We start from the raw sequence: 115,343 nt of genomic DNA on the forward strand, positions 1-115,343 counted from the left end.
GGCACCGCCGCGGTCGAAGGAGTTATCGAAGTCGACGTCAGAGCCGAAGACCGCGCCGTAGTAGTGGCATGTGATCGTATCGCCGGCCTCGACGACCTGGCCGTCACCGGTGTGCAGGACCTCGACGACGAGTTCATCAGCGGGGGTGCCGTCGAAGGACAGGGCTGGCTTGCGGCCGAATTCGCCGGCGACAGAGATGTTATCCATGATGTCTTTCCTTAGGGTCGGTGAAGCGACGCGTCAGTCGCGGCGCATGAGGTAGGACAGGATCCTGAGGATCTCGAGGTAGATCCAGATGACGTCGGTCATGATGGCGAAGGTGCACAGCCACGAGTACTTCTCAGGCACATTGTTGGCGACACCAACCTTGACGGCATCGAAGTCGCGCACGAGGCACAGGACGCCGATGAAGACCGCGAGAACGCCGATGATGATGCCAAGCGGAATACCGAAGATCTTTGCATTGTTCACCGCCGTCATGTCCACGAGGCCGGTGACCGAGAGGGCGAAGCTGGCCATGTAGTAGAAGAAAAACGCAGTGCAACCAATGCCGGCGACGCGGGCGAGCGTCGAGGAGTTGCGCACGAAGCCCATCGTGAAGGCCGCCAGGGTCACGCCGATAACGACGAGGGTCGCGACCACCGCGGTGGCGACGATGCCCGGGTACATCAATTCGAAGGCGAAGGACAGGGCACCAAGGACAAAGCCCTCGATCAGCGAGTAGGCGATGATCGCGGCCGGGCGGACCGTCTTCGAGAACCGGATAAACAGACCCAGCCCCAGCGTCACCACGCACGCGCCAAGAGCCACGAGCATAGCCGCGCCGAGCGTCACGATGCCCGTCAGCCATCCTGCGGTCGCACCCATGAGCAGCAGACCGAAACAGATCAGGGACTTGACCACAACGTCGTCGTAGGTCATCGTTCTGCGATCCACCGCGTCGGCCGCGGGAGCGTTCATCATCGCCTCGTACGAGGCCATCTGCTCCTCATAGCTGGACGACACCGGGTAGCCCTCGGCGCCAGCCTGTGCAGTGCCGTAGACCGGCTGCCCCGAATAGTCGACACCCTGCTGGGTGCCGTACGGGTTGGTCGCACCCGCGTAGGGGTTCTGTGCCTGCGCCGAAGCGGGCTGGTACCCCGGCATCTCGGGGTAGCCGGCGGGAGTCGTCGACTGAGTGGACCAGTCCTTCACGATCGAATTCATCACCGGGTTGGCCATTTTTCCTCCTCATTCAGTGATGCAGTGCCTCTAGTGTCGCACGAGGCATCCACGGGTGGGAAACGTACCATTATGCGCGCAGCGCAACACGGTGTCCACACGCGCAGCGAGTTCCACGAACTGGCCACGGCCTCGTCGATGACACCGCTGGTCTGTACCCCCGGTGGGACTCGAACCCACAACACACCGATTTTAAGTCGGTTGCCTCTGCCAATTGGGCCACGGGGGCGTGCACGCGCACGTCCAGCCTACGGGAGGCTGGCGTGCGCCTCAAGCTCCGCTCAGATCATCGCCTGTGCGATGCCGTCGAGGATGTCGTGCTCGGAGGTGATGACCTGCTCGATCGGGTGCCCGGCTGCCTCGGCGCGCGCCAGAACGCGCGTGACGATGCGGCTCCAGATGAGCGCGCCCGCCGCGATGACGTCCTCGCGTCCCTCGGGCATGAAGCCCAGGGAGGCCTTCACGGAGGTCGGCTGATCGACCATGAAGCGCACGGCTTCCTCGAACTGGGCGGCGCTCAGGCGGGCACCGTGGATGCGCTCGGGCTGGTAGGAGGTGAGCCCCAGTGCCTGGGCGGTCAGGGTGGTCACCGTGCCCGCGACGCCCACGAGGGAGCGCACACGTGCCAGGTCCACGGACTTTTCCGCGCCGTCCAGCTGCTCATCGATCCAGGCGATCGCACGCTCCTGGTCCTCGACGGGCACTCCGCCTGCCGGATCCACGTGGGAGAAGAACTTCTCGGTGACGCGCACGGCGCCCATGTCGATCGAAATCGCCTGTTCGACGCGGGTCGCACCCAGCACCAGCTCCGTCGACCCGCCGCCGATGTCGACGACCAGCATCGGGGCGGTCACGGCCTCGCCCAGGCCGCTCACCGCGCCGTTGAAGGACAGGGAAGCCTCCTCCGTGCCGACGACGACCTCGGGCTCCACACCGATGATGGCCTTGATCTGGCGCACGAAGTCCGCGCTGTTGGACGCATCTCGGGTGGCGGAGGTCGCCACGAAACGAGTGCTCGTCGCGCCCAGGGCCTCAATCATGCGCTGGTACTCGACCACGGCCTCCACCGTGCGCTCGATCGCCGCGGGGTCCAGGTAGCCGCGCGCATCCACGCCCTGCCCCAGGCGCACGATGCGCATCTGGCGGGTCAGATCGCAAAGGTGAGGGCGGCCGTCCTCGCCGATATGTCCATCGGCGACAAGCAGTCGGATCGAATTGGTTCCACAGTCAATGGCAGCTACGCGGGTCATCGCTTCGTTTCTACGGGGGTGAGTCCCGGACGAGGCCGGGGCGGGAACGGGCAAAAAGCGCTCAGCAGGAGCAACGGGAGGTGGAGAACAGGCCACGCTCGTCGAGCATCGCGAGCGCTCGGTCCCCGATCGGATTCACGCCGGGGCCGGCAGCCAGAGAATGGCCGACGAGGGCATGCAGGCACTTGACGCGCGTGGGCATTCCGCCGGCGCTCACGCCCGAAATCTCCGGGACTTCGCCCAGGGTCAGGCGCGCCTGAATGTAGGCCTCGTGGGCACGCGCATAGGCGGCGCGCAGCTCCTCATCAGCGGCGAGGTCCTCGTTGAGGGTCTCCATGACGTGCTCGGCCTCAAGGGTGGAAGCACCCTTCACTGCCGCCGGGTGCGTCAGGTAGTAGGTCGTGGGGAACGGCGTCCCGTCAGGTAGGCGCGGCGCGGTGGCCACGACCGTAGGCCGACCGCACACGCAGCGCGCGGCGATACCAACGACCCCTCGGGGCACGCGGCCCAGCTGGGAACGCAGGACCTCCAGGTCCTCTTCAGTGGCGTCGGTGGTGTTAACGAGGCTCATTCTCCGCTTTCTTGGCTGGTGGTGGGGGCATGGCCCGACTGGCTGGTCTCAGCCGACGGGATAGGCGTCGCGCTCGGCGGCTGGTCCGCCTTCCCCACTAGGATACCGAGCTGCTGTACCCACGGGCGCGCCGGTCCAGTGGATGCAGCTGCGGCCGCCAGCGCCGAGTCCTGGTATTGCGGCCCCGGATCCACCACCGTGTATTGGGTCTCACCGGGGCGAACGAATCCGAGGCGCTCGCGCGCCTGCGTGGAGATGTAGTCGGGGTCATTCCACAGGTCGAGCTGACGCTGCATGTCGGCATTCATCTGCTGTTGCTCGGCGACCTGCGTCTTAATCTGCGCGAGTTCACGCTCCTGCTGCCACCACTGGTAGAGGCTGGGCACCAGCATGACCGACAGAATCGCGGCGACGATCAGGACGACAAGAAGTCGGGTGGACACGTCAAGGCCACCGATGGACAGAACCGAAGAGCCCTCCGCGGCGGGGCGCACAAACGAAGTGCGCGACGTGCCCTTCTCAGCGCCCTTATTCCTGCGGAAAAAGCTGCGCTTTGCCCCCTCATTCTTCTGCGCTCCCCGCGCCGACTTCTGGCGCTTCGCCGAGGCCTCGGCCCCCTTCGAGGACTTCGAAGCCTTCGCGGCCGCCCTGCGCTGGCGCGACTTTTCCGCGTTGATCTCACGCGTCGTACGCGCTGCCTCCGAAGCGGAGGAGCGACGATGCGAAGAGGGGCGAGAAGAAGGACGACGGCTAGCCATTCTTCTATCGTGCCCTAAGTTGACGTCTTTGGCTCAGCCCCACGCCGAAAAACTCCGCGCGGACCCTTACGGGCCCGCGCGGAGCTATGCGGCTAGTTGCCTAGGCTCACTTGAAGCGAGGGAAGGCAGAGCGGCCGGCGTAAACGCCGGCCTCGCCCAGCTGCTCCTCGATGCGCAGCAGCTGGTTGTACTTGGCGACGCGCTCGGAACGAGCGGGAGCACCGGTCTTGATCTGGCCGGAGTTGGTGGCGACGGCCAGGTCGGCGATCGTGGTGTCCTCGGTCTCGCCGGAGCGGTGCGAGGTCATCGAACGGTAGCCGTTGCGGTGCGCTTCCTCGACGGCGTCGAGGGTCTCGGTCAGCGAACCGATCTGGTTCACCTTGACGAGCAGCGCGTTCGCGGCGCCCAGCTCGATGCCCTTCTTCAGGCGGGCGGGGTTGGTGACGAACAGGTCGTCGCCGACCAGCTGGACGCGGCCACCGATCTCGGAGGTCAGGGCCTTCCAGGCATCCCACTCGTCCTCGGACAGCGGGTCCTCAATGGAGACCAGCGGGTAGTTCGAGATGAGCTTCTCGTAGTACTCCACCATGTAGTCGGTCGAGCGGCCTTCGCCCTCGAACTGGTACAGGCCGTCCTTGAAGAACTCGGAGGAGGCAACGTCCAGGGCCAGGGCGACGTCCTCGCCCGGCTTCAGGCCTGCCTTCTCGATCGCGGAGACGATCAGGTCGAGGGCCTCGGCGTTGGAGTCCAGGTTGGGGGCGAAGCCGCCCTCGTCGCCCAGACCGGTGGACAGCCCGCGCTCCTTCACGACGCCCTTGAGCGTGTGGTAGACCTCGGCGCCCCAGCGCAGAGCCTCACGGAAGGAGGGAGCGCCGATGGGGGCGATCATGAACTCCTGGATGTCAACGTTGGAGTCCGCGTGGGAGCCACCGTTGAGGATGTTCATCATAGGGACGGGCAGGACGTGAGCGTTCGGGCCGCCCAGGTACTTGTAGAGGGGCAGGTCCGCGTACTTCGCGGCAGCCTTGGCGACGGCGAGGGAGACGCCGAGGATGGCGTTCGCGCCGAGCTTGCCCTTGTTGGGGGTACCGTCCAGGTCCAGCATGGCCTGGTCGATGTAGCGCTGATCGTCAGCTTCCTCGCCGATGAGCTCGGGGGCGATCTGCTCGACGACGGCGTCAACGGCGTCCTGGACGCCCTTGCCGAGGTAGCGGCCCTTGTCGCCATCGCGACGCTCGACGGCCTCGAACGCGCCGGTGGACGCGCCGGAGGGAACGGACGCGCGCGCAGCGGTGCCGTCCTCGAGGACGACCTCAACCTCAACGGTCGGGTTACCGCGCGAGTCGAGGATCTCGCGTGCACCAATGCCTTCAATAACTGCCACGTCATTCTCCAATCGATGTTGTTGCGTGGAAGCGGTCAGTACAACGGTAATACGGACCGCCATATGTGGTCACCCCCGGCGAGGGGGACGTTGTGGTTTTTGGGGCTTCCAACCCCGGTTGTGCGCCCGGACAAGCGACATTAGTCCCTGCCGGAGGCGCTGTGAGCGAATACTCACAAGGCTCACTGGGCGCTGCCACCCAGGAGCGCTGCCGTGGGATCGTCCTTGGCTCCAGATACGGCGTCACCAAAGAGGGGCATGGTCGGCGCCTGGCCTCCACCCAGGGTCGGCTGGGAGAAACGCGGGTTGATCTGCGCGTTCGCTGCGGTGCGGGCCTGCTCGAAGGCCTCGTTCATGGCTGACACAGCCCCCGGGTTCACCTGAGCGACCTGGTTGAGCTGCTGATTCAGGAGCAGGGAACGCACGGTCGCGCGCGTGCCGCGCCCGATTGCGGGCACCTGAGCACCGGTCTGCGCCGCAATCTGCTCGATAGCCTGGTCGACCTGCTCGTCGGTCACACTGATGCCCACTGAGTCGGCCACTGCGACGAGCTGCGGTTCGTTCATGAGGCTGGCGCGCACCTGATACGCGCCGATGGAGGACTGCCCGCCCGTCACTGCGGCAATCTGGCTCACGGCCTCGTCAACTTCCGCGATGCTGTAGTCGCCATTGTTGGTGATGATGGCAGCGCCGGGATGGGCGGAGCACGCCCCCATTCCCAGTCCTGCGGCCACAATCAGGGCGGCGGTGGCGAGCTGGCGTGTGTAGCGCACGAGCATTCCTTCCTCAGATGTGTTGCGACGCAATAGGACCAGTGTATTCCACCACAGGCACTACTCGCCAAAAGGCACGAGAATCTTGGTCACCAGAGTCTCCACCCACTCCAGGAGCGGGCCGTCGGTGAGCGGGGACCCGCCGACTCGCGAGGTGAGCGGTAGCGGCACGAGAACCTGGCGAACCGCGGCTTTGATGACCGTTCCGGGGTGCAGACGCTTGAGGCGCATGACCTGGGAATCGCGCAGCTCGACGGGCGAGACTCGCAGGTACTTGCCCTGCGTGACGATCTCGGTGATCCCCGCGCGGCGCACGATCTCGCGCAGCCGTGCGACGGCGAAGAGCAGGTCGACCTGGGGCGGGATGGGACCGTATCGGTCGACGAGTTCCTCGCGCACATCGGCTTCCTGTTCGGGCGTGGAGATGGCCGCGATCTTGGCATAGACCTCGAGGCGCAGGCGCTCTCCGCGCACGTAGCCGTCGGGAATGTGCGCGTCGACCTGCAGGTCCATACGCACGTCCGTCTTTTCGGTGGGGGCGTCGCCTCGATAGGCGGCAACCGCGTCTGAGACCATCCGCACGTAGAGGTCAAAACCGACCCCCTCGACGTGGCCGGACTGTGCCCCTCCCAGGAGGTTTCCGGCGCCTCGGATCTCGAGGTCGCGCTGAGCGACGGCTAGGCCGGCTCCCAGCTCGGTGTTGGCGGCGATCGTCTTGAGGCGCTCGTGGGCGGTCTCGGTGAGCGCCTTGTCGCCGGGGTAGAAGAAGTACGCGTAGGCGCGTTCGCGGCCTCGTCCGACGCGCCCGCGCAGCTGGTGGAGCTGAGACAGGCCGAAGGTGTCGGCGCGATCCACGATGAGCGTATTCGCGTTGGAAATGTCCAGGCCCGTCTCGACGATGGTCGTACACACGAGCACGTCGAACTCGTGGTTCCAGAAGTCCTGAATGACGGCCTCGAGCTGGTGCTCGTTCATCTTTCCGTGGGCCGTGCGCACGCGCGCCTCGGGAACCAGCTCGGTGATATGGGCGGCGACCGAAGAGATCGAGTCGACGCGATTGTGCACGTAGAAGACCTGGCCGTCGCGCAGGAGCTCGCGTCGGATCGCGGCGCTGACCTGGGCATCCGTGTAGGCGCCGACGAAAGTCAGGACCGGTTGTCGCTCCTCGGGCGGGGTCTGGAGGATCGACATCTCACGGATTCCGGAGATCGCCATCTCGAGCGTGCGCGGGATCGGCGTGGCGGACATCGACAGGACATCCACGTCGGTACGCAGCGCCTTGAGCGTCTCCTTGTGCTCAACGCCGAAGCGCTGCTCCTCATCGATGATGACGAGGCCGAGCTTCTTGAACGAAACGGTGCCGGTCAGCAGCGAATGTGTGCCGATGACCAGGTCAACCTCGCCCGAGGCCAGCCCCGCCTTGACCTCCTCGGTTTCCTTCGGGGTCGAGAAGCGCGAGAGCGTGCCAATGCGCACGGGGAAGCCGGCGTAGCGCTCGGCGAAGGTTTCCGCGTGCTGGGTGACCAGCAGGGTCGTGGGCACGAGGACGGCGGCCTGGTAGCCGTCCTGGATGGCCTTGAAGGCGGCGCGCACGGCGATCTCGGTCTTGCCGTAGCCGACGTCGCCGGTGAGCAGGCGGTCCATGGGAACGGGCTTTTCCATGTCGGCCTTGACCTCGTCGATGGTGACGAGCTGGTCGGGGGTCTCAACGTATGGGAAGGCGTCCTCGAGTTCGCGCTGCCAGGGCGTGTCGGGGCCGAAGGCGTGGCCCTTGGTCTGCTGGCGCACGGCGTACAGGCGGATGAGTTCCTTGGCGACCTCGTTGACGGCTTTCTTGGCGCGGGCCTTGGTCTTGGCCCAGTCGGCGCCGCCCATCTTGGTCAGGGAGGGTTCGTCGGATCCGGTGTACTTCGAGATCTGGTCCAGCGCGTCGGTGGGCACGAAGAGCCGGTCGGCGGGCTGTCCGCGCTTGGAGGGCGCGTATTCGATGACCAGGTAGTCGCGCGTCGAGGCGGCGTCCCCGCGCCCGATCGTGCGGGAGACGAGCTCGATGAAGCGTCCGATGCCGTGCTGGTCGTGGACGATGTAGTCCCCGGGGTGCAGGGTCAGCGGGTCGACGCCCTTGCGCCTGCGCGAGGGCATGCGGCGCATGTCGCGCGTGGATGCACCCGCGCGCCCAGTGAGGTCTCCTTCGGTGAGGATCGCGACCTTCAGGTGGGGAGCGACGAAGCCGACGCCGGCCTGCGCCGTCGTAATGGTCACGAGGCCGGCGTCGGGGCGCGCTTCCACGTTGTCCGCGAGCGCGGCCGGGCACGAGGCGTCGGTGAGGATGGAGCGGATGCGTCTGCCCGGGCCGGGCCCTTCGGTGGTGACGACGATGCGCCAGCCGTCGCGGGCCAGGTCGGTGAGGTCGGCGGCGGCTCGGGCGAAGTCTCCGCGGTAGGGGTGCACATCGCGGGCACCCACGCGCATGAGGGTGGGCGAGACGACGACGGGCGCGGGGCCGTCCGTAGAGGGCGAGTCGGCCTCGGCCTCGTCGATCGCCGAGGCGAGGTCGGCGGGCGGCAGGTCGGTGAGCTCCCACCAGGGGCGCTTCCCGCTCCCCCACAGGTCTGCCAGGTCAAGGAACGAGGCCTTGGAGGCCTCGAGCGGGGTGTCGGCTCCCCCGGCGGCGGCGCTCCACGCGGCGGCGAGGAATTCCTCGGTCGTGGCGACGAGGTCGGCGGCGCGGGCACGGATGCGTTCGGGGTCGGAGGCGAGGATCGGCGAACCCGCGGGCAGCAGGTCGAGGAGGGATTCCATGCCGCCCACGAGGATCGGAGCCAGGGATTCGATGCCGGGGGCGGCGATTCCCTCGGCAGCGAGGCTAAGCATCTCGGCGGCGCCGGGCAGGCGGTCGGCGGCCTCGCGGGCCTGGGCACGTACGGCCTGGGTGAGGAGAAGCTCGCGGCAGGGGACGGCCCACAGGCCGTCGGCGGCCTCGCCGAGGGTTCGCTGGTCGGAGACGGAGAAGGCACGGATGTCGTCGACCTCGTCCCCCCACAGCTCCACGCGCAGGGGGTGGGGTTCCTGGGGCGGGAAGACGTCGAGGATGCCGCCGCGCACGCTCATCTGGCCGCGGCCTTCGACCATGTCGACGCGCTCGTAGCCCAGCTCGGCCAGGCGGTTCGTGGTCTCGGTGAGGTCGAGAATGTCGCCGGTGCGCACGCGCACGGGTTCGAGGTCCGCCAGGCCGGAAATGATCGGCTGGAGGAAGGCGCGGATGGGGACGACGAGGACCGACATCGGCCCGGCGCTGTCGTCTCCCGTGATCGGGTGGACGAGGCGGCGCAGGACGGCGATGCGGCGCGCCATCGTATCGACCTGGGGCGAGAGGCGCTCGTGGGGCAGGGTCTCCCACGCGGGCAGCATGGCCACGCCCGGGATCCACGAGGCCAGGGCGTTAGTCAGCGATTCAGCGTCGCGCCCGGTGGCCGTGAGGACGACGAGGGGCGTGGCCGCGCGGGAGGCGACGGCCGCAAGGAGGGGTGGACGGATGCCGACGGGCGCGACAATCGTGCCGGAACGGCCGGCTTCGACGGAGTCGATGGCCGTCTCGATCGCGGGATCGGTGGTGATGTCCGGGAGAAGTCCGGTGAGTAGCACGCGCTGCCTTTCGCGGTGAGAGTGCGCGGCGACGCCCAGGGGCGCCGCCTCGATCAGGACCCGGTGTGCAGGGCCATCTGGGTGGGAGCAAATCCCTTGGTCACGATGTCTTCGACGACGTCGGCGGCCTGCTCAAAGGTCACGTCCCATTCGGAGCGTTCCTTGGAGGGCAGGGTGGCGAGCACGTAGTCGGCGGGGTCCATGCGCCCCGGCGGGCGGCCCACGCCGATGCGCAGGCGCGCGTAGTCGCGCGTGCCCAGGTGCTGGCTGAGGGACTTCAGGCCATTATGACCGCCCTCTCCGCCGCCGACCTTGAGGCGCAGCGTGTGCGCAGGCAGGTCCATGTCGTCGTGGATGACGAGGATGCGCGAGGGGTCGATCTTGTGGAAGGTGGCGAGCGCGCTGATCGGACCGCCGGAGGTGTTCATGTAGCTGTCGGAACGCGCGAGAATCACGCGGGGTCCAGGCACGCCGCCGGGGCCGATCCCTAAGCGGACATCGGCGGTGTGCGTGCGCGAGCGGTGCGAGGTCAGGGTCGCGCCGCCGCGCGAGGCGAGCACGTCGAGGGTCAAGTACCCAACGTTGTGTCGGGTGAAGGCATACTGTGCGCCGGGGTTACCCAACCCGACGACGAGCCACGGTCCGTCAGTCGTCATACTCCGATTGTGCCACCCGCGCCGAGAGCATGTCCCACTGGGGGGCATCCTCGACGACGGGGGCTGCCTCACGTCGAGACGTGGCCCACGCGTCTGCGAAGAGCTGGGCCCACTTGGTGTACGCCGCCGAATTCGGGTGGAAGAAGTCCGCAGCGTGGTAGGCGAACGTGTAGGTCGGCAGGGAGTATTCCTGGGTGAGGGAACGCAGGTCGACAAGGTGCGCGTCGCTGTCGGAGACGGCGAACGCGATACGGTCGGACATGCCCTGCGCACGACTTTCCTGGGGCATGATGCCGAAGGACGGGATCGTGGAGACGAGCGCGTCGGCAGGCAGGAAGGCGAGGACTCGACGCAGGCGCTCTTCGAACTGGCCGGGGGCCATGTCCTCGGTCATGACGTCGTTGCCGCCGATGGTCAGCGTCACCAGGTCGGGGCGGTAGGGGCCGTCCAGGAGGCCCAGGCCGCGCATCTGCGGGATCTGAGTGAGTTCCACGGACTCGATCGTGGCCCCGGAGAGGGACAGGTTGAGCAGAAGGACCTCGCGATCCATCTGAGCGGCGATCGAGGAGGCGAGGCAGGCCGGGTAGGACTCGGTGACGCGCGAGGCGCCCACACCCTGCACGGAGGAGTCGCCGAGGGAGACGATCAGGTAGGGACGCTCACCCTCGGGATGCTCGTCGAGCTCACGCAGGCGGTCCAGGGTCGCCAGGTTGTGGTTCTCCCATGCCTTGCGGTAGTCACCGCGCTGGGAATCCAGCCGCAGGAGGCGTCCAATCGCCAGGCCGCCGCCAAAGAGGCTCGCACCGCCGGCTGCCGCGCCCGCTACCTGCCATGCTCGTTTGCTGATCCCCATCGGAGTGTCCTTCCCTCGTGTCTGCTGGTCCTCAGTGTAACGAGGCCGGGGCCGGTGCTTCAAATGCTGAAGCACCGGCCCCTCGGTTTGTCACAGATCACTCAGTCCAGGCGTCCGGCGGGAGCTCCCGGGAGGGATCGGATGAAGTGGGGAGGCTCCCAGCCTCGCTCCGCGTAGGAGGCCGCGACGGCTCGTGCCACACCCTCCACGGCGTGCGCGTCGACGAGCGCGATCGCACTTCCGCCGAAGCCACCGCCCGTCATTCGCGCACCATGCGCGCCCGCGGCGCGGGCAGCCTCCACGGCCACATCCAGCTCCTCACAGGAGACCTCGTAGTCGTCGCGCAGCGAGTCGTGCGAATCGTTCAGGAGAGCGCCCGCGACCGCCAGACGCGTGCCCTCCAGCGGCCCCTCATCGAGAAGTTCAATGAAGGCGCGCGTGCGTGCGATTTCGGAGACGACGTGGCGAGTGCGGGCGGCCAAGCGCTCATTACCCAGCGCGGCCGTGGCCTCATCCAGATCCTCAACGTCCACGAGCTGGCCCACTCCCAGGATGCGCGCCGATTCCTCGCAGTCCGCGCGGCGCGACCCGTACTGGCCGTCCGCCAGCGAATGCTTGGCACGCGTATCGATGACGAGAAGCTCGAGACCCACCGCGCTCAGGTCAAAGGGAACCTGGCGCGTCGACATGTCGCGGCAGTCGAGGGCCAGCGCGTGCCCCTCGCGGCAGCGCAGGGACGCCGTCTGGTCCAGGCCACCCGTGTTCGCGCCCGCCACCTGGTTTTCCGCGGCGCGCGCGGCATCCACGAGCACCTTGCGCCCCTCGTCGTTGGGGGCCTCGATCGTGCCCGCAAGACCCAGCGAGCCCACTTCGTCGAGGGCAACCGCAGTCGCACACTCGAGCGCGGCGCTCGACGACAGGCCACCTCCCAGGGGCACGCACGACCACAGAGCCGCGTCAAAACCGGGCAGCGGTCCATATCCAGCCTGCTCGAGGGCCCACGCGACACCGGCGAGATAGGCGGTCCAGTGGTTAGCGACCTCGCCGGGGGTTCCCTTCGGACCGATCACGTCGAGATCGAGGACGTCGATCGCCTCGCGCGTCTGCGGCGAAATCAGGCGAATCGTCCGATCCTCACGAGGCGACAGCGCCACGTAGGCGCGGTGCGGCAGTGCGATCGGAACGCACGGACCGCCGTTGTAGTCCACGTGCTCGCCGATGATGTTGACGCGCCCGGGCGCGCTCCACACGCCCCGAGGCTCGTAGCCAAACGCGTCACGGAACAGGTCTGCGGCCTGCGCGGCCCCTTCATCGGGAGTAGCGGCGTCGGCCCACACGAGATCAGTCACAAGATCCTCCTTGGTCTCACTTCCCCAAGGCTACGTGAACGCCCTCACACCCTTCAAGCGCTACGGCCTCATCGAACACGCCCCGACACCCGGTACAGTGGAGCCACCACAACCGCGACACAGGCAGGCCCCATGTTCCTCCCCCAACGACTCCCCGGCCAGGACTGGCTCGGCGTCGTCGTCGCGATCCCCGAACCGTGGGTCACGCAGCTCACCGACCTGCGCCTGCGCCTGGGAGACCTTGCAGGATCACGCATCCCCGCGCACATCACGCTGATGCCGCCCACGCCCGTCGCACGAGAAGCGCGCGCCGAAGTCATCGACCACCTGCGCTCCATCGCATCGAGGCATTCCCCCTTCCGCGTCACCCTGTCGGGCACCGATTCCTTCCGCCCCGTCTCCAACGTCGCTTTCATGACGCTGGCCGAAGGCGCCTCCGACTGCACGGACCTCGCCGAGGAGATCCGCTCCGGCCCCCTGGACCACGAGACGCGCTTTCCGTATCACCCTCACGTAACGCTGGCTCAGGACGTCGACGACGTCGCCCTGGACATGGCACTCGACATCGGCGCGACCGTTGAGGCCTCCTGGATCGTTCCCGGTTTCCGTCTGGACCGCATCGCCCCCTCGGGCATCTATTCCTCGATGGCCCTCTTCGACTTCGACGCCTCCGGCCACTGATTCCCTGCCACCAGCCCTGCGCACGCTGGTATCCGGGCGCCGGAGGCAACGGCCATCCACGGGCACCTCAACACACACGAAAGGCCGCGGCCCAGGGAGCATTCCCAGGCCACGGCCGCGTCGTTGAAATGTCAGATCTCGTAGGTCACCGAGACCGGCGCATGATCCGAGAAGCGCTCCGCGTACTCATCGGCGCGGCCGATCTCGAAGGAACGCGCGCGCTCGCCCAGGGCGGGCGTCGCGTACTGGTAGTCGATGCGCCAGCCCGCGTTGTTGACGAAGGCCTGGCCACGCCACGACCACCACGAGTAGGGGCCCTGCACATCGCCGGCCAGGTCGCGCACGGTATCGCGCCACCCCTCCTCCACCCACCGGTTGAGGAAGGCGATCTCCTCGTCGAGGACGCCGGCGCGCTTGTTGTGGTTCGGCTTCCAGTTCTTAATGTCAGCCTCCGAGCGCACGACGTTGAAGTCGCCGCACACGAGCGAGGAGATGCCACCGGCAGCCTCTTCGGCGATGAGCTCAGCCATGCGCGCGCCGATGCGGGGCAGGTGCGCCATCTTCGCCTCCTGCTTGGGAGTATCCTTCTCGCCCGAATGGAAGTAAGCGGAGACAACGCGCACGGGGGTGTCGCCGCCCTCGGGACGCACGACGGCCTCAAGCCAACGGCCCGAATCCACGTCCGTCTCGGCCTCATCGAGAATCAGGCGAGGCTCACCTTCCAAGACCGCGCGCCCGCGTCGCACTGCCACGCCTATACCCGCGCGCCCCTTGATACGACAGGGAACCCACACGCTCTCCCAGGCCTCGCCCATGATCTCACGAGAGATCTCCTCAGGCGCGCGCACCTCCTGCATGAGCAGCACATCCGTATCGCTTGCCTCCAGCCAGTCGAGGAATCCACGCTTGTGGGCGGCGCGGATGCCGTTCAGGTTCACGGTGGTCACCGTCAGAGTCATCGTTTTCTCCTTACGCGAGTTTTCTTCAGTCTAGAGGAACGAGGAGGCGCGGCGAGGAATGGACATCCTCACCGCGCCTCCGCTGCGTTCGCGCGCGACCTCCACGTTGACCGAGGCCACGCGCGCCTGTCAGTTTGCGCTGATTCCCGCCTGGCGTTCGGCTGCCTCGACGACGTTCGTCACCAGGAGGGCCCGCGTCATCGGGCCAACACCGCCGGGGTTGGGGCTGAGCCAGCTGGCCACCTCATCGACGCCGTCCGCGACGTCGCCCATCAGTCGAGCCTTGCCGTCCTCGCCCTGCACGCGGCTCACGCCGACGTCGAGGACGATGGCACCGGGGGCCACCATGTCGCGGGTGATAATCCCCGCGGAGCCCGCCGCGGCCACGATGACGTCCGCACGACGCACGTGATCAGCCAGGTCGGTCGTGCCCGTGTGGCACACGTCGACCGTCGCGTTCACTTCCTTGCGCATGAGCAGCAGGCCGATCGAACGACCCACGGTCACGCCTCGACCGATGACACACACGTTCTTGCCGGCCAGGTCGATCCCATGGCGTTCCATGAGCTCGATGACCGCGCGCGGCGTGCACGGCAGAGGCGAATCGATGGGCCCCGAGCCTCGCAACACGAGGCGTCCGAGGTTCATCGGATGCAGGCCGTCTGCGTCCTTCGCGGGGTCGATACGCTCCAGGACGGCGTTCGTATCGATGCCGCGCGGCAGGGGCAGCTGCACGATGTAGCCCGTGCAGGCAGGATCCGCGTTGAGCTGATCGATCGCGGCCTCCACCTGTTCTTGCGTCGCGTCGGCCGGCAGGTCCACACGGATCGACTCGGCGCCGATCTCAGCGCAATCGCGGTGCTTGCCGGCGACGTAGGCGACGGACCCGGGGTCCTCGCCCACGAGGATCGTGCCGAGGCCCGGGACAACCCCGGCCTCGCGCAGACGATCGACGCGCTCCTTCAGCTCCGCCTTAATGGCGGCAGCGGTCGCCTTGCCATCCAGGACCCCGGCGGGGCCCTCCCAGGGAGCCCTCACGATCAGAGCCCGGCGTACAGCGGGTGCTTGTCCGTCAGCTTCTTGACGCGGGCGCGCAGGGCGTCCACCTCAACGTTGCCGCCGGACGCCCCCTGAGACAGGGTCGTGCCAATGATGTCCGCAACCTCGGCGAAGTCCTCGGCGTCGAAACCACGCGTCGCAAGGGCAGGGGTGCCGATGCGCAGGCCCGAGGTGACGGCCGGCGGACGAGGGTCGAAGGGAACGGCGTTGCGGTTGACGGTAATACCGACCTCGTGCAGCAGATCCTCGGCCTGCTGACCGTTGAGCTCGGAATCAACCAGGTCAACGAGGACGAGGTGCACGTCGGTGCCGCCCGTGACCAGCTTGATGCCGGCCTTCTTCGCGTCGTCAGCGCCCAGGCGCTCGGCGATGATCTGCGCGCCCTCGAGGGTGCGGCGCTGGCGGTCCTTGAATTCGTCGGTCTGCGCGACCTTCATGGCGATGGCCTTCGCAGCGATCGCATGCATGAGGGGGCCGCCCTGCTGGCCGGGGAACACCGAAGAGTTCAGCTTCTTGCCCCACTGCTCGCCGCGCGAGGACAGGATCATGCCAGAACGAGGACCACCCAGGGTCTTGTGGACCGTCGTCGTCACCACGTCAGCGAAGGGGACGGGGTTCGGGTGCAGCCCCGCGGCCACGAGGCCCGCGAAGTGAGCCATGTCCACCCAGAGGGCGGCGCCGACCTCGTCCGCGATGTCGCGGAAGGCCTGGAAGTCAAGGTGACGCGGGTAGGCGGACCAGCCGGCGATGATGACGCGCGGACGCTCCGCGAGGGCAGCCTCACGGACCTTCTCAGGCTCGATGCGCATGGTCTCGCGGTCAACCTCGTAGGCGACGGCCTTGTAGTTCTTGCCCGAGAAGTTCAGGCGCATGCCGTGGGTCAGGTGACCGCCGTGAGCCAGCGACAGGCCGAGGATCGGGTCGCCGACGTTCGCCATAGCCATGAGTGCGGCGGCATTGGCCTGCGCACCGGCGTGGGGCTGAACGTTGACGTAGTCGCCGCCGAAAACCTGCTTCGCACGTTCGATGGCGAGAGACTCTGCGACATCCACGAACTCGCAGCCACCGTAGTAGCGGCGGCCCGGGTAGCCCTCGGCATACTTATTCGTCAGGACCGAGCCCTGCGCCTCGAGGACGGCGCGCGGGACAAAGTTCTCCGAGGCGATCATCTCAAGAGTGTCACGCTGGCGACCAAGCTCGGCGTCCAGAACGGCCTGAATCTCAGGATCCAGCTGCGCAAGTGTCATGTCATTGAGGGAATCCATGGGGTTCTCCTATTGATCATCCGATGATGGTTGGCAGTGGCCTCTAGCCCAGGCGGGCGGCTATCGATGCCGACGCGTCGCTCCCCGGTGGTGGCCCACCTGTTCGCCAGTCACGACACGCTTACCAGTCTATCGCTCGGCGGTTTTGCGCGCATTCTGCCATGGTGTCAGCAAGCTACCAGCCGGTCATGCAACGTTCAGGTCTGACTTGCACAACTCGTCAGGTGTACGAAATCACAGCCCTCTTTCGCTTGTACTTAACCTTTTGGTTAGCAACCAAGCTAACCATGTGGATAGACTAGGGTTAACACCTAACGGTGACTGAGTTGCACCAGGGACGTTTGCCTAGCAGACATCCCAGTCCAGAGCGGTTTTCCGCCTCTAACCGACATGCAGCATTTGAGTTTGATGAAGTTGAAGGAAGGCGCACAGATGACAACATTGACGAAGCCCACCGCACGAGCCGCATCCACGGCTCACGCATTCGAGCACGCGTCGGATCTTGCCGCCTCCGCCGACAACGCCATCAAGCGCATGTGCGACATTTTCGCAGCTCTTTTCGGCATTATCCTGCTGACCCCGCTGTGGATCATTGTCGCCGCGATGGTGCACCTGAACGACGGAGGCCCCGTTTTCTTCACTCAGGAGCGCGTCGGCCTCAACGGCAAGACTTTTACCATGTTTAAGTTCCGCACCATGCGTGTGGACGCCGAAGAGCTCAAGGCCTCCCTCATGGAGGCCAACGAGGCCGACTCCTCCGCCGGAAATTCGATCATGTTTAAAATGGCCAATGATCCGCGCATTACGCGCATCGGAGCCTTCCTGCGCAAGACGTCGATTGACGAGCTGCCCCAGCTATTCAACGTCCTGCGTGGCGACATGTCCCTCGTGGGCCCGCGCCCCCCGCTCCCCAGCGAGGTCGCACAGTACGAACCCCGCGTGATGGGTAAGTTCGCCGTCCGCCCCGGCATCACCGGCCTCTGGCAGATCTCCGGCCGCTCGAACCTCTCCTGGGATGAGACCGTCCACCTGGACCTCTCCTACGCCCAGCACCGCTCCCTCACCCTCGACGCGTGGATCGTGCTTCAGACCATCCCCGCGATCCTGCGTCACGAGGGGGCCTACTAAGCCTTTCCTCTCTGTGTGTGATTAGGTGTGGCCCGAGCCAATTGGCTCGGGCCACACCTTTATCTTTCACGCCCCACCACGGCCGCACATCACCGCAACCACTGGGCAATTCACACTGGCTTGGACAGCGCGGCGAGGCCCCATCGCAGTACCTCACGGCAGTGCTCACACAATGAGCAGTTCATAAGTCTCACGAGAGTTTGACACCGGCACACAGGAGCACCCTTTGCCACCCGCATCACAGGGATCCGTCACCCCCTCATAATGGTTTGTGTGGGCTACATCATTCACTGCATAACCCTTTCAAGCATCCATCCAGAAGCGTTGTGAGACACGCTCAGCGCCACTCCCCCTTCCCCACGCGCGTCCCTCGTGCACTCCCGAAAGCCGACCAGGCACTCACACGAAAGAGACCCTGGCCTGCGAGCGCGCACCTTCACGCAAACCCTGTTGGTGACCAAGCTTCGAGACACAGGACTACAGGATTGACCGATAAGAGCCTCGCGCCCCACTTGCCGCGGGCATGGGCCGGGAGGATATGCCATAACGATGCGGATAGGTTATGGCGATCTGGATAGGTTGGAGCGATCTGGATAGGTTGGAGCGATCTGGATAGGTTGGAGCGATCTGGATAGGTTGGAGCGATCTGGATAGGAAAATAACCTATCCAGAACTGCCGTTCCTATCCAGAACAACCCGTTGCAGTCGCCTGAAGCGCACGTCGCCAGATACGGGGGGGCTGACCACACTAGGCGCACACAATGCCAGATGACAGCAGGTAGAAACAACAGCCCCTACGCGCCAGCAGCCTTCACGACCCACCAGTGGGCAGCGCCAGCCTATTCGGCAACGTGGAGGAGGCCGGACCCCTGCGGGTCCGGCCTCCTCCACAACGACTAGCGTCAACCTCGGTCAGCGAACGTCACGCCACCGACCAGTCCGAGATCGTCGAAGCTACCCATTGCCTCGAGCCGCGAGATGAGCTCGGGCGCGTGAGCGACGAAGTCGAGGGCTTCGACGGTGTAGCGCTTGATGAGCCGCTTGGGCTCGTGCGCGATGCGCCAGGCCCACCCGAGGCGGGCGGCGTGCACCCAGGTCGGGAAATAGTCGTCGGCAGCGCGCGCGTACTGGTCGATCCAACCGCCCGCAGTGCACACGGATACCTCGGGCAGGAGGTCGAGAACGAACGACGCGACGACCTCCTGGAGGCCGGCCCCCAGGCCGACGATCACGAGGCGCGGATCGAAGGCAGTGAGCACCGAAGGATCGGCCTTCAGCCGACGAAGCCCCTCATACCCGTCAATGACCTGTACATCGAAGCGATGCAGGCGCTCGGCTGCGGCCTGACCGGCCTCGGGCACAGCCCCGATGAGGGTAATGCGGGTGCCATCCTCAAGGCGTTCGAAGACGTGCGGCAGGACGAGGTCCGCAGAGGTGCGGGCGACCTCGTGGCCTGCTGCGCGCAGACGCATCTGCAGGAGGGTCCCATCGAAGCCGACGGTGTGCATGCGGGCAAGCGCACGGAAGTCGGCATGCAGGAGGGACCAGTGGTTGAGCCACGTGGTCGTGTGCCCTCGAGTGAGCACGCGCTGTGCCATCGCGTCGAACGCGGGATCGGTCGCGGGGGCGCCGACCGCGCCGGCGGCTTCGGGTTCAGCCTCGCCGCCGGCGGGAGTTGACGTCGCGGTCATGGAGATCACCTCACCAGGCTTGCCTTGAGATCGAAGGTTACGGATGCCGCATTCGCGTAGTTGGCGTGCGTTTCAACCGCGACACGGTTGACGCCGTCCCTGAGCACCTTGCGAGGCACCGCGATGCGCACAATGTTGTTCTTCGCCGTAGCGAGGCCCACGTTGGAGGAGGCTCGCGTACTGGCGTCGATCGTGCCTTCGGGCATGTTCACGCGCTTGATTTCGGTGCCGTTGATGTAGATGACTGCACCATCGTCAACGCGGACGTTGAGAATGACCTCGAAGTCAGCGCTGAGGGTACCGAAGTTGACGTCACGCACGAAGTAGTTCGTGATGGCTCGGTCCGCTGCCGGCAGCGTGAAGGGCGTACCGGCGTCACGGTCACCCCAGCCAAGCGGGCTGGCGCCGTGCTTCCACGAGGACAGGTCGGCGGTGGAGTTCCACGCCGGGTCCGGAGTTTCCTTGGAGTTCCAGTAGTTCCAGTACATGCCGGGGTACAGGAAGTTACCGAGGTTCATCGCGGAGACATCGAGCACCTCGAGGGGCTTGTCCGGGTCGGGCGTGAGCGGAAGGTCCGGCTGCGGCTGGGGCGCCGGCTCCGGATCGGGCTCGGGCTCGGGTTCCGGAGTAGGCTCGTCGCCCTTGGTGACGACCTTGACCATACCGTCGATGGTCATCGACGAGCTGGAGCGGTAGTTCAGGTGCGTTTCGACGGCCAGCGTGTTCGTACCGGCGACCAGCTTGTCCGCGGGGACGAATACCAGCTGTCGGTCGGCGCGCGCGGCGGGCGTCGAGACGGACGCGTTCGCGAAGGTCGAGGCGTCAACCGTTCCATCGTCCATACGCTGGCGGGCTACTTCGTTGCCGTTGACGTACACCACGGCTCCGTCGTCGGCCGTCACGGCAACGTTCACGCCGACGATGGCGGTCGGGTCAGCGACCGTGAAGTTGATGCGCGCGTAGGTGGTGACAGGGCGGTTCTTGGCCGCGCCCGGGGTCAGTGTCGTGTTGATTCCAGGGCCACCGTAGCCGATCGGCGAGGCACCGCGACTCCAGGCGGAGTCGTCGAACGAGGTCTGGGCCCAGTTCTCGGCGACCGGATCGGTCGACCAGTGGTACGCCCAGGCGTCATCCTCGTCGACGAGCAGCGTGGCACCGTCGGGCTGGGCGGGTTTGCCGTTGGAGTCGACCGTGTAGACGTGGGTCGAGGCACCGCGCAGGCCGTCGGAGGCCACCGCGCGCACGAAGAAGCGATTCTTGCCGCCCAAGGGAACGGTCACGGAGTTCGAGGTCGTGGTGGCGATCGGACGATCGTCACGCAGGATGTCGTAGGAGACGGCACCGGGCACGGAGGACCACTTGAGCGTGACTTCCTTGGAGTTGCCGTCGGAGGCGCGCAGGTTCGCGGGAACCGCGGGGGCGGTGGCATTGCGGGCGGGCATGCGCACAAAGCCACCGGACCACTGGCCCGAGGTCAGCGACGTGTAGGAGTAGTTGAAATCGCCGCCGGCCCACAGGGCACCGTCGTCAGCCATTTCGAGGGCCCACGCGCCGCTGGAGCGCAGGGAGCCGAGGCGGTAGGGGGTCCAACCGAGCTGGCGGCCCGTGGCCTCGTCCCAGCCGCCGACCCACTGAATCTCGTCGGCTCGCGTCCACGTGGTGCCCAGCGTCAGGTACTGGTAGGCATCCTGGAAGGCGTAGTCGGAGCAGTGGCACGACGCGTAGACGACGCCAGTGGCGGACCGGGTGCTGGCTTGAAGGTCACCGCCGTTGTACATGGTGATGGAGCCCGAGGTGCGCGTCATCGTGTCGGAGTTGTAGCCGAAGAGCGAGTGCTGCGAGCCACCGAAGTAGACGCGGCCGTTGGCGGCCGTCACGGTCTGCTGGTACTTGCCGATCAGGTAGGAGTGACGGAAGGTCCAGGACTGGTCGAGTTCGGCGCCGGCTGCCGTGGACAGGCGGCCAGCGTTTTCGACGACGCGGTCGTGGGCTCGGGTGAAGTAGCCGGCCGCGTAGTAGTAGGCCTCGTTCTCGTCGACGTCGATATCGATGACGGAGCCGTTGAACTCGGGGTTCCACGAGCGGTCGGGCTTGCCATTGATGTCGAGGCGGGCGCCGTTACGGGCGTAGGTCCACGACGCGCCGTTGCCCTGGAAGTGCGTGAAGATACCGCCCAGATAGATGTGTTCGTTGATGATCTTGATGGACTTGACCGAGACACGGCCACCGTTGGTGCCGGTGCGCGCCTGCAGGGTCCACGACGGGTCGATCTGGCCGGTCGCAGGGTCGATCAGAACGGTGCCAACGTGGGTCTCACCGTTGACCTTTGTGAAGTCGCCGGCCACGAGAAGCTTGCCGTTGGGCAACTCAACGAGGTCCTTGACCTGGTTGTTGAAGGAGAACGTCTGACCGTTCCACTCCCCCGTCGTCGCATCGAAGCCGGCGAGACCACTGGAGGCGATCTCCTGGCCGTTCTTGCCTTTCTTCACGCCGGTGAAGTTACCGCCCACGTACATCGTCGAGCCGATCTGCTCGAAGGCCTGAACCTGGATGTTACCTTCCTGGACGGAACCGTTGAGGTTGCCGGCCACGCCCCAAGACATCGGGGACGCGAACTCGGAAGCGGTAGCCTTCTGCATCTTGGCGGGCGTCCCACCGTCACCGATGGCGCGGAAGCTGGCGTCCGTGGAGCGCAGCTGCGGGCGCACGTAGGCCTCGGCGTAGGGGTTGATGATCGAGCCGTTGCGGTGGAAGTATGACGTCGAGGAGGACGTGTCGTACCAGGAGGTGGCGAGGGGGCCGTAGCCCCAGCCGAGCGTGTACTTGTTCTGCGCGGAGGCGACGAGGTTGACGTAGCCCCAGGAGGTGTTGGTACCGAAGCCTGCCCACACAATGCCGCCCTGGACCCACCATTCGTGGTTGAACTTCACATCCACCGGGTGAGCGCTCTTGAACGGCCAGATGAAGTCACGCATCTTCGGGAAGCGCATGCGCACGGTCTGGTAGGCGGTGCCCGTGTGGTTCGAGGCACGCTGGACCATGAGGCCGTCCTCAAGGTCGGAGACAGAGGTGCCGCCGAGTAGCCCATTGACCGTCTGGTGTGAGGCCTGCACGACTTCGAAGTCACCGGCGGTACGCGGACGGGTCTTGAGCTTCTCCTGGTCGCCCTGTCCCTGGCTCCACGTCTCCCAGCCTTCACGGCCACGACCGATGAGAACCCAGCCGCCGCCGTCAGTGGTCTGATCGCAGAAGAACTGGCCGGGCGCGTCCATGGTGGAGGTCTGCAGCCAGTACGTTCCGTTCTGGGAACGCGGGTCGTTCTGCTTGATTTCCCAGCACGAGGCCGCGGCCGTGGCCGCGCTCAGGCCATCGTGGAGCGGGTCGGTGGCGGCGTGGGCAGCCGGGGAAAACGCCAGCACGCTCAGGCTGGTCACTGATGCCAGTCCGAGCGCCAAGCAACGGCGCATGAAACTCATGGGGTCCTCACAGGTATCGTGTAAATGGTTACTTCTATAGTGTCACGATAATTGCCACCGCTCAACCACTTGGTTAGGACCAGGTGGGAGCCGTTTACCACATATAAGTCAACCCCCGCCAAATAGGTGGGGGTTGACTTGTCAGCACGATTCACGAGCTGGAATGAACGGTTCTCTCTGGCTCATGCCTCACACAAACGCGGGCGAAGAAGAACGATTCTTCCCTTATTTCACAAGAGTCGCGTTCAGATCGAAGGTCATCGAGGGCGAGCCCTTGTAGTTGAGGTGCTCCTCAACACCGATGCGATTCACGCCGCTCGTCAAGAGGCTGGCGGGGATGGTGACCTCGAGCAGATCGGAGGCTGCCTTGGCGGCGCTCACGGCCGAGTTCGCGTAGGTGGTGTGAGTAATGTTGCCATCGGACATACGTTTCGTGTCGATGATCTTGCCATTGACTCGCAGGACGACGCCGTCATCCGCACGCACCTTGACGGTCAGCGTGGTGTTCGGGGTGATCGGGCCCAGGTCGATGTCGCGCGCGAAGTAGTACGTGATCGCACGATCCTTCTTGGCAATATCGAGGGCGGTTACCACGGCGGAGTCTCCCCAGCCGATCGGGCCGGAGCCACGGTTCCAGCGCTGGAGGGAGCCGGTCGTGGCCCAGTCGGAGGCGGGAGCATCCGTCAAGGTCCAGTAGTTCCACTCGTCCCCAGTGTGGATGACTGTGCCGGACTTGACGGAGGCCGCGTTGATCGGCTGCGTCGCGTCGGTCGGCTCGGTGCTGGGCCCGGAGGGAACGGAGCTGTTGTCGTCCGGGGTGCCTTCCACGCGGAAGATGGAGGCCTGCATGGCCACGGTCGCGGTGCGCATGTAGTTGACGTGCGTTTCCACGGCGATGACGTTGTCACCGGTCTTCAGGGCCGACGCGGGCACGAAGATCTCGGAGGGCGATGCAGAGGCCGCAGCGAAGTTGGGAGCGGCGTCGGCACGGGTCGTGTAGCTCACCGTGCCAGCACCCATGCGGGTGCGGTCCACCTCAACGCCGTTGATGTAGACGACGGCGCCATCGTCGGCCAGGTACTTGACGTTAACACCCTTGAGGCCCTTCGCGTCGGCGACCCGGAAGTGCGTGCGGTAGTAGGTCGTCACGGGGCGCGAGCCCTTGGCGGCAATCTGGGTCGCGATCGCGGAATCGCCGTAGCCCAGGGGGGCTGCGCCGGTCGGCCACGCGGAGTCGTCGAACGAGGCCTGGGCCCAGTTCTCGGGGGCAGCGCTGGCGTCAGAGCGATACTTCCACGTCGCACCGGCCTCGAGGAGGACCGGGTTGGAGGCGTCCACCTGGCCGGGGGCCGGGGCGGTGTAGACCGCGGTGGTTGCGGAGCGGTTGCCCTCGGCGTCAACGGCGCGCACGAAGTAGCGGTTCTCGCCGCCGCGCGGCACCTCGACGGTGGTGGTCTCGGAGGTGGCGATCGGCCGATCGTCGCGCAGGATCTCGTAGGACACGGCGTCGGCGATGCCTTTCCAGGCGAGGGTCACGGTGGAATCGTTGGACGCGGAGGAGCGCAGGTAGGAGGGCGCCTCGGGCGCGACGTTGTCGCGGCTATCGTAGCGGGCAAAGCCGCCGTTCCACTGGGTACGCGTGGCATCGGTGTGGGAGAGGGTGAAGTCGCCGCCCACCCACAGATTGCCGTAGTTATCGGTCGTCAGCGCCCAGGCGCCGGTCTTGCGGCGCGAGGAGAGCTCGAAGGGAGTCCACTTCAGGTTCTCGCCGGTGGCTGCGTCCCACGCGCCGACCCACTTGATCTCGTCGACACGCGACCAACTGGAGTCCATCTGCCACAAGTACATGTCCTGGTAGGAGGCATCGGAGCAGTGGCAAGACGCATAGATGATGCCCTTCGAGGACACGGTACTGGCCTGCAGATCGCCACCCCTACTGAAGGTCACGGAGCCGGAAACACGCTTGTTGGAGCCGGCGTCGTAGCCGAAGAGCGAATGCTCGGATCCGCCGATGTACACGCGGTTGCCGGCCGTCGTGATGGTCTGCTGGTACTTGCCTGCGGTGGTCGTCGAGGGCTCGAACACGAAGGAGGTGTCCTGGGCGGCGCCGGGCTGAGTGGAGAACTTGGCGGCGTACCAGGCACGCTCGGTGCCGTGAGCCTTGGTGAAGTGGCCGCCGGCGTAGAAGGAGCTGTTGGCTTCGGAGACGCCCACAGCCTGGACCGAGCCGTTAATCTCGGGGTTCCACGAGCGGTCGGGGCGCGAGGAGAGGTCAACACGTCCGGCGTTTCGGGCGTAAACCTTGGAGCGACCACCACCGCTGAGATGCGTGAAGGATCCACCAATGTAGACGTTGCCATCGTAGTAGGCGAGCGAACGCACGCTCACAGCACCACCACGAAGAGCATTCGAGACCTGCAGGTTCCACGACGAGTCGACCTCGCCGGTCGACGGATCGATGACGGCGGTTCCGACATGAGTTTGTCCGTTGACCTGCGTGAAGTCACCACCGACGAGGAGTCGGCCGTCGGGCAAGGCGAGGAGCGTCTTGACCTGGCCGTTGAAGTTGAAGGTCTGGCCGGTGAAGTCGCCCGTCGCCACATCGAAGGCGGCGAGGCCGCGCGAGGAGATCTCGGTGCCCTTGTCGCCCTGCTTGACGCCGGTGAAGTTACCTCCGACGTACATGGTGGAGCCGACCTGGGCGAAGGCCTGGACCTGGATGTTCCCCTCGGCATAGGAGCCATTGATGTTTCCGGTCACGCCCCACGAGGTCTTGGCTGCGTACTGCGAGACGGCGCGAGTGACGGTGCTGGCCGGAAGTCCCTCATCGGAGATGCGGGAGAACGACGCGCCCTCGGAGCTCAGGCGTGGACGCATGTAAGCCTCCGCGTAGGGGAACACTGTCTGACCAGACTTGCGCAAAAAGGAGCCACGGGAGGTGACGTCGCCACCCCAACTGGCGGCCACGGGGCCATAGCCCCAGCCGATCTGCCAGCCGGTACGGGCAGACGGGTAGACCTGCAGGGCGTTCCAGCCCTGATCGTAGCCGGAGGTGTTCCACATGATGTCGCTGACTGGGCCGCGCTTGTCCATCGAGATACTGATGGGATGTGCCATCTTGAAAGGCCACACGAAGTCGGTCATCTTCTGGAAGCGGATATCCAACGACTGGTAGGAATGTCCGGAGGGGCTCGACGAACGCATGACGCGCATACCGTCGGCCTGATCCTTAACCGGCACGTTATTGAGCAACTGATTCACGGTGTCATTGGAGAGCTGAACGACGTCGAAAGCGCTCGCGTCACGCCCACGGGTGGTCAGCTTCGCGGGATCTCCCTTGCCGCCACTCCAGGCCTCCCAGCCTTCACGGCCGCGGCCGATCATGACCCAGCCGCCACCATCTGTCGTCTGGTCACAAAAGAACTGAGCGGGGTGATCCATCGCGGGAGTCTGGAGCCAGTAGGCACCGTCCGCTGCCTCAGGATTCCGCTGCTTAATGTCCCAGCACGACGCGGCGGCAGTCGCGGCGCTCGAACCGTCGTGAACGATAGCCTGACCGGGTGCAGAATCTCCCTGACCTGTGCCAACAGCGTGAGCCATCGGAGCGAGCGCGAGGGAAGCGCAGGCGACAATCGGCGCAGTTGCAAGGATTGCAAGGCGCGAAATCACAGAAGCCATGACACGACCTTTCGGAGGGAACAGAAACTTGTTGCATAAATAATTACACAACAATCCCCGCTCAATCAACCGAATGGTCACGTCAGACTTTCACAGGTGCACCACACATCCCATTCCTACCCCCTGCGACGCCTCGCTAGGGACCCAAGTCCCGACAGGTGCAGACGATCCCTCAACACCCAGCAAACACAAGCGAAAACCAGGACCGAGAGTGCCGATCCGACAATGGTCGCAACGAAAGCGTCGCGCCCCATCCACCACGCTATACACCCGCCCGGAATCACCGCAGACACGCCCACAACAAGGATCGGCTTGACCACTTCCGACAATTTCGGTGTCACACCGATAAACCGTGAGACCTGAATGGTCGCCATGGCCGCGTCAAGCACCATGCACACAGCCCACACGATCGCCGCGGCGACCATTCCTCCACGCGGAATAAAGATGACGTTACCCACAACGTTGAGCGTAAGGACCACGATCTTGTTGACCGCCGCCCACCCGGAGCGTCCACTCATGATGAGCAGCGAGTGAATGTTTCCCGCCATGAAAGTCACGATGGAGCCGATGCACAGGACCACGAGGACGTTCGCGCCGGGAGCGAAGCCGTCACCGAGGATGCGCATGAGCGCGGGCGCGTAGATCGCCATGAGGGCGTAGATGGGGGCCGCGAACAGGACGAGCCAGATCGAGGCCGTGCTGTAGAGGTCGCGCAGCTCCTTCGTCTTACCCTGGTGCAGGAGTTTTGAGAACTGCGGGGAGACGACGACCCGCAAAGCCGTGTCGACGACCATGCCCGCCTGAATGAAGCGAATGGCGCCACCGTAGATGCCCGAGGCCGCATCACCCGCCAGGAGACCGACGAGGAGGACATCGAGCCACTGCAGCGCCTGCTCGAGACCAGCGGTGAGGGTGCGAGGAAGCGCGAAGGACACGACCTGACGACGCCGCTGAGCGGTCGGCCAGCGACCCACCGAGTCGGCCACCGAGGGCATGTGTCGCAGCAGCAGCCACCACGCGGCAACGAGGACGACGACGAAGGGCAGCGCCCAGGCGACAGACACGAAGGCCAGCGACCCGGTGAACGCGGCCGCGAGCGCAACGAGGAGGGGGCGCAGGCCGGGCAGCAGCAGGTTCTGAATGAGGACGTACTCGCGCATGTTGCCGAGCGCCCGCAGGGCGGCGGATGCGACCAGGGTGAGGGCACCGATCGGTACGAACCACAGGACGGCCCGGGTGGACGCCGCAACCTCGGCGTTCCAGATCAGGGGAGCCACGGCCTCGAGAATGAGGACGCACACGGTGGACACGCCCACCGTCATGGAGGCCATGAAGGACAGGGTCGCGCGGATCTCCTCGGGCGCATCCAAAGATAGGCGCGGCATCAGGTAGATGGCGGTGGAGTCGAGGCCCACCTTGGCCAGGGCCATGACGATCGCGAAGACGCCGGTTGCCTGGGTGACGATACCCGCGCCCTCGGCACCCAGCATGCGCGACAGGATGATCGTGAACGCGAAGCCCAGGACCGCGGAGGCCGCCGCTCCAACGAAGCCGACGATGCCCCCACGCGCGAGGGAACGCCTGGCTTGATTTGCCTCACTCATGATCAACCTTCCCGCTACCGCGCGGTAGCCTTTTTCTATAACCTACCGATGGGATACACATGGACTTCATCAACTCGCTCTCCCCTGCCCGCAAGAAGAGCCTGCTGGCAGCCGCGATTCTCCTCATCATTGCGCTCGTCATCGCCGGCTTCCTGCGCCTGACGGGCTCCTCCGAGACAGATATGGCCGCCTCCGCGGCGTCCAGCGCGCAGAGCGCCGAAGAGGACCCGCAGTCCGACATCCCACAGTCCGTCGCGAAGACCATCACCCCGCAGTCGGGGGGGCCCGCGAACGAATCCGGTTCACTGGCCACGGACGCCGAGGCCACCGGACAGGCCACCTTCGTCATGAACACCCTATGGGACGCGTACACGGATCCCAAGCAGGCTCGTGCGACCGACCTGTCCTCCGTGCTCACCGCCTCGGCGCTGGAGGAGTTCGACGCGCAGGCTCTCGAGTGGACGAGGGACGGCACCCGCACCACCGGCTCACCCACCCTCGAGGACGTGCACATCCTCAGCGATGACGGTGCCGGAAACGTCACGGTCTCGGCGTGCGTCGACTCGTCCAACGTTCGTGTCCTCAACGACGCGGGAACTGCGCTGACGGACGACACGACCATGACCCGCGCCCTCACCTATTTTCTGTTTGTGAAGGACGGCGGCGCGTGGAAGCTGTCCGGCTTCTCGTTCCCCGACGACCCGACTTGTTGAGTCGAGCAAGCATGTGAGTGGCAAAAGCCCCGTCGTTCGCGGCGGGGCTTGTCCATTGCCCCATGCGCACCGCGCGCTCGGCGCGGACTGTCCCGGCGACGCTACCGGCGTTCGCGCGGCCGTCACGCTCGGCCTCGGCGCGCTTGATCGGATCACTCTCCTCCTCGAGGTGACGCGACAGGAGCGCCACCGCGACGACGGAGATCATGAGGCCGGTGTTCATGCCGTAGTAGAACTGCTCCACCAGGGTCGCCAGGATGATGCCGCCCAGGATCGAGCCGTACACGTCCGTGGCTCGCCAGATGCGCGGGAACATGCGCAGGAAGAAGGCGAGGAACAGCGCCAGGCCGACCAGGCCGTAGGAGAAGATGACCGTCCAGAACTGGCCCTGCGTGCCCAGGGAGGGCAGCCACGGCGAGGCTGAGGGACGCGGGGCGCCGAAGCCCAGGAGCGGGGACTGCTGGAGCTCGTAGAGCGTCTCGACGTAGTTGGAGGCGCGGTCTTCCGTCGAGGAGGAGGCCGCGACGCGCTCAAGGAGCGACTGGGAGGCCGGCGTGGCGAGCCACGCGATCACACCCACGACGATGGCCGCGACGATACCCAGGACGGTACGCCAAGCTCCCGCGCGCAGGCGCTGGAAACCCACCCACACGACGATGACGATGAGGCCGATGTACATGCCGCGGTTGAGCGTTGCGGCTGCCGGGATGACCGACAGAGCGCACACGGCCGCCACGATGAAACGCCACTTGGAGCGCTCGCGCCACAGCACGTAGGCGAAAACGAGCGCGAGCGGGAAGATCAGCGAGTAGACGTTGCCGTAGGTGTTGGAGTAGATGAAGGGGGCCGACGGACGCGGGTCGGAGAGGATCCACGACGACGGGGTCCACTGGGTGGTCGCGCGCTTCGTGAACTCTTTGACGAAGTCGTTGGAGTGCAGGGCTCGCGGCACCAGGTAGTACATGAGAGTCGTGAAGCGCAGCGTCGGCGCCGCCATGGCGATGAAGCCGCCGATCGTGGTCGATGCCAGGAAGCCCCACATCGTGCCTACGATCGTGCGCACGCTGAGGGACTTGCGTGCGTTGAAGGCGTAGACCGCGAAGATGCCAGGCGAGATATGCAGCAGGAAGCGGTAGAACGCGCCGATGACGCGCCCGCCCGTGTCGAGCATGGTCATCGAGGCCAGCACCCACGCCAGGAAGAATACCCACAGGATGGATCCGGGCGGGAAACGCAGGCCGTGTCGGCCGATCATGAACACGAGCATGATCGACGCGAACAGCGGCCACATCAGGTCACCGGAGCCGAGAACCCACCACAGGAAGTACGCCGAATAGGCCACAACGAAGGGCCACGCAGGCAGATCTTGCGCGTCCTCTCGCAACGGCCCAACTTGGGCGGGGGCGGGTTTGGCCCAGAGTCCTCGGCGTGGGCTCACGCGTTACCGTTCCCTTCGCCGGTCGCCTCCGTCGCGGATGAGGCCTGGGCCTCCTCAGCGCTGCTCGGTGCGGTCACGCTATCCTGCGCGGGGGCCCGCTCGGCCTGGCGCGGGGCGCCGAGCTTGTTGCGCGTGCGCGACGACAGGTAGAGGAAGGGGCCCTCGAGGAAGCCCTTGATCTCGGACTTGGTCAGCGAGCCGGGCACGTCCTCGTCGGTACCGGCGACGCGAGCGCCACCGGGCTTGACGCGATTGAGGACGCCAGGCACACGAGTCGCCAGCGTACCGAGTACGGAGGGCTTGGCGATGATCGCCTTCGTCAGGAGCGCCGCCATACCCGAGCCATTGCCGCGGATCTGCTTATCCAGGCCGGCCTCGTCGACGCGGTGACGGTGGTGCACGAGAGCGTCGGGCGTGTGGATGATGACGTCGCCCGTGGCCAGGATCCGCGCGAACATGTCAAGGTCCTCACCGCCGCGCGTCGAGGTGCCGGCGCCCAGCGCCGGATCGAAGGGGCCGACCTCCATGAGGACGTCGCGACGCATGGCCATGCACACGCCTGCGCCCACCCGGGCCGTCGTGATCGGGAACAGCGGGCCGCCGTCACCCTTTTCACCCAGGACCTCCAGGCCCTCGGGGATATCACCGACGCACCACACGCGCGGGGACATGTCCTTGGGGAAGCCGCCGCGCGACTCGAACCACCGCTGGGGCGCGTAGCGCTGCTCCAGGGGCAGCGCGATACCTGTCGTCGCAGCCACGTACGGCGAGGCCGTGAACGGGTCGATCATGGCGGTCAGCCAGTGCGGGTCGACGATCGCGTCGTCGTCCGTGAAGACAATGACTTCGCCGCGAGCAGCCAGTACGCCGCGGTTGCGGGCGCGAGACAGGCCGGGACGAGACGCAGAGACGATGCTCAGGCGCGTATCGTCGATGCCCGCGAGCTTCTCGCGCGTCAGGCCCGTGTGTGGCGCGTTATCCACCACGACGAGCGTGAAACGCTGGTGATCCTGCGCGAGGATGGCGCACACCGCGTCTTCGAGCATGTCGCACGAGCCGACCGTGCACATGACGACGGTCGCGTCCACGTCGGCGCCAGCGCCCTCTTCCCAGCCGCGCGCAGGGGCCGGTTCGACCTCGAGCACACGCGGATCGGTCTCCGGATGGTCCGTGCCCTCGATGTCGACGAACGCCGAGTTACGGCCGTTGTCGCGCACGAGCACGAGCGCTCGCGGATCCGATGGGTCGCCCGAAATCAGCTGGGAGACGCGCGCAGTGCGGTCAACGTGCCAGATGGAGGCGGCCTTGTGGTCGGCTGCGGTGGTCTCCTCGGCACTCATTTCTTGCCCTTCTCCGAGGAAGTCTCTTCCGTGGCTTCTTCCTCAGCCTCGGGTTCGATGACCTCAGCCGACTGAGCGGGAGTAGTCGGAGCGGAGGCGGGCGCGGCCACCTGGTCACCCAGGTAAATCAAGCCGTTCACCTCGCGGTTGATGATCGCCAGCTCATCGAGGAGGGCGTGCAGCGCCTTCAGGTCGTGGCCCTTGCGCACGGCGACGAGGACGTGGCGCGAGGGGCGCACCTCGTCGAGGAGGGAGGCAAGGGGCTGGTTGATGTCGATGAGGCGCGGCGCGGGCACGCGGGTCTCGGCCAGCGAGGCGGACAGGACGCGGTGCAGGTCGCGGGCCTGCGGATCGGACGCATCGACGATCAGGTCAACCCAGTGATCGCGGTCGATCGCCATCGCGAGCATGCGGGTGGGGGCGAGCCACGGCTCGGGGGCGCCCTCCTCGGCACTCCACACGGGCAGCGCCGTCAGGTCGGCAAGCTGCGTGGGCGAGGCCAGGGAGCGCGAGCGGGTCTCACGGATGAGGACCAGGACCAGGCCGGCGAAGAGGCCGACCACGGTCGTGATGAGAATCAGGCGGAATTTCGAGGGCGAGACCTCGTCGCTCGAGGCCGCGGCCGGGGTGATGACGCGGCCAGCGGTGGCGTGGTAGGGGGCGAGCTGCTCGGCATCCTTCGCGAGCTTGGTCAGCTCGGTGCGGATCTCGGCGGCGCGCGGGTTGTCCTTCGTGTTGCCGTCCTCGTCGGTCAGGGGCTGGAGGGAGGCGAGCTCGGTCTCGAGGGCCTCGATCTGCTCGTTGATGCCGGCTGCCATCTCGTCGGCGCGCTGCTCGACGAGGGCGGTGCGCTCAGTCAGGTAGGCGTTGGCGATCGCGTCGGCGGCATCGACGGCCTGCTGGCGCGTGGGAGCCACGTACTCGATCTTGACGATCGTGCCGTTCGTGTCGCCCGACACCTCCATGTTGGAACGAAGCTCCTCGGCAGTGACACCATTGCCAAGGCGCGCAGCCACGACATCGAGGACGGCGGCGGACTTCGCAATGCCCTGCTCGGTCACCATGTCCGTCGTGTTCGACAGGGAGGCGCGCACGGCGGGAGCCGGGGTGATCGACGGAGACGTCACGGTCATCGACACGGTCGCCGAGTGCGACGCGGGGACACCAAAGGCGGCTGCGACACCTACGACCAGGCCGGCCACGGTCCCCGCAACGATCGAGGTCCAGCGGCGTGCCAGCGCGTGACGAAGGATCTGCTGGCCGCCCGTGGGCGGAGGGGTCAGGATCATGACTGTTCTCCTTGGAGGTGAGAGCGCACCCACGCGGCGCGCGCATTGAGCCGGCGCTCGAGAGCGCGGCGAGACGATGCGGGTCGAGACGCGACCCCCTGAGTGTAGACCTGAACGAAGCGGTCGAGCTCACGCTCGGCCTCGTCGCGAGGAAGCGAAACGAGCGAGACCAGGCGCGGCAGCTCCTGGCCCGTCAGAGACACCGAAAGGTCAGCGAAGGCCTGCGCCTGCTCGGGATTCTTCCACGAATCCGAGCGCCACGAGGCGTTTCCGGTGACCTGTCCCGGGTGGATGCGGTACAGCAGACCCCAGGGCGCGATGCGGCGGATTCGACCGCCCGCGGACGCCACGCGCATCCACAGGTCGTAGTCCTCGGCGGGAACGCTACGGTAGCCGCCGACGCGGTCCATGATCTCGCGGGTGGCGAGCATGGTCGGGTGGCACACGGGGTTGGTGAGCAGCAGGTGCCAGCCCATGTCCTCGGGCGTGATCTCGTAGGGCATACGGAGCACCGGGCGGGAACCGCGCAGCTCAATCATCTGCGTGAAGACCATGTCGTCGCCGCGCTCGATGGCGCGCATCGTGCGCTTGAAGCGGCCCTTGAGGGACACGTCGTCGGCGTCCATACGACCCACGAGGCGCGAGTCGGTGCGCTCCATGAGCTGAGTGAGAACACGAGAGACACCGCCCTCGCCCGGGGTGATGTCCTCAATGCGCAGGCGAGGATCGACCACTCCCCCACGCGACGCGCCACGGATCGCCTCGCCGACAGTCGAATCAGACGACGAGTCGTTGCCGACGACCAGCTCGGCGTCGCGCGGCATGGCCGCCAGCGTCGAGGCCACGGCGCGCGTGATCGTGCCCGCCGCGTTACGCGCAGGCAGCAGGACGGACAGCTCAGGCACGGGGCTCCCCCTGCGTGGCGGCCTGCTTGGCGGCCTGCTTGGCGGCCTCCTTAGCGGCCGCGTCCAGGGCGCGCAGGTCGCGGAAACGACGGCGCAGCGAAATCGAGGAATGCGCAACCGCGATGACTGCGAGGAACGTGTAGAGCACCATGAAAGGCACGCCGAAGCCCCACAGCACGAAGGACCAGCACAGCACTCCCGGGTCGGTGGGCAGCAGCACGAAGGAACGCAGGTTCCCGCCGCGCGTCTGCTTACGGCCCGCCGCGCGCACGAACTGCTCGGCGAGGATCTGGCTCATGAACTGGCCCGACGTCACCCATCCGTAAACGAGCGCGACGACGGCCAGCCACCACGACTCAGGGCGGTAGATCATAACCGCAGCGGCGGTACAGAAGTGGATCGCCGGAGAGCGGAACGCGTCGGCGACGTGGTCCACCCACTCGCCCGTCTTCGACGAAGCGCCCGTGACGCGCGAGACCTGGCCGTCCGCGGAGTCGAACATGAAGCCAACCGCGAGGGCCGTGCCCACGATGAGGCCCGTCCACCACGTGGGTTCGAGCGTGACGAGGACGATGAGGCCCAGCGTCGAGAAGCACACGGAAACGAAACTGACGAAGTTCGGCGTCCAGCCGAAGGCCGCGCAGGCGGCGGCCACGACGCGCGCAGCGCCGCGGTTCACCCAGCGCATGTACGCGGGAACACCCGCGCCCGGCTTCTGCGCGGCAGCCAGCGCGGAGCGGTAAGCACTAAAGCGAGTCCCCCACGAGGAACCCGGCTCAAGCACGACGGGCAGGCTCACTGCGCTTCCCCTTCCGCCGCCTGGTCGCTGTGCTTCGCCGGGGCCTCGTCAGAGAAGTCCTCGGGCGCAATGAAACGGCGCAGCTTCGTCGACGACGTCGACGGCGTGTACGGGAGGTAGACGACGCGCGCGCCGACCTCAGCCATCTCGGCCTCGAGCGCGGCGCCCTTCGGAGTGTCCTTCCAGTCGTCACCCTTGAAGAGGACGTCGAAAGGTTGGAGACGCCACGCGAGGCGCTTGTCCTGGTCCAGGTCGACGACAACCGCATCCACAAAACGCAGCGACGACACGAGGTCGCAGCGCTCCTTGAGCGGAATGACGGGGGCGCGGCCCTTCATGCGGATGAGGGCCTCGTCCGAGGTCACGCCGACGACGAGGCGATCGCAGCGCTCACGCGCGGCGCGCAGGATATTGAGGTGTCCCTGGTGGAACATGTCAAAACCCCCGGGCACGTAGCCGGTGATGGGGGTGCGTTGCTGAGTCGTTTCGTCCACGTAACAAGTGTGCCATTTATCAGGCGGTCAATGCGACACTTACCCACTAAATGCCCGAAAGATCACGTCTGAACCTTGCCCACCAAGTGACAAGACGGTCCGCGCAAGCGCGTCATATCGCGTAAATGTGACCGCATGGCCGCACACACCCTTGTTAGAGGTTGCGACACGCCAGCCGGGCGTCACGAGGCCAACGCGCCGGTCGGGCGGTCAGGCTCAGTGTGCGCGCGGACCGCGCCCCGGCCTCGTCTTGACTCCCTCGGGAGGGCGTCAGCGCGAGAAGACGACCGTTCGGTTGCCATTCATGAGGACGCGACGCTCCGCGTGGAAGCGGACGGCCTGGGCGAGGACGCGGCGCTCCACGTCCTGGCCGAGGGCCACCATGTCCGGCGTCGAGTCGGCGTGGGAGACGCGGGTGACGTCCTGCTCGATGATCGGACCCTCATCGAGGTCGGCGGTCACGTAATGAGCGGTCGCGCCGATGAGCTTCACACCGCGCTCGTGGGCCTGCGCGTATGGGCGCGCACCCTTGAAGGAGGGCAGGAAGGAGTGGTGAATGTTGATGACGCGGCCCTGCATGGCGCGGCAGACCTCGTCGGAGAGGATCTGCATGTAGCGCGCCAGGACGACGAGCTCAACGTTTTCGGTGGCGATCAGGTCGAGGAGCTGGCGCTCCGCCTGGGCCTTCGTGTCCTTCGTGACGGGGATATTGAGGAAGGGGACGCCATAGAACTGGGCAACGGGCGCCAGGTCCGGGTGATTGCCAACGACCGCGATGACGTCGATAGGCATGCCCTGCGTCTGCTGGCGGTACAGCAGGTCAGTGAGGCAGTGGCCCTCGCGGGAGACCATGATGATGGTGCGCAGCTTGCGGCCCAGGTCGTCGACGCGGTAGGTGGCGGCGAATTCCTCGGCGACGCGAGCCAGGCCCTCATCGATGGGCGCGCGCCCCTTCGGGGAGTCGACCTCGACGCGCATGAAGAAGGTACCCGTGTCGGAGTCGCCGAACTGCTGGGACTGGATGACGTTGCCCCCGGACCCACCAATCACGCCGGTCACGGCGTGCACGATACCGGGGCGGTCCGGGCAGGACAGGGTCACAACAAGCTGCGCGTTTTCAGTCATGGGAGCCAGTCTAGCCAGGTTCATACCCACGAACGAGGCCGGGGCACCGTTTGCGGGAGACGCCACGGACGGGCGGGTACAGCGTTGCTGCTGCGAGCATTGCAGCCACAGTCGGAGAGCTGTGTCCCTATGACCTCGCGACACATCCGGTGATGCGGCGCTTAACGCGCACCATCTTCACTCGTCGATCGCATCTGTGTCACGAGGGAGATGAGTGATGCCCCTTTAGGAATCACTGGGCGTCACACCCACCGACTGGCTCCACCTGTGCCACGCCACCAAAGACTCTGTGCGTGTCACCGCACACACTCTGGATCACCCCGATGATTGAGGGCCTTATCCCCTCTTCGCGCACGTTAACCCCTTGATACGCACACTAACCCCTTGATGCGCACGCTAACCCTTTAGGTGACAGCCTGGGCGCGCTGCCACCACTACTACCAATCGGGTTACCACTCCGCCCATAGGGCCCAGGCCACCACCTATCGGAGGGGCCACGAACACCTCCTATCATTGGGGGATGCAGATTCGACTCGCGTCCCGCTCAGACATCGCCTTCATCGAAGGTGCCTATGAGCACGCTCGCGCGTTCATGCGGGAGAATGGGAACGCAACCCAGTGGCCTGACTGCTACCCAGGGCGGATCGATGCGGAGGCAGACATCGCGAGCGAGCACTGTTTCCTCATCACCGACGAGGATGGACCTCTCGCCGTCTTCACCTTCACGCCAGGTCCGGACGAGACGTACGCCGAGATTGACGGCGCGTGGCGTTCTGATGCCGATTATCACGTGATTCACCGTGTGGCGGCGGTGCGCGGACGCGGTGTTGCTCGGACGATCTTCAGCTTCGCAGCTGAGCACGCTGACTACCTGCGTTGCGACACCCACAAGGACAACGCTCCGATGCGGCGCGCGCTCGAGTCCTTCGGATTCCGCGAGTGCGGCACGATCACTGTCGCCAACGGTACGCAGCGCGTTGCCTATGACTGGATCAAGGACAGCTCTACCGGCGCAGCAGCCAACTAGTTCCACCTCCTCGACCACACTGAGCTACCGAACAATGTCGCACGTAATTCCTATACACCACAAATTTGCAATACCCCAGAAAGCGCGGAATTTCAACGTTCTGATTTCAAATTCTGAAGGACTCTGAATAGAATTACGTGCGAAATTTTGAGAGCTGCACCCGTTATGGAGCATTACACCCGATCAGTGGGCATTACACCCGATCAGAACGGGTGCATCGTCACTGATGAGGTGCACGACCCGATCAGCAACAAGCTCTGTCGCGGAGGCGCGCCACTGGCAGCTTCAATACCGATGCGGGCACACCGCTCCCTACCATTTCACCGGCCCAAGATCGCCCACTTGAGCAACAACCGCCCATCCAATGCTGACTGATCGCCGAGCAACAATGACGGTGTACGTGTCGATCCACCAAAGTGCAGACCCATTGAGCAAAATCAGCCGAAAATCGGGGAATTTTGGCGAATGGGACTGCGGTTTGGCGGGTGAACCCACCGGGCACCACTACACACGTGCCCTTCGCCCCACGCATCCCACCTCCGGTAACCAGAATGACCACACTCAAGCTTGTTCCTCAGTGGGGTTACACCAATTAGCGGAGTATTACACCAGCTCGGAGCTAGTGCAATACTCCCTAACTGGTGCAGGGCTGCCCGGCAGGGCTCGGCTGCAATCTCATTGGAGCAGCAATGGGGCAGGCCGCGCCGCGCGTGGGCTTGTTGCAAAGTGACATTGCAGTACTGAGCTCAGCATTCCACTAGGTAATAGGTAGTGCATTGCTGCTACATCTAATGAATTGCTCCATGATGCGCGTTGCCGCACGTCACCGAGGCGCCACGACCGCGCAACACTCGCGGACGAACCCCGCAACAACACCTCAGACCCCACAAAGACTACAACAACCCCGAACGCACACGGTCACACGCAGCCCCCGCGGCCACAACCCCCAACAACACACCCCCATACATGCGGGCGCGCGCCCGGCCAATCAGCCGGGCGCGCGCCCTTCCCACCAACCGCCGCGAGGGCGGTCGCCTCACTTGATGAAGCCGAGCTCCTTGACGGCGTCGTACTCTTCCTGGAGGGCCTTGATGTTGTGGTCGATTCCGGCGCGGGTCGCGTCGGAGATCTCGAGGCCGTCGACGACCTGCCACTCGCCACCATCGGAGGTGACGGGGAAGCCGAAGTTCAGGCCGGCGGGGACGCCGTAGTGCGTGCCGTCGGACATGACACCGGCGGTGACCCACTCGCCCTCGGGGGTACCGTGGATCCAGGAGTACATGTGGTCGATCGCGGCGTTCGCAGCGGAGGCGGCCGAGGAGGCGCCACGCGCCTCGATGATGGCGGCGCCACGCTTGGCGACGGTGGGACGGTAGTAGCTGGACAGCCACTCTTCGTCCACGAGCTCGATCGCGGGCTTGCCGGCAACGGTCGCGAAGGAGACGTCCGGGTACTGGTCGGCCGAGTGGTTACCCCACACGACGACGTCCTTGATGTCGGCATTTGCGGCGCCGGTCTTGTGGGCGAGCTGCGCGACCGCACGGTTGTGGTCGAGGCGCATCATCGCGGTGAAGCGCGACGCGGGGACGTCCGGCGCAGCGTTCTGGGCGATGGTGGCGTTGGTGTTCGCGGGGTTGCCCACGACGAGGACGCGCACATCGTCGGCGGCGCCGTCGTTGATGGCCTTGCCCTGGGGGCCGAAGATGCCCGCGTTGGCCTCGAGGAGGTCGGCGCGCTCCATGCCGGCGCGGCGCGGCATGGCGCCCACCAGGTACGCGACGTTGGTGCCCTGGAACGCGCGGTTCACGTCGTCGAAGATCTCAACGCCGGCCAGGGTCGGGAACGCACAGTCGTCGAGTTCCATCGCGGTGCCCTCGGCTGCCTTCACGGCCTGCGGGATCTCCAGCAGGTGCAGCTTGACGGGCACGTCCGGGCCGAACAGCTGGCCGGAAGCAATGCGGAACAGGAGGGCGTAGCCGATGTTGCCGGCTGCGCCCGTGACGGTGACGATACGAGGTTCTGCCATGATGTGGCGCTCCTTTACAGTTCCTGTGGGCGTGTGCCCTTCAGTCGCGGTGTTCCCCGCGCTCTGTCCTCTAGGATACGTCGTCCGTCACAGTGGAACCCGGGCATCCAGTCCCAGGAGACTCCACCCCGACAGTGATCTACAACATATCCAATGTGTGGGGCGCTCTTCACCAGACTCGTCAAAGACGTACAGTAGGAACATGGCCGACAACCGTCCTACCCCCTCCCCCGGCGCCGGTTCCGCGCGAGAATCGGCCCCCGCCTCAACCCACATCGACGAGGCCGTGGCTCACTCCCACGATCACGCGTACTCCCCGAGCGGCGAGCATGGAGGCCACTCCCACGATCATTCCCACGCGGGGGCCTCGACCAAGCGCCTCGGGTGGGCGCTCACGGTCACGGGTGCCATCGTTGTCGCCGAGCTGGTCGGCGCTTTCTGGTCCGGATCCCTGTCGCTGGCGGCGGACGCGGGGCACATGGTCGTGGACGCCTCCGGCCTCGTCATCGCGCTGATCGCCGCGCGCCTCATGCGCCGCCCGCGCGACGAAAAGCACACGTGGGGGTGGGCGCGCTCCGAGGTCCTGGCTGCCACCCTGCAGGCCGGCATGCTGCTGATCATTTGCGCGATCGTCGCGTGGGAGGGCGCGTGGCGACTACTTTCTCCACCCGAGGTCGAGGCCGGACCAATGCTCCTCGTCGGCATCATCGGCTTAGCCTCCAACGTCGTGTCGCTGGCGATCCTCGCGGGCGGGCGCGACGCGAACCTCAACATGAAGGCAGCATTCCTGGAAGTTGCGAACGATGCCCTAGGTTCGGTCGCTGTCATCGTCGCCGCCGGTGCCGAGTGGGCCTTCGGGTGGACGCGCGCCGACGCGATCGCTTCACTCCTTATTGCAGCGCTCATGGCACCACGCGCACTCACCCTCCTGCGCCGCTCCGTCGCAATCCTCATGGAGCAGGCGCCAGCGAACGTGGACGTCACTGAGCTGCGCGCGCACATGCTGGACGTCGACGGCGTGCTCGACGTGCACGACCTACACGTCGCTGCCGTCTCGTCTCACCTGGTGACCGTCACGGCGCACGTGACCGTGTCGGAACACGCCGACGGGCCAAGCCGGGACAGAATTGTCCACCAGCTGGGCGAATGCGCGTGCCATCATTTCCCTATCGCGCATTCGACGTTCCAGCTCGAATGCGCGCAGCACGCGAGCCACGAGCACATTGAGCACTAAGCGACACTTCACCTCCATACACAAACGGTGAGGCGGCGGGATCTTCACGCTCCCACCGCCTCACCACAGGCACAACTCTCGGCCACGCCTTGTGGGGTTTGAATCAGCCCTCGCGGAACATGATGCCGAAGCTACCGCGCGGGTAGTGCCACTTGAGCACACCCTTCGGTGCCACGGCCAGGCAGGTGCCGCACTCGAGGCACGCCGCGTACTCAACGCCGACGGTGCCGTCGGCCTCGACCGAGTACACCTTTGCCGGGCAGACGCGCTCGAGCAGAGCGCCAGCACCAGTGGCGCGAGCGAGTTCCTGATTGACCTCGATGTGGGATTCTTCCTCATCCAGGTAGTAGGTGTTCCCAGCCAGGCGGGCGGGGACACTCTCGATGACGAATTGAGCCATTGCTCGTCCTCCTTTCAGAAATCTCGTCACAGGGCGCGGATGCCCGCGAGGACATCGCCCATGATCTGCGTCAGCTTCAGGCCCGACGCCTTGAGGGCGTCGAGTCCGACCTTGCGGATGTGGCGCCTCGGCGTCAGGTCATGGTTGAAGATGCCATAGAACACCCCGGCGGCGAGCTTGCCGTAGTCCTTGTACATGCGCGGGCGCTCCAGGAAGGCCGGGGCCTTCGCGTAGGTCGCCATGTCCTTGCCGACAAAGCTCTCGTCGAGCAGGGCGCGGTACTGGTCCATCGACTGCTGTCCGAAGTCCATGGTCTGGAAGGCCTTCTCGATGGCTTCGGCAGCCGCCAGCGCGGAGCCAGCCGCCAGGTCCATACCACGGATGGTCAGGCCCGTGTTGAGGGTGAAGCCCGCGGCGTCGCCGATGATCATCAGACCCGGGCGGGTCAGATCGTGCGCCACCATGGCGGGACCGTCCTCAATCGTGAGGTGGCATCCGTACTCGAGGCAATCAGCGCCTTACCCAGCGGGTCCTCAAAGACGTACTGCAGGTAGACGGGGGTGTAGATGATGGAACTGCCGATGGAGACCAGAACGAGCAGGAAGAAGCGGTGTCCGCGCGACAGATCGTTCGCGTGGCGCTCCTGGGTGAGCATGCTCAGCACTGCGACCACCTTTCATGAAAATGAGAGGCTGGGAAATCAATTTGTTGACATCGACCCGCGACTATGTCTCGTATCTTCATCATTGAATGAAAAACCAGGTATTTGTCAACGTCGAGCCACTATTCTGATCACCGTTAATCATCATGAAGCGTGGCTACCAGTAGCACTCGCGGAACTTTGTGCGGTCAATGGTATCGAGAGCGAACCAGGTCAACCCCGACCTTGGTCCCAGATTTTTTCCCGCAATTCCGGACCTTACGCGTCCAAAAGTGACCTATGCCAGCAGTGGCGCGGACGGTGCTAAGAGCGCGTTTATTGCGGACGATCTTGGTCCATTTGTCAGCTTGTACTGAAATGTTCATTACTCCATAAAGAGCTAGTCATCCGACACAAAAAGGTCTAACGAATTACACGCCGATTCCACCTCGGCACACTTACACTCTCATCACATACATTGTCTGACATATTTTCATTCAGACCCAAAAGGGAAATTCAATCGACAAACATGATGAATTATCCGACGCTCATCGTCGGTAATAACACGGTGTGCTATGAAGCCGGATTCTTCAGGCACCACAGGTGCGAGACAATGGACCACCAGACGGCACGAGACAAACTATCCCTACGCAGCCCACGACAGCTTCGCCAGTTACGATCGCCAGCACCACAAACCGCTACCGCCCCACAGATCTTGCTAACACGCGATGACCCGCGCACGCTCGACTCGGCGCAACCGCATGTTCCTCAGTCGCGCTCGCCCGATACCCTCGCACAGTTCGCTGCCCATAGGCCCGTCAGCGCCGCCGAATCCGACCACGGGAATGCCAAGTAATCACCCGCGAGAATCACCGGCCCCGTATGCTCCTTGCGATAGCGGTGAACCTGACTGACTCGCCCAACCCGGCAGGTCGGCATCGCGTGAGGGATCCTGACGACGCGGCTCGCTTCCAGATCAACGGCGTCGCCCACAGTTGGCGCGAGCTCGCACACCGCCGCGACCGCCCGAGCGGTCACCTCAGTGTCGGACTCCCCCATGACCATCGAGCGCTGCGCAGCCTCCCCATCAAACATGACGGTCACGGCATCTACGCCCGGCGCCGCATGCCCCGCGCGGCTCGCCACACACAACGCGGCGATGGGGCCAGCCTGGCTCGGCGACGCAAGGAGACCGTACGCGCCCCCCAGCTCCCTTTCCTCAAGGCGCCGGCTACACGCGAGAACGACCAAGAGACCTGAGCTGTAGGGTGTCGACACGAGCTGAGCTTCAAGCGGGGACGGATCTGCGAGGAGCGAAGCGGCTGCGGGTGCTGGAACAGCCAAGACGATCCGGTCCCCCTCCACCACGGTCCCGTTGTCGAGGACCAAGGCGGCGCCGGCCTCATCGCGTTCGACGCGAGCAACGGGAGCCTCGTAATGGATCGACAGTCCCGCGGCCAACGCCCGAGGTATCGCCTCGAGCCCAGGATCCGCGGTGAGCGTGACGAAGGGACGCGCGCCGTAGGACACCATGGCCAGCGCCGCCGACGCCGACGTCTGCGCAAGATCCTGAAAGTAGTATCCCCGAAACGACGAGCCGATGACCGCGCGGGTGAAGGCCTCGCCAAAGCGAGCGGAACACCATTCGTCGGCGGGCACGTCGATATCGGCCCAGTGGGCGGGATCAGCCGGGTTGGCTTTCGCAAGACGTGGGAACTGACGGGCCAGCTGCCAGCCGGCCCGGGCGGCGTCACCCCATCCGATCACTCCGGCGCGCACCATCGAGTACGCGGAGGGACCGTAGGTGAGCGCCGCCGAGTCAACGATGAGCCCTGCGCGTGAACGAATGGGGCGCAGCGGCACCCCGAGGCGCTTGGCTATACGGGGGATAACACGGTAGGTCGAGGACAGAAAGTTCGCACCGACCTCAACCCGACAATCGGCCACCGTAGCCGTTTCAATACGACCACCCGCTCGCTCGCTCGCCTCGTAGAGCACCACGTCCTGGCCGCTCCGAGCGAGCGCGTCAGCGCATGCAAGTCCCGAGATCCCTGCTCCGACCACCAAGGTTTTCATGACGCCATGATAGCGTCGCCCAGCAGCACTGCGGCGCCGAGCCGCTCGGATCTTGGGGAACACATGCCGCGACTACAGCGTTCACGAGCCTGTTTCTTGCACCCCCTTGACAGTGACGTAGGGTCACAGTGTTCGATGGGTTCCATGAGAGTCAAAGAGCTGGCTGACCTCGCGGGTACAACGACGCGGACGGTCCGCTACTACCACCGAGTGGGCCTGCTCCCCGTGCCCCCACTCGTCGCGGGGCGCCGCGACTACGGCATCGAGCACCTAGCGCGCCTGCTGCGCATACGGTGGCTGGCCGAGTCCGGGATCCCCCTGGCGAAGATCGCCCAGATGCTGCCCGAGGAACCCGCCCAGGGGCGCAGCGCCGTCGAGGCGGACCTGCTCGCCACGCGGGCGCAGATCGACGCCCGCATCGAGGTCCTGCACCACCAGCGCGCCCGCATCGATGAGCTCGTGGCCAGGGTGCGCTCCGGCGAGGCGCTCTCGCCCCTGCCCATCGTCCTGGAGCGCTTCTACGATCATCTCGAGGACCTCGTCGAGGACCCGGCCACGCTGCCCATCATCCACACGGACCGGCGCATGGTCCTGGCGCTGGCGATCTCAGGCCTCATCCCGGCCTCGCTGAGCCCGTTCATTGAGGGGCTCAGCGACGAGGACCGCCGCGCGGTGGTCCGCATGCTCACCACGTTCGCCACACTCGACCGCAGCCGCTACCCCGGCACCTACGGCGACGAGGAGAGGGAGCGCGTCATCGAGGAGCTCGAGGAGGCCGAGTGGGCCGTCCTCGAGCGCAACAGGGCCACCGCCCTCGCGTTGCTGCGCGACCTGCCCAGTGGCGGACCCGGGCACCTGCTGTGGAAGCGGGTGGCCCGGCTGTCCAAGATCGGCTACCCCGAGCCCGACCAGAGGCGCGTCATTAGCGACCTGGTTCGCCGCTTGCAGGCGGACCCGGAGTTCGGGCCCGTGCTCGAAGAGAAAACAGGAAAGGACTGGAGCATTGTCTGATCTCATTGAGGCAGAGGGCCTCGTCAAGAGCTTCGGGAGGGTCAAGGCCCTAGACGGCCTCGACCTGGGGATCACGAAAGGGCAGATACACGGCTTTCTCGGCCCCAACGGCGCGGGGAAGTCCACGACGATCCGCGTGCTGCTCGGCATGTATCGGGCTGACGGCGGCCGCGCCCAGGTCATGGGGATGGACCCCGCCCACGAGGCCTCCGCCATCAACCGCCGCCTCGCCTACGTGCCCGGCTCGGTGAGCCTATGGCCCAACCTCACGGGCGGGCAGGTGCTCGACACCCTGGCGGGCCTGCGCGGATCGCGCGACCGCGCCCGCGAGGAGGAGCTCACCGAGCGCTTCGACCTGGACCTCACCAAGAAAGTGCGCGCCTACTCCAAAGGCAACGCACAGAAGGTGGCGCTCGTGGCCGCCCTGTCCGCGCCGGTGGACCTGTTCATCCTCGACGAGCCGACATCGGGCCTGGACCCCCTCATGGAGCGGGTCTTCACGGACGTGGTCCGCGAGGCCGCCGACGGGGGCGCCACCGTCCTGCTGTCCAGCCACATCCTGGCGGAGGTGCAGGACCTGTGCTCGCACGTGACGATCATTAAGGACGGGCGCACCGTGGAGAGCGGTGACCTGTCGTATCTGCGCTCCCTGGCCGAGACCGCCATCCGCGTCGGCGTCGGGGAGTCGGACGTGCGGCGCCACCGCCTCGTCGAGGCCCTGGCCGGGCTGGGCGCCCCCGTCCGCCCCACCGGCACCCGCGTGGAGACCCGCGTCCCCTCCTCCCTGGTGCCCGGGGTCCTGAGCGTGGTCGCAGAACTGGGCGCGGACGACATCCAGGTGGAGCCCGCCAGCCTGGAGGACCTGTTCATGAGCCACTACTCGGGGAACCAGGGGGCACGGTCATGAGCGCATTCACGGGACTGCGGCGGTGCCTGGGGCTGGCGACGCGCCGCTACAGGTGGCAGGCGCTCGCGTGGATGGTGCCGCTGTGGCTGTTCCTGCTGGGCCATCCGATCGCCCTGCAGCGCACCTACCCCTCCTTCGAGGAGCGCACCGCACTCCTCACCCAGATGCGCGACGCGCCCGGCGTGCGCCTGCTCTTCGGCCCCCTCCCCGCCACCGGCGGCGTGGGAGAGTTCGCCAGTTGGGAGGACGGCGGGTACCTGCTGTGGTTCGTGGCGATCATGGCGATCATGCTCACGACCGCGCTGGCCAGGCGTGACGAGCAGGACGGGCACGTCGAGGTCGTCCTCGGGGCAGGCGCCGGCCGCTGGGTGCCCTTCGCCTCGGCGACCGCGTGGGCGCTGGGCGCGATGGCGCTCACGGGCACGGGTCTGGCGGTCTCGCTGATCGGCGTGGATGCCGTCGTGGGCGAGACGCCCCTACGGGGGGCGCTCGTGTTCGGGGGCGTGGCCATCGCCCAGGGATGGGCTTGCGCCGGGATCGCCCTGGTAGCCTCGCAGTTGGTGCGGGACACCTCGGCTGCGCGAGGACTGTGTTTCACGGTCCTCGGGGCGGCCATCACTGTCCGCGTCCTGGCCGACGAGACGGGAGCCGCGTGGCTGCGGTGGCTGAGCCCCCTGGCCTGGCGGGATGTCGCCGAGCCCTTCGGGGCGGAGCGCGTATGGGTACTCGCCGTCTTTGCGCTCGTGGTCGCCGCTCTGGTGGCACTGGCAGCACTGCTTCACGCCCGCCGGGAGCTGCTGGGGGCGGTGTTGGCCGACCGCTCGGTGTCCGCCAGGCGGTGGCGCGTGCGCAGCCCGCTGGGCCTGACCGCGCGCCTGGGCGTTCGGCGCCTGGCGGCCTGGGCCTTCGCGCTGGCGCTCGCGGGGGCGCTCTTCGGCGCGATGTCGGGCGGGTTGTCCGACCTGATCGCCAACAACCCGGCGAGCGCCGCCTACGTCGACAAGATGGCCCCCGAGATGCGGCCCGTCGTCCAGTACACCACGTTGCTCGCGGTCGTGATGGTGGCCCTCGTGGCCACTGCGGTCGTCCAACGGGTGCTCGGCCTGGCTGCGTCGGAGGAGAGGGGGCTGTCCGAGGCGGTGCTGGCCTGCGGGGTCCCGCGCACGCGCACGCTCGTGGCGGCGGTGGCCGACGCCATCGGCGCCGGGGTGGTCCTGCTCCTCGTGTCCGGGGCAGCACTGGCGGCGGCGACGGCCACCCAGGTGAGCGAGGACCACGCTGCCGGTCGCGCGCTCGTCTCCACGCTCACCCAGCTACCGGGGGTCGTGGCGGCGGCGGGCATCGCCGTGTTCCTGGTGGGAGCTGCGCCCCGGTGGCGGTCCCTGGCGTGGGCGGTCATCGCGTGGAGTTCCTTCGCGCGTCTCTTCGGGGGCCTCATCGACATGCCGGCGTGGGCACAGGACCTGTCCGTCCTCGGGCACGTGGCCGACCCGTGGGGGACGACCCACTGGCTCCCCTTGGCCGTCCAGCTCGGCGTGGGCATCGCGTGCTGTGCTGGCGGCCTCGTCGCCTACCGAGTGCGTGACATTCCAGCGTGAGGGCACAGCCTGCCGCCCGTCGCTCGCTCACGAGGCCTGCGCGGCCCCGCGGGCGAGCGGCGCCGTGGTGGAGACGTAGATTCGCCTGACCGCCAGTGCGAGGACGACGGTGACGATCAGCGCCCACCCCAGCGCCACGAACACGCTCACCGCCCCGCTCTGATACAGGGCCGTCCCAGCGTCCGCGAGGGCGTGGGCGAGGATCGCCCCGAGGATCCACCAGCGGCGGATCCGCCCCGTGAACGCCATCCAGACCAGGACCGAGAGGGTGATGTGCAAGGCAATGGCGATGGCGCGCTCGCCGATGCCCAGCAGGTAGAGCGGCGCGGGGGTATTGATGAGTGAGTCGAGCTGGTGGGCGACGGTGTCGCGCTGGGCGTCGGGCAAGCCGGCGAGGAACGCCTCGCTGGCCCCCGCGTTGATGATGCTCACCGAGGTCACGAGGCTGGAGACCATCCCCACTCCCACGAGCAGCATTGCCTCGATGCCTCCGTGTCCAATGCCCGCCCCGAGCGCGCGCCCGACGTCGTCGGGGCGTCGATCGCTTGCTCGCAGCACGGCGAAGCCACACACCCGCCCGAGCTCCTCGAACACTCCGGCCGCGAGCGCCCCGTAGAGGGTGTAGAGGGCGGGGCTACTGCGCAGGCTTGGGACGGCCGCGAATACAAGCGAGTGCGTTTCACCTTCGAGGAGGAGAGCAAACACGACGAACACGAGCGCGCCGACGGCAGCGGACCACAGGGAGAAGCGCCACCTGCGCCGCACAACGACGAGGATAACGATCGGCAGGACGAGCGTGGCTAGAGCGCTGACGCCCATGGATACCAGGGAAGCTGTTGAAACCATGGAAACCTCGATTCGTTGGTCGGGAAGGGGAGCCGACGAGCGCCCGTACGGTTGAGGATACTCCCGGTCCCCACCCACCCGTACCACATCCTTGTTTGTTGCCCTCCCGGGGATCTACCATCTGTTGTACCCATCCCAACGGTGTTGAAGGAGATTACGGCGATGAAGCCCCTCTCGGTCGCCACAGCGGCCTGCCTCCCCCTTGCTCTATGCCTACTACCGGCTGCCCCCGCGCTCGCCGATCCCGCGCGGTCGGCGACAACCGATGCCCTCACGGTGGCCACGTTCAACGCCAGCCTCAACCGAGACTCTCCGGGGCAGCTTCTCGACGACCTTGCCACGTCAGGCAATACCCAGGCGTCCAACGTCGCAGAAACCATCCAACGCGTGGATCCGGACATCATTTTGATCAACGAGTTCGACTACGACGCGAATTCGGCGGCTGTTGACCTCTTTCGCACGAACTACCTCGAAGTCCCGCACAACGGCGCCGCCCCCGTCTCCTATCCCTACGCCTGGTCGGGTCCCGTCAACACCGGCGTGCCCAGCGGCTTCGACCTGGATAAGGACGGGACGAACAACGGCCCGAGCGACGCCTGGGGTTTCGGCAAGTTCCCGGGTCAATACGGTTTCGTCGTCTACTCGAAATACCCGATTAAGACCGACCAGATCCGCACGTTCCAAAACTTCTTGTGGAAGGACATGCCGGGCGCCCTCCTTCCGACCAACGCCGACGGCTCGGGCTGGTACTCCGACGAGATACTCCAGCGCTTCCCCCTCTCGTCTAAGACGCACGCCGACCTGCCGGTCGATGTCGACGGCACGACCGTCCACGTTCTCGCCGCTCACCCGACCCCGCCCTCGTTCGACGGACCCGAGCAGCGCAATAAGAAGCGTAACTTCGACGAGATCCGCGTGTGGTCCGACTACGTAGCGAACCGGGCCGACTACCTCTACGACGACAATGGCGTCAAGGGCGGCCTGTCCACCGATGCGAACTTCGTCATTCTGGGCGACTACAACTCCGATCCACTGGACGGCGATTCGTACCCGGGAGCCATCGACCAGCTCCTGACCAGCCCCCGAATCGTCGACACGATGCCGACCTCGCAGGGCGGGCCCAGCGAGGCGAAGCTCCAGGGTGGGGCCAACCTGAAGCACAAGACGGATCCGAAGTACGACACAGGCGACTTCAACGACGATCCGCGGCCGGGCAATCTGCGCATCGATTACGTGCTGCCGAACACGGGCACGCAGGTCGACGAGGCGCAGGTCTTTTGGCCAACCCGCGACGACGAGCTGTTCCGTCTCACCGGCCTCCATCCCTTCCCGACCTCCGACCACCGCATGGTCTGGACAAAGCTGCGCTTCCCGGCAGCAGAGCCACCGGCACCGGAACAGCCAAACCCCGGTGATCAAGGGCAGGCGGGCCCCTCGGGAGCAGGCAAGTCCGGCAAACTGGCGAATTCGGGCACGCATGTCGGCCTTCTCGGCATGATCGCCCTCACGGCGGGCCTGGGCGGCGCTCTCCTCATCGCCCAGCGTCGCGCGCGCCGTCGCCGGGCGTAGCCGCGATCACTCAACGCCTCGGGGCGGGTCTGATTGACCCGCCCCGAGGCGTTTCGCATGCGACACGGGATTCCTCGCGTGTCAGCCCGCCAACTGGCCGCCTCCCGCAGATGCATCTGTGCGTCCACAGCGGCATCGCACCCATAGCCCGGACACAAGATGAGGGGCGGGTCACATGCCGATCCGGGCGTAAGTAGATCCGAAGAGGCATATAATACATATATACATGTTTTGCATGTTATGTTGGATTTAGCAGAGAGGCTGGCACTATGACACCACGAAACCCCGCACACATCGGCCCCGGCGGGCGCGGCTTCTTCGGAACCGTCACCGTGGGAACTCGAGGACAGGTCTCGATCCCCGCCCAGGCTCGCAAGTCCCTCGGACTCGAACCCGGCGACCAGCTGGTCGTCCTCACCGACCCAGCCCAAGGCCTCGCCCTCATCCCACTATCGGTTCTCGTCTCCCAACACGCGGACACGAACCCCATCGCGGCTCTCGTACGCAACACCATGGCGGGCAACACGCCCCCCGAGGCGGACAGCGGCCCCGCAGACGCAGCCCCCGCCTCGTGACACCTGTCAACAGCATCTTCAGGAGAAGTTATGACAACCCCAGCTATCCGCGCGACGGATGTCACCAAGCGCTACGGCGACCTCACCGCTGTAAACGGCGTATCACTGGAGGTCCACCCCGGCGAGATCTTCGGAATCATCGGCCCCAACGGGGCAGGCAAGACGACGTTCATGGAATGCCTTGAGGGCCTACGCCACCCCACGAGCGGCACCATCGACGTCCTGGGTGAGGACCCCTCCCGCCCCTCCACACGATGGCGAGAAAGGATCGGCGTCCAGCTACAGACAGCGGCCCTGCCCCCCAAGATCACCGTCAACGAGGCGATGGCACTCTTCGCGTCCATGTACTCCAACCCCGCCGACCCGGCTCAACTCCTTAACGAGCTCGGCATCGCAGCCAAGGGGCGTTCCTACGTGGACAAGCTCTCGGGCGGACAGCGCCAACGAGTCTTCATCGCTCTCGCCCTCTTGGGCAAGCCCGACGTCGTGTTCCTCGACGAGCTGACCACAGCCCTCGACCCGCAGGCACGACTGGCCATGTGGGATGTCGTGCGCTCCATCCGACGGGGCGGAGCCACCGTGGTCATGACCACCCACTACATGGAAGAGGCTGAGGCCCTGTGCGACCGCGTCGCCGTCATCGATGCCGGCCGCCTCATCGCACTCGACACCGTGCCCGGCCTCATCGCCTCCATCGCGAAGGGCACGAAGGTGCAGCTGCGCACCTCCCAGCAGCTCACCCGCGGCATCGTCGACGAGATCGACGGCATCAGCGACGTGATGATCGCCGGGACCTCCGTCTCGATGCTGTGGTCGGGCAGCGGCATCCCCCAGGCTGCCATCGCAGCCATCGAGGCCACCGGCCTCACCGTGACAGACATCCGTACCAGCTCCCCCGGCCTCGAGGACGTGTTCCTCGCACTCACCGGCCGCAACATGCGTCAGGAGGCGTGAGCCATGCGCACCTTCATTCAACTGTGCCGCGTCACCGCGATGCGCGCACTGCGAGAACCCGTCACCGTCATCTTCACGCTTCTGTTCGCCCCCGCCTTCATCGGGTGCATGGGCCTCATCTTCGGCAACAACCCGGTACCCGAGTTCGGAGGAAAAGGATTCCTCGAGGCAAACTTCACCGCTTTCCCCGGGATCGTCATCGCGATCAGCGCGCTCATCATCGTCCCCGTCGACCTCGTGACCCAGCGGGGGGCGGGCGTACTGCGCCGCTTTCGCGCCACCCCACTCAACCCGGCCCTCTACCTGGCCGCCGACGTTGTCTCCCGTTTGACGCTCGGCCTCGTGTCCTTCACCACCATGTACGCCATCGCCGTGCTCGGCTTCGGGGTACGCCCCGCATCAGCCGGAGCCTTCATCTCCGCACTCGCAGCTACTATGCTCGGTCTAGCGGCTTTCCTGGCAGCGGGCTACCTCATCGCCGGGCGGTTCCGCAACGTCGGCGCCGCACAGGGGCTGGGAAACATTCTCATGTACCCACTCATCTTCACCTCGGGTGCCGCGGTTCCCCTGGCGATGCTCCCTCCCAGTATCCTCTCCATCGCGAAGTACTCGCCGATGACGCAACTCACCTATCTCACACGAGGCCTGTGGGATGGCGAGGGATGGGGCGAGCACTGGATAGCCGCTCTCATTCTCCTTGTGTTCGGCACCGTCTGTGCCGCAGCTGCGGCGCGTTTCTTCCGCTGGGAGTGAGGCCATGAGTCCTCAGGCACCCCACGGCCACTCGACGGGTCGCCCGCCCGGACGCTGGGCGCGCGTCGCCTGCTGGACGGCCTTCATCAGCGCCCTCTTGCCCGTGGCGTGGAGAATCGGGATGCTCTGCGGGGCGGACCTCGGCTTCTCCCAGGCAGACTTCTTCCGTTCCAACGCCTCGGCCACGGCCTACGTCCTGGGGCTCGAGGCCATCCAGGTCCTCGCTGGAACCCTGTGCCTCGGCCTCATCTACCCCTGGGGTGAGCGCGTTCCCCGCTGGCTTCCCCTCCTCGGCGGACGCGAGATCCCCCGGCTCTTGCCCCTCGCGATCGGGGGGACCGGGAATGCCCTGCTCTACTACATCAATGGCACCCTGGTGATCAGGTTCGGCTCTGTGTGGCTGGGCCTGGCCGAGGGGCAGACCCCGGCCGACGGAATGAACCACTGGCAACTGGCCATCCTGGTCGCAGCCTACGCCCCGATGCTGCTCCTGTGGGCTCCCGCCCTCACGATCGGCCTGATCGGCTACTGGCGTCGGCGCACAACCCGATAACACAGAGGGGGCCGCGCCTTGCGGCGCAGCCCCCGAGCACAGCTCAGATGAGACTACTTCGTGCGATTCTCGCGGTAGTACTCGATGAGAGCTCGAGTCGACTGATCCTGCGCATCCAGGGCCTCGGACGAGCCCTCGATTGCGGGCAGGATCTGCTTGGCCAGGACCTTGCCCAGCTCGACGCCCCACTGGTCGAAGGAGTCGATGCCCCACACGGCACCCTCAACGAAGGTGATGTGCTCGTACAGGGCGATCAGCTGGCCCAGGACCGAAGGGGTCAGGGACGGGGCCATGATCGACGTCGTGGGACGGTTGCCGGTGAACACGCGGGCGGAGACGATGGCCTCGGGCGTGCCCTCGGCGCGCACCTCCTCGCTGGTCTTACCGAAGGCCAACGCCTTGGTCTGGGCGAAGAAGTTCGACAGGAACAGCTCGTGCATGTCGGCATCACCATCGCCCAGCGCCCACGTCGGGTTCGCAAACGCGATGAAGTCGGCGGGGACCATGCGGGTGCCCTGGTGGATCAGCTGGTAGAAGGCGTGCTGGCCGTTGGTGCCGGGCTCGCCCCAGAAGACCTCGCCGGTCTCGTAGGTGACGGGGCTGCCGTCGCGGCGCACGGACTTGCCGTTGGACTCCATGGTCAGCTGCTGCAGGTACGCGGGGAAGCGGTGCAGGTACTGGGAGTAGGGCAGGACGGCGTGCGTGTCGGCGCCCAGGAAGTTCGAGTACCACACGTTGAGCAGGCCCATCAGCAGGGGCACGTTCTTCTCGGGCGCAGCCTCGGCGAAGTGGCGGTCCATCGCGTGAAAGCCGGCAAGGAAGTCAGCGAAGCCCTCGGGGCCAATCGCGACGGCCAGGGAGGTACCCACCGCGGAATCGACGGAGTAGCGGCCGCCTACCCAGCTCCAGAAGCCGAAGGCGTTGGCGGGGTCGATGCCGAACTCGGCGACCTTGTCCAGGGCGGTGGACACGGCGACGAAGTGCTTGGCGATGGCCTCCTTCTCGGAGGCCTCGTCGGTGACGATGCCGCGCTCACGCAGAGCATCGAGCAGCCAGGCGCGCACGACCTTGGCGTTCGTGATGGTCTCGAGCGTCGTGAAGGTCTTGGACGCGACGATCACGAGGGTCGTCTCGGGGTCCAGGTCCTTCGTGGTCTCGCCCGCGTCAGTGGGGTCGATGTTGGAGATGAAGCGGCACTCCAGGCCCTCCTGCACGTAGGGCTTGAGGGCCTCGTACGCCATGACGGGGCCCAGGTCGGAGCCGCCGATGCCGACGTTGACGACGGTCTTAACCGGCTTGCCGGTGATACCGACCCACTCGCCGGAGCGGACGCGGCGGGCGAAGGCGTAGACCTTCTCGAGGACCTCGTGCACGTCGGCGATGGCGTCCTGGCCGTCGACCGTCAGGGAGTCGGTCGCGGGGCGGCGCAGCGCGGTGTGCAGGACGGCGCGGTCCTCGGTGACGTTGATGTGCTCGCCCGCAAACATGCGGTCGCGCAGCTCGAGAACGCCGGTCTGCTCGGCGAGGGCGAGGAGGTGGCCCACCAGCGTGGGGCACACGAGGTTCTTCGACAGGTCGACGTGCAGGTCGGCAGCGTCGAAGGTGAAGGTCTGGGTGCGGTTGGGGTCGTCCGCGAACAGCTTGCGCAGGTCGGGATCGAAGTTGTCGGCCAGCTGGTCGAGCGTGTCCCACGCGGGGGTCATCGTCGGGTCGATCACGGGGATATCACTCATGGGGTCTCCTGACAGTAGAGATTGTTTCGCACTCTAGTTTAGCGGGGTCTGCTCCCCTGGTCACCCTCGTTTCTCGCTTCTGAAACGACGAGGCCGTGGCCCGCGAGTGCTCACGGAACCACGGCCTCGTACACCGTCAGAAGACCTGAGGTTCAGGCGACCGGGTCGTCGATCGGGATGGGGGTGGCCTCGATGCCCGGGTTCTGCAGCGACACGATGCGCTGGACGGGAACGAGGTTAAGCCACCACTGGTGGAACGGACGACGATTCACGAGGTCGAGGTCGTCGAACATGTTCTTCACCGGGCGCGCCTCGACGGCATTGCCGACCTGGCCGATGTAGTAGGCGCCGCGATCGCCGCGGTCGAACTGGTCCACGAGCTGCTCGAAGGCGCGCGCCACGAGGCGCGTGGCGAGCAGACGGTCGTACGGCGAGGGCGAGCCGCCCTGCTGCATGTGGCCGAGGGCCTGGTGGCGCACGTCGTAGATTCCCTCGGACTCGGCGTTGAACACGTCGGCCAGGAACTCGCGGTCGTAGTACCGGGAGGCCGACTCGTTGAGGAGTGTCAGGAACAGGCGTCGTCCGGACTTGAAGGAGGCGACCATCCGATCAGCGTCCGCGGCGATCTGCTCGAGGGAGGGGGACTCCTCGTTGATGTACATGTACTCAGCGCCGGTGGCCAGGGCACTCATGAGGGTCAAGTATCCGCAGCGCCGTCCCATCGTCTCGGCGATGAAGCAGCGCTTGGAGGCCGCCGCGCTCTCCTTGATGCGGTCGATGGCCCAGGTCGCGTTGTTGATCGCCGTGTCCGTGCCGATCGCGAGCTCGCAGCCGGGCAGGTTGTTGTCGATGGAGGCGGGGATGAGCAGGATCGGGATCTGGAATGCCGGATAGCGGTCCTTCTCCGAGGTGATCGCGTGGACGCCCAGGTAGGCGTTCATACCGCCGATGACGAGGAGGGCGTCGATCTCATTGCGTTCGATGGCGCGGCCCAGCGCGTAGAACTGCTCGACCGGCGGAATGTCGCGCTTCGTGCCGAGCTCGGCGCCGCCCTTGAAGGCCCAGCCTTCCACGTCGGACCAGCTCAGTTCACGCACGCGGTCGTCCGCGAGGCCGCTCCACGAGCCGTCGACGCCGAGCATCGTCCAGCCGCGCGCGATACCCAGGCGCACGGCCACGCGAGCCGCCGTGTTCATGCCGGGGGCCAGACCGCCCGCGTGCAGGATCGCGACGCGCTTGATCTCGCCCGTCGGCTCAGGGGTGAGCTGCGGGGGCGTGGACAGAATCTGGTTGATGCCCACCATCGACGAGAAGGACGAGCCGCGCGAGGCCTGGGCCGCCGCATAGTCGCCGGCCGCGATGAGGTCATTGACCGCGCGCGTGTCATGCACGGCCTTCATGAGGGGGATGCGGGTGATGCGGTTGCGACGCACACCCAGAATGACGGGTTCATCCTCAGCCGTGGACGCCAGGATCTCCTGGACGGCCGCGTAGCCCAGCAGCGTGGACATCCAACGGTCGTAGGCCGAGGGGGTGCCGCCGCGCTGCACGTGTCCGAGGATCGTCACGCGCGCGTCCTCGCCCGTGCGCTCCTGGATCGTGTCGGCGATCAGCTGAGTCGACAGCTCGTTGCCATCGCGGTCATGCGCGCCCTCAGCCACCAGGACGATGGACTCGCGGCGACCAGCCTCGCGGCCGAGGCGCAGGTGCTCCGCCAGCTCGTCCTGCCAACCCGGGCCCGCCGGATCCTCGGGCGTAAACACGTAGTCGGCGCCGCCCGCGACAGCCGCCATGAGGGGCAGGTAACCACAGTGGCGGCCCATGACCTCGACGACGAACGTGCGCTGGTGCGAGGCCGCCGTACTGGTCAGCTGGTCGATGGCGTCCAGGATGCGATGCAGCGCAGTGTCGGCGCCGATCGTCATATCCGTGCCCACCAAGTCGTTGTCGATCGAGCCGACGAGGCCAACGATGACGAGAGCCGGGTGCTCGGCGGCGGTCTCGGGCGAAATCACGCCCTCGGCAGCCAGCTCGGCGACGTGCTGAGCCCACTCGCCGCGGAACTCGTTCGTACCCGACAGGGAGCCGTCGCCACCGATCACGACGAGGTGATCGATGCCGTGCTCGAGCAGGTTCGCGGCCGCGCGGTGGCGGCCCTCGTACGTGCGGAAGTCAGCGCTTCGAGCCGTGCCGATCACCGTGCCGCCTTCGGCCAGGATCGAGGACACGTCCGACCACTCCATCTTCTTAATGGAATCGCCACCCACGCAGGCACCCTGCCAGCCTTCGTAGATCGCGTATGGCTGCGCGCCACGCGCCAGCGCCGTACGCACGACGGCTCGAACAGCCGCGTTCATTCCCTGGGCGTCACCGCCCGACGTGAGGACACCAATACGAACTGTGCTCATTTTTCTGCCATCTTTCGTTGACGGAGCGGGCCGTCAGGCCCAGTGTGCCTATCATTCCCTATTCTACGTGACCTGCGCCTCCGCTACTAGGGCCTTACTCCCATTTACCGAACAAACGACAAGCGCGCGCCCGCCGAAGCCGGCGGGCGCGCGCTCACACAGTCACTGGAGACTAGGCGACAGTTTCGCTGCTATTGCGGGCGGAAGACTCGGCCAGTTCCTCGGGGCTGACAACGCCCTCGACGGAGACGCGGTCCAGGTAGGCCATACCGTCAAACGCCAGCTCGCGAGCATTCTCCGGGTCGCCCTCGGTGCCGATCGAGCCGTGGGCCATGCGGTCCACAATGAGCGCGATCGCGCCGTCGCCCGTCACGTTGGTGGCGGTACCGAAGGAGTCCAGGGCGATGTAGGTGGCGATCATGAGCGCTACCTGGGCGTCGTTGAAGCCCAGCATGGAGCTCAGCAGGCCGGTGGCCGCCATGATGGCGCCGCCGGGCACGCCGGGGGCGGCGACCATGGTGATGCCCAGCATGAAGATGAAGCCGACCCACTGCAGGGAGCTCACCGTCAGGCCCTGGGTCAGGACGATAGCGAACGCGAAGGAGAAGATCTTCGAGGTCGAGCCAGCCAGGTGGATCGTCGCGCACAGCGGAATCGTGAAGGACGCGACCGCGTCGGACACGCCGTTCTTCTTCGTCTGACGCAGGGTCACCGGAATGGTGGCCGCGGACGAGGACGTGCCCAGAGCCGTCAGGTAGGCCGGCATCATCGTGAGGAGGGCCTTGAAGGGGTTACGACGCGCAACGAGGCCCGCGAAGCAGAACTGGGTCAGCAGGATGATGACCTCGAGGACCAGAACCACGATGACCACGCGCACCAGCGTCCGGATGACCGAAGCGGCCTCGCCCGTGTAGGTCAGGTTCAGGAAGATGCCGAAGATGTGCAGCGGCAGCAGCGGAATGATGATCGTCTCGATGAGACGGGTAATGATGGCGCGGAACTCGATGAAGCCCTTACGCAGCACGCCGCGTGGGACCATCGACAGGCCCAGGCCCACCACGAAGGACAGGAGCAGCGCCGTCATCACCTGCAGCGGCGCAGGCATCTCGATCGTGAAGTAGGACTCGAGGGCGCTGCCCGGCTCAGCCACATCCGCCAGCTGGGTGGAAGCGAGGAGGCGCGGGAACAGGGACGCGCACACCAGGTAGGTGAGGAAGCCCGAGAAGAGCGTCGACGCGTAGGCGATCGCCGTCGTGATGCCCAGCCACTTGCCCGCGCCTCGGCCCAGGTCCGCGATAGCGGGGGTCACGAGGCCGATGATGATCAGCGGGATAGAGAAGGACAGGAACTGGCTGAAGATCGCCGAGAAGGTCGCAAAAATACGGCCGATCTCGACGGGAACCAGGTGGTCGCCGCCAATACGGACGGATCCGAGGACGGTCGCGAGGATGATCGCAGCGATCACCCACACGAGGATTCCGGATTTACGCAGGAACTCGCGCATGTGTTTCACCTTGACAATTAGGGATGATGGGGCGCTCATAGCATGCACGAGCTTTACGAATTCTTGAAGCGATAACCAGGATTCGGGATAGATGCGGCAAAAATCACGGAAGAAATATCGTGCTCGCGCAGGCCTGCCACCGCTCGCAACACCACTGTTCCCAGGGGTTTAGCGCACCGCCAGGGTGGAGACGTAGGGGGCGAACCACCAAATAATCGCGGCGAGAATCACGTACACCGCGACATCCATCAGACGAGCTCGCGACGCAAACCAGGGCCGTCCCGGCGTCCACAAACGCAGAGCACCCATGCCAACGAGGACAGCGACCATGAGCAGGACCGCGCGATGGCGATGATCGCTCACGGCCAGCGCAATCACGCCGAGAACGCCGAGCGCACTCAGGGCAGCGCCAAGCCACGCACCCACTCGTGCGCGCGCGGTCTTTTCCTCCTCATTCACGCCCCTACCCTATCGCACGAGCGCTCGTCATCATGCGCGCGCTCATCTGCGTCCCACCAAGCCAACCACAGCCTCGTCTTTTCAAAAGAATAGGAATAAGGGGCATGCGGGTTTAGTATTGGTCCAAAGGTCCCTGAGACCCGCAACATATTTCTCGCATCAAAGGAGCATTCGAGTGTCCCGCTTTATTGTCGTCGCCCCCGGTTCGTCGGAGGCAGCCGCCCTCGCTACTGACGAGCTGGCCCGCGTTCTCGGCGTCGCCACCGTCGACGCCCTGGCCGGCACGACGGCTACCGACGCCGCCCTCCGTCCCGCCTCTGCTCTGCCCGCCGCGGTCGAAGCCGTCCGCGCCGTCGGCGACGACGCGCTCATCGCCCCCGCCCGTGAGGCCTCGAACCGCGCCTTCGACCACGTGGCCTGGAACCTGAACCTCGCCGCCTCCACCCGCGCCGGCGTCATCCTCGCCTTCGACGCCGAGGGCGCCAGCGCCGAGCTCCTCGCCGAAGAGATCGCCGCCGCCCGCCTGCGCGCCGAGGCTGCTGCCGCCTCCGTCGTCGCCGTCGTCCTGACCGGTGGCGCCCCCGCGGTCGAGGCCGACGTCCCCGTCCTGACCCTGCCGCTGGGCGACGAGGCCGCAGCCACCCTGCGCACCACCGCCGCCCCCACCGCAGTCACCCCGCTTGCCTTCCAGGCGGACCTCATCGAGCGCGCCCGCGCCGAACGCAAGCGCATCGTCCTGCCCGAGCCCGACGACGACCGCGTTCTGCAGGCCGCCGCCCAGGTCCTCGCCGCCGGCATCGCCGACATCACGTTCGTGGGCGACGCCGACTACGTCGCCAAGCGCGCCGGCGAGCTCGGCCTCGACCTGAGCGCCGCCCAGGTCATCTCCGTGAACGATCCCGCCTACCTCGAGCGTTACGCCGAGGAGTTCGCGCGCCTGCGCGCCAAGAAGGGCGTCACCCTTGAGCAGGCCCGCGAGAAGGTCACCGACGTGTCCTACTTCGGCACCATGATGGTCCACATGGGCGACGCCGACGGCATGGTCTCGGGCGCTGCCCACACGACCGCGCACACGATCGTCCCCTCCTTCCAGATCATCAAGACCGCCCCCGGCGTCTCCGTCGTCTCCTCCATCTTCCTCATGGCGATGAAGGATCGCGTATGGGCGTTCGGCGACTGCGCCGTCAACCCCAACCCCACCGCCGAGCAGCTGGCCGACATCGCCGTGACCTCCGCGCGCACCGCCGCCCAATTCGGCGTCACCCCGCGCGTCGCCATGCTCTCCTACTCGACCGGCACCTCCGGGTCCGGCCCGGACGTCGACGTCGTCGTCGAGGCCACCCGCCTCGCCCGCGAGAAGGCCCCCGAGCTGGCCATCGAAGGCCCCATCCAGTTCGATGCTGCCGTCGATGCGGCCGTCGCCGCCACCAAGCTGCCCGGCTCCGAGGTCGCCGGCAAGGCCACCGTCTTCGTCTTCCCCTCGCTGGAAGCCGGAAACATCGGCTACAAGGCGGTCCAGCGCTCCTCCGGCGCCGTCGCTGTCGGCCCCGTCCTGCAGGGCCTCAACAAGCCCGTCAACGACCTGTCGCGCGGCGCCCTCGTCGAAGACATCGTCAACACCGTCGCCCTGACCGCCGTCCAGGCCCAGGGCTGAACGGGACTGAGGTCCCGGGGTCCGGTTAGTATTGATGCGAACCGAGCCCCGGCCTCGTACTTTTTCTTTCCTATCCCCACAACACGAAAGGCGAACGCGTGTCCTCGTCCTCCGTCCTCGTCATTAACTCCGGCTCCTCCTCCATCAAGTACCAGCTTGTCGACCCCGAAACCGGCGACGCCATCGCCAAGGGCCTCGTCGAGCGCATCGGTGACCCCATGGGCCTCATCAAGCACGTCCACGGCGACGCCGTCACCGAAGAAGAGCTCCCAGTTCCCGACCACACCGTCGGCATGCGCGAGGTTCTGCGCCTCTTCGACACGGAGGGCCCGACCCTGGCCGAGGCCGGCATCGTCGCCGTCGGTCACCGCGTCGTTCAGGGCGGCCGCCACTTCGACGGCCCGGCCCTCATCACCAACGAGGTCCGCGACCTGATCGAAGAGCTGTGCCCGCTGGCTCCGCTGCACAACCCCGCCCACCTCAAGGGCATCGACGTGGCGCGCGAGCTCATGCCCGACGTCCCCCATGTCGCCGTCTTCGACACCGCGTTCTTCCAGCAGCTGCCCGCCCGCTCGGCCCTGTACGCCCTCGAGACCGAGACCGCCGAGAAGTACTCCGTGCGCCGCTACGGCGCCCACGGCACCTCCCACCAGTTCGTCTCCCATGAGATCGCGAAGCTGGAAGGCCGCGACGACCTCAAGCAGATCGTCATGCACCTGGGCAACGGCGCGTCCGTGTCCGCCGTCAAGAACGGCCACCCGATCGACACCTCCATGGGCCTGACCCCCCTCGAGGGCCTCATGATGGGCACCCGCACCGGCGACATCGACCCGGCCGTCGTGTTCCACCTGCAGCGCGTCGCCGGCATGAGCGTCGACGAGGTCGACACCCTCTTCAACAAGAAGTCCGGCATGAAGGGCATGACCGGCGAGTCCGACATGCGCTCCGTGTGGGAAATGATCCACAACGATGACGCCCCCGAGGTTCAGCAGCGCGCCCGTACCGCCATGGACGTGTACATCAACCGCCTGCTGAAGTACGTGGGTTCCTACACCGCCGAGCTGGGAGGCCTGGACGTCATCACCTTCACCGCCGGCATCGGCGAGAACGACCACGACGTGCGCCGCGAGCTGGCAGAGGCCCTCGCCCCCTTCGGCGTCAAGATCGACGTCGAGGCGAACAAGGTTCGCTCCGGCGAGCCGCGCGTCGTCTCCGCTCCCGACTCGACCGTGAAGATCTACGTCTTCCCGACCAACGAGGAGCTGGCGATCGCCCGCCAGGCGCTGACCTTCGCCTGATCGCTTCGCGTTGACGAGGCCGGGGTTCCCACGTGGGGCCCCGGCCTCGGGCGTATCCTGGGCGAGTAGCCACCTCGAGGAGGGCCTCATGAACAGCGATGTTTCAACCTTGGCGGCTTGGATCGCCGCATCACCATCGACCGTGTTTTTCGGCGGGGCGGGCGTGTCCACCGAGTCTGGTATCCCGGACTTTCGTGGGGCGAACGGCTTCTACTTTCAGGAGCGCGAGATTCCCCTCGAGACGGTCCTGAGTATCGACTTCTTTGAGCGGCACCCGCAGGCCTACTGGGAGTGGTTCCACGAGATCTACCGTCCGGTGGAGCCCAACGGCGCGCACAGGGCACTGGCGTCTCTGGAGGCCGCGGGGCGCCTGGACGCGGTCATCACGCAGAACATCGATGGCCTGCACCAGCGGGCCGGGTCGCGCGCCGTGTGGGAGCTGCACGGCAATTGGGAGCGGCTCGTGTGCACGAGCTGTGGGGCCGTCGCATCACTAGGCGATTCCGTCAGGGTTGATGGGGATCCCGTGCCCGCGTGCCCCTCGTGTGCCTCGCAGATGCGCCCCGACATCGTTATGTACGGTGAGTCCCTCGACCAGGGCGTCATCGAGGCTGCCGTGTCCGCCATCTCGCGGGCATCCACGCTGATCGTGGCGGGCACGTCCCTCGTGGTCTACCCGGCGGCGGGCCTCATCAACTATTTCTCCGGGGATCACCTGGTGCTGTTGAACGCCACCCCAACCTCGGCCGACGCCCACGCCGACCTGATCATCCGCGAGCCAGTGGGCGCGACCCTCGACCGCGTCATGGACGAGCTGCGCGCACGGGGTGTTCTGCCTGCGTAGGCGTTGGCGCACGAACCCGCAGGCTCAGCCCTCCCCCAGCCCGGCGGGGTCGACGAGGGACAGGGCGCGCGGGGCGCGCGAAATCCGCACGCTTTGGCCCCACGTGAGGGTCAAGCGGTCGGACTCCATGCCATCGCCGAACAGCACGAGGGATTCGGAGGCAACGACGAGGCCGAGGTCTTCGCCCTCATCCAGGATGCCCTCGGTGTACTCGACGCCGGTGAAGGGTGAGGGCCACGCCTCGCGCACGAACCACGCGAGCGAGCGCGAGGTCGGCGCGGGCAACTCCCCCATGTGGCGTCCGCGTTTGAGGGAGGCTCCCCACCCGGTCGCCCCGGTCCCCGTTGAGATGACAAGCCCGGAGGAGGACTGGCGCTCGACGACGGACCCGGCCCGCAGCTCGTAGCGGGCGCTCTGGTGGCTCGGATGCCCGATGAAGACCTCGTTGAGGGCCCGCAGCGATCGCGAGTCGTCAACGCTCGCCTGCACCATCGTGAGGTGATCGACGCGCAGGTCGGCGCCCTCGTCGAGGCGGCGCAGCGCGCAGATGCCCTCCTCGGGCGCACAGCGAACGAGCACACCGGCCTGAGACTCGGGAACCGAGTTGATCCCAACGACGACCTGGGTGTCGACGTACTTGGCGACGTTGGCCACGAGACCGTCGGGTCCCACGACGACGATGACGTCCTCGGGGGCAAAGAGGAAGCGCGACAGGGAATCGCGCTCGACGTCGGCGCTCGCCCACCCGTCCGGTATTCCTACCCGCACGCGAGCCAGGGCGGCCACGTGAGACTCGTGCGCACGCTCGACGGACTCAAGGGTGCGCCCGCGGCTGCGCAGGACGAATTCGACCTGGCCGCGCGTGGAGTAGCGGTCCATGAGCTCGTCGAACTCGGTGGGGCGTCGGACGATGACGGCGCGGCGGCGCATAACTACTGTCCCGCCTTTGCGGAGCCGGTGAAGGCAGCGACAAGATCGCTGAGCACATCGGCGGTGATGGTGATGTTCCCGAAGGACGGCATGTTCTTCGCCATTTCCTTCAGCGCGAGGGCACGCGCCACCTCGGGCCCAGCCTGCGCGAGCGCCTGGATGTAGGCGGCGTCGTTGGCGATGCGGGCGCGGCCCGCGGTGTTCCAGTCGACCTCGTACGCCTTAGCTTTTTCAGTGATACGGCGCGCTTCCGCTTCGACCTCAATAGCGTCTGCGGCCGCCTTCTCTTCGGCTTCGCGCCTGGCGTTATGACCTTCCTGATCGACGAGGTCGGCACGCTTGCGGGCCAGATCCAGCTTGGATTGCATCTCGTTTTCGGAGATCTGGGACTCGCGCTCGACCGCGAGCGCCCGGCGCTCGTAGAGGGCGCGGTCGGCCTCGGCCTGGAGTTGCTCGAGGAGCGGGGCGCGCAGGGAGGATTCGACCCCTTCGTCCGGGCGCAGGCTCAGCAGGCGCGCGTCGACGACGGCAACGCCGGTGGCGCGCAGCTGATGATCGTCCGCGAAGGCTTGGGTCAGCACGCGTCCGACCCGTTCGAGGGATCCGGAAATGGCGTCGGTCAGCGTCATCTCGCCGATTGCCGAGGCCAGGGCGGAGAAGGCGATGCGGGTGACGGTTTCGTCGATCTGCCACAGCCCCTGGGCATCTGCTCCCGCTTCGCGCGGATAGAGCCCGAAGTCGTAGTGTGCTGCGGCGGCTTCTGCGTCCTCGATGTGGTAGGTGATGGCAACCTGCGCGTTGATGTTCTGCTGATCCGCGGTGGTCGCCTGCACGAGGAAGCTGTGGGCGCGGTTGGCGGTGGGGACCTCGGCGAGCGCGCAGCGGCCGGCTCGCAGCCAGAAGGACTGGCCGACGCCGGATCGGATCGTGCGTCCGGCGCGGATCTGGACGACGTGATCGCCGGCGCCGCCCTGGTAGCGGATGAGGAAGGGGTGGTGGCGAAGGGTTCCCATGATGACTCCTTGGTTGGGTGGTGAACCACTTGTTTATGTCAGGATGACGATAACCCCTCACTGCATTTAATGTCAACTCGACACAAATAGGCTAGGCTTGCACCATGACTTCACCCCTGACCATTCCCGTCGCGGTCGACATCGTCGCCCTGACGGTCATCGACCACACGCTCCACGCGCTCGTCGTGCGGCGCGGTATTGAGCCTTTCAAGGATCACTTGGCACTCCCCGGCGGCTTTCTGCGCGAGAGCGAGCAGACCGAGGAGGCGGCAGCGCGCGAACTCGAGGAGGAAACCGGCATTACTCCGCCAGGACATCTCGAACAGCTGCGTTCCTACGGACCGGAAGGCCGCGACCCGCGCGGGCCCGTTCTCTCCGTCGCCTACCTCCTCCTCGCCCCCTCGTTCTCACCAACCCGCTCGGGCGGCGACGCCGCGGGAGCCCTCTGGCACCCCGTCGACGCCCTCCTTGCGCCCACCTCGCCCCTCGCCTTCGATCACGCGGAAATCCTCGCAGACGGAGTAGAGCGCGCCCGCTCCAAGATCGAATACTCACCCCTGGCCACGTCCTTCTGCGGCCCCGAGTTCACGATCACGCAGCTGCGCACCACGTACGAAGCCATCTGGGGATCGGCGCTCGACCCGCGCAACTTCCACCGCAAAGCAACAAAAACCGCGTCATTCATCGAACCAACGGGTGGCACGGTGCGCGAGGGTGCCGGGCGCCCGGCCGCCCTCTACCGACTCGTCCGGGGCGTCGATGCTACGGCCTTCGTCCTCGACCCGCCCCTACGCCGCCCACCCGCCCCAGCCCCGGCCTCGTCGATGAAGAGCGCGAGCGCGCCGAGTGCGCAAGAATAGCCCAGTACCGAAGGAGAACCATGAACTTCCATTCCCTCTACGATCAGGGCTTTGCGCGCGTTGCCGCCGTGACCCTGCCCGTGCACCCCGCCCGCCCGTTCGAGAACGCGCGCGAGATCATCGACGCCGCCCGCGAGCTTGATGCGCGCGGCGTCGCGATGGGCGTATTCCCCGAACTGTGCGTCTCCGGCTACGCCATCGACGATCTTTTCCTGCAGGACGCGCTGCTCGATAACGTCGAGAAGGCCCTCGCGCAGATCGTTGAGGCCAGCGCCGACCTGCTGCCCCTCCTCGTCGTGGGCGCGCCCCTGCGCAAGGACAACGCACTGTACAACTGCGCCGTCGCCATCCACCGCGGCCGCGTGCTGGCGATCGTCCCCAAGTCCCACCTACCCAACTACCGCGAGTTCTACGAGAAGCGCCACTTCGTCACCATGCCCCCGCGCGCATGCGAGCGCATCGAGGTGCCGTGGGGCGGCATCGAGGAGTTTTCCGGTGGCCCCGTGTGGGTTCCCTTCGGCCAGGTCCTCCTGTCCGCCGACGACGTGCCCGGCCTGACCATCGGCATCGAGATCTGCGAGGACATGTGGGTGCCCGTCACCCCGGCCACCGAGCTTGCGCTCGCGGGCGCGACCGTCCTCGCGAACCTGTCGGCCTCCCCCATCACCGTGGGACGCGGCGCCGACCGCGAGCTCATGGTGCGCTCGGTGTCCGCGCGCTGCTCGGCGGCCTACGTGTACACGGCGGCCGGCATGGGCGAGTCCAGCACGGACCTCGCCTGGGACGGCGAGGCCATGATTTACGAGGCCGGGGACCGCCTGGCCATCGGCGAGCGTTTCCAGGAGGGTGCGCACATCACGATCGCCGACGTGGACCTGGAGCGACTGCGCACCGAGCGCAAGCGCCAGAACTCGTTCACGGACAACGCTCAGCGCTACTTCGCGGGCGACGAGCGCATGGCCCCGCAGGAGGTCGAGTTCACGCTCGATCCGCCGCGCACCAACCTGGGTCTGGAGCGCCCTGTCAACCGCTTCCCCTTTGTCCCCAACGACCCGACGCGCTTGGAGCAGGACTGCTACGAGGCCTACAACATTCAGGTGGCCGGCCTGGTCCAGCGCCTGCGCGCGATCGGTAACCCCAAGATCGTCATCGGTGTCTCGGGTGGCCTGGATTCGACGCACGCACTGGTCGTGGCCTCCCGCGCGATGGATCTGCTTGGCCGCCCGCGCACGGACATCCTGTGCTACACGCTGCCCGGCTTTGCGACCTCCGAGCGAACGAAGAAGAACGCGACCCTGCTGTGCCAGTACCTCGGCACGTCTTTCCAGGAGATCGACATCCGTCCGGCTGCCACGCAGATGCTGGCCGACATCGGTCACCCCTACGGCGAGGGTGAGGCCACCTACGACGTGACCTTCGAGAACGTTCAGGCGGGCCTGCGCACCGACTACCTGTTCCGCCTGGCCAACCACCTGGGCGGCATCGTGCTGGGCACGGGGGACCTGTCCGAGCTGGCGCTGGGCTGGTGCACGTACGGCGTGGGCGACCAGATGAGCCACTACGCGGTGAACACGGGCGTGCCGAAGACCCTCATGCAGCACCTGATCCGCTGGGTTGTGGCCTCCAAGCAGTTCGACGACCACGTCGGCGAGGTGCTCCTGTCGATCCTCCACACGGAGATCTCCCCCGAGCTGGTTCCCGCCAAGCCGGGCGAGAAGATGCAGTCCACACAGGACAAGATCGGCCCCTACAACCTGCAAGACTTCACGCTCTACCACGTGCTGCGTCGCGGAGCGCGCCCCTCGAAGATCGCGTTCCTGGCGGAGAAGGCCTGGTCGGATGCCTCGGTTGGCTCCTGGCCGGTCGGCTTCCCCGAGGAGGACAAGGTTGCGTATTCGCTTGAGGAGATCGTCAAGTGGGAGCGCCTGTTCCTGTGGCGTTTCTTCAGCCAACAGTTCAAGCGCAGCGCGCTGCCCAACGGCCCGAAGGTCATGGCCGGCGGCTCCCTATCCCCCCGCGGGGATTGGCGCATGCCCTCGGACGTGTCGGGCGCGGATTGGGTCGCAGAGCTCGACGAGGCCGTGAAGGGCCTGGTCGACTGACCTGACGTTTCGCTCGGGAACCCGAGCTGTTCTCTGAGGGGCGGTGCTCATTCGAGCACCGCCCCTTGGCATACTCGTAGCAATCACTTCCTGGCCTCACCAGACCGCACACCACCCGCACCTCCCCTCGAAACTATGGGCGCATTCACACGCACGGAGCTCAAAACATCTGTAAGGTTAGTTTGGCAATTAGGTAAGCCTCGCTTATCCTATTTCAGCCCCTACACAGCTAACTCACGGAGAAGTAATGTCCCGCACGACCACCTCGCTGGCCGCTCTCGCCGCCGTCGCCGCCCTCGGCCTAGCCGCCTGCTCCTCGGGAGCAGCCCCCACCTCGTCCCAGTCCCCCGCCGCCTCGAGCGAGACCACGCAGGCCACCCAGCCCTCGTCCGTGACGGTCGAGGCGAACGACGGCCCGGTGGAGATCAAGCTGCCCGTCACCCGCGCCGCTTCCCTCGACAACCGCACCTTCGAGGTGCTCCAGCAGTGGGACGTGCAGCTTGTCGCCGCCCCGAAGAAGCTGCTCCCCTCGACCGTCACCGCCTTCCGTGGCGATGAGGTTGCCGACGTGGGCATGCACCGCGACCCCAACTTGGAGGCCCTGGTCGCCGCCGAACCCGACCTCATCATCTCCGGTCAGCGCTTCTCCAAGTTCGACGCGCAGATCAAGGAGCTGGCGCCCGACGTCCCGCTCATCAACCTGGAGCCGCGCGATGGCAAGCCCTTCAATGAGGAGCTCATCCGCGAGGTCACCGAGCTCGGCGAGATCTTCGGCAAGCAGGACGAGGCCAAGAAGCTCGTCGACGACTTCAACGCCTCGATCGAGCGCGCGAAGAAGGCCTACGACGGCTCCTCGACCGTCATGGCGGTTGACGTCTCCGGAGGCAACATCGGCTACGTGGCACCCGGCAAGGGTCGCACGTGGGGCCCGGTCTTCGACCTGCTCGGCCTGAAGCCCGCCCTTGAGGTCGAGGGTTCGACCGACTCGCACACCGGCGACGACATCTCCGTCGAGGCCATCGCCGAGGCCAACCCGGCGTGGATCTTCGTCCTCGACCGCGACGCCGCCATCACCAAGGACGGCTCGAACACCCCGGCCGAGACTGTCATCAACGGTAACGCTGCGCTGCAGAACGTCGCCGCGCTACAGAACAAGCACGTCGTGTACGCGCCCAACGACACGTACACCAACGAGTCCATCATCACCTACACGGAGATCTTCAACTCCATCGCGGACGCCTTCGAAGCCGCGAAGAAGTGACCCTCTGACACCTTGCGGGGTGCCGCCCCTTGGGGCGGCACCCGCACCCCTGTTCATATGACGCACTCCCCCACCACCACACCCGCGGAAGCCGCACTCAAGCGTGAGGCCGCCCCGGCCTCGTCGAAACGCCATCCCCTGGCGCTCGCCCTGGCCGCGCTCGCCGTGGCTACGCTCCTCGTCCTATCCCTGTCGACCGGCGAGTACTCGATTCTCTCCCAGGACGACGGGTGGCAAATTTTCCTCGCCGTACGCGTCCCCCGTACGATCGCGCTTGTCCTGTCCGGGGCCGCGATGTCGATGAGCGGCCTCGTCATGCAGCTGGTCACCCAGAACCGATTCGCCGAGCCCTCGACGACGGGCACGACCGAGTGGGCGGGGCTGGGCCTGCTCGTCATCATGATTGTGTGGCCCGGCGCCCCGATCCTGGTGCGCATGACCTGCGCGATCGTCTTCGCGTTCGTGGGCACGATGGTGTTTTTCGCGCTGCTGCGCCGCGTCTCCCTGCGCTCCTCGCTGCTCGTGCCGATCATGGGCATGATGCTCGGCGCGGTCGTCTCCGCGATCTCGACATTCCTGGCGCTCGAGACGAACACCCTGCAGAGCGTCTCCGTGTGGTTCCAGGGATCCTTCACCTCCGTCTACGAGGGCCAGTACGAGGTCCTGTGGATCGTCACCGTCGTCGTGGCAATCGTGTTCATCATGGCGGACCGGCTGACGGCTGTGTCCCTCGGCGAGGACATCGCCATCTCCCTCGGCGTCAACTACCACCGCATGGTCCTCATCGCGACGGGGCTCGTAGCCGTGGCGACCGGCGTCGTCACCGTCGTCGTCGGATCCCTGCCGTTCCTGGGCCTCATCGTCCCCAACCTCGTGTCCATGTCGATGGGTGACAACCTGCGCACCAACCTCCCCTGGGTGTGCCTGGCCGGCATCTCCCTCGTGACGATCACAGACCTGCTGGCCCGCACGATCATCTCCCCCTTCGAGATGCCCGTCTCGGTCATCCTCGGCATCCTCGGAGCCTTCGTCTTCATCATGCTCGTGCTGCGCCAGGCCAAGAAGGGAGCCGTCCTGTGAGCGTCCTGACTTCCCCCGCGCACCGCGAGGCCTCCACCCCGGCACCCACCCCGACTTCGTCCGCGCGCACGAAGCGCCCCGCCCGGCATACCGGCGCCTTCACGTCCCCGGCCGCACGGCGCCGCTGGTGGATCCTCTTCGGGGTCGTGTGCACGGTCGCGATCCTCGCCTGCATCGGCCTCCTTGCGTGGAAGAACCCCGCACACTTCGGCACCCCGGTGTTCTGGAGGCTCGCCCGCCGGCGCGCCTTCGCGGTCCTCGCGATCGCCATCGTCGCGGTGTGCCAGGGCATGGCGACGGTCGCCTTCCAGACAGTGGCGAACAACCGCATCATCACGCCCTCAATCCTCGGATTCGAGTCCCTGTACCGGGCGATCCACACCTCCACGATCTTTTTCCTGGGAGTCGCAGGCCTCAACGCGTCGGCGACGGTCGGCAACTTCGTCGGGCAGCTCGCCCTCATGATCGCCCTAACGCTCGCGCTCTACTCGTGGCTGCTCACCTCGCAGCGGGCTTCGATGCACGCGATGCTCCTCATCGGCGTCATGCTGGGCGCGGGCCTCGGGTCGATCTCCACCTTCATGCAGAGGCTGCTCACGCCCTCGGAGTTCGACGTGCTGACCGCGCGCCTCTTCGGGTCGATCGCGAACGCCCAGAAGGAGTATTTCCCGATCGCGGTTCCGCTCGTCGCGGCCACGGCCATCGCCCTCGTGCTGCTCACTCGCCAGCTGTCGGTGCTCTCGCTCGGCCGCGAGACCGCAACCAACCTGGGACTCAATCACCGTCGCACCTCCGTGCTCGTCCTCGTCCTGGTGTCGATCCTCATGGCCACGTCAACGGCCCTCGTGGGTCCCATGACGTTCCTCGGTTTCCTCGTGGCGACGCTGGCCTACCAGTTCTCGGACACGCACGATCACCGCTACATCTTCGCGATGTCCGTCGCCCTGGGCGCCGCAATCCTTGCCAGCGCGTACTTCGTCATGAATCACGTGTTCAACACGCAGGGCGTCGTCTCCATCATCATCGAGTTCGTCGGCGGACTCGCATTCATCGTCACTATCTTGCGGAAGGGTCGCCTGTGATCTCCATCGATTCCGTCGTCAAGCAGTATTCGCCGTCGGTGCGCATCGGCGAGATCTCCCTCGACATCCCAGCGGGGGGCATCACGGCACTCGTCGGCCCCAACGGTGCGGGCAAGTCGACGCTGCTCACTATGATCGGACGCCTGCTGGGCATCGACGAGGGCACGATCGAGGTCGGCGGCCTCAACGTGGCCACGACCAAGTCCTCCGAGCTGGCCCGCACCCTGTCGATCCTGCGACAGGAAAACCACTTCATATCGCGCCTGACAGTGCGTCAGCTGGTGGGTTTCGGGCGCTTCCCCCACTCGAAGGGACGCCTGAGCGCCGAAGATGAGGCGATCATCGACCGCTACATCGGCTTCCTCGACCTGGTAGAACTCGAAGGTCGCTACCTGGATCAACTCTCAGGCGGCCAGCGACAGCGCGCCTACGTCGCCATGGTCCTCGCCCAGGAGACGGAGTACGTCCTGCTGGACGAGCCCCTCAACAACCTGGACATCGCGCGCAGCGTCGAGATGATGCGCATGCTGGAGCGCGCGGCCCACGAGTTTTCACGCACGATCGTCATCGTTCTGCACGATATCAACTTCGCCGCCCGATACGCCTCACAGATCTGCGCTCTGAAGGACGGGAACGTGGCCTTCATGGGCACGCCCGAGGAGATCATGCGCGACGAGGTCCTCACCGACATCTTCGACACCCCCGTCACCGTCGTACCGGGTCCCAACGGTCCGATCGCCTGCTACTTCTGATCGAGGCCGGCTCGGGCGCGATGCTTGGCAGCAGCCGCTCAGTCACCGCTCCCCGCCCGCCTCAGCGGCGACGAGGCCGGGGCCGGGTAGAATGGTCGCGCAGCCGTTCGTGAAACGGCCGTGAAACGCTTATTTTTCGAGGGGTTCCCGTGCACATCGGACTAATCGTCGCCTTCCTGATTCTCGCCGTCGCTCTGATCGCGGGTGGCCTTTATCTGTTTGCGTCGGGCCTCACCGCGCGCGCCGGCATGTGCCGGCCTCCCCTGGGGCTGCGCCTTCAGGGCGTCGAGCCCGGCTCGCAGGCTTGGGAGCGCGCGCACCGCGCCACCTGGCCCATCCTCTTCGGCAGCGGCGTCCTGGGCACCGCCCACGGCATCGCCCTGGCCGCCACCACCCTCATGGACACGCGCATCTCCGTGCCCATCGTCTTCATCGTCTCAGGGTTCATCGTCGAGGTCGGCCTCTGGCTAGTCGCGAAGGGCGCCGGCAGGGCGTCCCTGAAGTAACAAAACTCTTTTATTTGAAAATTTCCTTTGACTATCGGAGTTGAAAATGAATGATTCCAACAACGCATCGTTTGGAGAGGTATTCACTCAACGGTGGGTAGTCGAGGCAATTTTGGACCTCGTCGGCTACACTCCAGACAAAGATCTAGCCACAAAACTCATTGTTGAGCCTTCGATCGGATCGGGAGCCTTTATAGCTCCAATAGTCGAGCGCCTACTCGACTCAGCTCAAAGACACAAACGCAGCGCTGAAGACATCAGAAGAAGTCTTTTTGGAATCGATCTCCAAACTACGCACGTCAAAACATGCGAGAGAATAATAAAGAATCTTCTCAAGGCTAATAACTACTCTAATCAAGAAGCAGAAATACTTACGAGCAATTGGCTTAGGCAGGGCGATTTTCTACTCGATCAAATTCCTATCAATGCAGACTTTGTCGTCGGGAACCCACCCTATATTCGATCAGAAAACCTAAGTAATAACACCGAAAAGAAGTACCGACAAAAATGGAAAACCATGCGCGGTCGCGCTGACATCTACATCGGATTTTTCGAACGCGGCTTATCTATATTACGTACCGGTGGGAGCCTGTCATACATATGCGCAGACCGATGGATGCACAATGCATACGGAAAAAAACTCCGAAGACTAATCACGGAACAATATTCCATAGAATCTGTCTGGGAGATGCACGAAGTAAATGCTTTTGAAAAACAAGTTTCCGCATACCCAGCCATCACACTGATCAAAAAATCCGAACAGACTGAGGCAACATACATCAACACATCAGCACAATTTGATGCCACATCCGCGAAAGAAGTCCTCAACTATATTACTAGTACGCGAACGACCGGAACAGGTCACGGATGGGATGGCACCCGTTTGGATAATTGGTTTCATACGGATAGCTTCTGGCCCTCAGGAAGCGTTGAGATGATCCGACTTATCGAACACCTTCAAGCCCGCTTCCCGACCATTGAATCTACAGGTAATACCAAGATCTCCATTGGTGTTGCAACAGGAAACGACAGCGCCTTTCTGCTCGATATACAAAATCAGTCCGAAGTTGAGAGTGATCGAATCCTACCGCTCGTCACTGCAGACGATATACGAAAAGGACACCTAGAGCCTCCCTCAAAAGTACTGATCAACCCATGGAGTCCTGATGGCACTCTCGTCAACCTGGATGACTACCCACTACTTTCCCAGGCATTTGCACGTAGGCCACAGTTAAGGAACCGCTACGTCGCAAAGAAATATCCATCGAAATGGTACAGAACGATTGACAAAGTCCACTTCGATCGCATCGCACAACCGAAGCTCTTATTTCAAGACATGAAAGCACAAATTACGCCCATTTATGAGCCTGGCGGTCTATATCCACATCACAATCTCTATTATATTATCTCTGACACATGGGATCTTGAGGTTCTCGGAGGCATTCTTCTTTCAAAAGTCGCTGAGGCATTTGTACACGCTTACGGAGTGAAAATGCGTGGCGGCACATTGCGATTCCAGGCCCAGTACTTACGCACCATTGCAGTCCCCACCCCTAATACAATTTCCCCTAAGGTTGCTCAAGCACTTAAGGAGGCATTCCGCAAGAAAGACCGTTCTGCCGCCGATCGTGCCACCGAACAAGCCTACAGCCTTCCTGCCGGCACAGTTCATTCACTCTCATTTACCTAAGGAGTCATCTATGTCGCCAATTGATTTCCCGGACTGGCAACTCGCAATCAATGGATATTGGAAGTATCTCGACATACAGCAACGCAAGCAAGGTTCCAAATCCGGAGTCAAAGATAACGGAAACCGAGCTGGCGCGACCGGCGGCAAACAGATGAGCGCGCTTCAAAGTGCGGTGAGCGAACTGTGGCAAAGCGACCCTTCGCTCTCCGTGGAAATCAGGTACGATACGTCCGCAGATCTTCCCGCTTACTTCCGCCCCGCAAAGAACTGGGACCTCATTGTCCTATATCGCGGTGCACTCATTGCTGCAATGGAATTCAAGTCGCAACGTGGCCCATCTTTCGGCAACAACTTCAACAATCGAACTGAAGAGGCGCTAGGCCTTGCTGCCGACTCACAAATGGCGGCACAAAGAGGTTTGTTCGGCACTCTTAAGCCCTGGTTCGGCTTTCTAATGCTCGTCGAAGACACCGATAAGTCCACAAACCCTGTCCGCTTACCCAAAAATATGCCTTTTCCTCCTGATCCTATTTTTGAAGGCGAATCATACATTGGCCGATATCGCATTTTCTTTGAGAGAATGGTGAGCGAAGGGTATTATGATGCCGCCGCCTTGGTCACAGCGAAAGAAGGAAGCGGCGACTTCGACGAACCGTCACCTGCTCTTTCACTCGCAAATCTCGCGGCTGCAATCTCGGCGAGACTCGCTTACATCAAGGCTCTTCCCGATGCCCAATTTGATGCCATGGTAGGGCGCTAACAGAGAGAATATCTCACGTCACCCGCGCTCGGCATGCGTGAGAGAACTGTGCGCCATGCCGCTTTCGCGGATACGACAAACGGGCCCCGGCCTCGTGCATCACCTCACGAGGACGGGGCCCGCCGCACAGTGTCGGGGTCTCAGGCCTTGGGGCGCTCGCGGCGATCGAGCATGTACAGGGCCAGCTTCGAGGGTTCAAGCGCGCGCACGGCGTGCGGCAGGCGCGTGCCGAAGTGGATGACGTCGCCGGGCTTGAGAACAACGGTGCGGCCGTCGGCCTCGATCTCCAGGGCGCCCTCAAGGGTGTGCAGGATGACGGGCATCGCGGCGGTGTGCTCGCTAAGGATCTCGTCCTTATCGAAGCTGAAGAGGACCAGGCGCACGCCCTCTGCGTGCATGACGGTGCGCGACACCGTGGCTTCCTCGTTGATCTGAATCATCGAGGCGATGTCCTGCAGGTCCGTCATAATGGGCGTGGGGACCTCGGTGTTCGATTCGGGCGACAGGCTCATTGGCTCTCCTTGGGTTTGCGTGCGACGATGGCGACGCCGCACAGGTGTCGATCATATTTCTTAAACGTGCGCGCCATCGTCGTGACGCGTTCACGCAGGTCTTTGTCCCGCGCGACGTTGCGCATGATGCGCAGCGCTCCGAGCACGCCCTCGTCGGCGACCATGCGGCCGGGCTTGAGGAGGGCCATCGGAGCCGTGCGTGTTTCCTCCACGACGAGGCCAACCTCTTCGAGCGCGCGCCTCCAGTCGGCGACCGTGAGGGGCCGGGCGTTGACATTGATGGCGCGTGCCAGCGCGCGGCGGATCTCGGTGGCGGGTTCTTCCGCGATGGAGTCGGGGCGCATCCCCAGCTCGTGGATGACGTAGCGGCCGCCGGGGCGTAGGATGCGCGCGGCCTCGCTCATGATGGCTCGCTTGGCTTTCTCTCCCTGCATGGAGAGCATGGCTTCGCCGATGACGACGTCCGCGCTCTCATTCGGCAGGCCGGTTTCGGCCGCGTCGGCGTTCACGCAGCGCCCCACGCCCGAGGCGATGGCATCCACGCGCGCGGAGGCGTTCGGATCGCGCTCCACGCCGACGTAGGAGGCGGGTCCTACCGCAATAATCGCCGAGGCCGTGACGCCCAGGCCGGGCGCGAACTCGACGACGTCCGAGCCGGGCAAGACGGCACGCTTGAGGGCCCAGGTGCTCAGGGCGAGGCCGCCGGGGCGCAGCACCGTCTTTCCGGCGCGCGCGAGCACCCAGTGGCCGGGCGCCTTCTCGACGGGCCGGTCGGCGAAGGGAAGGGCCTCCGCCAGCGATTCACTGTGAGTTGCCATATACGCAAGTATAGCGTTATCTATTTCTTCACGCAGGGCTATACCCACAGAAAATATGCTGACGGAGTCCCGATTCGCCTCTACAGGCCGATAATCTCGGCAAACGCTCCCTTAATTGCGTCGAGACGCTCACGCGCCTGCTCACAGGGCAGCGGCTCCCCCTCGGCGACCGGCAGGATCACCTCGAGGTAGCACTTGAGCTTTGGCTCAGTGCCCGAGGGGCGCGCGATGACGCGGTCCCCCGCCTCGGTGAGCACAAGGACGCCGTCCGTGGGCGGCAGGCCGCGGTACCCCTGCGACAGGTCCGAGACCTCGACGACAGGAGAGCCTGCCAGGACGCTCGGTGGCTGGGCACGCAGGCGCGCCATACCGCTGGCGATCTGCTCGATCTGCTCGACGCGGAAGGTCAGCGGCGAGCTCACGTGCAGGCCGTGCAGTCGCGCCAGGCGCTCCAGCTCGTCCCACACGCTACGCCCCTGCGCCTTGAGGGCGGCGACCAGGGAGGCGGCGACGACCGAGGTCGCGATGCCGTCCTTGTCGCGCACGTTGCCCGGATCGGGGCAAAAGCCGATGGCCTCCTCGTAGCCGAAGCCGAGGCCCGGTGCCCGGGCGATCCACTTGAAACCGGTGAGCGTCGTGTGGTGCTCCAGGCCGTGGGCACGGGCAATACGCGAGAGCAGGCGCGAAGACACGATCGAGTTCGCGAGCGAGCCCGTCATACCGCGGGCGGCCAGGAACTCACCCAGCAGCGAGCCGATCTGGTCTCCGCTCAGCGGACTCCAACCGGTCTCCGAGGTGGGGTCGGGCACCGCGAGCGCGCAGCGGTCCGCATCGGGGTCGACCGCGATGATGAGGTCGGCCCCCTCCTCACGCGCCTGCTCGATCGCCATGTCTAGGGCGCCAGCCTCTTCGGGGTTGGGGAAGGGCACGGTCGGGAAGTCCGGATCGGGATCGGTCTGCGCCGCCACGAGGGAGACGTTGGAGAAACCGGCCTCAGCCAGGACGCGCGAGGTGATCGCGGCGCCCACACCGTGCATGGCGGTCAGGACGATGCGCAGGTCCTCACGCGCCGATGCCTCGCCCGAGGCCAGGGCGGACGCGCAGGCCACGTACTCGTCGCGGGGGTCGACCGCCTCGATGAGGTCGTCGTTCATGGGCACCTGGTCGGCGGGCGGCGTGGCCTTGATGGCCTCGGCGATCTCGGCGTCGAAGGGTGGCACAATCTGAACGCCCTGCCCATCGCCGGTGACGACGCTGCCGCCCAGGTAGACCTTGTAGCCATTATCCGGGGCGGGGTTGTGGGAGGCCGTCACCATGACGCCCGCGTCGGCGCCGAAGTGGCGTACCGCGAAGGAGGTAAGCGGAGTCGGGTTCGCCTGGGGCAGCGCGAGGACCCGCACTCCGGCAGCCGAGGCGACGCGGCACGCGGCCGTCGCGAACTCGGAGGACCCGTAGCGGGCGTCGCACCCGACAACGAGGGTTGGGGTCCCCGTCGCGTGGCGCTTAACGACCTCGCACAGGCCTGCGGTCGCGCGGATGACGACCGCGAGGTTCATGCGGGACTCGCCCGTACCCACGACGCCTCGCAGGCCGGCGGTACCGAACTGGAGGGGGCCGTTCATGGCCGCACCCACGCGGGCCGCAGCCTCCTCATCGCCGCGCTCCGCAGCCTCAATGTCGGAGCTCAGGGCCGAGGCCGTCGCGGGGTCCGGGTCGTGGCTCGCCCACTGGCGGGCGCGCTCGAGCAGCTCCATCGTCTCAGTCCTCCAGTCCTGCCAGGATGGCATTGGTTGCGGACACTCCCAGGCGGGAGGCTCCGGCCTCGATCATTGCCAGGGCTGTCTCGGCGTCGCGGATGCCACCCGAGGCCTTGACTCCCAGGGCGTCTCCGACCGTGGCGCGCATGAGCGCGACCGCGTGGGTCGATGCGCCCCCGGTGGGGTGGAAACCCGTCGACGTCTTGACGAAGTCAGCGCCAGCCGCCATCGACGCCCGGCAGGCGGCGACGATCTCATCGTCGGTGAGGGCCGCAGCCTCGATAATGACCTTGAGGACGCGCGGGGAGGGAACGACCCGGCGAACGGCAGCAATCTCCCCCTCCAAGTCGGCAAGCCGTCCATCCTTGACCAGCTCAATGTTGATGACCATGTCGATCTCGTCGGCGCCATCCGCGACGGCGAGGGCCGCCTCGAATGCTTTCACCTCGGGCTTGACGGCTCCCGACGGGAAGCCGACCACGCAGGCGACCTGCAATCCCTCGGGGACGTCAAGGGGCAGCATCGAGGGGGACACGCACACCGAGAAGGTGCCGGCCGCGGCGCCTTCCTCGACGATGCGGGCCACGTCCGCCTGGGTAGCCTCGGGCTTGAGGATCGTGTGGTCAATCATCGCGGCCACATCACGCTTGTTCATGGAACTACTTTCTTGTCGCATCACAGCTGGGCCAGGGGCAGGGCCAGCTCCATCATGGTGGTAAAGGACGTCTGACGCGCCTGGGCGTCGGTGGCCTCGCCCGTCACCAGGGAGTCCGAGACCGTGAAGATACCCACGGCCTCAACGCCCGCGTGGGCGGCGGTGGCGTACAGGCCCGCGGACTCCATCTCGACCGCGAGCACGCCCATGCGCTGCCAGGCCTCGTTGAAGGTCGGATTCGCGTTGTAGAACGTGTCGGAGGAGAGGATGTTGCCCACGTGGATCGGCACGTCGGCCTCGCGGGCGCGGCGCACGACGTCGTCGATGAGGCGGAAGGAGCCGATCGGAGCGTAGGAGCCGGGGATCTGGTACTGGTCCAGGAACGCCGAGTTCGAGCACGCGGCCTGGGCGACCACCACGTCGTACAGGTTGATGTCTGGCTGCAGGGCGCCGCACGTTCCCACGCGCACGAGGCGCGTGCAGCCGAACTCGTGGATCAGCTCGTGGGCGTACAGCGAGATCGAGGGGATGCCCATACCCGAACCCATGACGGAGACCGGGGTGCCGCGGTACGTGCCGGTGTAGCCCAGCATGTTACGCACGGCGTTGAACTGCTGCGCATCCTCCAGGTAGGTCTCGGCGATGAACTTCGCACGCAGCGGGTCTCCGGGCAGGAGGATCGTCGGCGCGATGGGTGCGGTGGGGTTGATGTGCGGTGTCGAGCGCATGTGTCCTCCTGTGGTGTCGAGGAGCCCGAGGCTCCGTCGAGGCTTCTTTACCCTTGTCGCAAGGCTATGCCGTGCAATTGAAATGTGTCAACAAGTAGTTTGACAAATGTTCTCATCCGCTTGGGATGCGATCACGCACCCCGCGCGGGGTTGCCCCACGCGGCCGTTCCAGCAGCGCGAGGGCCAGGTCCTGGTCGACCACCAGATGAGTGGCCAACCCCATGTGCAGCGCCGTGTCCAGCGCCTCAGCTTTCACACGCCCTCCAGCAACGAGCACCCGCACAGGGCGAGAGCGCAGCTCGTCGAGCGTGATGCCGACCGTCCTGCGGTCGACCGACGCCAGGGCGACGCCGCCCTCGCGCGTGAAAAATCGCGAGCATGCGTCCCCGACCGCGTCGCGCAGGAGCGCCTCCACCTCGTCGTCCTCGAGCTGGCCGAGGTTGAGCGAGAGGGCCTCGCACCCCAGGGATCCGACGGTAAACACCGCCACGTCCACCCCGCGACCCTCCTCCAGGATCCGCTCGATCGCCCGGTCGCGACGCACAATCGAGAGCATCGCCATGTCCTGGAAAATGACGGGCAGCGGCAGGTAGCGCGGCTCCGCGCCGAAGGCCTCGCAGAAGGAACGCATGATCTCATAATCGTGCGTCGCCCTCTCGGAAAACGACGCCCCGCCCTTGAGCTGGACGACGCGCACGCCCACGCGAGGGGCGCGGGTCAAGTGGGCCGCGAGCGCACTCATCGTGCGCCCCCAAGAAATCCCCACGCTCATGCCGTCGCTCACGAGCTGAGTCACCACATCTGCACCGACTCGACCGACCTGCTCAATAGCCTCACCCTCGGTCGCGCCCACGCCATGGGCAACGCGAGCGCAGGCCAGTCCAAAGCGCTGCTCCAGCCGCAGCGCAATCTCCGAAGCATCCTCGCGCGGATCGTGGATCTCGATGGTCACGAAGCCGCGCTCGCGGCCATGCGCGAGGAGTTTGGCGACCGTGGGGCGCGACAGGCCCATGCGTGTGGCGACCTCGGCCTGGCTGAGGCCCTGCTGGTAGTAGAGCTTGACCGCCTCAATCGACTGTTCGTCGCGCCGTTCCACGATTCCTCCTCCCTGTTCGCTCGCGCCGCTCCGCCCTTAGGACACCGTCTCCAGGACGACGCTGCGCGGCTCGGGAGTGACCCCGTCGGCGATCTCGATAGCGCCGGAGAGGGACTCAAGGGCGCGCTCGATGCGCCACTCGTCGTCGGTGTGGAGCGTGAGCAGGGGTTGGCCCGCCGCGACGCGCTCGCCCGGCTTGGCGTGGATCTCAATGCCGGCGCCCGCCTGCACGGGATCCTCCTTGACTGCGCGGCCAGCGCCCAGGCGCCAGGAGGCGACACCCACGCTGAGCGCGTCCATGCCAACCACTGTCCCATCGGTCTCGGCGAGCACCTGGTGCGTGTGGGCTGCACGCGGCAGCGGAGCATCCGGATCACCGCCCTGTTCGCGGATCATCGCGCGCCAGCGGTCCATCGCGGACCCGTCCGCCAGGGCGGCCTCCACGTCGGCGTTGCGGACCCCCGCGAGGTCAAGCATGTTGCGCGCGAGCTCACACGTCAGCTCAGTAACGTCGGCGGGCCCGCCGCCGGCGAGCACCTCGACGGATTCCTCCACCTCGAGGGCGTTGCCGATCTTGCGTCCCAGCGGCACCGACATGTCGGTGAGGAGGGCGCGCGTGGCGACCCCCGCGTCACGTCCGAGGTCGACCATCGTGCGGGCGAGCTCGCGCGCGGTGTCCAGGTCCTTCATGAAGGCACCCGATCCGACCTTGACGTCCAGGACGAGGGCTCCCGTACCCTCGGCGATCTTCTTGCTCATGATGGAGCTGGCGATCAACGCGATCGACTCAACGGTCGAGGTGATGTCGCGCAGGGCGTAGAGCTTCTTGTCCGCGGGTGCCAGGCCCGATCCCGCCGCGCAGATGACCGCGCCGCAGCCCTGCCCCAGCTGGGTCATGATCTCGTCGTTGCTCAGCTGCGCGCGCCACCCTGGGATCGCCTCGAGCTTGTCAAGGGTGCCGCCCGTGTGCCCCAGGCCTCGACCCGAGAGCTGGGGGACGGCCACGCCGAAGCACGCGACCAGCGGGGCCAGGGGCAGCGTGATCTTGTCTCCCACGCCGCCCGTGGAGTGCTTGTCGGCGGTCGGCTTGCCGATGCAGGAGAAGTCCATGCGCGCGCCCGAGCGGATCATCGCGTCCGTCCAGCGGGCAATCTCGCCCCGGTCCATGCCGCGCAGGAAAATCGCCATGGCCAGGGCGGCCATCTGCTCGTCCTTGATGACGCCCTTCGTGTAGGCGTCGATCGTCCAGTCGATCTGGTCGGGGGTCAGCACTCCCCCGTCGCGCTTCACGCGGATGATGTCAACGGCATCAAAGAGAGCCATCGTGTCCTTCTTTCTCTTCCGACGAGGCCGGGGCCGCCTGGGCGACGCTCGACAGATCGTGGGGTCCGAACGCGCCGGGCAGCACCTCCGTCATAGGTGCGACGCCATCAGGCATGAGGACCAGGCAGGAGGGCCCGCCGTGCTCGTAGATAAGCTGGCGGCAGCGCCCGCACGGGGCCACCGGCTCCTCGTTGCCGTTGACGGCGACGACCGCGACGAGGGTGCCTCCGCCGGAGCGGATGAGGTCGGAGACCATGCCGCACTCGGCGCACAGAGTGACGCCGTATCCGGCGTTTTCGACGTTGCATCCGCTGACGAGCCAGCCGTCCGCCGTCAGCCCCACGGCTCCCACGGGGAAGTTCGAGTAGGGGCAGTACGCATGCTTCATCGCATCGATGGCCTCGGCCAGCAGGGCGTCCCAGTCAATGTCTGTTGGATCCATGCGGGTTCTCACTTCACGTAGGGGATGTTCTCGGCGGCGGGCGCACGCGACTTACCGACGAATCCCGCGACGGCCACGATCGTGACCACGTAGGGGATCATCGAGACGAGGTCGGCGGGGATCGCGGGCTCGATGTTGGGCAGCATGCGGGCCAGGGCCTGCGCGAAGCCGAACATGACGGCCGCACCCATAGCTCCCAGCGGGTTCCACTTGCCCAGGATCATGGCGGCCAGGGCGATGTAGCCGTTGCCCGCAGAAATATTGTCCGTGAAGGCCAGGCCGGAACCGATCGTGAAGAACGCACCACCCAGGCCGGCGAAGGACGACCCCAGGATCGTGTTGAGTGTGCGCGTACGCCCCACGTTGATGCCGACCGTGTCGGCGGCGCGCGGGTGCTCACCGCAGGCCCTCAGCCGCAGGCCCCACCGGGAGCGGAACAGGAAGAAGGCCAAGGCGATGACGGCCGCGTACATCAAGTACACGAGGATCGACTGGTTGAACAGGACCGGGCCGACGATCGGGATCTCTGACAGGACGGGAATCTTGATGTCGGACAGCGAGAACTGGTTGGTGTTCAGGCTTCCGGGAGCGTCCTTCATGATCGTGCCGTAGAAGAACGTCGTCAGGCCCAGGGCCAGGACATTCAGGACAACGCCGACGATGATCTGATCCACCCCGTACTTCACGGAGAAGAGGGCCAGGAGGGATCCCAGGAAGGCACCCGCGAGGGGAGCCACGACGAGGCCCGCGTAGGGGGTCTGGAAGTACGAGGCCGCCATGACGCCCGCGAAGGCGCCGACCAAGAGATCGCCCTCAATCGCGATGTTGACGACGCCCACACGCTCCGAGATAACACCCGAGAGCGAGCCGAAGATCAGCGGCGTCGAGATCGCCACGGTGGACACCAGGGTAGAGGTCAGCGTGACGACGCCCGAGGACCCGGAGCCCGCGTAGAACAGGAATCCCAGGATCGTGGACAGCCCGACGAGCACCATGCCGCCGACGCGTGCCCACTCGGGCTGGGTGATGCGCCGCAGCGTCGCCGCGACCGTCCACAGGGTGATGGCGATCGACACCGCGGCGAGCACCCACACGATGGGCGCGCCCGCGGTGACGATGTCGGGAATTGAGTATGACTGCGACTTGTCGTTCAGGCGCAGGGTCATGTCGCCACGAGCAGTGGCCGCGAAGACCACGAGCAGCACGCAGGCTGCCACGTAGATGCCGGGAAGCTTCCAGGAGGGCTTGGCCTCGACCTGAGTGACCATGCCGGACTCACTTGTGCTCATCGGCGTTCCCCTTTCGCGTGTTAGCCGCGAGCGCGCGGACATCGGGCAGACGGAACAGCCACCGCACGAGCGCGGGCGCTGCGATCAGCAGGACGATCACCGACTGCAGGATGAGGATCATGTCGATCGGCACGCCCTTAGCCTGCATCGTGTAACCGCCCGCCTTGAAGGCACCGAAGAGGAGTCCCGCGCCGAAGGTTCCCCACGTCTTGTTGCGGCCCAGGAGGGCCACCGTGATCGCATCGAAGCCGATCGAACCGGCCACGTCACGCGAGACGTACCCGATGGTCCCCAATGCCTCGTTCGCGCCAGCCAGGCCAAGAAACGCGCCCGAGAGGACCATCGTGATCGCCGTGATGCGCTCGACCGAAATGCCGGCGGTACGGGCCGCGGCAGCGTTCGCGCCGACCGCTCGGATCTGGAATCCCAGCGTCGAGCGTTCGATCAGCCACCAGAAGAAGGCGAGGGCAACCAGGGCGACGATGAAGCCGACGTGCAGCTTGAAGGGCGCGGGCAGCAGGCGCGTCAGAGCCGCGCTCTCCGCGACCTTCGGCGTCACCGGCTGATTCGAGCCGGGCACCTGCCATGCCTTCTGCGCCAGGACATATCCCAGGCCCAGCGTCGCAATCGAGTTGAGCATGATCGTCACGATCACCTCGTTCGCGCCCGTCTTTGCCTTCAAGACACCCGCGATGCCGGCGTAGAGGCCACCCGCAATCACCGCGACGAGGAGGGCCACCAGCGTGTGCAGGACCGGTGGCAGGCTCACCGCGAAGCCCACCCACACAGCCGCGAGCGCTCCGACGATGATCTGGCCCTTGCCGCCAATGTTGAACAGACCCGCTCGGAAGCCGAGCGCCAAGCCCAGGCCCGAGATGATCAGCGGGATCGAATAGAACAGGGAGTCGGTCAGTGGCTTGATCATGCGAACAACGTTCGCCGCGTTCGGATCCACGATGGAGCCGCGGAACATCGCATAGTAGGCATCCACCACGGACGCCCCCGACAGCGCGATGAGAATCGCTCCAATCGCGAAGGCGATGAGGACGGCCAGCACCGACACGAACCACTGGGAGCCAAAGACCCGGGTCGCGATGCCCAGCCCGTTACTCGTACGTGCGCTCATTGTTCCTCCTGCCTTGGTGCCCCGGATTCCTGAGCCGATCCCGAGGAGTCGGCCACGGCCTCGTCCAGGGGGACGCCGGCCATCATGAGGCCGAGGACGTCGCGGCCCGTGTCCGCAGGGACGATGCCGACGATGCGGCCGCGGTACATGACGGCAATGCGGTCGGCCAGTGAGACAACCTCGTCAAGCTCCGAGGAGATGAGCAGGACCGCGCAGCCCTGGTCCCGCACATCCACGATCCTGCGATGAATGAACTCGATCGAGCCGACATCGACGCCGCGCGTCGGCTGATTGGCGACCAGCAGTGTCAGGTCACGCGACATCTCACGGGCCACGACGACCTTCTGCTGATTGCCGCCCGACAGAGAGGAGACTGGGTCCTCGATCGACGTCAGACGGATGTCGTATTCCGTCTCCTTCTCGCGGGCGTTGCGCGCGATTGCGCCGCGCTTGAGGGAACCCGCAGCCGAGAAGGAGGAGGAGCGGAACTGGTCGAGCACCAGGTTGTCCGCGATCGAAAACGAGGCGATGATGCCGTCCGTCGAACGGTCCTCGGGGATGAAACCGACTCCCGCGTCCAGGGACTCGCGAGGCCTCGCGCGGGTAATGTCCGCGTCCTCGAGCCGGATCACACCGCTGTCGGGGGTGCGCAGGCCCAGGATCACCTCGGCGAGCTCAGTCTGGCCGTTCCCCTGTACGCCGGCGACCGCCAGAATCTCTCCCTGACGAACGTCGAAAGACACGTGGTCGAGGAGGGGAACGCCCCCCGAGCCGAGCAGGGACACATCCTCGAAGGCCAGGCCGCCGCCAGCGGGACGCGCGGGTTCCTTCTCCACGCGCATGAGCACCTCGCGCCCAACCATCTGCGTGGCCAGCGAGGCCTCGGAATCGCTCGGGGACGCGTGCCCCACAACCCGACCGCGGCGAATGACCGTGATCTCGTCGGCGACCACGCGCACCTCGCGCAGCTTGTGGGTGATGAACACGATCGAGGTCCCAGCATCGGCGAGCTGACGCATGATCGTCATCAGCTCGTCCGTTTCCTGCGGGGTGAGCACCGCGGTTGGTTCATCGAGAATGAGGACCTTTGCCCGGCGCGACAGGGCCTTGACGATCTCCACGCGCTGTTGGGCGCCCACCGGCAGATCCTCAATGAGGGCGTCGGGGTCCAGGTCGAAGCCGAAACGCGCCGAGACCTCACGCACCGTCTGGCGGGCGCGCTCGCGACTGATAATCCCGGCAGGGCCGGTCGGCTCGAAGCCCAGTGCGATCGACTCGGCGACCGTGAAGACGGGGATGAGCATGAAGTGCTGGTGCACCATGCCGATGCCCGCCGCGACCGCGTCGCCGGGGCCCTTGAACGTCACGGGCTCGCCGTCGATGAGGATCTGCCCCTCGTCGGGGGCATGCATCCCGTACAGGACGTTCATGAGCGTGGACTTGCCCGCGCCATTCTCTCCCAGCAGGGCGTGAATATGCCCCTCCTCGATCGTTAAGTCAATCGAGTCGTTGGCGATGAGGGGACCAAACCTCTTCGTGATCCCCCGCAACTCTAATTTCATACCTTCGACCTTCCCCAGCAGGTGGGCGCACCCCGCCCCGATGCTCGTGTAGGGCTGGCAGCGTCACCGCCACCAGCCCCACACGCGTCGCATCACTTCGGGGCGTTCTGCGATTCGATGACGAGCTTGCCGGACTTGATGTCGTCCGTGAGCTTGGTCAGGTCCGCCTTGAGTTCCGCGGACACCTTGTCGTCGAAATCGTGGAACGGGGCGATCGAGACACCGCCGTTGGCCAGCGTGCCCACGTACGGGGTCGAGCTGAACTTGCCGTTCACCGAGTCCTGGATCGCCTGCTCGACAGAGGCACCGATCTCCTTCATGACCGAGGTCAGCACGATCGAGGAGTAGTCGGGGTTGGCCTCGTACCAGTCGGAGTCAACGCCGATGATCCAGGTGTTTCCATCCGCCTTGGCGGCAGCCGCAGCGCCCAGGCCGACCGGGCCCGCGACGGGCATGATGATGTCCGCGCCCTGGGAGATGAACTGCTGCGCCTGCTCCTTGCCGAGCGTCTGATCGTCGAAGGACTGCGTGAAGGAGCCGTTCTGCGTGGCCTTGTCCCAGCCGAGCAGCTGCACGTTCGTGCCCTTGGCCTTGTTGTATGCCGCGACGCCGTCAGCGAAGCCATCCATGAACACCGTCACCGAGGGGATCTGGATACCGCCGAAGGTGGCGACCTTGCCGGTCTTGGTCATGCCCGCGGCCACGTAGCCTGCCAGGTAGGCGGCCTCAGCGGTGTTGAACAGCAGCGGACGCGCGTTGTCCAGCGTCACCGTGTTGTTGTTACCGTCGTTGAAGCTGGAGTCGATGAGGGCGTAGTGCACGTCCTTGTTCTCGTCGGCGGAGGTGTGGACGGCCTTCTCCAGGTTGAATCCGACGCCGATGATCAGGTTGCAGCCGTCGGAGACCATGGACTCAACGTTCGGGTTGAAGTCCGCGTCCGAGTTGGACTCGGCCGTGTTGATCTGGATTCCGAGGCTCGTCTGGGAGGCCTTGAGGCCCTCGTAAGCGGACTCGTTGAAGGACTTGTCGTCCCAGCCGCCGGCGTCAGAGACCGCGCAGGCCTTGAACGAGGTGGCATCCTTCGCCCCGCCGGACTGGCTGGTGGCGGTTCCTCCGCCGCCGCCACAGCCGGCCAAGGCGAGCGTTGCAACTCCCGCAGCGGCGAGGAGCTTCGTGAGGTGCTTCATGAGTGTTTTCCTCCGTTGATGTGGATTCTTCCTTGATCCGGTGGCGGCGTGGGCCGCGGATCGTGTCCACGCAGCCGATGCGCGAACATTTGTCATGATCGACTTTTACGTCTGATCCGAGTCTCCCGCGCCGCCACCGGCGTGTCAAGAACAACTAGTTCTCACTTTGGTAACGATTCGCACGTCGACGAGCGAGAACCCCCGCGCCGCCGATCGCGGCGATGGCCGCCGCGCCGAGCAGCGCCTCGGCGTAGGCACCGGTGCGGGCCAGCCCGCCCCGCTTAGCACTCGGGCTGGGCGAGGCGGAGGGCGTCGGAGCACTCGGCGTCGCGTCACCACCGGCGTCGGGGGTCGGGGACGGCTGGGCGGCACTGTCTCCGGCGCAGGTCACGGGGATCGTGAGGCCATCCCCGGCCTCGACGACCGTCGCGAAGTCGGTGGCGACCGTGACAGGGACGTTCACGACCTCGCCGGCCGCCTTGCCCTCGCAGGCACCCACGACCGTCACGTCCACGCTCGCCTGTCCCGCGCCATCCGTCGTGATGACCGAGGCGGCGTCGGAGGCGTGCGCGTCCACGAGGGAGTTGTCGACCTCGGCCACGGCCTGCGCTCCCCCGGCGCTCACGCGCACTTTCGAGGTGATGGAGGGCCCCTCGGAGAAGGACAGGCCGCGCAGCGGAATCGTCACCGTCGAGCCGTCGGCCACCGCTTCGGTGGGCAGGGTCAGGCCGATGGAGGACTTGGCCTCGCGCGGGCTCAGCCCTCCCTCAGCCTGGACCGAACGGGCCCGGCCTCCCGAGTGCGCGCCCAGATAGGCGTTGAAGGAATCGCGGTCCAGGTTGCCGTTCGTCGTGGCAGCTCCCCCGCGGGTCAGGGCCTCGAAGGAGTCGCCACCCTCCAGCAGGAAGGACACGGAGCCGACCGTGTACGTCGCGTCGGCCTTCAGCGGCTCACCGTTGATCGTCACCGACGTGATGCGCTGGCCATAGGGTTTGGCTGGGTCGTAGGTGTATCGCACGTTCGAGGAGAGGCCCAGCTTGAGCATCGGCCTGGAGTTCTGTGAGTTCAGGTCCGTCTTCCACTGCTGCTCGAGCGCGTCCTTGACGTCCGATCCCTTCAGGGTGACGTATCCCAGCTCATCGGAGAAAGGCATGACCTCATACGTCTGCGCGTAGGTGATCGTGCCGTCCTCGTTCGGCACCAGGTCGGCACGCAGGCCGCCCGCCATGATCATGCCGATGTCAACGCTCTTTCCATCCGGGGTCAGGATCGTTTCGCGCAGGGAATCCGCCACCAGGTCGCCCAGGGAGGATTCGATGCCTCGGTTCGATCCGGGGTCCGTGGCCCCCTCGGGCGTCGTAAAGACGCCGCGCCTGAAGGCCTCTGTGTAGCCCGTAGCGACGACGCGCTTCCCGGCTTCCTTCGAGTCGGACTCAGCTTGGTCGACGATCGCCTGGGTGTCGGGGTCCGAGCCGCACTGGGCAACCTCTGCGGCCGGAATGAGGATCGAGTCAGCACTCGTGACCTGACGCGTCACGGGATCGATCGTCAGACGGATGAGTCCCAGATTGTCCGTGTATGAGCCCGACGCGATACCCGCCAGCAGGGGGTTGGCCGAGTCGAAACGCTCGTGGGAGTTGACGTGGTCGAACTCGTAGGGCACGTGCGTATCCCCGCCCATCAGACCGTCGACGTCCTTGCCGACCTTCGTGTAGTTGTTCTTCACGTCGTCGTCGAGCATCGCAATGACGACGTCGGCCTTCCCACTGCCCTTGAGCTCGGCTGCCAGGTCATTGATGCGCTTGATGGGGTCCGTGAAGGTCAGGCCGGCCGTCGTTCCAGGACTGAGTTTGTAGGGAACGTCCTGAGCGATCGCGCCGATAAAAGCTACCTTCATGCCCGACGGTGACGTCCACAGCTTGTAGTCCCCGAGGTAGGGCGTGCCGTCCCCGTAGGTACCCATGCCCTCGATGTTGGCTCCCAGGTACGGGAAGGTGGCCTGCACGAACTCGCTCGGGTTGGAGCCGTCTACGCGCTGCTTGAAGACAGCCTGCCCCATGTCCAGCTCGTGGTTGCCGATCGTCGAGGCCAGCGGATCCATCGTGTTGAGGGCCGCGATGGTCGGGTTGTCCTTCAGCGCGCCGGAGATGTAGGGGGACGCGCCGATATTGTCGCCCAGCAGAGTGAACGAGGAATTGGGGTTCGTCGCGCGTGCCTTCTTCAGGTAGCAGTTCATCGCGGGCAGCCCCGCCTCGCGCACTGTGCCCTTCTTGGCGACCTGCTGGATGTGTCCGTGCACGTCCGTGAGGTTGTAGAGGTCCAGGGTGATCGGCGCGTCGGCACCTGGCGGAGCCGCGAGCGCGGCAGCCGGCAGGGAGGCCAGGGTCAGGGCGGCCGCCGAAGCGAGGGCGAGGCGTGTCCATGGTCTGCGCATGGGTGTGTTCCTTTCATCGGTGCGGTGTCGGTGCCGCATCCTGGGTGGTGGGTTTGACGTGCCCGGTGTCAGCCGCGGCGACGGGTACGGCGCGAGAGAACCATAAGTCCACCTCCCGCCGCGGCGAGGATGATCCCGAGGCCGATCGCCCGGTCGGTGTCCGAGCCGGTGCGCGGAAGGCCGCCCACCGTCGCGGCGCGCGTGTGCGTCTTTCGGGACGAGGCCGGGGCCGCCCTCGAGGGAGCCGGCGCGGGGGACGCGGACGGGTCTGCGGAGGGTTCAGCGCTCGGTGAGGGGGACGCACTGGGCGATGTTGTCGGCGCGGCGGAAGGCTCGGCGCTCGGCATCGGGGCCGGGGTGTGCCCACCGAGGAGGGTGAGTCCGATGATCTCGGGGTTGTGGTCCGAGGAGCGGTAGGGGTTGTCGGCCTCGACGGCCAGGTGGGCGTTCATACCGGCCCTCGAGTATTCGAAGGCGATGGACTCCTGAGCGTTGATGGCCCAGCTGGTGACCCCCGCGAGGAGCGGCTTCGCGGCCGCGTTGGCGAAGACATGATCGAGGGATCCGGAGCGTCCCGCGTAGACGTAGGAGGCCTCGCCCGCGCCGGAGACGCGCTCCCATCCCGCGGCCTCGAGGGCCTTGATCGGGTCCTCCTGCGAGTAGGAGTTGAAGTCACCCACGAGCAGGGTCGGCTTGTCCGCAAATCGGGCGGCGAAGGAGGCCAAGGCGCCCGCCTGGGCGACACGGATCGCATTCGCGTTTCCTTGCCCATCCCCGCTATCAACGTTTCCGGCAGGAGCGCCCTCGGGCACGGATCCCTTCGACTTGAAGTGGTTGGCTACGACGACGAAGGAGGCGGGCGCGGATCTCTCCCCCGCGACCCGCGCGAACTCTTGGGCGAGGGGCTGTCGCGCCAGTCCCGTGAATGCCGGGTCGTCGTGGATCAGCGAGGGGCCGACGGGAGCCACGGTCGCGGGCTTGTAGATGAAGGCGACGCGGATGACGTCCTCGGCCTCGGGAACTGCCTGGGGCGAAGGCACGTACGCCCACGTTCCCGCGCCCGCGTCCTTGTTGAGTGCCTCGACGAGGCGGGCGAGGGACGCGTCGCGGTCCGTCCCCACGCCCACGGCGACAGGGTTTTCAATCTCTTCGAGGGCAACCACATCGGCACCCAACGCATTGATCGCGGCAACAATCTTCGCCTCCTGGTTCGCAAAGGCCTCGCGCGAGAACGCGCCGCGCACCTTGCACTTCTTGGCCGTCACGAAGGCACCCGTACGGTCCGGGTAACCCGAGCAACCGGACTCGTCAACTCCCAGGTCTGAGAAGTAGTTGAGAACGTTGAACGTAGCCACGCGGGTGTCCCCGCCGACCGTGGGGACACCCGGCCTGTTCCCCGTGATGGTCACGGGGCTGCGATCGGGGTGTGCGGCGACCATCGCGGTCGGCTGGAAGACGGTGGTCCCGTGTCGGGTTTCGAGAACGACGGGAGCGTCGAAGGCGACGTGGTAGCCGACGCGGGCCGGTGCCCCGTTCGCCAGGTAAGCGTAGGCCACCTCGGTGGCGGCCCCCTTCAGCAGGTTCGTATTGGTGCCGTCGTCGAGCGCGATCGCGCGGGCCGCGTTGGCGGCCTCGTAGTCACGGGCGGCCTGCCCGGGAGCCACCACGTCCGTGGCCGAGCGCAGCGGGCTCTCACCCGGGGTGAGGGTCAGGGTGCCGTATTGGTTCGTCTGGTAGTTGTCGGTAATGGTCCACGTGCCCTGGGGTGCGAGGAGCATGGATTCGTAAGCCTCGGCCTCGCTCGGCGAGGGCACCTGAGTGAGCGGGGTGGGGGTCGGTGCTGCACAGCCTTCCACCGTATTCACGACGGTCGCGGCCAGCTGGGTGAGGCTCTGGGGGTTGCCCTTCGCACTCGTCGCGGGGAACTCACCGACCATGCCGGTGACGCGCACGCAGGTGCCCGGGGCCGGGATCTCGCCTTTCTTGCCCGCGTAGACGAAGAGGCCGTCGGAGCGTGTGCGCCCCGGCTCCCACGCGCCGCCCGATCCGGGGGTCTGGATCGTGTAGCCGTCCAAGGTCGCACCCAGCCCGGATTCAGAGGCCGGGTACGCGGCCGTCACGACGCCGAGAGTCGTGACTGTGGCCCCCGCCATCGCGGAATCGTCTCCCTCGCCCACTGCCTGGATATCGGGGATCGGCGTATCGACGAGGCCGGGGCCGGTCTCGCCCGATTGCGCGGATCCCTCGGGGAGGGAAGTCTCCGCCGGCTGCGTCGGTTGAACAGGCTGCGCAGCGGCCGACTGGGGTTGCGCCGCATCAGCCTGCGACACTCCCGGCCATCCCGACTGCGTTACCTGACCGGACTGCGCGGAATCCGACCGGTGCGCATCGACCGCCCACGACGCGGGTACAAGCCCCGCCGCGGACAGCGCAAGCGCGCCGAACACAGCTAGTGTTCGTGTCCCGTACCTCATCGGGATATCCTCTCAACCTCGCCTCACCGTGAGGGGCCGACGAGCCCCGTACCGTAGGCGTCTTTACCAACGGCAACACGAGTTATAACAAGTGTAACGTCGTGCGCATACGTGCGGAAGCGATTGAGAACATTCCCTGAAATACAAGCCTTCGTCGGGAGCACACACACGAGCGCACGGCCGCCCCGGCCTCGTCACGCTCAGTGAGCGCGAGTCAGGACGCCGAGTACGGGGAGACGACCACCTGGGCGCGCTGGAGGTCCTTGACCTCCGAATATCCCGTCGAGGCCATAGTCCGCTTGAGGGCGCCCACGAAGTTCAGGGAGCCGTCGGCGCGCGTCGAGGGGCCGTAGAGGATCTGCTCGAGCGTGCCCGTCGTGCCAACGTGGACGCGCTGGCCACGCGGCATGTCCGGGTGGGTCGCCTCCGACCCCCAGTGCCAGCCGCGTCCCGGAGCCTCCTCCGCGCGGGCGATGGCGGCACCGAGCATAACGGCATCCGCGCCGCACGCGATCGCGCGCGACAGGTCGCCGCTGCGACCAATGCCGCCGTCGGCGATGACGTGCACGTAGCGGCCGCCGGACTCGTCCATGTAGTCGCGCCTGGCAGCGGCCACGTCCGCAATCGCGGTCGCCATGGGCGCGTGCACGCCCAGGGACTGGCGCGTCGAGTGGGCCGCTCCCCCACCAAAGCCGACGAGGACGCCCGCCGCGCCCGTTCGCATCAGGTGCAGGGCCGCCGTATCCGTGCAGACGCCGCCCACGATGACAGGGACGTCCAGCTCGTAGATGAAGCGCTTGAGGTTGAGGGGCTCGCGGCGCGAGGACACGTGCTCGGCAGACACGGTCGAGCCGCGAATGATGAACAGGTCGACGCCCGCGTCCACGACCGCGCGCCAGTACTTCTGCACGCGCTGGGGCGAGAGCTTGCCGGCGACGACCACGCCGGCCTCGCGCAGCTGCTTGAGACGCGCGGTGATCAGCGAGGGCTTGATCGGCTCGGAGTAGACACGCTGAAGGGTCGCGATCGACTCCTCTTCACCCAGGTGAGCGATGCGGTCGAGGATCGGCGTGGGGTCCTCGTAGCGGGTCCACAGGCCGTCCAGGTCGAGCACGCCGATGCCACCGAGACGACCGAAAGCAATCGCGGTCTCCGGGCTCATCACCGAGTCCATCGGGGCGGCCATCAGGGGGATATCGACGTGGTAGGCGTCGATCTGCCAGCCAACGTTGACATCCTCGGGATCACGGGTGCGCCGCGAGGGCACGAGGGCGATATCGTCCAGCGTGTAGGCGCGGCGTCCGCGCTTGCCACGACCGATTTCCACTTCGTCGCTCATGACCCGATTCTACTGCCTCCGGGACGCAGATGTGCCCACCCTCTGCCACACTGGAGTCACCGGCAAGGCTAGGAGCAATCATGAGCTGGATCGACGACCCGTGGATGGGTTTTGACACCGAGACGACGGGCGTACGCGCACTCAAGGACCGCCTCGTCACCGGCGCGCTGGTGCTGCGCATCGACGGCGCGTCCTACCGCAGCGGCGTCAGCGCCCCCGACCAGGTGGCCACGTGGCTGACCGACCCGGGCGTCGAGATCCCCGAGCAGGCCACGGCCGTCCACGGCATCACGACCGAGCAGGCACGACGCGATGGCCGCCCCATCGAGGAGGTTCTGCACGAACTGGCGGGCTCCATCGTCGAGCACTGGCTGCGCGGCTACCCGGTCGTCGCCTTCAACGCCACCTACGACATCACGCTGGTCAACCAGGAGCTGCGCCGCCACCGCCTGGGTTCCTTCGAGGAACGCCTGGAGGGCGCGCCGATGCTGATCGTCGACCCATTGGTGTTGGACCGTAAGCTCGACCGCTTCCGCAAGGGCAAGAAGACGCTGACGGAGATGGCGCCCGTCTACGGGGCGGTCGCCTCCCCCGACGCTCACACGGCCGAGGTCGATGTCGCCATGACGCTCGACGTGCTCGCCGGCATGGTGGACAAGTACCCGCAGCTGGCGTCCATGAGCGCCCTGGAGCTCATGGACTACCAGCTCCAGGCTCACCAGGATTGGGCCGAGGACTTCGAGAAGTACCTGCGTAAGCAGGGCAAGGACGCGAACATCGACCGCGAATGGCCCCAGATCACGCCGCAAGGCCGCGGCGACGACCAGGAGTAAGAACGCAACGAGCGGGGGTCGGCGGGTGCCGGCCCCCGTTTTCGTTGTGCCTGAGGTGTCGTCCGTGCGGCGCATGTACGAGCTGCGCGGAGCGTGCATGTACGAACTGCGTGGAGGGCGCCGACGGGTCCATAGCGGAATCACCGCACCTGGCCAGATAAAAGTCGCACATAATTTCCCACGGTCATTTTTCGAGCACCATCCAAAACGTTGCAATTCCAACGATGCGAATTCAAGGTTTGAAACAGCCGCAGGGGAATTACGTGCGATATTGTCGGGGAACTATCCCCATGCCCTCCACAGGACCAAACGAAGGGGCATGCACCAGCTAGGGAGCATTACACCAGTTAGGGAGCATTGCACCACCTCCGAACTGGTGTAATACCCGGCTAAGTGGTGTAACACCACTTAGCAACAAGCATAAATGCGGCACACATCCAGATAACAGAGCCGCATCATCGCGTCCGTGCGCGAGGTGCTTAACACGCGCCACGCGCCACCAGTGTGGAGGGCGCCGGCGGGGCCGCGGGGCCTGGCCGGGCTTCGAGCCAACGCGCCGGGCGAAGCTCGTGGCGCGGACGGCGAGCGGGCGGGCGGGCCCGACGGCGCCCGGAACACCGGTGGCGCAGCAGCAATGCGAGTATGGAAGAGGCCCAGAGGTGGAACACCACCCCCGGGCCTCTACACAAGACTCATTTTTCCTTGATGAGGTCCAGCCACGTGCGGCGCTCGCCCACGAGGAAGCCGAAGTCGCGGTTCTGGTCCGCGATGGCGGCGTCGGTCGCGGGGTTCTTGATGAGCGCGGCCAGCACGTCGGGGGCGGCAGTGATGGCGCCCACGCCCTGGCGGACCAGCTCGAGGACCTGCTCGGAGTTCTTGAAGGACGCGGCCAGGACGTCGGCCTTCAGGTCGTAGGAGCGCAGGGTGCGGTGGATTTCGGAGGCGACGCGCACGCCGTCAATGCCGTAGTTGTCCATACGGTTGACGTAGGGGGCGACGTAGCGGGCGCCAGCCTTGGCGGCCATGAAGCCCTGCATCGAGGAGTGAATACCCGTTGCGGTCACCTGCATGCCTTCACGCACGATGCGCGGGATAGCAGCAAAGCCCTCGCGCGTGACGGGGAGCTTGATGAAGAGGTTGCCGCCGATTTCGCCGCGCAGAGCGCGGGCCTCGGCGACCATGTCGTCGGCGCGCTGGGAGACGATCTGGACGTGCAGCTGGGCGCCGTCGGGCAGGAGCTGCTTGATGGCGTGGAGAACCTCGAGAGGCTCCTTACCTTCGCGGTACAGGATCGTCGGGTTGGTCGTCACGCCGTCGATGGGCAGGTATTCCAGGGTCTTGGCGATGGAATCGACGTTCGCATGATCGATGAGGATGAGCATGTGAGCAGCTCCTTTGCGCTGTTGTGAGTTTTCGCACCCCTAGGATAGCGCGGGCGGGAGCAGCCCACCGACTGCTCCCGCCCGCAACGAACGCTCGATCTGCGATTACCTCGCCGAAGAGGAGTGGTAGTTCGGCGCTTCCGTCGTCATCTGCACGTCGTGCGGGTGCGACTCGCGCAGGCCCGCACTGGTGATACGCACGAAGCGGCCGTTGGCCTTGACCTGGGAGATCGTCGAGGCACCCAGGTAGAACATGGTCTGGTGCAGGCCGCCGACGAGCTGGTAGATGACCTGGGCGAGGGAGCCGGTGTAGGGCACCTGGCCCTCGATGCCCTCGGGGACGATCTTGTCGTCGGAGGTGACGTCGGCCTGGAAGTAGCGATCCTTGGAGTAGGACTTACGCCCGCGCGAGCTCATCGCGCCGAGCGAGCCCATGCCGCGATAGCGCTTGAACTGCTTGCCGTTGGTGAACACGACCTCGCCCGGGGACTCCTCGCAGCCGGCCAGCAGGGAGCCGAGCATGACGGTGTCGGCGCCGGCCACGAGGGCCTTGCCGATGTCGCCCGAGTACTGCAAGCCGCCGTCCGCGATGAGCGGGACTCCGGCGGGGCCACAGGCCTTGGCGGCCAGGTGGATCGCGGTGATCTGGGGGACGCCGACGCCGGCGACGACGCGGGTCGTGCAGATCGAGCCGGGGCCCACGCCGACCTTGACGGCGTCGACGCCCGCGTCGATGAGCGCCTGGGCACCCTCGGTCGTGGCGACGTTACCGCCGATGATGTCAATGCCCTCAAACGTCGGATCGTCCTTAATGCGGCGGATCATGTCGAGAGCGAGCTGGGCGCCACCGTTCGCGGTATCGACGACGAGGACGTCCACGCCGGCCTCGGCCAGGGCGGTGGCGCGCTCCCAGGTGTCGCCCCAGTAGCCGACGGCCGCGCCGACGACGAGGCGGCCGCGCGAGTCCTTGGTGGCGTTGGGGTATTGCTCGGTCTTAACGAAGTCCTTGACGGTGATGAGGCCGGTCAGGTGGTCGTTGTCGTCGACGATGGGCAGCTTTTCGACGCGGTGCTCGGCCAGCAGGTGCTTGGCGTGTTCGCGGGAGATGCCGACCTGGCCGACGACCAGCTGGTCGCGCGGGGTCATGCAGTCGCGCACGCGCAGGGTGGCCCACTCGTCCTGGGGGACGAAGCGCAGGTCGCGGTTCGTGATAATGCCCAGGAGGGTACCGTCCTCGTTCACGACGGGCAGGCCGGAGACGCGGTAGTGGCCGCACAGGCTGTCGAGTTCGTCGATGGTGGCGTCGGGGCCGACGGTCACCGGGTCCTCAACCATGCCGGATTCGCTGCGCTTGACCTGGCGGACCTGCGCGGCCTGTTCCTCGATGGAGAGGTTGCGGTGAAGGATGCCAATGCCGCCCTGGCGGGCCATGGCGATGGCCATGCGCGCCTCGGTGACGGTGTCCATAGCGGCGGACAGGAGCGGGATGCGCAGCGAAATGTTCTTCGTCAGGCGACTGCTCGTGTCAACGGATGAAGGAACGACGTCCGTGAGCTCGGGTAGGAGCAGGACGTCGTCGTAGGTGAGGCCGGTCAGGCCGAAAGGATCATGTGTAGCGAGTTCTCCCATAGGCCAATTGTAGGCGGTCGGTGGCGCTTTCGCGTAGTCGCTTCCACGCACGCCTCGCAGCCGGGTATCGGGGGACGAGGCCGGGGACCGTCAGCAATCGTCAGGAGGATGCGCTCTGGCTGGCCTGAGAGGCGTAGCGGGCTGCGGTCGCTCCGGTGGCTGTGAGATGGATCGGGGCGGCGCCTCGTGCCAGCATGCGGGCGGCGGTGAGGGCGTCGGGGCGCCCCTCCCACACAAGCATGGAGACGGAGCCGTCGGGGGCGACCTCATGGATCCAACGGCCCATGCCGGCGCGCGCGTGGGAGTCGGCCCAAGCGATGGCGCGGGCGTAGTCGACGGCGAGGTCCTCGGAGCGCGAGGAGTCCACGACCTCGGCAAGGACGCGGGCGGCGCTGGCAGCCTCGCACACGACCCAGTGCATGCGTTGCGGGGCGGCGACACTGCCGGTGGGATCGAGGGTGTAGACGATGCCGCCCACACCCTCGGTGGTCCATCCGTCGGCGAGGGCGCGGTCGTAGAGCGCGGTCGCGGTGTCGATCATCCATGGGCCGGGTGTTTCGCCCATGTGGGTGAGGATCGCGTAGGTCTGCCCGATGAGGCGGGCGGCCTTGAATCCGAGGCCGGGGAGCGTCTCTCCGGGTCGGATGAGCTCAACGGGAGCCTGATCGCAGGAGGCGGGCAGGGGGCGCCATTCCTCGTCGTAGAGGTCGGGCAGGGCGAAGGCGCAGCGCGCGGCGATCTCTCCGACGAGGCGCAGGATCGAGCGCGCGCGGTCGAACCAGACGCGCTCCCCCGTCGCTTCCCAGGCGGCCAGGTAGGCCTGGGCGGTGTCGAGGTTGGTGGAGAGTCGACGCAGGGGCGAACGAGCGCCGGTCGCGGCATCAATCTCTTCGCGCACGGCTCCGGCGCACGCGTCCCACCAGCGTTGATCCTGGTCCGCTTCGAGGTCGGCGAGCAGGCCACGCGCCTCCTCGTGCCCGACCATGGCAGCAGCGGCGGCCGCACCGATCATCGCGGACTGTGCACGCTGGGACAAGACCGCGCGAGGAACGGGGGTGGCGCTGTTCTCTGAGGTGGGCACAACCTCGGCGTACCAGGAGCCATTCGGAGCGCGCAGGGGACCTGCGAGGGCGGCCAGGCCGTGGTCGACGAGGTGCGCGGCACCCTCAATGCCTCGCATCTGCGCGAGGGCAAAGACGTGGGTCATCCGGGCGCTGATGCGCGCGTCGAGGGGACGCCCGAGGTCGACCTGACCATCGGCGCGCAGGAAGGCGAAACCGACCCGCGCCTTCGACCGGGAAGCAAAGGCGACGAGCGCGCCAAAATCGGCGTCAAAAGCGCGGCGCAGATCTTCGTTGTTCCAGGGGGCGTTCATGACTGTTCTCCTGCCGGTACGTGCCTTCACGGTATCACCTGTCCAGGCACCGCGGGTGAACGTGGGGGCCGCGTGCGCGCAGTTGAGGGCGCAATTGCGCGCGAGCCGTCAAAGGCGTCAGGAGCGACCGACGAGCTCCAGGTCGGCCTGGGGCGCGAGGAGGGCGAGGGCCTCCTCGACGCAGGCACTGATGGTGCGCACGCGCTGCACCTGTGGCGAGAGGATCTCGGGGGCGTCCGCTCCCACCATGATCGTGGGAACCCCGTATCGTGCGACGAGGTTTGCCACCGTTTGCGCGCATTCGGGACCGCATCCGAGGACGACGGTGAGCGCGGGGACGCCTCCGCGCACATACTCGCGGAAGCGTTCGGTGGTGCTGACACCGCCGTAGTTTTCGCTGGAGAGCATGCGCACGTCGCAGCCGTACCAGGCCAGAGCGACGCCGATGACCTGGGCGGCGGTCTCGTGGAGCGAGTCGGAGATGATCGCGACGCGGTCCCCTCCGACGAGGGAGCGGGCGGGGCGGGACTGATAGACGGAGCGGCACACGCGCTGGAAGGCGTTGACCAGCATGAGGGCGGGCGCACTGCCGATGGGTTCGCCACTCGGAGCAGAGCGCAGAGATTTGAGGGTGGGTTCGACGAATCGCGACCACGTATGGACGAGGCCATGGCTGGCGACGGCCGCCTCGATCACTTCTTCGAGGCGTTGGTAGTCGTCGGAGAGGGCAACGGAGCGCAGCTGGGCGGCGTTCGCCGGGCCTCGACGAGGCAGAAGTGTGCTTTCTGCGAGGGCCCGCTTGGCGGCCTCGGCGGCGGACATGCCGGCACGCACGTGGTGGATCATGGCGCGCAGACGGTCAACGTCCTCGGGCTGGTAACGACGTCGCTCACCGGCTTCACGCTGCGCGGGGCCGAGGCCGTAGCGTCGTTCCCAGGTGCGCAGGGTGGAGGGGGATACTCCCAGTTCATCGGACACCGAGGACATGGTGCGGGAGCGGTCGGCGTGCGCCGATTGCGCCAGTATGGCTCGTGGCATGTCCGCTCCCTCCGGTCCTTGTCCGTGCCCTGCTCTGATTCTTGCGTGTTCGCAGCGCGCACGCCACAGGAAGGGATATGACACCCACATCCAAGTTGTTCAAAAAGTTATTCACAATCTGTTCACACTGCACACCATACGTTTCTCCACGTTTTCACAGTACGGGCACACTCAATCTGAGAACTGGCTCATAATTCGAGAAAGATCCTTGAATAACTACCGCACAAGTGTCTATTCTTGCCGACATCGTGTGCCGAAAATGTCGGCACGACAGACATGAAGGAGGCACCCAATGACTGACGTCTCCCGTCTGCCCGGACCCATGATCGACGCGTGGGAATGGCAGTACGAAGCGGCGTGCCGAGACCTGGACACCGAGCTGTTCTTCCACCCCGAGGGTGAGCGCGGCTCCACGCGCCGACGCCGTGCAGCAAACGCTAAGGCAATCTGCGCGACCTGCCCGGTTATCGAGCAGTGCCGGTCTTACGCTCTGGCCGCTCAGGAGCCTTACGGCATCTGGGGTGGAATGACTGAAGAAGAACGACGCGAAGAGATCCGCTCCTCTGGACGCGGTCGCCGCGTCTCCTAACGCGCATCCATTTTTCCGGTGCGGCATCGCCACCGCGATGCCGCACCATTTTACTGCCCGACACAACGCCCATCCTCTCCGGGAGCTCGCATGACCAGCAACGACACCAAGGCCTCGCAGAAAAAGGCCGAGGATACCTCCACCAACCTGTACAAGACCCTGTTCTTCGTCACCGCACCGATCACTGCGGCCCTCGCGGGGGCGTGCGTGTGGATGGGTGTTCAGCTCCCCTCCACCTCTCCGGCGAGCCAGGCAACCCCGGCGGCCACGCCGACCGCGGCCGCGCAGATACCGCAGAACACGGAGACGGCGGCCCCCAGCCAGACGAACCCGAACAACCTGGAGATCATGAAGTCGTTCGTGCGTCACCAGGAGAACGACACTCAGGCGAAGGGCGACATTAACGCTCCCGTGACGATGGTTCTTTTCTCTGACTTTGCGTGCCCCTACTGCACGAAGTACGCCCAGGACATCGACCCCGCACTGGCCGACCTCGTCGAGGATGGCACCCTGCGCGTGGAGTGGTACGACCTGGCCCAGATCACCGAGACCTCTCCCCTGGCAGCCCAGGCGGGCATCGCTGCGGGCGAGCAGGGTAAGTTCTGGGAGTTCCACGACGTGGTATACGCGGCGGCCGACGCGACCGGTCACCCCCAGTACTCCGAGCAGGCCCTCGTTGACTTTGCAGCCAAGGCGGGTGTGCCCGACCTGGACAAGTTCCGCGAGACGATGCTCTCCGACCACACCGCTACCACGGTGAAGGCGGCCAAGGAGCGGGCTCACCAGGCCGGCATCACCGGCACCCCCGCCATGTTCATTAATAAGGCGTACGTCAGCGGCTACCGCGACGCCGCCTACATCCGCAACACAATCCTCGACCAGGCGGCACAGTCCGCGTCCTAACGCGAGGCCCCGCGCCGCAAGGATGCTCGGCGCGGGAGACACGAACACAAGGGGCGGCCCGGAAGGATTCCTTCCGGGCCGCCCCTGTAGCGTTCAGTGTGCGAAGCGCTCAGCGCTCCACGACCGCCAGCACGTCACGCGAGGACAGGATCTGGAACTCCTGGCCGTCGTACTTGACCTCGGTGCCGCCGTAGCGCGAGTAGATGACGACGTCGCCGACCTTGACGTCGACGGGGATACGGTTACCGTTGTCGTCCACGCGGCCGGGGCCCACGGCGATAACTTCGCCTTCCTGCGGCTTCTCCTTGGCGGTGTCCGGAATGACCAGGCCGGAGGCGGTGGTCTGCTCGGCCTCAACCTGGCGGATGACGATGCGGTCCTCGAGGGGCTTGATGGAGATCGACATTGTCGCTCCCTTTCTTCTTTGTCACGAAGGTGCTCGTCCTTTCCCTGCCGTCGCGGGGGTCAGGTGCAGGACCGGTCGCGGGTGTTCCCGCGTTTCCTCCACGAGTGTAGGCACGGTCCTGGCACTCGGGCAAGCTGAGTGCCAGGCGCGTTCACCCTGGGCGAGACGACACCCGCGCCCGACCGCAGGCCCCACACGGCCACGCCCCTGAAGAGATGGGACAATGAGCGGGTGAGCGCCCTGACCCCCATTCTGTCCTCCCCCGGCTGGGAGCTGTTGGAGTCCCTACAAGCGAAGCAGGCAACCAACCCCATCCCGCTGCCCGAGCTCGGATCCACCCTGCGCGCCTCCGGCCTCGACGCGGACCTCGTGGTCGCAGTCCTCACCCAGCTGGCCCTGCGCCAGGCAGCACGCTCAAAATTTGGCCCGTTTGCCTCCCACATGGTGTTCACCCGCGACGGCCTCGAGCAGGCGACACGCCTCGTCGTGGCAGCCCGCCACGCTCAGCGATTCAAGGATTGCAGCGCGACGCGCGTCGCGGATCTTGGCTGCGGCATCGGATCGGATGCTATGGCGATCGCCGGCCTGGGCATGAACGTGCTGGCTGTCGACATCGACCCCGATACTGCCGGGGCCGCGGCCGCGAACCTGCGGGCCTTCGAGGGATCCGAGGTACGCCTGGGGGACGTCGCCGACCTCGACATGGACGAGCTGGCCTCCGAGGGCGTCGACGCGATCTTCGCAGACCCGGCCCGCCGCACAGGCGCCTCGCGCGGGTCGGCGCGCATCACGGACCCGGAACAGTGGTCCCCTCCCCTCTCGCTCGCCCTCGGCTGGGTCTCGACGATCGAACGCGTCGGTATCAAGGTGGCGCCGGGCATCGCGTACGAGCGCATCCCCTCCTCCTGGCACGCGCAGTGGGTGAGCGTGGGCGGTGATCTCGTCGAGGCCTCGCTCTGGTCCCCCGCACTGTCCCCCGAGGGCCGTGGGCGCTCCTGTCTCCTCTTGGATGAGGCCGGGGCCGCCCATTCGCTCTCCACACCCGAGGGGTATGCACCCAACGCCCCCGCAGCCCGCGTGGAGGTCGCGCCCCTGGGCGCGATGGTCGCCGAGCCCGACAGCGCGGTTATCCGCTCGGGTCTCCTGGGACGCCTCGCGGACGAGGTCGGCGCGGGCATCGTGTCCGACAAGATCGCCTACCTGACCGGGGATGAACTGCCCGATTCCCCCTTCTACGACCGCTTCGAGGTCCTCGCGGTGACCAACCTGCGAGCAAAGGCGATTTCCGCCGAGCTGCGCACGCGCGGAGCGGGCAGCGTCGAGATCAAGAAGCGCGGCGCCGACATCAACCCCGACAACCTGCGTAAAACGTTGAAACTGGGCGGAGGCGACGAGCAGCTGACCGTCATCGCGACGCGCGTGAACGGACGCCACCGCGCGATCATCTGCCGACGGTTGGCTACAAACCTGTAAGAAAGCTCTCCGCCGACACCGCTCGCTGCCCTGCCACAATGGAGGAAGCAAGCGAAAGGATTGACATGTCTTTGCCCTTCGGTTCCTCCCAGCGTTCCACGATCGGTGTCGAGTGGGAGCTCCAGCTCGTCGACCGCGACTCCCACGACCTGCGTCAGAGCGCGGACGCGATCATTGACCGCTCCACGACCGACGGGAAGCTCTACCCGGGCGTCCACCGCGAGATGCTGCTGAACACGATCGAGGTCGTCTCCAAGCCGCGTTCAACCGTCGCCGAGTGCATGGCCGACCTGATGGACTGCGTCGACTATCTGACCCCCCTGGCCTCGGACCTGCGCATCGACTTGGCCACCGCCGGTACACACCCCTTCGCGCGCCCGGGCCGCCAGCGCGTCACCGACTCGGAGCGCTACGCACAGCTGGTGGAGCGCACCGCCTACTGGGGACACCAGATGCTTCTGTACGGCGTCCACGTGCACGTCGGCGTCGAAGACCGAGCGAAGATCCTCCCGATCCAGGCCGCCCTCACCGCCCACCTGGGCCACCTGCAGGCTATCTCTGCGTCCTCCCCCTTCTGGGCGGGCGAAGACACGGGCTACGCGTCCAACCGCGCGATGGTCTTCCAGCAGCTGCCCACCGCCGGCATCCCGCGCCAGTTCGCAACGTGGGAGGATCTCGAGGCCTACACGGATGACATGATCCGCACGGGCGTCATCGAGGGCTTCGACGAGGTCCGCTGGGACATCCGCCCCTCTCCGACCTTCGGCACGATCGAGAACCGCGTGTACGACGCTGCGACGAACGCGACCGAGGTCGCCACCTTCGCAGCCTTCACCCACGTCCTCGTCGAGCACTTCTCGCGCTTGTACGACGCGGGCGAGCCGCTTCCCTCCCTGCCGGATTGGTTCGTCGCCGAGAACAAGTGGCGCTCGGCGCGCTACGGCATGGACGCGACCCTCATCATCTCGCGCGACGGCACGACCGAGAGCGCGCGCGATGGCATCGCGCGACTGAAGGAAGAGTTGGCCCCCGTGGCCACCGACCTGAACTGTGCGCGCGAGTTCGCAGGCCTGGAGACGATCCTGACGATCGGCGCCTCCTACGAGCGCCAGCGGGCCGTTGCGGCAGCCGCGCGACCCGGCCAGGGCCTCGACGCGGTCGTGGACCTCATGCGCGCGGAGATGAGCGCGGGGCGCCCCCTGGCTCTCGCCGAGTTCGCAACCCTGAACGTCTGACTCCGTCGCAGCAGTGCCCCGCGTCTTCACCGGTGCGGGGCACTGTCGCCATTCTCATACTCTTTGAGATTGCTTTCAGCTGACTTTCAGAATGCCGCCGTATCCTTGATGTAGCTCGAAAACTGACGCTGAGAGGACACTCGCCCGTGGTGCAGGAAGCAACACAGTCACCGGAATCCGAGGGCGCACCATCCGCGCTGGTCAGGATCGCTTCCCCCGTCGGGGCAACCCTGCAGACTGTGTGGCTATTGCTTTCCTCGCTGGCCCACCTCACCATCCGCTGGCTGTCACGATGCCCAGCTACCGCCGTCCTTACGGTTGCCCTGACGATCGTGTCGGCGACCTACTGGGTGTGGCGCGATCAATTCACGGCCCTCGAGGCCGACCCGTCCAGCCCCCATTGGTGGTCGGTTCTCTCCTCCGTCGGCGCGGTGCCCGGAAACTTCATCGCCACCGCCGTGCTCGGCATCGTCACGATGATCATTGCGGGCGGTGCTGCGGAGCGACACCTGGGCACACGCGCATGGGTGGCCGCAGCTGCCTCCGGCCAGGTCGTCGGCGTCGCTGCCACCTGGTTGACACTCCCCCTGCTCACCAGGGTGTTCTCCATGTGGGGGCAGACGATCGATGCGGGGAGCCTGTGGGGCACGAGCCTCATCCTCGTCGCCCTCGTGGGCGCCGCAGCGCAGTCACTGGCCTCTCACTGGCGCTGGCGCGCTCGTTTCCTCCTCATCGGAATCCTCATCCTGTCGGCCGCGATCCTGGGATCTGCGATCTCGTATGCGCGCGTGTGGTCACTCCTCGCGGGCATGGTCGCCGCGCGCCTGGCTGGGGTTCGCGGCGCACGCAGCGATTCCGGAAACGACATCACGATCGGACGTCAGCTCGCCTCCGTCGCCGCCCTGTGCTGGGCCTGCGCTGCGGCGCTGACAGTTGTTTCTTCGGCCCCCGAGGGACCGCTCGCTCAGATGCGCTGGTCGCTGGGCCCCGCGTGGTGGCTTGAGGGGCGTACGGGTGTCATCACAACTCTCCTGTGTCTGGCCCCGATCACGCTCCAGCTGATCTTCGCCTACGGGCTGCGCAAGGGCAGGCGCGCCGCCTACTTCGGCACTCTCATTCTCCAGCTGATCCTCGGCCTATCAACAGTCGCTGCGACGGGTGTTGCTCTCGCCCAGGGCGCCGACGAGGACGGGATGGCCAGGCCCGAGCTCGTCACCACGGCCTCGCTCCTTCTCGTTCCGGTGATCCTCAACGCTGCCCTGTGCATCATCACGTGGTGGGTGCGCCGCTCCTTCACGATTCACGCGGAGCCCTCCACGACCTCGACCCTACTGCGGCGCTGGCTGCTCCTCATGGTCGGCTGCGCGGGCGCGGTCCTCGTCCTCGGGTTCCTCACAAGCGACTCGTTCGTCCCCCTTGAAGCCCTCAACTCCGGCGAGGACCTGACCGTCACCGGCAACGCGACTCCCCTGCAGATCCTCCACGACTACACCCTCGCACTGCTCCCCACTGCGACCGCCTCAATCTTCGAGCCGTCCTTGGTTCCGATGACTCTCTTCGCCGAGGCACCCGTCCTGTGGGTGCCCCTCGTCGCCTGGGGCGGCACCCTCGCCATCATCCTGAGCGCGCTGCTCGCCCGGCCCCGTATCCCACTGTCCTCCCCGCTCGAGAGCCTCACCCCTCTCCTGCGCGCCCACGGAGCGGGCACCCTCGGATGGATGCAGACCTGGGAGGGGAACCAAGTGTGGGTGTCCCCTACCGGCGAGGCCGGGGTCGCCTACCGCGGGTCGGGCGGCGTCGCGCTGACGGTCACAGACTTGGTGTACGAGCCGGGCAAGGCCTCCGAGGCGATCGCGCTGTTCTCAGCCTTCGCCTCCGACTCGGGCCTGACCCCCGCGCTCTACTCGGTCCACGAGGAACTCGCGCAGGCCGCGTGCGAGGAGGGCTGGACGATCATACAGGTCGCCGAGGAGTCACTGCTGGACCTGCCCGGCCTCGCTTTCAGGGGCAAGGCCTACCAGGACGTGCGCACCGCCATGAACCACGCGTCCCGCGAGGGCGTCGAGGCCGTGTGGACTACCTGGGAGGAGTGCCCGGCGGGCTGGCGCGATCAGATCACCGTCATCTCCGATTCGTGGAGCTCCAACAAGGCCCTGCCCGAGATGAGCTTCACGCTGGGCGGCGTGCCCGAACTCGCGGTCCCTGAGACGCGCATCCTGGTCGCCATCGATGAAGAGTCGACGATCCACGCCGTGACCTCGTGGTTGCCGATCTACCGCGACGGAACCGTTGTCGGCCTGACCCTGGACGTCATGCGTCGGCGCACGACCGGGTGGCGTCCCGCGATCGAGTTCCTCATCGGCAAGGCCGCCCTGGCGGCGCAGGAAGAGGGGCTGGAGACCCTGTCCCTGTCGGGCGCTCCCCTGTCGCGCTCTGCCAATGACACCTCGACCTTTGGCCCCCTTACCGATGCGCTGGCCGCCATCATGGAGCCGCTCTACGGCTTCACCTCGCTGCACGCGTTCAAGCGCAAGTTCAAGCCTCGCACGCAGTCCCTGTACCTGGCGGTGCCGGAACCCGCATCCCTCGCAACAGTCGGACTGGCCATCTCACACGCCTACGTGCCCCACGTGTCCCCCGCGCAGACCCTCACGCTCGTCGCCTCAGTCGCCGGAGGCCTCGCCAAACTCGCCGCAAAAGGCGTCGGCGACCTGCGCTCGACGCGAGCGGCCGCCCGGGAGCGCGCGTCCGATGAGGACACACTCGCTGCCACGGCCTCGTCCGATAGGGGCGGAAAGGAGCACCGATGAGCGTTTTGGGAAGCATCCCCCTGACCTCGATCAAAACCCTGGTAGCGGTCGCCGTCCTTGCGGTTCTGTCTCTATTGGCAGGGGCGTCTCTGCTCGCGCGTTCGGCCCCCTCGCGCTGCCCGGGACGCACGAGGCGTTGGCTGGGACGCGCGGTCATCCTCCTCGTGCCCACGTTCCTTATCGCTTCCGCGGGGGCTCTCGTCTTCAATCGCTCGCTCGGCCTTGTGAAAACCAGCGGGGATCTAGCGAAACTCGCCCTGTTGTCCGTCGTAGGAACGACCGCCCAGTCCGGCGGCGAGGCCGACGTCAACGCGCAGTCCGCTGCCGTATCCGAATTGGACGCGACCTTCACGAAGACCGAGGACGGCATGCTCCAGACCACCTGGACCGGCCCGTCAAGCGGGATCACCCAGCCCGTCTTCGTTATCACCCCACGCGACTACTCCCCCAATGACGGCAAGACCTATGCGGTCATCGAGCTTCTCCACGGCTACCCTGGCGGCCCCGACGGCACCATGCAGGGCGCGCAGGTGCAGGAAGCCCTGAACAACGCCATCGACGAGGGGATCATCCCGCCGACAATCATCGTCGGCCCCTCCCTCAACGTCGACGAAGAAGCCCACGACTGTGCCGACATCGAGGGGCGCCCCGCCGTCTACACGTGGGTGTCCCACGACGTCCCCGCGATGATCCGACACAACTTCCCCAATACGACGTCTAATCGAGACGCCTGGATGATCGGGGGTTTCTCCGCCGGCGCCTACTGCGCGATCTGGACGGCCCTGCGCACGCCCGAAACCTACGGTGCCGCCGCCTCGCTGTCCGGTTACGACACTCAGATCGAGGGGCACATGACCAACCAGGGCGAGCAGTACCTGGCTGACAACACACTGTCAACCATGCTGGCTAATCGCACCCCCGACGGGATGCGCATCTACGCGATGGCCGCCGGCGACGACGCCGTTGGGGGCGCTTACACCGCTCTCAAGATGGCCTCAGCCGTCAAGGAACCCGACAGCGTTACCACGGACGTTCCCCCGAGCGGTGGGCACGCGGGCCCGCTGTGGCGCGAGCACATTCCGACAATGCTGGCGTGGTGGGGGTCCTCCGACCGGGTCTCCCGGGCCGTCGGCGCCACTTCGACGGCGGCGACCGCACAGTCCTCCGAGGCCAGCGCATCCATCGTACCGGTGACAACCGTGACCCACAAGGTCCGGCCGACCGCCCCGAACGGGTACCTGACGCTCGCACTCCTGATCGCCGGAGTGCTCGTCTCGCTCGCGCTCACGTGGCTTATCGCGCCGCGCTGGCAGCTGCGCCGTCACGAGGGCGACACCGACGACCATGCCGATCATCAACACCGGGCACGTCACCGCGCGCAGCGCTCGGGCCTGTTCACCTCTGTGCCGCGCCCCGCCCTCCGGGCACTCGGCTACCTAGCGCGTCTGATGTCCCTCGGGGCGGCCACGGTAAGCTCCGCGCTCCTCGTCGGCATTGCCGCCAACATGGCGGGCGGCTTCTACACCTCGTGGAGCTCGATCGCGCAGAGCTTCATGGACGGCCTACGCTAGGCCCGCGCGCCGCTCTCAGGCGCGCGGCGCCAGATACGTCGTCGTCAGCTCCAAGCCCGAATCCGGGGAGAAGTCCCAGTCCGACGGTGGCAGACCCGCCGCGACCAGCTCGGAGCCAATCGCCGCGATCTGAGCACCGTTGTCCGTGCAGAAGCGCAGAGGGGGCATGCGAACCTGAACGCCGGCCGTCTCGGCCCGCTCCGTCAGCAAAGCTCGCAGTCGGGAGTTCGCGGAGAAACCGCCGCCCACGACAATCGTGTCGCAGCCGGTGTCCAGCGCGGCGCGCACTGCTTTCGCGGTCAGGGAATCGTTGACAGCCTCGGAGAAGGCGGCGCACACGTTTTCCTTGCTGACGACCTCGCCGCGCGCGGTCGCGCCCTCGATGTATCGGGCGACGGCGGTCTTCAGACCCGAGAAGGAGAAGTCGTACTTGTGACGCTCCTTGTCCTTGCCGGCAGCCAGGCCACGCGGGAAACGGATCGCCTCGCGGTCCCCCTGCTGGGACAGGCGGTCCACGTACGGGCCGCCCGGGTAGGGCAGGTCGAGGAGGCGCCCGACCTTGTCGAAGGCCTCGCCCGCGGCGTCATCCAGGGTGCCACCCAGCTCGACGACGTCCGTCGCGATATTGCGGATCTCAAGGATGTTGGAATGGCCTCCGGAGACCACGAGTCCGATGAAGTGCTCGGGCAGCGGCCCGTCAGCGAGCTTATCGACGGCCAGGTGACCGATCACGTGGTTGACGCCGTACAGGGGCTTGCCCAGCGACGAGGCCAGCGCCTTCGCCGCACAGATACCGACGGTTAGCGAACCGACGAGACCCGGTCCGGCCGCAACCGCGATCGCATCCACATCTGCCAGGGTCACTCCGGCCTCGTCGAGCGCAGCATCCAGCGTGGGCAGGAAGGACTCCAGGTGCGCGCGCGACGCGATCTCGGGGATGATGCCGCCGTAGCGGGCGTACTCATCCATCGACGTGGCCGTGCGGTCGACCAGCAGCTGCGTACCGCGCACGAGGCCGACGCCGGTCTCGTCGCAGGTTGACTCAATACCAAGGACCAGGGGTTCACTCACACCCCCAGTTTAATCCGCGCATGGGGGCGGCGCCGCACGCGCGTGGCGCGCAGGTCCGTCGCGTGCAGTCGGCGTCGATCTAATCGCGAGAACGCGTGTTCGCGATGAACATCGAGACGCCCGCAACCGCGAAGACCAGCAGGCTCCAGGGGAACAGCGAATCTGCGATCGGCTTGATCTGGGGGGAGCCAAAGAGCATACCCAGGAGCAGGAGGATCGACAGAATCGCGAAGGCGATCATCGCCGTGATGCCGACGGTCGCGCTGACCCAGTAGCGGCGCGTATGCGTGTTCGGACCGGTTTCATCAAATTGCATGGCGTGCTCCTCTCTGAGCCAATGATGCCTCCATGATACGACGACAACCGCACCGTCATGCGCATTTTGCGTGCGATAGGGCGGCTGTCTCGCCGCGTCATCGCACTGCTATGACATCACTGTGCCACCACGTTTGCTCCCCATGAACGCGGGAGGGCCCGGCGCCTGCGCGCCGGGCCCTCCCGCGAGGCCACTCCAGCCGAATCAGACGCCCTTGAAGGCAGCCTTGCCGAGCTGGCGATTGAGGTTTGCGATCACGTCAAGCGGGATCTGCTTCGGGCAGACCTCAGCACACTCGCCGATGTTCGAGCAGGAGCCGAAGCCCTCCTCGTCCATCTGGTTGAGCATGTTGACGACACGCTTGTAGTTCTCGGGCTTACCCTGCGGGAGCAGGCCGAGGTGCGTGACCTTCGCCGAGGTGAAGAGCATCGCGGAGGCGTTCGGGCAGGCAGCCACGCACGCACCACAGCCGATGCACGCGGCGGCCTCGAACGCGCGATCCGCGTCCTGCTTCGGGACCGGGGTCGCGTGCGCGTCGGGGGCTGCACCCGTGTTCACGGAGATGTAGCCGCCGGCCTGGATGATGCGATCCAGGGCGCTGCGGTTGACCACGAGGTCCTTGATGATCGGGAAGCCCGATGCGCGCCACGGCTCGATCGTGATGACGTCACCATCGTTGAAGGAACGCATGTGCAGCTGGCAGGTCGTGGTGACCTCCGGGCCGTGAGCGATACCGTTGATGACGATGCCACACTGACCGCAGATGCCCTCGCGGCAGTCGGAGTCGAAGGCGATGGGTTCCTCGCCGCGTGCGAAGAGCTCTTCGTTCAGGACGTCGAGCATCTCCAGGAACGAGGACTCTTCCGAGATTCCCTTCACCTGGTATTCATGAATTGCGCCCTTGTCTTCGGGACCGTTTTGGCGCCAGATCCTCAGTGTCAGGTTCACTTGTAGCTCCGCTGCTTCAGCTCGATGTCGTTGTAAATCAGGTCTTCCTTGTGGAGGATCGGGGGCTCGCCTTCGCCAGCGTATTCCCAAGCCGCCACGTACAGGAACTTGTCGTCGTGACGCAGGGCCTCGCCCTCGGGAGTCTGGGACTCCGCGCGGAAGTGGCCGCCACACGACTCTTCGCGGTGCAGCGCGTCGATGCACATGAGCTCGCCCAGCTCCATAAAGTCGGCGACGCGGCCGGCCTTCTCGAGGGACTGGTTGAGTTCACCGATCGACTTGCCGGGAACGCGAACGTTCTTCCAGTAGTCGGCACGCAGCTCGCGGATCATACCGATGGCCTTCTTGAGGCCTTCCTCGGTACGCTCCATGCCGCAGTACTCCCACATGATCTTGCCCAGCTCCTTATGGAACGAGTCCACGGAGCGGGTGCCGTTGATCGACATGAGGGTGTCGATACGGCCCTGAGCCGACTCGAGAGCTTCCTTCACCGAAGGCGAGTTCTCGTCCAGCTTGGGCAGGTGGAAGCAGTGCGCCAGGTAGTCGTTGATCGTGTTGGGCAGGACGAAGTAGCCGTCCGACAGGCCCTGCATGAGTGCCGAGGCACCCAGGCGGTTCGCGCCGTGATCGGAGAAGTTCGCCTCGCCGGCCACGTACAGACCGGGCAGGTTCGACTCGAGGTCGTAGTCAACCCACAGGCCACCCATGGTGTAGTGGACGGCCGGGTAGATGCGCATCGGCACCTCGTAGGGGTTATCGCCCGTGATGCGCTCGTACATGTCGAAGAGGTTGCCGTACTTGGCTGACACTGCGGCCAGGCCCATACGGTTGATCGCGTCGGAGAAGTCGAGGTAGACGCCGCGGGCGACACCGTCGATCTTCGGGCCGACGCCGCGGCCCTCGTCGCACATGTTCTTGGCCTGACGCGACGCGATGTCGCGCGGCACGAGGTTACCGAAGGAGGGGTAGATGCGCTCCAGGTAGTAGTCGCGATCCTCTTCGGGGATCTGACGCGGGTCCTTCTCGCAGTCCTCAGCGCGCTTGGGAACCCAGATACGGCCGTCGTTACGCAGCGACTCCGACATGAGGGTCAGCTTCGACTGCTGGTCGCCGTGCTGGGGGATGCACGTGGGGTGGATCTGCGTGAAGCAGGGGTTGCCGAAGTAGGCGCCCTTGCGGTACGCACGCCAGATAGCGGTCGCGTTGCAGCCCATCGCGTTGGTGGACAGGAAGAACACGTTGCCGTAGCCGCCGGTGGCCAGGACGACCGCGTCTGCGACGAAGGTCTCGAGCTTGCCGGTGGACATGTCGCGGGCGATAATGCCGCGCGCCTTGCCCTCGTCGACGATGAGCTCGACCATCTCGTGGCGGGCGTATTCCTTGACGGTGCCGGCCGCGACCTGACGCTCGAGCGCCTGGTAGGCGCCGATCAGCAGCTGCTGACCCGTCTGGCCGCGCGCGTAGAACGTGCGGGACACCTGCACGCCACCGAAGGAGCGGTTGTCGAGGAGGCCGCCGTACTCTCGGGCGAAGGGGACGCCCTGTGCGACGCACTGGTCGATGATGTTGGCGCTGACCTCGGCGAGGCGGTAGACGTTGTCCTCACGAGCGCGGTAGTCGCCGCCCTTGACCGTGTCGTAGAAGAGACGATAGACGGAGTCATTGTCGTTGCGGTAGTTCTTCGCGGCGTTGATACCACCCTGCGCGGCGATGGAGTGCGCGCGGCGGGCGGAGTCCTGGTAGAAGAAGCAGTCGACGTTGTAGCCCATTTCGCCGAGCGAGGCGGCGGCAGCACCGCCCGCGAGGCCGGAGCCGACGATGATGACGCGCAGCTTACGGCGGTTGGCGGGGTTGACCAGCGCGGCACTGAACTTACGCTGTTCCCAGCGCTGCGCGATCGGGACGTCGTGGGGGGCCTTCGTGTCGGCGATCTTCTCGCCTTCACGGTAGAGGCCGTGGATGAGTGTATCGGTCATGATTGCGTGCCCTTCCTCAGTGGATCAAGCCGGTGACGATGGCGACGGGCGGGGCCATGAACATCACGAAGATGACCAGACCGACCAGGCCCGAGAGGAGAACCAGCGGCTTGCGGGTCGCGTTACGCACCCACCCGAGCGACTGGAACATGGACCAGAAGCCGTGGGAGACGTGGATGCAGGCGCAGCCGACGAACACGGCGTAGAGGATCACCAGGACCGGCGACTGGAAGGAAGCAACCATACGGGCGTAGGGCGTGGTGACGTCAGCGCCGAAGTTCGCGACCTTCGCAGGCAGGCTCACGGTGGTGAAGTGAGCGATGTGGAAGATCAGGATCAGCAGAATGAGAACACCGCTCATACGCATCGTGCGAGCCGCGTAGGAGTCCGAGACGGACTTCTTGACGACGTAGCGGGTGGAGCGAGCGCGACGCGAACGCTTCCAGGTGTAGGCGGCGGCCCACAGGTGGATGATGAGCATCAGCACCATGGCGGCGCGGAATACCCAGATGAATCCGCCGTGCGGGAAGATCGGCACGAAAGCCTCTTCATGCAGCCAGTGCGCGTAGTCGTTGTAGACCTCCGCGCCCAGGAACATCTTGAGGTTGCCGTAGGAGTGGAACAGCAAGAAGAAAACGAAAACGAAGCCCGAGACGGCCATCAGCTGCTTAATAAAGACGCTGGTGGTCCACGCGCGGCGCTTCTTCGTTGCGACATTTTGAGTGGCCATGCCATGAGCATATCGACGCTTTTCCTCCGCTTCGTAGGACCATGGCACGAGGCCGCCCGCGAAGGATCTCGACACGGTGTCATTTTCGGCCATTTTCCGCGGTAATCTCGGGCAGCTTGAGCCGCTATCGCGAGGATAACACCTAGGACCATCGACCCTGCAAACGGGGGTAAACAGACACGAATTTTGATACACCAACCATACCTATTTAGTGGCGGTTGTCGCATCGCCTCAGATCAGGGGCGCCCTCATCTCGACGGCCTCTTCGACGGGGTTACGAAAGTAGCCCGGACGACGCCCGATTTCAACGAAACCTCGGGACTCGTACAAGCCGATGGCCCCCTTATTGGAGGGGCGCACGTCGAGGAAGACCTCGCGCGCTCCAGCCTCGCGCGACCACTCCAGGAGGGCATCCAGGATGGCCGAGCCGATGCCTCGCCCCCGCGCATGGGCGCGCACGCCGATGGTCATGACGTCGGCCTGGTCTCCACCGACCTTGACTCCGCCGTATCCGGCGACATCGCCGGACTCATCCGTGGCGATCAAATAGCGCGAAGCCGGGGACGAGAGTTCCTCGGCGATCATGTAGGGGGTCCAGGGGTCCTCGGCGAACACCTCGGCCTCGAGGGCGGCGAAGAGTTCGAGGTCGCCCGGCCCCGCGACGCGCAGCGTGGCGTTCACAGGCGCGCAGTGGGCTGGCCCTGAATGTCGGGGCGGCGCAGGTACAGGGGGTCGGTGCGCAGGCGATCGTCTTCGCCGCGCGACAGGCGCGTGGCGACGATGCGGCTCATGACGGCGGGATCGAGGCTCACCTGGGGTCCGAGGTCCACGTGCGCGAGCGCATCGGCGCTGTGCGCGGGGATCGGTGCTCCCGCGACGACGAGGCCGGGGGCCGTCCGCATGGCGCCCAGCAGTGCAGAAACGTCCCCCACCTCGAGGCGTCCCTCGAGGGTGACGTCGTCGGGCCCGGCGGCCACGTACGAGCCCCAGTAGAGTTCGCGGCGGCGTGCGTCGGCGATCGCGTAGACGCGGGTGTCGGGAGGCAGGCGGTCGAGGCCCTGACGGGCGATGACGTCGAGGGCGGACACGCCGTAAGCGGGCGCGCCGGCGACCGAGGCGAGGACGCGCGCGGAGACGAGGCCGGCGCGCAGCCCGGTGAAGGGGGCGGGGCCGGTGCCCACGAGGACTCGATCAATGCCGGCGTCCGCGAGCTGCGCGGGCAGGCCTGCTGCCGCGAGCGCCTCGCGCACGAGCGGGGTGATGGATTCGGCGTGGTGACGTCCAGAGTCGTTCTGGGCGCGGCCGAGAACGCAGCCGTCGTCGATGATGGCGACGGTGGTGGCTGCTTGGGTGTCTAGGGCTATCTCTCGCACGGTGTGATCCTACTCGTCGGTGTCTGCCTCGTCGATGCGGGTTCCGCCGTGGGCGGCGACGACGCCGTCAAGGACGCCGTCCCAGCGGTGCCCGTGGGCGTGCAGGACGATGACGCGTGTGCCGTCATCCATATTCTCCAGGTCGATGACGTCCCCGTCGTGGGCGGCCTCGCCGCCCGAGGCCCGGCGCACCTCGATGGAGAGGCGTTCGTCGCTCATGGCCTCGGTCTTGCCTTCGCCCCATTCGACGACGGTGACGGCCTCGTCGAGGGAGGAGTCGAGGTCGAGGGTCTCGAGGTCGTTCAGGTCGGTGATGCGGTAGGCGTCCGCGTGGATAAGGTCGGGGCCGCCGCTCAGTGAGGGGTGTACGCGAGCGACGATGAACGTCGGAGATGCGACGCGCCCGCGCACGCCCATGCCGACGCCGATGCCCTGGGTGAGGGTGGTCTTGCCCGCACCGAGGCCCCCGGAGAGCATGAGAAGGTCTCCGGCGGCGAGGATGCGACCAAGGTCTTCGCCGAACGCGCGCGTCTGGTCGGCGTCGCGCGTCGACACCTCGTAGGAGGCGATGGGCTGGGTCATGAGTTGCTCCCGAAGGTCGCGTCGGCGCCATCCCGGTAGATGCGGGGGATGTGTGCGCCCAGGTGGGTGACGATTTCGTAGTTGATGGTATCGGCTGCCTGCGCCCAGTCGTCGGCCAAGGCCTCGCCGCTGATCCCGGAGCCGAAGAGGGT

98 protein-coding genes, 1 tRNA gene and 1 riboswitch (2 of these 100 cut by a window edge) are annotated in these 115,343 nt (G+C 66.1%); of the genes, 32 read left to right on the top strand and 67 right to left on the bottom strand.

The annotated features are described in order from the left end of the window. From ACTODO_RS00855 to galK, 12 genes are all read right to left on the bottom strand, one after another. Nucleotides 1–207, bottom strand: the 5' portion of a protein-coding gene (locus ACTODO_RS00855) for an FKBP-type peptidyl-prolyl cis-trans isomerase (protein WP_003790301.1). The gene continues 192 nt to the left of window position 1, outside the view; only the first 207 of its 399 coding nucleotides appear in the window; the start codon lies at nt 205–207; its stop codon lies off the left edge, out of view. Nucleotides 208–240: 33 nt separating this feature from the next. After that, nucleotides 241–1,221 (bottom strand): Bax inhibitor-1/YccA family protein, encoded by a 981-nt coding sequence (locus tag ACTODO_RS00860; protein WP_003790303.1) that lies wholly within the window; start codon nt 1,219–1,221, stop codon nt 241–243. 155 nt (nt 1,222–1,376) lie between these two features. Continuing rightward, nucleotides 1,377–1,450: transfer RNA gene (locus ACTODO_RS00865), tRNA-Leu, on the bottom strand. Nucleotides 1,451–1,502: 52 nt separating this feature from the next. Further along, nucleotides 1,503–2,471, bottom strand: coding sequence for a Ppx/GppA phosphatase family protein (locus tag ACTODO_RS00870; RefSeq protein ID WP_003790305.1), 969 nt, complete (start codon nt 2,469–2,471; stop codon nt 1,503–1,505). Nucleotides 2,472–2,532: 61 nt separating this feature from the next. Next, on the bottom strand, nt 2,533–3,042 hold the full coding sequence (locus ACTODO_RS00875) for a DUF501 domain-containing protein (RefSeq protein WP_003790308.1): 510 nt from the start codon (nt 3,040–3,042) through the stop codon (nt 2,533–2,535). Continuing rightward, nucleotides 3,039–3,800, bottom strand: coding sequence for an FtsB family cell division protein (locus ACTODO_RS00880; RefSeq protein ID WP_003790312.1), 762 nt, complete (start codon nt 3,798–3,800; stop codon nt 3,039–3,041). The genes ACTODO_RS00875 and ACTODO_RS00880 overlap by 4 nt, the downstream gene beginning before the upstream one ends. A gap of 106 nt (nt 3,801–3,906) precedes the next feature. Next, nucleotides 3,907–5,184, bottom strand: coding sequence for a phosphopyruvate hydratase (eno, locus tag ACTODO_RS00885; RefSeq protein ID WP_034511751.1), 1,278 nt, complete (start codon nt 5,182–5,184; stop codon nt 3,907–3,909). Between the two features lie 182 nt (nt 5,185–5,366). Next, complete coding sequence (locus ACTODO_RS00890; RefSeq protein WP_003790319.1) at nt 5,367–5,963, bottom strand: hypothetical protein; 597 nt, start codon at nt 5,961–5,963, stop codon at nt 5,367–5,369. 54 nt (nt 5,964–6,017) lie between these two features. Further along, the gene (mfd, locus tag ACTODO_RS00895) at nt 6,018–9,602 is read right to left on the bottom strand and encodes a transcription-repair coupling factor (protein ID WP_003790321.1); all 3,585 of its coding nucleotides are present in this window, start codon (nt 9,600–9,602) and stop codon (nt 6,018–6,020) included. Between the two features lie 53 nt (nt 9,603–9,655). Next, entirely contained in the window at nt 9,656–10,258 is a 603-nt protein-coding gene (gene pth, locus ACTODO_RS00900) for an aminoacyl-tRNA hydrolase (protein WP_003790322.1), read from the bottom strand. Next, nucleotides 10,248–11,111 (bottom strand): SGNH/GDSL hydrolase family protein, encoded by an 864-nt coding sequence (locus tag ACTODO_RS00905; RefSeq protein ID WP_003790324.1) that lies wholly within the window; start codon nt 11,109–11,111, stop codon nt 10,248–10,250. Before ACTODO_RS00905 ends, pth begins: the two co-directional genes overlap by 11 nt. Before the next feature lie 101 nt (nt 11,112–11,212). Then, the gene (gene galK, locus ACTODO_RS00910) at nt 11,213–12,460 is read right to left on the bottom strand and encodes a galactokinase (RefSeq protein WP_003790326.1); all 1,248 of its coding nucleotides are present in this window, start codon (nt 12,458–12,460) and stop codon (nt 11,213–11,215) included. A gap of 132 nt (nt 12,461–12,592) precedes the next feature. Here galK and ACTODO_RS00915 point away from each other — a divergent pair, with 132 nt between their 5' ends. Further along, nucleotides 12,593–13,141: a 2'-5' RNA ligase family protein gene (locus ACTODO_RS00915; RefSeq protein ID WP_003790328.1), complete on the top strand. Its 549-nt coding sequence runs from the start codon at nt 12,593–12,595 to the stop codon at nt 13,139–13,141. A gap of 131 nt (nt 13,142–13,272) precedes the next feature. On the opposite strand, the gene ACTODO_RS00920 is transcribed toward ACTODO_RS00915, so the two are convergent. From ACTODO_RS00920 to glyA, 3 genes are all read right to left on the bottom strand, one after another. Then, a complete protein-coding gene (locus tag ACTODO_RS00920) occupies nt 13,273–14,100 on the bottom strand; it encodes an exodeoxyribonuclease III (protein WP_003790330.1) in 828 nt (275 codons plus the stop codon). A 129-nt stretch (nt 14,101–14,229) separates the two neighbouring features. After that, nucleotides 14,230–15,138 (bottom strand): bifunctional methylenetetrahydrofolate dehydrogenase/methenyltetrahydrofolate cyclohydrolase, encoded by a 909-nt coding sequence (locus ACTODO_RS00925; protein ID WP_003790333.1) that lies wholly within the window; start codon nt 15,136–15,138, stop codon nt 14,230–14,232. Between the two features lie 2 nt (nt 15,139–15,140). Continuing rightward, entirely contained in the window at nt 15,141–16,424 is a 1,284-nt protein-coding gene (glyA, locus tag ACTODO_RS00930; protein WP_003790334.1) for a serine hydroxymethyltransferase, read from the bottom strand. Nucleotides 16,425–16,463: 39 nt separating this feature from the next. Beyond that, a riboswitch (ZMP/ZTP riboswitch) is annotated at nt 16,464–16,548 on the bottom strand. Nucleotides 16,549–16,856: 308 nt separating this feature from the next. On the opposite strand from glyA, the gene ACTODO_RS00935 reads away from it, so the two are divergent. Next, the gene (locus ACTODO_RS00935; protein WP_034511755.1) at nt 16,857–17,552 is read left to right on the top strand and encodes a sugar transferase; all 696 of its coding nucleotides are present in this window, start codon (nt 16,857–16,859) and stop codon (nt 17,550–17,552) included. A gap of 902 nt (nt 17,553–18,454) precedes the next feature. On the opposite strand, the gene ACTODO_RS00940 is transcribed toward ACTODO_RS00935, so the two are convergent. From ACTODO_RS00940 to ACTODO_RS00955, 4 genes are all read right to left on the bottom strand, one after another. Then, nucleotides 18,455–19,243, bottom strand: coding sequence for a WecB/TagA/CpsF family glycosyltransferase (locus ACTODO_RS00940; RefSeq protein WP_431312117.1), 789 nt, complete (start codon nt 19,241–19,243; stop codon nt 18,455–18,457). Nucleotides 19,244–19,248: 5 nt separating this feature from the next. Further along, nucleotides 19,249–22,719 carry a fibrinogen-like YCDxxxxGGGW domain-containing protein gene (locus ACTODO_RS10920; protein ID WP_003790343.1) on the bottom strand — a complete coding sequence of 1,157 codons (3,471 nt, stop codon included), beginning with the start codon at nt 22,717–22,719 and terminating at the stop codon, nt 19,249–19,251. 225 nt (nt 22,720–22,944) lie between these two features. Continuing rightward, nucleotides 22,945–26,397, bottom strand: coding sequence for a fibrinogen-like YCDxxxxGGGW domain-containing protein (locus ACTODO_RS00950; protein WP_003790345.1), 3,453 nt, complete (start codon nt 26,395–26,397; stop codon nt 22,945–22,947). Nucleotides 26,398–26,513: 116 nt separating this feature from the next. Beyond that, nucleotides 26,514–28,001, bottom strand: coding sequence for a flippase (locus tag ACTODO_RS00955; protein WP_003790348.1), 1,488 nt, complete (start codon nt 27,999–28,001; stop codon nt 26,514–26,516). 59 nt (nt 28,002–28,060) lie between these two features. Between ACTODO_RS00955 and ACTODO_RS00960 the strand changes: the two genes are divergently transcribed. After that, nucleotides 28,061–28,714, top strand: coding sequence for a hypothetical protein (locus ACTODO_RS00960; RefSeq protein WP_034511757.1), 654 nt, complete (start codon nt 28,061–28,063; stop codon nt 28,712–28,714). On the opposite strand, the gene ACTODO_RS00965 is transcribed toward ACTODO_RS00960, so the two are convergent. The 7 genes from ACTODO_RS00965 to purU all read right to left on the bottom strand — a co-directional run bounded on the left by ACTODO_RS00965 (nt 28,635) and on the right by purU (nt 36,104). Continuing rightward, the gene (locus tag ACTODO_RS00965; protein WP_034511759.1) at nt 28,635–30,152 is read right to left on the bottom strand and encodes an O-antigen ligase family protein; all 1,518 of its coding nucleotides are present in this window, start codon (nt 30,150–30,152) and stop codon (nt 28,635–28,637) included. The two genes, ACTODO_RS00960 and ACTODO_RS00965, sit on opposite strands and share 80 nt — an antisense overlap. Then, nucleotides 30,149–31,492, bottom strand: coding sequence for a glycosyltransferase family 2 protein (locus ACTODO_RS00970; protein WP_003790354.1), 1,344 nt, complete (start codon nt 31,490–31,492; stop codon nt 30,149–30,151). The genes ACTODO_RS00965 and ACTODO_RS00970 overlap by 4 nt, the downstream gene beginning before the upstream one ends. Continuing rightward, complete coding sequence (locus ACTODO_RS00975) at nt 31,489–32,781, bottom strand: YveK family protein (RefSeq protein ID WP_003790356.1); 1,293 nt, start codon at nt 32,779–32,781, stop codon at nt 31,489–31,491. Before ACTODO_RS00975 ends, ACTODO_RS00970 begins: the two co-directional genes overlap by 4 nt. Further along, the gene (locus tag ACTODO_RS00980; protein WP_003790358.1) at nt 32,778–33,686 is read right to left on the bottom strand and encodes a glycosyltransferase family 2 protein; all 909 of its coding nucleotides are present in this window, start codon (nt 33,684–33,686) and stop codon (nt 32,778–32,780) included. The genes ACTODO_RS00975 and ACTODO_RS00980 overlap by 4 nt, the downstream gene beginning before the upstream one ends. Beyond that, nucleotides 33,679–34,485 (bottom strand): CDP-alcohol phosphatidyltransferase family protein, encoded by an 807-nt coding sequence (locus ACTODO_RS00985; RefSeq protein ID WP_003790361.1) that lies wholly within the window; start codon nt 34,483–34,485, stop codon nt 33,679–33,681. Before ACTODO_RS00985 ends, ACTODO_RS00980 begins: the two co-directional genes overlap by 8 nt. Further along, nucleotides 34,482–34,979 carry an FAD synthase family protein gene (locus tag ACTODO_RS00990; RefSeq protein WP_003790362.1) on the bottom strand — a complete coding sequence of 166 codons (498 nt, stop codon included), beginning with the start codon at nt 34,977–34,979 and terminating at the stop codon, nt 34,482–34,484. Before ACTODO_RS00990 ends, ACTODO_RS00985 begins: the two co-directional genes overlap by 4 nt. Nucleotides 34,980–35,249: 270 nt before the next feature. Next, nucleotides 35,250–36,104, bottom strand: coding sequence for a formyltetrahydrofolate deformylase (gene purU / locus ACTODO_RS00995; protein ID WP_034511763.1), 855 nt, complete (start codon nt 36,102–36,104; stop codon nt 35,250–35,252). A gap of 520 nt (nt 36,105–36,624) precedes the next feature. Between purU and ACTODO_RS01000 the strand changes: the two genes are divergently transcribed. Then, nucleotides 36,625–37,131, top strand: a complete 507-nt coding sequence (locus ACTODO_RS01000; RefSeq protein ID WP_003790366.1) for a GNAT family N-acetyltransferase — start codon at nt 36,625–36,627, stop codon at nt 37,129–37,131. Nucleotides 37,132–38,167: 1,036 nt separating this feature from the next. Here ACTODO_RS01000 and ACTODO_RS01005 read toward each other — a convergent pair. Further along, complete coding sequence (locus ACTODO_RS01005) at nt 38,168–39,157, bottom strand: malate dehydrogenase (protein WP_003790368.1); 990 nt, start codon at nt 39,155–39,157, stop codon at nt 38,168–38,170. Between the two features lie 202 nt (nt 39,158–39,359). Between ACTODO_RS01005 and ACTODO_RS01010 the strand changes: the two genes are divergently transcribed. Further along, nucleotides 39,360–40,391 carry a cation diffusion facilitator family transporter gene (locus ACTODO_RS01010; protein WP_003790372.1) on the top strand — a complete coding sequence of 344 codons (1,032 nt, stop codon included), beginning with the start codon at nt 39,360–39,362 and terminating at the stop codon, nt 40,389–40,391. A gap of 103 nt (nt 40,392–40,494) precedes the next feature. Here ACTODO_RS01010 and ACTODO_RS01015 read toward each other — a convergent pair whose 3' ends face one another. From ACTODO_RS01015 to ACTODO_RS01030, 4 genes are all read right to left on the bottom strand, one after another. Beyond that, on the bottom strand, nt 40,495–40,791 hold the full coding sequence (locus tag ACTODO_RS01015) for a ferredoxin family protein (RefSeq protein WP_003790375.1): 297 nt from the start codon (nt 40,789–40,791) through the stop codon (nt 40,495–40,497). 26 nt (nt 40,792–40,817) lie between these two features. Beyond that, nucleotides 40,818–41,255: a hypothetical protein gene (locus ACTODO_RS01020; RefSeq protein WP_003790377.1), complete on the bottom strand. Its 438-nt coding sequence runs from the start codon at nt 41,253–41,255 to the stop codon at nt 40,818–40,820. After that, complete coding sequence (locus ACTODO_RS01025) at nt 41,237–41,446, bottom strand: hypothetical protein (protein ID WP_003790378.1); 210 nt, start codon at nt 41,444–41,446, stop codon at nt 41,237–41,239. Before ACTODO_RS01025 ends, ACTODO_RS01020 begins: the two co-directional genes overlap by 19 nt. Nucleotides 41,447–42,199: 753 nt before the next feature. Then, nucleotides 42,200–43,507 carry a protoporphyrinogen/coproporphyrinogen oxidase gene (locus ACTODO_RS01030; RefSeq protein WP_003790379.1) on the bottom strand — a complete coding sequence of 436 codons (1,308 nt, stop codon included), beginning with the start codon at nt 43,505–43,507 and terminating at the stop codon, nt 42,200–42,202. A 135-nt stretch (nt 43,508–43,642) separates the two neighbouring features. Here ACTODO_RS01030 and ACTODO_RS01035 point away from each other — a divergent pair, with 135 nt between their 5' ends. From ACTODO_RS01035 to ACTODO_RS01045, 3 genes are read left to right on the top strand one after another with little or no spacing between them, the layout of a single operon-like run. After that, nucleotides 43,643–44,518 (top strand): MerR family transcriptional regulator, encoded by an 876-nt coding sequence (locus ACTODO_RS01035; protein ID WP_003790381.1) that lies wholly within the window; start codon nt 43,643–43,645, stop codon nt 44,516–44,518. Continuing rightward, nucleotides 44,511–45,425, top strand: a complete 915-nt coding sequence (locus ACTODO_RS01040; protein WP_003790382.1) for an ABC transporter ATP-binding protein — start codon at nt 44,511–44,513, stop codon at nt 45,423–45,425. Before ACTODO_RS01035 ends, ACTODO_RS01040 begins: the two co-directional genes overlap by 8 nt. Continuing rightward, nucleotides 45,422–47,023 (top strand): ABC transporter permease, encoded by a 1,602-nt coding sequence (locus ACTODO_RS01045; RefSeq protein ID WP_003790384.1) that lies wholly within the window; start codon nt 45,422–45,424, stop codon nt 47,021–47,023. Before ACTODO_RS01040 ends, ACTODO_RS01045 begins: the two co-directional genes overlap by 4 nt. A gap of 27 nt (nt 47,024–47,050) precedes the next feature. On the opposite strand, the gene ACTODO_RS01050 is transcribed toward ACTODO_RS01045, so the two are convergent. Next, on the bottom strand, nt 47,051–47,842 hold the full coding sequence (locus ACTODO_RS01050; protein ID WP_003790387.1) for a YhfC family intramembrane metalloprotease: 792 nt from the start codon (nt 47,840–47,842) through the stop codon (nt 47,051–47,053). A gap of 189 nt (nt 47,843–48,031) precedes the next feature. Between ACTODO_RS01050 and ACTODO_RS01055 the strand changes: the two genes are divergently transcribed. From ACTODO_RS01055 to ACTODO_RS01075, 5 genes are all read left to right on the top strand, one after another. Then, the gene (locus ACTODO_RS01055) at nt 48,032–49,438 is read left to right on the top strand and encodes an endonuclease/exonuclease/phosphatase family protein (RefSeq protein WP_034511767.1); all 1,407 of its coding nucleotides are present in this window, start codon (nt 48,032–48,034) and stop codon (nt 49,436–49,438) included. 269 nt (nt 49,439–49,707) lie between these two features. Then, nucleotides 49,708–50,013 carry an AbrB/MazE/SpoVT family DNA-binding domain-containing protein gene (locus ACTODO_RS01060; protein ID WP_003790393.1) on the top strand — a complete coding sequence of 102 codons (306 nt, stop codon included), beginning with the start codon at nt 49,708–49,710 and terminating at the stop codon, nt 50,011–50,013. Nucleotides 50,014–50,043: 30 nt separating this feature from the next. After that, entirely contained in the window at nt 50,044–50,967 is a 924-nt protein-coding gene (locus tag ACTODO_RS01065; RefSeq protein WP_003790394.1) for an ABC transporter ATP-binding protein, read from the top strand. 3 nt (nt 50,968–50,970) lie between these two features. Then, nucleotides 50,971–51,720 carry an ABC transporter permease gene (locus tag ACTODO_RS01070; RefSeq protein WP_003790396.1) on the top strand — a complete coding sequence of 250 codons (750 nt, stop codon included), beginning with the start codon at nt 50,971–50,973 and terminating at the stop codon, nt 51,718–51,720. A 4-nt stretch (nt 51,721–51,724) separates the two neighbouring features. Continuing rightward, nucleotides 51,725–52,273: a hypothetical protein gene (locus ACTODO_RS01075; protein WP_003790397.1), complete on the top strand. Its 549-nt coding sequence runs from the start codon at nt 51,725–51,727 to the stop codon at nt 52,271–52,273. Between the two features lie 53 nt (nt 52,274–52,326). Here ACTODO_RS01075 and pgi read toward each other — a convergent pair whose 3' ends face one another. The 4 genes from pgi to ACTODO_RS01095 form a co-directional block, all read right to left on the bottom strand. After that, a complete protein-coding gene (gene pgi, locus ACTODO_RS01080) occupies nt 52,327–54,006 on the bottom strand; it encodes a glucose-6-phosphate isomerase (RefSeq protein ID WP_003790399.1) in 1,680 nt (559 codons plus the stop codon). Between the two features lie 152 nt (nt 54,007–54,158). After that, nucleotides 54,159–56,414: a 6-phosphofructokinase gene (locus ACTODO_RS01085; RefSeq protein ID WP_003790402.1), complete on the bottom strand. Its 2,256-nt coding sequence runs from the start codon at nt 56,412–56,414 to the stop codon at nt 54,159–54,161. A gap of 172 nt (nt 56,415–56,586) precedes the next feature. Further along, a complete protein-coding gene (locus ACTODO_RS01090) occupies nt 56,587–57,918 on the bottom strand; it encodes a dicarboxylate/amino acid:cation symporter (protein WP_003790404.1) in 1,332 nt (443 codons plus the stop codon). Between the two features lie 168 nt (nt 57,919–58,086). Continuing rightward, the gene (locus ACTODO_RS01095) at nt 58,087–58,377 is read right to left on the bottom strand and encodes a hypothetical protein (RefSeq protein ID WP_003790406.1); all 291 of its coding nucleotides are present in this window, start codon (nt 58,375–58,377) and stop codon (nt 58,087–58,089) included. A gap of 175 nt (nt 58,378–58,552) precedes the next feature. Between ACTODO_RS01095 and pta the strand changes: the two genes are divergently transcribed. The 3 genes from pta to ACTODO_RS01110 all read left to right on the top strand — a co-directional run bounded on the left by pta (nt 58,553) and on the right by ACTODO_RS01110 (nt 62,173). Continuing rightward, the gene (gene pta / locus ACTODO_RS01100) at nt 58,553–60,031 is read left to right on the top strand and encodes a phosphate acetyltransferase (RefSeq protein ID WP_003790407.1); all 1,479 of its coding nucleotides are present in this window, start codon (nt 58,553–58,555) and stop codon (nt 60,029–60,031) included. Between the two features lie 98 nt (nt 60,032–60,129). After that, nucleotides 60,130–61,329 (top strand): acetate/propionate family kinase, encoded by a 1,200-nt coding sequence (locus ACTODO_RS01105; RefSeq protein ID WP_003790408.1) that lies wholly within the window; start codon nt 60,130–60,132, stop codon nt 61,327–61,329. A gap of 88 nt (nt 61,330–61,417) precedes the next feature. Then, nucleotides 61,418–62,173, top strand: a complete 756-nt coding sequence (locus tag ACTODO_RS01110) for an NAD-dependent protein deacylase (protein ID WP_003790410.1) — start codon at nt 61,418–61,420, stop codon at nt 62,171–62,173. A gap of 24 nt (nt 62,174–62,197) precedes the next feature. Here ACTODO_RS01110 and ACTODO_RS01115 read toward each other — a convergent pair whose 3' ends face one another. Beyond that, nucleotides 62,198–63,103 (bottom strand): NAD(+)/NADH kinase, encoded by a 906-nt coding sequence (locus ACTODO_RS01115; RefSeq protein ID WP_003790413.1) that lies wholly within the window; start codon nt 63,101–63,103, stop codon nt 62,198–62,200. 2 nt (nt 63,104–63,105) lie between these two features. After that, the gene (locus ACTODO_RS01120; RefSeq protein WP_003790414.1) at nt 63,106–64,116 is read right to left on the bottom strand and encodes an SPFH domain-containing protein; all 1,011 of its coding nucleotides are present in this window, start codon (nt 64,114–64,116) and stop codon (nt 63,106–63,108) included. A gap of 104 nt (nt 64,117–64,220) precedes the next feature. Here ACTODO_RS01120 and ACTODO_RS01125 point away from each other — a divergent pair, with 104 nt between their 5' ends. From ACTODO_RS01125 to ACTODO_RS01160, 9 genes are all read left to right on the top strand, one after another. After that, nucleotides 64,221–64,976, top strand: a complete 756-nt coding sequence (locus ACTODO_RS01125) for an NUDIX hydrolase (protein WP_003790416.1) — start codon at nt 64,221–64,223, stop codon at nt 64,974–64,976. 20 nt (nt 64,977–64,996) lie between these two features. Next, the gene (locus tag ACTODO_RS01130) at nt 64,997–67,078 is read left to right on the top strand and encodes an NAD(+) synthase (protein WP_003790418.1); all 2,082 of its coding nucleotides are present in this window, start codon (nt 64,997–64,999) and stop codon (nt 67,076–67,078) included. Nucleotides 67,079–67,325: 247 nt separating this feature from the next. Beyond that, nucleotides 67,326–68,339, top strand: a complete 1,014-nt coding sequence (locus ACTODO_RS01135; RefSeq protein ID WP_003790420.1) for a siderophore ABC transporter substrate-binding protein — start codon at nt 67,326–67,328, stop codon at nt 68,337–68,339. A 57-nt stretch (nt 68,340–68,396) separates the two neighbouring features. Continuing rightward, nucleotides 68,397–69,419 carry an ABC transporter permease gene (locus tag ACTODO_RS01140; RefSeq protein ID WP_003790422.1) on the top strand — a complete coding sequence of 341 codons (1,023 nt, stop codon included), beginning with the start codon at nt 68,397–68,399 and terminating at the stop codon, nt 69,417–69,419. Then, a complete protein-coding gene (locus ACTODO_RS01145) occupies nt 69,416–70,501 on the top strand; it encodes an iron chelate uptake ABC transporter family permease subunit (protein ID WP_003790423.1) in 1,086 nt (361 codons plus the stop codon). The genes ACTODO_RS01140 and ACTODO_RS01145 overlap by 4 nt, the downstream gene beginning before the upstream one ends. Then, nucleotides 70,498–71,253: an iron ABC transporter ATP-binding protein gene (locus ACTODO_RS01150; RefSeq protein ID WP_003790425.1), complete on the top strand. Its 756-nt coding sequence runs from the start codon at nt 70,498–70,500 to the stop codon at nt 71,251–71,253. The genes ACTODO_RS01145 and ACTODO_RS01150 overlap by 4 nt, the downstream gene beginning before the upstream one ends. Nucleotides 71,254–71,402: 149 nt before the next feature. Then, nucleotides 71,403–71,759, top strand: a complete 357-nt coding sequence (locus ACTODO_RS01155; RefSeq protein WP_003790426.1) for a hypothetical protein — start codon at nt 71,403–71,405, stop codon at nt 71,757–71,759. Nucleotides 71,760–71,805: 46 nt separating this feature from the next. Further along, a complete protein-coding gene (locus ACTODO_RS10410; RefSeq protein WP_003790428.1) occupies nt 71,806–73,449 on the top strand; it encodes an Eco57I restriction-modification methylase domain-containing protein in 1,644 nt (547 codons plus the stop codon). A gap of 10 nt (nt 73,450–73,459) precedes the next feature. Continuing rightward, complete coding sequence (locus ACTODO_RS01160; RefSeq protein WP_034511777.1) at nt 73,460–74,209, top strand: PaeR7I family type II restriction endonuclease; 750 nt, start codon at nt 73,460–73,462, stop codon at nt 74,207–74,209. Nucleotides 74,210–74,349: 140 nt separating this feature from the next. On the opposite strand, the gene ACTODO_RS01165 is transcribed toward ACTODO_RS01160, so the two are convergent. From ACTODO_RS01165 to ACTODO_RS01235, 15 genes are all read right to left on the bottom strand, one after another. Continuing rightward, nucleotides 74,350–74,721: a cupin domain-containing protein gene (locus ACTODO_RS01165; RefSeq protein ID WP_003790431.1), complete on the bottom strand. Its 372-nt coding sequence runs from the start codon at nt 74,719–74,721 to the stop codon at nt 74,350–74,352. After that, nucleotides 74,718–75,539 carry a class I SAM-dependent methyltransferase gene (locus tag ACTODO_RS01170; RefSeq protein WP_003790433.1) on the bottom strand — a complete coding sequence of 274 codons (822 nt, stop codon included), beginning with the start codon at nt 75,537–75,539 and terminating at the stop codon, nt 74,718–74,720. The genes ACTODO_RS01165 and ACTODO_RS01170 overlap by 4 nt, the downstream gene beginning before the upstream one ends. Before the next feature lie 80 nt (nt 75,540–75,619). After that, nucleotides 75,620–77,293: a phospho-sugar mutase gene (locus ACTODO_RS01175; RefSeq protein WP_034511779.1), complete on the bottom strand. Its 1,674-nt coding sequence runs from the start codon at nt 77,291–77,293 to the stop codon at nt 75,620–75,622. Between the two features lie 4 nt (nt 77,294–77,297). Continuing rightward, entirely contained in the window at nt 77,298–77,951 is a 654-nt protein-coding gene (deoC, locus tag ACTODO_RS01180) for a deoxyribose-phosphate aldolase (protein WP_003790436.1), read from the bottom strand. Between the two features lie 20 nt (nt 77,952–77,971). Next, a complete protein-coding gene (gene deoD, locus ACTODO_RS01185) occupies nt 77,972–78,679 on the bottom strand; it encodes a purine-nucleoside phosphorylase (RefSeq protein WP_003790438.1) in 708 nt (235 codons plus the stop codon). Between the two features lie 112 nt (nt 78,680–78,791). Continuing rightward, nucleotides 78,792–79,775, bottom strand: a complete 984-nt coding sequence (locus tag ACTODO_RS01190; protein ID WP_003790439.1) for a sugar-binding transcriptional regulator — start codon at nt 79,773–79,775, stop codon at nt 78,792–78,794. Nucleotides 79,776–79,811: 36 nt separating this feature from the next. Beyond that, entirely contained in the window at nt 79,812–81,098 is a 1,287-nt protein-coding gene (locus ACTODO_RS01195; RefSeq protein ID WP_003790442.1) for a thymidine phosphorylase, read from the bottom strand. Further along, a complete protein-coding gene (locus tag ACTODO_RS01200; RefSeq protein ID WP_003790444.1) occupies nt 81,085–81,540 on the bottom strand; it encodes a cytidine deaminase in 456 nt (151 codons plus the stop codon). Before ACTODO_RS01200 ends, ACTODO_RS01195 begins: the two co-directional genes overlap by 14 nt. 8 nt (nt 81,541–81,548) lie before the next feature. Next, the gene (locus tag ACTODO_RS01205; RefSeq protein ID WP_034511783.1) at nt 81,549–82,829 is read right to left on the bottom strand and encodes an ABC transporter permease; all 1,281 of its coding nucleotides are present in this window, start codon (nt 82,827–82,829) and stop codon (nt 81,549–81,551) included. Beyond that, nucleotides 82,816–83,955, bottom strand: coding sequence for an ABC transporter permease (locus ACTODO_RS01210; RefSeq protein ID WP_003790448.1), 1,140 nt, complete (start codon nt 83,953–83,955; stop codon nt 82,816–82,818). The genes ACTODO_RS01205 and ACTODO_RS01210 overlap by 14 nt, the downstream gene beginning before the upstream one ends. After that, nucleotides 83,952–85,517, bottom strand: a complete 1,566-nt coding sequence (locus ACTODO_RS01215; protein ID WP_003790450.1) for an ABC transporter ATP-binding protein — start codon at nt 85,515–85,517, stop codon at nt 83,952–83,954. Before ACTODO_RS01215 ends, ACTODO_RS01210 begins: the two co-directional genes overlap by 4 nt. Nucleotides 85,518–85,609: 92 nt before the next feature. After that, the gene (locus ACTODO_RS01220) at nt 85,610–86,704 is read right to left on the bottom strand and encodes a BMP family lipoprotein (protein ID WP_003790451.1); all 1,095 of its coding nucleotides are present in this window, start codon (nt 86,702–86,704) and stop codon (nt 85,610–85,612) included. Between the two features lie 154 nt (nt 86,705–86,858). Continuing rightward, a complete protein-coding gene (locus ACTODO_RS01225) occupies nt 86,859–89,138 on the bottom strand; it encodes a bifunctional metallophosphatase/5'-nucleotidase (protein ID WP_003790454.1) in 2,280 nt (759 codons plus the stop codon). Nucleotides 89,139–89,206: 68 nt separating this feature from the next. Next, nucleotides 89,207–91,612, bottom strand: a complete 2,406-nt coding sequence (locus tag ACTODO_RS01230) for an ExeM/NucH family extracellular endonuclease (RefSeq protein ID WP_003790456.1) — start codon at nt 91,610–91,612, stop codon at nt 89,207–89,209. 214 nt (nt 91,613–91,826) lie between these two features. Beyond that, nucleotides 91,827–92,951, bottom strand: coding sequence for a GuaB3 family IMP dehydrogenase-related protein (locus ACTODO_RS01235; RefSeq protein ID WP_003790457.1), 1,125 nt, complete (start codon nt 92,949–92,951; stop codon nt 91,827–91,829). Between the two features lie 80 nt (nt 92,952–93,031). Between ACTODO_RS01235 and ACTODO_RS01240 the strand changes: the two genes are divergently transcribed. Beyond that, nucleotides 93,032–93,784, top strand: coding sequence for an exonuclease domain-containing protein (locus tag ACTODO_RS01240; protein ID WP_003790459.1), 753 nt, complete (start codon nt 93,032–93,034; stop codon nt 93,782–93,784). 692 nt (nt 93,785–94,476) lie between these two features. Here the strand turns inward: ACTODO_RS01240 and ACTODO_RS01245 are convergent. From ACTODO_RS01245 to ACTODO_RS01260, 4 genes are all read right to left on the bottom strand, one after another. Continuing rightward, nucleotides 94,477–95,166, bottom strand: coding sequence for a transaldolase family protein (locus ACTODO_RS01245; protein ID WP_003790462.1), 690 nt, complete (start codon nt 95,164–95,166; stop codon nt 94,477–94,479). Between the two features lie 105 nt (nt 95,167–95,271). Next, nucleotides 95,272–96,795 (bottom strand): IMP dehydrogenase, encoded by a 1,524-nt coding sequence (gene guaB, locus ACTODO_RS01250; protein WP_003790464.1) that lies wholly within the window; start codon nt 96,793–96,795, stop codon nt 95,272–95,274. Between the two features lie 100 nt (nt 96,796–96,895). After that, nucleotides 96,896–98,170, bottom strand: coding sequence for an AGE family epimerase/isomerase (locus ACTODO_RS01255; RefSeq protein WP_003790466.1), 1,275 nt, complete (start codon nt 98,168–98,170; stop codon nt 96,896–96,898). 117 nt (nt 98,171–98,287) lie between these two features. After that, nucleotides 98,288–99,208: a MerR family transcriptional regulator gene (locus ACTODO_RS01260; protein WP_003790468.1), complete on the bottom strand. Its 921-nt coding sequence runs from the start codon at nt 99,206–99,208 to the stop codon at nt 98,288–98,290. Nucleotides 99,209–99,500: 292 nt separating this feature from the next. On the opposite strand from ACTODO_RS01260, the gene ACTODO_RS01265 reads away from it, so the two are divergent. Together ACTODO_RS01265 and ACTODO_RS01270 are read left to right on the top strand one after the other, a co-directional pair. Further along, complete coding sequence (locus ACTODO_RS01265) at nt 99,501–99,797, top strand: WhiB family transcriptional regulator (RefSeq protein WP_003790481.1); 297 nt, start codon at nt 99,501–99,503, stop codon at nt 99,795–99,797. 90 nt (nt 99,798–99,887) lie between these two features. Continuing rightward, nucleotides 99,888–100,700 carry a DsbA family protein gene (locus ACTODO_RS01270; protein ID WP_003790483.1) on the top strand — a complete coding sequence of 271 codons (813 nt, stop codon included), beginning with the start codon at nt 99,888–99,890 and terminating at the stop codon, nt 100,698–100,700. Between the two features lie 109 nt (nt 100,701–100,809). Here ACTODO_RS01270 and groES read toward each other — a convergent pair whose 3' ends face one another. After that, nucleotides 100,810–101,106, bottom strand: a complete 297-nt coding sequence (gene groES, locus ACTODO_RS01275; RefSeq protein WP_003790486.1) for a co-chaperone GroES — start codon at nt 101,104–101,106, stop codon at nt 100,810–100,812. A gap of 231 nt (nt 101,107–101,337) precedes the next feature. On the opposite strand from groES, the gene ACTODO_RS01280 reads away from it, so the two are divergent. The 4 genes from ACTODO_RS01280 to ACTODO_RS01295 all read left to right on the top strand — a co-directional run bounded on the left by ACTODO_RS01280 (nt 101,338) and on the right by ACTODO_RS01295 (nt 108,195). Beyond that, on the top strand, nt 101,338–102,579 hold the full coding sequence (locus ACTODO_RS01280) for a THUMP-like domain-containing protein (RefSeq protein ID WP_034511786.1): 1,242 nt from the start codon (nt 101,338–101,340) through the stop codon (nt 102,577–102,579). Nucleotides 102,580–102,644: 65 nt separating this feature from the next. Beyond that, on the top strand, nt 102,645–103,814 hold the full coding sequence (locus ACTODO_RS01285; RefSeq protein WP_034511789.1) for a glutamate--cysteine ligase: 1,170 nt from the start codon (nt 102,645–102,647) through the stop codon (nt 103,812–103,814). 146 nt (nt 103,815–103,960) lie between these two features. Beyond that, entirely contained in the window at nt 103,961–106,624 is a 2,664-nt protein-coding gene (locus tag ACTODO_RS01290) for a bifunctional lysylphosphatidylglycerol flippase/synthetase MprF (RefSeq protein ID WP_003790493.1), read from the top strand. Then, nucleotides 106,621–108,195, top strand: coding sequence for an alpha/beta hydrolase (locus ACTODO_RS01295; protein WP_003790495.1), 1,575 nt, complete (start codon nt 106,621–106,623; stop codon nt 108,193–108,195). Before ACTODO_RS01290 ends, ACTODO_RS01295 begins: the two co-directional genes overlap by 4 nt. Nucleotides 108,196–108,210: 15 nt before the next feature. Here ACTODO_RS01295 and tsaD read toward each other — a convergent pair whose 3' ends face one another. From tsaD to alr, 9 genes are all read right to left on the bottom strand, one after another. After that, entirely contained in the window at nt 108,211–109,266 is a 1,056-nt protein-coding gene (gene tsaD, locus ACTODO_RS01300; protein WP_003790496.1) for a tRNA (adenosine(37)-N6)-threonylcarbamoyltransferase complex transferase subunit TsaD, read from the bottom strand. 79 nt (nt 109,267–109,345) lie between these two features. Continuing rightward, entirely contained in the window at nt 109,346–109,582 is a 237-nt protein-coding gene (locus ACTODO_RS01305) for a hypothetical protein (RefSeq protein WP_003790498.1), read from the bottom strand. Between the two features lie 204 nt (nt 109,583–109,786). Beyond that, entirely contained in the window at nt 109,787–110,530 is a 744-nt protein-coding gene (locus ACTODO_RS01310; protein WP_003790501.1) for a succinate dehydrogenase/fumarate reductase iron-sulfur subunit, read from the bottom strand. Continuing rightward, a complete protein-coding gene (locus ACTODO_RS01315) occupies nt 110,527–112,506 on the bottom strand; it encodes a fumarate reductase/succinate dehydrogenase flavoprotein subunit (protein ID WP_003790503.1) in 1,980 nt (659 codons plus the stop codon). The genes ACTODO_RS01310 and ACTODO_RS01315 overlap by 4 nt, the downstream gene beginning before the upstream one ends. 16 nt (nt 112,507–112,522) lie before the next feature. Beyond that, on the bottom strand, nt 112,523–113,236 hold the full coding sequence (locus tag ACTODO_RS01320) for a succinate dehydrogenase cytochrome b subunit (RefSeq protein WP_034466371.1): 714 nt from the start codon (nt 113,234–113,236) through the stop codon (nt 112,523–112,525). 231 nt (nt 113,237–113,467) lie between these two features. Beyond that, on the bottom strand, nt 113,468–113,917 hold the full coding sequence (rimI, locus tag ACTODO_RS01325; RefSeq protein ID WP_003790508.1) for a ribosomal protein S18-alanine N-acetyltransferase: 450 nt from the start codon (nt 113,915–113,917) through the stop codon (nt 113,468–113,470). Then, the gene (gene tsaB, locus ACTODO_RS01330) at nt 113,914–114,609 is read right to left on the bottom strand and encodes a tRNA (adenosine(37)-N6)-threonylcarbamoyltransferase complex dimerization subunit type 1 TsaB (RefSeq protein WP_003790510.1); all 696 of its coding nucleotides are present in this window, start codon (nt 114,607–114,609) and stop codon (nt 113,914–113,916) included. Before tsaB ends, rimI begins: the two co-directional genes overlap by 4 nt. A gap of 9 nt (nt 114,610–114,618) precedes the next feature. Beyond that, nucleotides 114,619–115,191 (bottom strand): tRNA (adenosine(37)-N6)-threonylcarbamoyltransferase complex ATPase subunit type 1 TsaE, encoded by a 573-nt coding sequence (tsaE, locus tag ACTODO_RS01335; RefSeq protein WP_003790512.1) that lies wholly within the window; start codon nt 115,189–115,191, stop codon nt 114,619–114,621. Further along, a protein-coding gene (gene alr, locus ACTODO_RS01340) for an alanine racemase (RefSeq protein ID WP_003790514.1) crosses the window boundary here: on the bottom strand, nt 115,188–115,343 show its 3' portion. 1,113 nt of this gene lie beyond the right edge of the window; only the last 156 of its 1,269 coding nucleotides appear in the window; its start codon lies off the right edge, out of view; its stop codon occupies nt 115,188–115,190. Before alr ends, tsaE begins: the two co-directional genes overlap by 4 nt.

Source organism: Schaalia dentiphila ATCC 17982 (genome assembly GCF_000154225.1).
Lineage (GTDB): Bacteria > Actinomycetota > Actinomycetes > Actinomycetales > Actinomycetaceae > Pauljensenia > Pauljensenia dentiphila.

Excerpts from the sequence above, each read along its gene's own strand:
- ACTODO_RS00860 (WP_003790303.1), bottom strand. The coding sequence starts at position 1,221 with ATGGCCAACCCGGTGATGAATTCGATCGTGAAGGACTGGTCCACTCAG.
- ACTODO_RS00870 (WP_003790305.1), bottom strand. The coding sequence starts at position 2,471 with ATGACCCGCGTAGCTGCCATTGACTGTGGAACCAATTCGATCCGACTG.
- ACTODO_RS00875 (WP_003790308.1), bottom strand. The coding sequence starts at position 3,042 with ATGAGCCTCGTTAACACCACCGACGCCACTGAAGAGGACCTGGAGGTC.
- ACTODO_RS00880 (WP_003790312.1), bottom strand. The coding sequence starts at position 3,800 with ATGGCTAGCCGTCGTCCTTCTTCTCGCCCCTCTTCGCATCGTCGCTCC.
- ACTODO_RS00890 (WP_003790319.1), bottom strand. The coding sequence starts at position 5,963 with ATGCTCGTGCGCTACACACGCCAGCTCGCCACCGCCGCCCTGATTGTG.
- pth (WP_003790322.1), bottom strand. The coding sequence starts at position 10,258 with ATGACGACTGACGGACCGTGGCTCGTCGTCGGGTTGGGTAACCCCGGC.
- ACTODO_RS00905 (WP_003790324.1), bottom strand. The coding sequence starts at position 11,111 with ATGGGGATCAGCAAACGAGCATGGCAGGTAGCGGGCGCGGCAGCCGGC.
- ACTODO_RS00915 (WP_003790328.1), top strand. The coding sequence starts at position 12,593 with ATGTTCCTCCCCCAACGACTCCCCGGCCAGGACTGGCTCGGCGTCGTC.
- ACTODO_RS00920 (WP_003790330.1), bottom strand. The coding sequence starts at position 14,100 with ATGACTCTGACGGTGACCACCGTGAACCTGAACGGCATCCGCGCCGCC.
- glyA (WP_003790334.1), bottom strand. The coding sequence starts at position 16,424 with ATGGATTCCCTCAATGACATGACACTTGCGCAGCTGGATCCTGAGATT.
- ACTODO_RS00935 (WP_034511755.1), top strand. The coding sequence starts at position 16,857 with ATGACAACATTGACGAAGCCCACCGCACGAGCCGCATCCACGGCTCAC.
- ACTODO_RS00940 (WP_431312117.1), bottom strand. The coding sequence starts at position 19,243 with ATGACCGCGACGTCAACTCCCGCCGGCGGCGAGGCTGAACCCGAAGCC.
- ACTODO_RS10920 (WP_003790343.1), bottom strand. The coding sequence starts at position 22,719 with ATGAGTTTCATGCGCCGTTGCTTGGCGCTCGGACTGGCATCAGTGACC.
- ACTODO_RS00950 (WP_003790345.1), bottom strand. The coding sequence starts at position 26,397 with ATGGCTTCTGTGATTTCGCGCCTTGCAATCCTTGCAACTGCGCCGATT.
- ACTODO_RS00955 (WP_003790348.1), bottom strand. The coding sequence starts at position 28,001 with ATGAGTGAGGCAAATCAAGCCAGGCGTTCCCTCGCGCGTGGGGGCATC.
- ACTODO_RS00960 (WP_034511757.1), top strand. The coding sequence starts at position 28,061 with ATGGACTTCATCAACTCGCTCTCCCCTGCCCGCAAGAAGAGCCTGCTG.
- ACTODO_RS00970 (WP_003790354.1), bottom strand. The coding sequence starts at position 31,492 with ATGAGTGCCGAGGAGACCACCGCAGCCGACCACAAGGCCGCCTCCATC.
- ACTODO_RS00975 (WP_003790356.1), bottom strand. The coding sequence starts at position 32,781 with ATGATCCTGACCCCTCCGCCCACGGGCGGCCAGCAGATCCTTCGTCAC.
- purU (WP_034511763.1), bottom strand. The coding sequence starts at position 36,104 with ATGACTGAAAACGCGCAGCTTGTTGTGACCCTGTCCTGCCCGGACCGC.
- ACTODO_RS01000 (WP_003790366.1), top strand. The coding sequence starts at position 36,625 with ATGCAGATTCGACTCGCGTCCCGCTCAGACATCGCCTTCATCGAAGGT.
- ACTODO_RS01005 (WP_003790368.1), bottom strand. The coding sequence starts at position 39,157 with ATGGCAGAACCTCGTATCGTCACCGTCACGGGCGCAGCCGGCAACATC.
- ACTODO_RS01010 (WP_003790372.1), top strand. The coding sequence starts at position 39,360 with ATGGCCGACAACCGTCCTACCCCCTCCCCCGGCGCCGGTTCCGCGCGA.
- ACTODO_RS01015 (WP_003790375.1), bottom strand. The coding sequence starts at position 40,791 with ATGGCTCAATTCGTCATCGAGAGTGTCCCCGCCCGCCTGGCTGGGAAC.
- ACTODO_RS01020 (WP_003790377.1), bottom strand. The coding sequence starts at position 41,255 with ATGGTGGCGCACGATCTGACCCGCCCGGGTCTGATGATCATCGGCGAC.
- ACTODO_RS01025 (WP_003790378.1), bottom strand. The coding sequence starts at position 41,446 with ATGCTCACCCAGGAGCGCCACGCGAACGATCTGTCGCGCGGACACCGC.
- ACTODO_RS01030 (WP_003790379.1), bottom strand. The coding sequence starts at position 43,507 with ATGAAAACCTTGGTGGTCGGAGCAGGGATCTCGGGACTTGCATGCGCT.
- ACTODO_RS01035 (WP_003790381.1), top strand. The coding sequence starts at position 43,643 with ATGGGTTCCATGAGAGTCAAAGAGCTGGCTGACCTCGCGGGTACAACG.
- ACTODO_RS01045 (WP_003790384.1), top strand. The coding sequence starts at position 45,422 with ATGAGCGCATTCACGGGACTGCGGCGGTGCCTGGGGCTGGCGACGCGC.
- ACTODO_RS01050 (WP_003790387.1), bottom strand. The coding sequence starts at position 47,842 with ATGGGCGTCAGCGCTCTAGCCACGCTCGTCCTGCCGATCGTTATCCTC.
- ACTODO_RS01055 (WP_034511767.1), top strand. The coding sequence starts at position 48,032 with ATGAAGCCCCTCTCGGTCGCCACAGCGGCCTGCCTCCCCCTTGCTCTA.
- ACTODO_RS01060 (WP_003790393.1), top strand. The coding sequence starts at position 49,708 with ATGACACCACGAAACCCCGCACACATCGGCCCCGGCGGGCGCGGCTTC.
- ACTODO_RS01065 (WP_003790394.1), top strand. The coding sequence starts at position 50,044 with ATGACAACCCCAGCTATCCGCGCGACGGATGTCACCAAGCGCTACGGC.
- ACTODO_RS01070 (WP_003790396.1), top strand. The coding sequence starts at position 50,971 with ATGCGCACCTTCATTCAACTGTGCCGCGTCACCGCGATGCGCGCACTG.
- ACTODO_RS01075 (WP_003790397.1), top strand. The coding sequence starts at position 51,725 with ATGAGTCCTCAGGCACCCCACGGCCACTCGACGGGTCGCCCGCCCGGA.
- pgi (WP_003790399.1), bottom strand. The coding sequence starts at position 54,006 with ATGAGTGATATCCCCGTGATCGACCCGACGATGACCCCCGCGTGGGAC.
- ACTODO_RS01085 (WP_003790402.1), bottom strand. The coding sequence starts at position 56,414 with ATGAGCACAGTTCGTATTGGTGTCCTCACGTCGGGCGGTGACGCCCAG.
- ACTODO_RS01090 (WP_003790404.1), bottom strand. The coding sequence starts at position 57,918 with ATGCGCGAGTTCCTGCGTAAATCCGGAATCCTCGTGTGGGTGATCGCT.
- ACTODO_RS01110 (WP_003790410.1), top strand. The coding sequence starts at position 61,418 with ATGAACAGCGATGTTTCAACCTTGGCGGCTTGGATCGCCGCATCACCA.
- ACTODO_RS01115 (WP_003790413.1), bottom strand. The coding sequence starts at position 63,103 with ATGCGCCGCCGCGCCGTCATCGTCCGACGCCCCACCGAGTTCGACGAG.
- ACTODO_RS01120 (WP_003790414.1), bottom strand. The coding sequence starts at position 64,116 with ATGGGAACCCTTCGCCACCACCCCTTCCTCATCCGCTACCAGGGCGGC.
- ACTODO_RS01125 (WP_003790416.1), top strand. The coding sequence starts at position 64,221 with ATGACTTCACCCCTGACCATTCCCGTCGCGGTCGACATCGTCGCCCTG.
- ACTODO_RS01130 (WP_003790418.1), top strand. The coding sequence starts at position 64,997 with ATGAACTTCCATTCCCTCTACGATCAGGGCTTTGCGCGCGTTGCCGCC.
- ACTODO_RS01135 (WP_003790420.1), top strand. The coding sequence starts at position 67,326 with ATGTCCCGCACGACCACCTCGCTGGCCGCTCTCGCCGCCGTCGCCGCC.
- ACTODO_RS01140 (WP_003790422.1), top strand. The coding sequence starts at position 68,397 with ATGACGCACTCCCCCACCACCACACCCGCGGAAGCCGCACTCAAGCGT.
- ACTODO_RS10410 (WP_003790428.1), top strand. The coding sequence starts at position 71,806 with ATGAATGATTCCAACAACGCATCGTTTGGAGAGGTATTCACTCAACGG.
- ACTODO_RS01160 (WP_034511777.1), top strand. The coding sequence starts at position 73,460 with ATGTCGCCAATTGATTTCCCGGACTGGCAACTCGCAATCAATGGATAT.
- ACTODO_RS01165 (WP_003790431.1), bottom strand. The coding sequence starts at position 74,721 with ATGAGCCTGTCGCCCGAATCGAACACCGAGGTCCCCACGCCCATTATG.
- ACTODO_RS01170 (WP_003790433.1), bottom strand. The coding sequence starts at position 75,539 with ATGGCAACTCACAGTGAATCGCTGGCGGAGGCCCTTCCCTTCGCCGAC.
- ACTODO_RS01175 (WP_034511779.1), bottom strand. The coding sequence starts at position 77,293 with ATGGAGCTGCTCGAGCGCGCCCGCCAGTGGGCGAGCCACGACCCGGAC.
- deoC (WP_003790436.1), bottom strand. The coding sequence starts at position 77,951 with ATGAACAAGCGTGATGTGGCCGCGATGATTGACCACACGATCCTCAAG.
- deoD (WP_003790438.1), bottom strand. The coding sequence starts at position 78,679 with ATGCGCTCGACACCGCACATCAACCCCACCGCACCCATCGCGCCGACG.
- ACTODO_RS01195 (WP_003790442.1), bottom strand. The coding sequence starts at position 81,098 with ATGGCTCTCTTTGATGCCGTTGACATCATCCGCGTGAAGCGCGACGGG.
- ACTODO_RS01200 (WP_003790444.1), bottom strand. The coding sequence starts at position 81,540 with ATGGATCCAACAGACATTGACTGGGACGCCCTGCTGGCCGAGGCCATC.
- ACTODO_RS01205 (WP_034511783.1), bottom strand. The coding sequence starts at position 82,829 with ATGAGCACAAGTGAGTCCGGCATGGTCACTCAGGTCGAGGCCAAGCCC.
- ACTODO_RS01210 (WP_003790448.1), bottom strand. The coding sequence starts at position 83,955 with ATGAGCGCACGTACGAGTAACGGGCTGGGCATCGCGACCCGGGTCTTT.
- ACTODO_RS01215 (WP_003790450.1), bottom strand. The coding sequence starts at position 85,517 with ATGAAATTAGAGTTGCGGGGGATCACGAAGAGGTTTGGTCCCCTCATC.
- ACTODO_RS01220 (WP_003790451.1), bottom strand. The coding sequence starts at position 86,704 with ATGAAGCACCTCACGAAGCTCCTCGCCGCTGCGGGAGTTGCAACGCTC.
- ACTODO_RS01225 (WP_003790454.1), bottom strand. The coding sequence starts at position 89,138 with ATGCGCAGACCATGGACACGCCTCGCCCTCGCTTCGGCGGCCGCCCTG.
- ACTODO_RS01230 (WP_003790456.1), bottom strand. The coding sequence starts at position 91,612 with ATGAGGTACGGGACACGAACACTAGCTGTGTTCGGCGCGCTTGCGCTG.
- ACTODO_RS01235 (WP_003790457.1), bottom strand. The coding sequence starts at position 92,951 with ATGAGCGACGAAGTGGAAATCGGTCGTGGCAAGCGCGGACGCCGCGCC.
- ACTODO_RS01240 (WP_003790459.1), top strand. The coding sequence starts at position 93,032 with ATGAGCTGGATCGACGACCCGTGGATGGGTTTTGACACCGAGACGACG.
- ACTODO_RS01245 (WP_003790462.1), bottom strand. The coding sequence starts at position 95,166 with ATGCTCATCCTCATCGATCATGCGAACGTCGATTCCATCGCCAAGACC.
- guaB (WP_003790464.1), bottom strand. The coding sequence starts at position 96,795 with ATGGGAGAACTCGCTACACATGATCCTTTCGGCCTGACCGGCCTCACC.
- ACTODO_RS01255 (WP_003790466.1), bottom strand. The coding sequence starts at position 98,170 with ATGAACGCCCCCTGGAACAACGAAGATCTGCGCCGCGCTTTTGACGCC.
- ACTODO_RS01260 (WP_003790468.1), bottom strand. The coding sequence starts at position 99,208 with ATGCCACGAGCCATACTGGCGCAATCGGCGCACGCCGACCGCTCCCGC.
- ACTODO_RS01265 (WP_003790481.1), top strand. The coding sequence starts at position 99,501 with ATGACTGACGTCTCCCGTCTGCCCGGACCCATGATCGACGCGTGGGAA.
- ACTODO_RS01270 (WP_003790483.1), top strand. The coding sequence starts at position 99,888 with ATGACCAGCAACGACACCAAGGCCTCGCAGAAAAAGGCCGAGGATACC.
- groES (WP_003790486.1), bottom strand. The coding sequence starts at position 101,106 with ATGTCGATCTCCATCAAGCCCCTCGAGGACCGCATCGTCATCCGCCAG.
- ACTODO_RS01285 (WP_034511789.1), top strand. The coding sequence starts at position 102,645 with ATGTCTTTGCCCTTCGGTTCCTCCCAGCGTTCCACGATCGGTGTCGAG.
- ACTODO_RS01295 (WP_003790495.1), top strand. The coding sequence starts at position 106,621 with ATGAGCGTTTTGGGAAGCATCCCCCTGACCTCGATCAAAACCCTGGTA.
- ACTODO_RS01305 (WP_003790498.1), bottom strand. The coding sequence starts at position 109,582 with ATGCAATTTGATGAAACCGGTCCGAACACGCATACGCGCCGCTACTGG.
- ACTODO_RS01315 (WP_003790503.1), bottom strand. The coding sequence starts at position 112,506 with ATGACCGATACACTCATCCACGGCCTCTACCGTGAAGGCGAGAAGATC.
- ACTODO_RS01320 (WP_034466371.1), bottom strand. The coding sequence starts at position 113,236 with ATGGCCACTCAAAATGTCGCAACGAAGAAGCGCCGCGCGTGGACCACC.
- tsaE (WP_003790512.1), bottom strand. The coding sequence starts at position 115,191 with ATGACCCAGCCCATCGCCTCCTACGAGGTGTCGACGCGCGACGCCGAC.